Origin of the sequence: Methylomicrobium lacus, assembly GCF_041897535.1 — a bacterium.
GTDB lineage: Bacteria > Pseudomonadota > Gammaproteobacteria > Methylococcales > Methylomonadaceae > Methylomicrobium > Methylomicrobium lacus_A.
In genome coordinates this window covers 1736959-1852301 of sequence record NZ_CP169217.1, presented here as the reverse complement: position 1 = coordinate 1852301, position 115343 = coordinate 1736959, and the positions used below count along the sequence as shown (strand labels likewise).

The following is a 115343-nucleotide window of genomic DNA, read 5'->3' as shown; positions in this document are numbered from 1 at the left end:
GCGTCTGCTTCAGGCCGATCTGGCAAAACCGGGCGCCGATGAAGTGGCGGTCGCCGTGCAGGGGTGTGCATTGAACTATGCCGAAGCACGGCGCTTTACGCAAGCCGGCGAGGCCGAATTGTTCGCCACCGGGGTCATCACGGCGGCGGGAAGCCGCGTGAAAGAATTGTCTGCGGGCGACAGCGTACTGATCAGCTACCGTGGAGAACCGGCGCAAACAGTGATTCTGCCGGCGTCAGCGGCGATTCTTCTGCCGTCGATCGCGAAAGACGAGCTGGATGGTTTCGCAAGCCAGGTCGTTCCGTATGTAACGGCGCATTACGCCCTGCATTATTTGGCGCGGGTCGATGTCGGCGAACGGGTGTTGATCCATGAAGCCGGCACCACGTTAGGATTGGCCGCCATTCAAGTGGCGTTGAGCCTCGGTGCCGAAGTGTTCGTCACGTTGGGTGAACATGGTCGCGTCGGACTGGTGCGGCGGCAGGGGGCGAAGTTCGTAATCGACGGCCGCTCCGCGGATTTCGCGGAACAAGTGATGGACTTGGCCGACGGCAATGGCATTGATGTCGCCTTCGGGATATTCGAAGGCGAGTATGCCGGCAAGGCCGCGTCCGTGTTGGCCCCGCTCGGCCGTATGGTCATGGTGTCCAGCACAGACAACCAGCCGAGCCTGTCCACGTTGGCGAACGGATCGCTGTTCCGGCTTTGCCCTGAAAGCCTGCGGGTGGAGCGTCCGGAGCTGTTCCTGAGTCTGGTGCGCGAAGTCAAGGCTTTGCTGAAACGGCGTACCTATGAACCGGTCGTGATTCATCACCGAGACCTGACGGCTGTCGAAAAAAACGATGGCCTTCTGGGGGCGTCAGCCGCCGGCGAGCAAGTGATGATCCCGGTTGACGGCCATTTGCCGTCCGAAGTGAGGGTCGGAAGAGCCAGAGCTTCCAGGCTCCCGCTGCGCGCCGACGGCACCTATATGATTACCGGCGGCTTCGGCGGCTTCGGTATGGCGATGGCACGTTGGCTGGCAAAACAGGGCGTTCGCCATCTGGTGCTGGTGGGCCGGCGCGGCGCGGCGAGTGACGAAGCCAAGGCTTTGGTGAAAAAACTGGAGCGGGTCGGTGTCAGCGTCTGCGCGGCGGCGGCGGATATGTCCCAGGAAGCGGAAGTGACCGCATTGCTGACGCAGATAGCGGCCTCCATGCCGCCGCTGCGCGGCGTATTTCACGCGGCCGCGGTGCTGGACGATAGTCCGATCGATGCCGGCGACGCTGCACGCTTCGCTGCTGTGATGCGGCCTAAAGCGCTCGGGGCGTGGCATCTGCATCGGCAAACCCGGCATCTGCCTTTGGAGGTGTTCGTCCTGTTTTCTTCGGTCAGCGCGCTAATCGGCAATCCGGGGCAGGGCGCTTACGTCGCCGCGAACGTGGTGCTGGATACCCTGGCTCACCTGCGCCGGGCGCAAGGGCTGCCGGCTGTCAGCATTAACTGGGGCGCGCTCAGCGAGGTCGGCATGGTGGCTCAGGATAGTAGCGTCGAAGACTATTTCAAACGGGTCGGCATCGGCTTTTTCAATCCTTCCCAAGCGTTAGAAGTCCTCGAAAAAAGCTTGATATGGAACCCGGTTCAACTGGGCGCGGCAGTGATCGATTGCCACCAGTGGGCCAAGTTCAATCCGGCCTGGGCCGCATCGCCCCGCTATCATCACCTGATCGCAGATGCCAACCGGCGCCCTGACGGCGCAGCGACCAACGAATTCCATGCCGAATTGCAGGCATTGCCAGAGGCGGAACGCCAGGCGCACGGGGTCAACGCCCTGATAGCGCTTGTTTCCGAAATCATGCGCATTCCGGCCGACAAGATTGACCGTAGGCAATCCCTGGTGAATCTGGGCGTCGATTCGTTGATGGCGATGGAATTGCAGGCCGCCATAAACCGCAAGACGGGGGTCAAGTTATCGACGCTCGAATTGATGAAAGGCAACGCCATCGAGAAACTGGGTGCTCAGGTGCTGGCTTCGATCGCATCCGCCGCACAAGATGTCTCCTCCGTAGCGCCGTCTCCTGCCAACTTCGGCAAGGACAAGACGGGGAGTGATTCGGCAATGTCCGAGCCCCCCGAATCCATTCTCTCTCGACTGGAAGACCTTTCGGAAGAAGAGATCGATGAAATGCTCGCCACCTTGATGAAAGCTTAACGGAGAAAACCGCATGACAACGCATTCAGAACATGTCTCGGCGCCATCGCTGCAAAAGAAGCGCGCCCTGCTGGAACAATTGCTGAGCCAATCGGCCAAAGCCAAGCCGACGGCCTTATCCTACGGACAGAAGGCGCTGTACTTCCTGCATCGTTCGGACCCGGACAGCGCCGCTTACCATGTCGCCTTCACGGCCCGTTTCCGCTCGGAGGTCAATGTCGCCGCCTTGCGCCGGGCCTTGCAAGGCCTCGTGGACCGGCATGAACAATTGCGCGCCCGCTTCCTGCTGAAGGACGGCGAACCGGTGCAGGAAATCGCCGCTCCCGGGCCGGTAACGCTGGTTCATGTCGACGCTTCGGGCTGGTCCGATGAGCAACTGGATACGTCGGTACAGGAGGCTTATCGGCAACCCTTCGATCTGGAACACGGCCCGGTGTTCCGCGGCCATTTGTTTTCCTTGGCCGGGGACCACCATGTGCTCCTGATTACCGTCCACCATATCGTCTATGATGCCTGGTCGCTGTGGTTGAATCAGGATGAATTGGCGGCCCTTTATGCCGCCGAGACCGGCGGGGCGACAGCGCTGCTGCCGCGATCAGAGAAGTCTTATCAGGACTTCATCAAGTGGCAGAGTGAATTTCTGTCCAGCGCTGAAGGTGAAAGGTTGTGGAAATATTGGGAGGACCAATTGCGGGGCGAGGTGCCGACGCTGAATTTGCCGACCGATCATCCGCGCCCGCCGGTACGCTCGACGCATGGGGCGTCGAGGAAATTTTCGTTGCGGCCGGAACGGGTAGAGCAACTCAGAAGCCTGGCGCAAGCCAGGGGGGTGACCCCGTTCATGCTTTATCTGGCGGTATTTCAGGTCCTGCTGCATCGTTATACGGGGCAGGAAGACATCCTGGTCGGGTCGCCCTCGGCCGGGCGCAATACGGGCGATTACTCCAATGTCGTCGGCTATTTTGTCAACCCGTTGGTGTTTCGTGCCGCCTTATCAGGAAACCCTCGTTTTACGGCGTTTCTGGAGCAGGTCAGGGATACGGTGCTCGGCGCTTTGGAGCATCAGGACTTTCCTTTTCCGCTGCTGGTCGAGCGGCTCCAGCCGAAACGTGATCCCAGCTATTCGCCGCTGTTCCAGGTATCGTTTGTGCATCAGAAATCGCAACGGGCGGAAGGTATTCTGAATTTGGTCACCGATGCCGTGCAAGCCGCACGCACGACCTTTGGTGGACTGGAAGTGGAGCATTACGACATGCCGCAACAGGAAGGCCAGTTCGATCTAGAATTGGAGATGATCGAATCAGGCATCGGGGTGACCGGGATCTTCAAATACAATACCGATCTGTTCGATCATTCGACCATCGAGCGCGCGGTTGGTCATTTCGAAACCCTGCTTGACGGTATCCTTGAAAATCCGTCCTTGCCGGTCGGACAGTTGCCGCTGTTGCCGAATACGGAACGCGATCGGATGCTTGTGGCCTTCAATGATACGGCCGAGGCCTATGATCTCGACCGTCCGATGTATCAATTCATTGAGGAACAGGTAGAACGGACCCCGGATGCTATCGCACTGACCTTCGGCGAGTATCACCTGAGTTACCGCGAACTCAATAAGCAAAGCAACCGCTTGGCTAACTATCTGCGCGGACGCGGCATCGGCCGAGACGCTTTGGTGGCGGTCTGCATGGATCGCTCGCCGGACATGCTGGTTGCCCTGTTGGGCATCCTGAAGGCAGGCGGTGCTTACTTGCCGCTGGACCCGGCGCTGCCGGCCGAGCGTTTGTCATTCATGCTGGAGGACGCAACCCCAACACTCATTTTGGTGCGCACAGGATGTATCGAGGCATTGCCGCAAACGTCCATTCCGGTGTTGCCTCTGGATGCGAGCCGAGACATGCTGGCCGGATTCTGTCCAGATAATCCGAAGCACCAGGCGCGCGCCGGTCATTTGGCCTATGTCATTTATACTTCGGGGTCCACGGGTAAGCCCAAAGGGGTGCAGATCGAACATGGCGCGCTGACCAGCTTTTTATATGCCATGCGCAAGGCCTTGCCGATAGGCCGGGATGATTCGCTGTTGGCGGTTACCACCTTGTCCTTCGATATCGCCGTTCTGGAGCTTTACTTACCTTTGACGGTAGGGGCGCGCGTTCTTTTGGCCGGACGCGACGATACCACGAATGGGGAGCGGTTGCTCAAGTTGTTGGAGCATGCGACTTTCCTGCAGGCCACGCCGTCGACCTGGCAGATGCTGTTGCGCGCCGGCTGGGAGTCGAGTCCCGGCTTGCATATGCTTTGTGGTGGCGAAGCCTTGCCGCCGGATTTGGCGGCGCAAATGCTGAGCCGAGGGAAGACTTTATGGAATATGTACGGGCCGACCGAAACCACCGTTTGGTCTACTATGGCAAGGGTTGCCGATGCCGGCGATATCAACATCGGCCAGCCGATCCTGAACACGCAAATTTACATTCTGGACAAGTCGGGCCAGCCTACCGCGATCGGGGTGCCAGGAGAACTCCATATCGGCGGCTGGAACGTAGCCCGCGGCTATCTCAACCGTGCCGAACTGACCGCTGAACGCTTCATCGCCGATCCTTTTTCCAAGGAGCCCAACGCCCGGATATACAAAACCGGCGATTTAGCCCGTTGGCGGGAAGACGGCGTGCTTGAGCATTTGGGGCGGCTGGACTTTCAGGTCAAGATTCGCGGTTTCCGTATCGAGCTCGGTGAGATCGAACAAAACCTTTGCGAATATCCTGATGTCACACAAGCCGTCGTGGTGACTCGTAACGCACCCTCCGGCGACCTCTGTTTGGTCGGTTATGTCACGGGGCCTGTCGTCACATCGGAGATTTCCGAACAACTCCGCGGCTTTCTGAAGGAACGGCTGCCGGATTATTTCGTACCCACCGCGCTGGTGGTATTGGATCGTCTGCCGCTGAACCACAACGGCAAGGTCGATCGGAGCGCACTGCCGATGCCGGAGCTTTGGAGCACTGGCGGCGAAAGAACTATCGTGGAGCCCAGGGATGCTTTGGAAAAAACGCTGACAAGCATTTGGGAAGAGGTGTTGGGCATGCATCCGGTCGGAATACTCGACAATTTTTTTGATCTTGGCGGGCATTCGCTGCGCGCCATCCGGTTGATGGCCGACATTCAGAAAGTCCTCGATGTGTCTCTGCCGTTGTCCACGCTGTTCAAGGCTCCGACCGTCGAGCAGTTGGCCAACATAATCCGCCAGGAGCGTCCGGCCGATAGCGCCTGGTCTCCACTGGTGCCTATTCAGACCGGGGGTGACAAGCCGCCTGTGTTTTTTGTCGCCGGAGGCGGTGGCAGCGTTCTGTATTTTCAGCCGCTGTCTCGCTACTTGGGGGCTGACCAGCCCTTCTATGGCTTGCAGTCCAAGGGGTTGGACGGCGAGTCGGTGCCGTTCGATCGCGTCGAAGACATGGCCGCTTGCTATGTGGATGCCATCCGCAGCGTGCGTCCGAAAGGTCCGTACCGTTTGGGCGGACATTGTTTCGGCGCGGTGGTGGCATTTGAAATTGCTCAGCAACTGATTCGCGACGGAGATGAAGTGGATCTGCTGACGGTATTGAATGTACCCGCCCCGCGCGCGCAGCGGCCCGATGCGGGACACGGTCTTGATTATGCGGCTTGGGTGGTCAAGCTTGGCAGACTTCTGGAGCAATCATCCGGGCAGAGCCTCGATCTCGATTACGAAGAAATCAAGCTGCTGGATAAGGAGGCTCAGCTGGAGCATCTGAAAAACCGGATGAACAAGGCCGGGTTCCTGCCGCCTGAAGCGGGCGTAGGGCCGGTACGCGGACTGGTTGAGGTGCTGAAAACCAATGGCAGTATCGAATATTTTCCGGAGGCTCCGGTGCCGGTGCCGATTGCCTTGTTGAGGGCTGGAAAATACCACCCAGAATACGACTTCAGCGGCGCCGAATACCCGACGCCCGGAGAGCATGACGAGACCTTGGGCTGGCAAGCCTACGCTTCGGGGCCGGTGATCATGCGCACGGTACCCGGCGATCACATCACCATGCTGTCGGAACCGAATGTGACGGAGCTTGCAGCCAGTGTCGATGCATTGCTCTCGGGCCACCGCGAGGCGGCGGTCAAGGCCGATGCCTCGCACCTGGAATGGGCAGGACAGGCCGCGGTCAAGGAGATCGAATTGCGGGCTGCCGAAGAGGCTGACGCGGAAAGCCCGTGGCAGAAAAACTCGGCTGCCAATGATCTGCCTGCGCCGGGGAAATCATACAGGGGTAAGCAAGGCGCAGTTGGTGCCTATGCCGACTGGCTTCTGCGCCGGCGTTACCTGGTTATCGTGATGGTCTTGTTATTGGTGAGTTTGGCCGCGGCAGGCATTAGTCGTCTGCATTTCGAAAACGACTACCGGATGTTCTTCAGTAAGGACAATCCTGAGCTGATAGCCTTCGACGACCTCCAGAACACCTATACCCAAAACGACAATATTCTGATCGTACTCGCTCCCAAGGATGGGGCCGTTTTTACCGGCGATAACCTGTCCCTGGTCGAGAATGTCACGGCCAAGGCATGGAAAATTCCTTATTCCACCCGTGTCGATTCGTTGACCAATTTTCAATACAGCCGGGGCGATGGCGATGTATTGGCGGTGGAAGACTTGGTGAAGAATGCCACCGGTTTGAAAGCCTCTGAAATCGATAACATCAAGAAAATCGCCTTGGCCGATCCATTACTGGTCAGGCGGTTGATTTCCCCTTCGGGCCGGGTCACAGCGATCAACGTGATTGTACAGCGCCCAGGCAAGAACCAAATGAATGAGACCAAGGAAGTGACCGATTTCGTCCGCCATGCCATCAAGGAACGGATTGAGGCGGAACGCCCCGACGTCAACGTCTACTTGACCGGCAACGTGATGATGGACGCCGCGTTTGCCGATGCGTCCGAACACGACGGACAGATTTTGACGCCGCTGATGTCGGGGATCATTGTCGTGGCGCTGCTATGGTTCCTGCGCTCGTTCGTCGGCACTCTGGTCACGGTGACGGTCATTGCCTTATCCATTCTAACCGCCCTCGGGTTGGCGGGCTGGCTGGGCATCGCGCTGTCCCCTTCGAGCGTGCCAGCGCCGACCATCTTGCTAACGCTGGCCGTGGCGGATTCGGTGCATATGCTGATGAGCTACTATGACGGCGCGCGTAAGGGCCTCGACAAGCACTGCGCCATGAAAGCCAGTCTGAGGCTCAATCTCGCCGCCGTCTTCTTCACGAGCCTGACCACGGCGATCAGCTTTCTGTCGATGAACTTCAGCGATGCGCCGCCGTTCCGTGACCTAGGCAACATTACCGCCATGGGGGTGATCGCCGCTTTCGTTCTGTCGATGACGCTGCTGCCGGTATTGACCGTGCTGTTTCCTGCTCCGAAGCTGCGCAAGGTGTCCGAGCAGCCGGCCGGGCTCATGTGGTTGGCCGAGTTGGTCATCCGTCGGCGCAAGGCTTGGTATCTTGCGGTACTGGTGTTGACCGGGGTTTCCATCAGCTTCGTTACGCGGAACGAGCTGAACGATGAGTTCGTGAAATATTTCGCAACCGGCACCGATTTTCGGGATGCCACCGATTTTACCACGGACAATTTGACCGGCATCTACTCCATCGATTATTCGTTGGGGGCTTCCGTCTCGGGCGGCGCCACCGATCCGGCCTTTTTAAACAAGGTGGAAGATTTCGCCAACTGGTTGAGACAGCAGCCGGAAACACTGCACGTTTTTTCAATCACCGATGTCATCAAACGCCTGAACAAAAACCTGCACGGCGAGGATCCGGCCTGGTATGGACTGCCGGAAGCGCGCGACATGACCGCCCAATACCTGCTGCTGTACGAGATGTCATTGCCTTTCGGTCTCGACTTGAACGATCGTCTGAACGTGGACAAGTCCGCCACGCGGCTCACCGCGACGCTGAAAAGCCTGTCCACCAACGAGATTCTGGCGTTTGAACAACGGGCGCGCGAATGGCTCGCAACGAACGCCCCGGAGCTTCGTCATGCCGGCGGCACCGGAATCACGATGATGTTCGCGCATATCGGTGCCCGTAACATCGTCAGCATGATCAGCGGCGAATTACTGTCCACCTTCCTGATCTCATTCATTTTGATGATCGTACTGCGTTCGGCGGCGATGGGCTTGCTCAGTATGATACCCAACCTGGTTCCGGCCGCGATGGCTTTCGGTATCTGGGGGCTTTGGGTCGGCCGCGTGGGTCTTGCCTCTTCGGTGGTCGCGGCGATGACACTGGGTATCCTGGTCGACGACACTGTGCATTTCCTCGGCAAATACCTGCACGCCCGGCGCCATGAGGGACTTTCGCCGGAAGATGCCCTGCGCTATGCCTTCGCGTCGGTCGGCAAGGCCATTTGGGTTACCTCGGCGGTCCTGATGTCCGGGTTTGCGCTGTTGGCGCTCTCCGATTTCAAGATCAACGCCGAAATGGGGTTGCTCACCGCGATTATTTTCGGTCTAGGCCTGTTCGCGGAGTTCTTGCTGCTGCCGCCTTTGCTATTGGCGGTCGAAGGATGGCGTCTGCGTGTACGCCCGTCCAAGTCCGCCGCAACTCGCAGAGCTACCGCGCCAGCCTATATAAAAAACGAGGCAGAGCCCGTCGGCGCCAGATCCTATCAGGCTAAGACTCTGGCCGAAGCCACCGAAAAATGAAAACTTTCGATAACCCAACAAATAACGTCACTTTTAAGTATCTAGAGGAGTAACCCGTATGACTACCCGCCATGTTTTTGCAATACTCTTGTGCGTCCTTTCATTCAATGCGTTGGCTCAGACTGCAGAGGAGCGCGGCCTGGAGATAGCGCGTGAGATAGATCGCCGCAACGAAGGTTTCGTGAACAGTCTGCACGAGGCCGACATGACCCTGAAGAACCGCCAGGGCGAGGAGAGTAAGCGCCACTTCATCCTGAAAACCCTGGAGGTCAGCAACGATGGCGACAAGGACGTCGGCTTGTTCGACAATCCGCCCGATGTCCGCGGCACCGCCGTGCTGACCTATTCCCATGGTGTGCAGCCGGATGACCAATGGATTTTTCTGCCTTCGCTGAAGCGTGTCAAGCGTATCTCTTCCGTAAACAAGACTGGTCCTTTCGTCGGCAGCGAGTTTGCTTTCGAAGACATCGCTTCCTGGGAACTGAGCAAATACACCTACAAATATCTGCGCGACGAAGCGGTGGATGGCCATGACTGTGCTGTCCTCGAGTTACATCCGGCGTATGAATATTCAGGCTATACCCGCCAGGTTTGGTGGGTCGACAAGGCGATTTACCAGGCGCGCAAGATTGAGTTTTACGACCGCAAGGATGCGCTGCTGAAAACCCTGGCGCTGAATGATTACCGGCAATACCAGGATAAATTCTGGCGCTCACATGACTTGCTGATGGAAAACCTCCAAACCGGCAAGACCACGCGCTTGGTCCGGAGTGCCTACCAGTTCGGGGCCGCTCTGAGCGCGCAAGATTTCACCGAAGGCGCCTTGAAAAACATCCGTTGAGTCTTGGCATCAGGAACACGACATTACCACCTAGAAGATTATTTTCCAAAACATCGGGAGAACCCACATGACTAAAAACAAAACCTGCAAACTTTTGCTGATGCTATTCACCTTGGCGCCTTTGGGGGTTGAGGCGCAAGGCAATGCCAAAAAGGAGCCTTCTGCGGAGGCCCGTTCCGAGGCGGCGCTTCAGGTAGACGGCTTTTTTTGGGATGTTTTTCATAACGGTAAGTATGAGCTAATCCCTGACGTGATCAATGCGCTGACCGGCATTCATTTGCAGTATCCGAACGATTCGGTCACCACGGCCCATGTCGGCTTCATGAAGGTCTGGCATTTGACCGAAAGATGGCGGCAGGAGCAATTCCCGCCCACGATCATCGAAGATGCGGTCGTCGCGCAAAGCTATTTCCAGCAAGCCGTGCGTTTGAATCCGGATGACAAGCGCTACCTGGGCTTTCTGGGCGGCATGACCCTGGCGGAAGGCGACATCCATCGCGATGAAAAACTGGTGCACAAGGGTTATGTCACCTTGCGCAAGTCTATCGCGGCTTTCCCTGAGTTCAACTTGGTTACGGCGGGGCTAGTGGAAAGTGTCCTGCCGGCGAACTCCGATCGTTTCAAGAGGGCACTCGAATGGCAGTGGAAAACCCTCGACGTATGCGTGGGGGAGAAGTTCGACCGGAAAAATCCCGACATGACGCCCTACATGAATTTAGAGACGACGGTCGGCGATAAGCGCGTCTGCTGGAACGGTGATATCGCTCCTCATAACTTCGAAGGCTTCTTCTTCAACATGGGCGATATGCTGGCCAAAGCAGGCGATTGGCATACGGCTCAGAAGATTTACGCCAATGCCAGACTTTCCAAGACCTACGATAGTTGGTTGTACAAGGATGAGCTGGAGCAGCGGATTGTAGACGCCGAGGCTAACGTCGCCTTGTTCAACGAGGCGCCGGGTCCCAGCGGTCGTCCTAGCCATCCGGTCATGTTCCAAACCGAATACGCCTGTATGTCATGCCATCACAACTGATGTCCGGGATGGACGTTTACTCCCATTGTTACGCAATTTTAACCAACCTCACGAGGAAAAAAATGAACAGAATCTTCACTAAACAACTGGGCCGTATGCAACAAGGAACGCGGCACCTGATGCTTTCAACAGTTTTGTCAGGATTGTTTCTGGCGGCTGCCCCTCAGGCCTATGGAGAGGACAGTTACGGCGACATTGAACCATCCAAAGCCGGGTTGCCGTTCAAGGCTGTTTTTACCACGGCCTTATCCGTCAAAGTGGATCCCAAGCGGTGCCCTGATATCGTTCAGGTCAATGAGGGGGATGGTCTGGGAACCCAGATCGGCAAGTTTAAAGTCTACCAAACCTCTTGCCTTACCCCTTCGACGGACCCGTTGACTTTTCGCGACGGGCGTTTCGTGTTCACTGCGGCGGACGGGTCAACGCTCCGAGGGTACTATGGCGGCCGGGTCGTGCCAACGCCGACCACGCTTCAGGATGATCAGTTGCTGCTCGATGCAGCATGGAGCATCAGCGGCGGAACCGGGCGCTTCATCGGGGCGAAGGGCGGCGGATCAGGCAGCGGCCTTTTGAGCCCCGGCGCCGGCGATGCGCGCATCGTGCTCGATGGTCGTATCAGCCTTCCAGAAAAGCATTAATGGGCACGATTTTTACATTTAATCACAGAGAATTGAACAATGAATATCAAATCAGTAAGAACGAAGATAGTCTTGGGGATCATGATGGTCGGAATGGTGATAAACGCGGATGCCGGTGAAAACCGTCCGGGTCATTTTGAAACGCCCTATAACGGAATTATTTCCGGCACGGCCACTAGCGCACCGATCGACGCGGTGAATTCGGGAGACGGAGTGGATGGTGTTCTGGGAACATTTGCCATTACGACCCAAAAGTTCGGCCAGGTGACCGGGCAGGCTCTGGTCGAGGATGTCCCGGCGGCGATTCCATCCGGCACTTGTCCTCCCGAGACGGATTTTGAGTTAGCCTTGGGAGCTATTGATGCCGCCCACCGCTTTTCGAATGGAGACCAATTGTTTCTCAAAGGGCATACTCGGACAGCCTGTGTGGATTTAGACACAGGTACTGCGGTTGCTCATGAATCTGGTGAATTTACCGGTGGCACCGGACAATTTAGTGAGGCAAGCGGTATCTGGGATATCACCGACAAAATCAATCTTTGGACGACCGATCCATCCGGACATTTTTTTGCCTCCTATACGGGTCAACTCAAGGGGACGATTATTACGTCCAATCCTCTCCACATAAAGAAATGACAAAGTCAGCTGAGCGAAGCATTCATTCCCTCGCTCAGCAATCTTACATTATCGAGCTTTTTGTCGAAAAGGAAAAAATCAATATGACCATCAAAAATATCATGCCATTCGTAATCTTGGCGCTGGTAATGTCGGTCGGGGAAGCGGCTTTTGCTGAAACCGAGCATGAGATTTATACAACACCCTATAACGGTACTATTTCCGGAACCGTTATCAGCAGCGAAATCAATGCGGTAAATCCGGAGGACGGTGCAAATGGGATTTTGGGGAACTTCGCGGTCGCCAGTCGTAAGTTTGGGCATGTTACCGCGCAAGCCTTTGTCGAGGATATTCCGGTTTCAACGCCGACCGGGAATTGCAAAGAAGGCACCGATGCCGAATTTACGTTGGGAACAGTGCGTTCTATCCATCGTTTCCCTAATGGGGATCTTTTATACCTCAATGCGCTGACACGTTCGGCTTGCCTTGATTTCGAGACATTGACCGTTCATACCGATGAAGAAGGCGAATTTACCGGGGGTACCGGCAGATTTGCTAAAGCAACGGGTACATGGAGGATTACGGGGGCCGCCAATCTCTGGGTCATTGATCCTTCCGTGCAATTTTTCGGTCCCTTCAGCGGCGAACTCAGCGGAACGATCATTACTCCTACGCCCATCCTAAAAGGCAAATAACAATGAGAGCAGTTAGAGAAAGGCGGTACTGCATAGTAATCTTTTTGTTGGGACAATCGCCCGTTCAAAATGATTTTGAGCAGGTGTGAACTCACTAAGGACTAGGTTTACCCATGTTTGCTAACGGTGCTGTAGTGTGCATTCTCTGGCCGCTCGCGGCCTTGCTGGTGGTTTCCAACGCTTCGGCGGGGGAGTTTTCCGGCTTCATTGCCGCGGAGACGCGATTCTTCACCGAAAGCTCCGGTTTTCCCGAACAACGCGGCAGTGTCTGGTCGCCCTCAGGCGTAGCTCAGCCGGAGTTTCGCCAGGAGTTCAACGAGGGGCGGGATCGTTTTACCGCGATTCCGTTTCTTCGCCTCGATGCGAATCAATCCAGCCGCAGCCATTTTGACGTGCGCGAGTTCAACATTTTTCACCAGGGCTCCAACTGGGATTTTCGCTTCGGCTTGGGCAAGGTATTCTGGGGCGTCGCGGAATCGAGGCATCTGATCGACATCGTCAATCAGACCGATTTGGTGGAGAACATCGACGAAGAGGACAAACTTGGTCAGCCGATGGCCAATTTGAATTTTTCCGGCGATTTCGGCAATCTGAGCCTGTTCATGTTGCCGGGCTTTCGCGAGCGGACCTTCATCGGCGACCGCGACCGGCTGCGCTTTCAACTGCCGGTAGACGATAAGCATTCGGTATACGAGTCGTCGCTGGAACAATGGCATGTGGACTTCGCCGGGCGTTGGAACCGCACGTTCGGCGACTGGGACGTGGGCGTTGCGCATTTCTGGGGAACCGGCCGGGAACCCCGGCTAGTACCCCAGTTTCCTAGGGGGCAGGGGTTCCCGCCCGATCGGGTCGTTCCATACTATGACATCATCAATCAGACCAGCTTGGATGTGCAGGGCGCCGTCGGTAACTGGTTGTTCAAGCTGGAAGCGATGACCCGCGGCGGGCAAGGCCAACGGTTCGCGGCGGCGGTTGCCGGCCTCGAATACACCTTTTACGGCGTGCTGGAAAGCAGCGTGGATGTGGGCGTCCTCGCGGAATATCTGTATGACGGACGCGATCGGTCCGCTCCGCCGACGCCTTTCGACCATGATGTTTTCGTCGGCACACGGCTTAATTTCAATGACGAGCAGAGCACCGAGTTGCTGATCGGCGGGGTGATCGACCAGAAAACCCAGGCGACGCTGCTCAATGTGGAAGCGAGCCGGCGTTTGGGCGATAACTGGAAAATCGAGGTGGAAGGGCGCTTCTTCGAGAACGTACCGTCTTCCCGTTTTACCGATGTCGCATTATACGGGTTGCGCCAGGACGATTATGTGCAAGTCAGCGTGGCGTGGTTCTTTTGAATGCGGCCCGATAGGGACGGCATCGGCTGTACGGTATGACAAAGACTTTCACGGCACACAGCGCCGACGGCGTTTCCGGGTCCAGATTCGGTTTTGCCAGTCATTCAGTTGAAGCGCAGGAATCCACATTGTTCCCCGAGGAACTCCGGCTCATTCAGGGAGCAAGCGAGAAGCGGCGGCAAGAATTTGCAACGGGGCGTTATTGCGCACGCTTGGCTCTGGCGAATCTTGGCGTTGCGCCTGCCGCGATTCTTAGTGATCAAAACGGCGCTCCGGTCTGGCCCGGCGACGTCGTTGGCAGCATCAGCCACACCCGAGGATTGACGGCGGCCTGGGTCGCTCATGCTGATGTAACCAAGGGCATCGGCGTGGATGCGGAATATCGGCGAGGGCCGTTTTCGTCCGAGGTTTTTGACGCGATAACGACGGCGGCGGAAAAACGGAAGTTCCGCAATTACCCGCAAGCGGTCGCAGACACCTTGTGTTATGCGTTATTTTCGGCAAAGGAAAGCGTTTTCAAATGTTTTTATAGCGCCTGTCATGAAAGCCTGACGCTGGAAACCATCGACATCTGTATCGATGCCCGCTTGAGTTCATTCAGCACGGCGCGGCTTGGCGACGGAACAGGCCTTCCGATCCAGGGGCGAATCGGCTTTTGTTCCGATTATGTGATCACCGTGGCATGGTGGCCGAATTGGGTTTAGCCAATTTTGCGGATTGCCGGCATTGTTGATGGCAGGTCCTCCGAACGGCGGCCGATAAAACAAAATGCGGTAAAGTTTGTCTCTATGATTTTCGACGGTATGAGCTTCATATCACACCCTTTATTGATGAGGAGGAAATGATGATGAACGAAGATTTCATTATGAGTGCCCGCGCGGTCAGAAACGGCAGTTTCAACTCGGAGCCGGGCAAGAGCCATTATCTCTTGGTGCCGCAGGATTCGGCCGTGCCCTTGCCGGAACATAAGAGAGGCGTGGCGGAATGGGTCAAGGCGCTACGCCAGGCCGCCGTTTGGGGCGATGACTCGCGCGATCCCGGAAAGGAACGCGGCGACATCCTGGTTTTTATCCACGGCTACAACAACGATCAGGCCGTGGTGATGAAAAGACATCGGCAATTAAAGGCGGATCTGCATGCGGCGGGTTACAAGGGGGCGGTGATGTCTTTCGACTGGCCGAGCGCAGCCAGTGCCTTAAACTACTTGGAAGACCGCCATGATGCGAAAAGGACCGCCATGCAACTGGTCACGGATGGGATTCGGCTGCTGGCCAAGGAGCAAGGGCCGGGTTGCGCGATCAATATCCATTTACTGGGGCATTCCACCGGCGCCTACGTGATACGCGAAGCGTTCGACGATGCGGATGACGTGCATATGACGCAGGCGAGTTGGATGGTCAGCCAGATCGCCTTCATCGCCGGGGATATTTCGTCTGCCTCGCTCGCGGAAGGCAATGCTTCGACCGAGGCGATCTATCGCCATTGTACCCGCTTTACCAATTACTCGAATGGCGCCGACTCGGTCCTAAAGTTATCCAATGCGAAAAGGGTGGGCATATCGCCACGGGTAGGCCGCGTCGGACTGCCCGAAAACATTCCGGGCAAAGCAGTCAACGTCGACTGCACCGATTATTTTACGGTGCTGAATGCGGATGCGGCGTTGCAGGCCTTCGACCAACAAGCGCGAATCGGCAGTTTCGATCACTCCTGGCATATCGGAAACCGGGTGTTTACCCGCGATCTGTTCGAGTTGCTGAAAGGGGACCTGGATCGGCACCTGTTTCCGACCCGCGAGGTGGTAGCGGGTTCGATCCGCTTGAAACGTCCGGCTTAACGGACGCGGCGGAGGGACATTTGCCTCATGCCCGCGCCGCGGCGTGGGAATGAGGCAACAGGGGATTATTTTTCAGTTTGCGGAAAATTATAATCGCCTGTCGGACGGGTAAAGGTGAATTTGTAAGGATTCACAATGATGAAGTCGGCAAACGTCTTGAAGGTGTCGTGAGGCGGCTGGAGTGAGGTGATCGCGGTGGCGGGGCTCAATGCGACATAAAGGGCGCTGCCCAGGATAGTCGCCACGAAACCGGCCGGGCGCAAGGCGACATCGTACAAAATATCCACGCCGTCGGCTTTGTGGACGGTGGGCGGGTTGTCGGCAAAAACGGGCGCCGACACAGTCAATGTCAATGCTATGATGGCGGTTTTAATCAGTTTCATATCATATCTCCCAAGATTAGAATTAACGTTCGACCAAATGAGTTTCCGCCGGACCAACAAGAAATGCCGTGGAAAAATCCTAAAACTACGCTGCCTTACGGCAAATGCCAAATATATCACAATTGGCGGAAAGAGTTGCCTGTTAGAGGATGATTTTCATGTAGATGGCAAGCTTTCTTATTTTTTTCTTAATAATATTGATCTAAGTTGTTGATAATTCTTGTGGCGCGCCGTGATCCTGTCAAACAGCCGGACCCTGTGCGGAATTAAGTCATTCAGCGTTTCCCTCGCATTTTCTGCATTTTGATAGTTTTGCATTGTTCCTTCACGGCTTGGTCACCGAGTTCAAGCATCAGGGTAGCGCGGAAGACGGCCTGTTGTGCTACCGTGCCGTGCTGCGCCCCGGGCTGTGGTTTTTGACCCGCACCAGCAACTGCCGGATTTTCCAGGACATGAACGTCCCGGACATCATCAAACAAGTCTTCGAGTTGAACGGTTTTCATGACTTTATCATAAGAACCTCGCGAGTTTACACCCCCCGCAGCTAAGTAGGCATGCATAAAAAGCCAGGTAAAATGAGCCTGTATGATAGCTGGTTTTCGAGGGGCAAATGAAGTTTGTGAAGGGATTGAGCGAAGCGGAAAGGCGCACGCCGCTGGATGCTTCCCGCTACGCACCGTGGCCGCGTTTCCGGCAGCGGGCGCATGCGGTTCTATTGAGTGGTAAGCACTACAGTTTAGCCCAGTTGTCGGACATATTCGCTGTAGATCGGGATACGGTGCCGGGATGGTTGAGGGGATGGGAGTCGCAGGGTTTGCTAGGTCATCGTGACCAAGACCACCCAGGGCGACCCGCAAGGGGACGGCGTGTACCCTCTCAAAGGACACGGTTCGACGCTGGTTGAAAGAAAAAGGCTGGAGGTGGAAGCGCTGCCGCCGCAGCCTAAAGGAAAAGCGCGACGAAACGGAGTTTTTGGAAGGAAAGCGGATATTGACTGCCTTCCATGAGTACGAAGCGGCGGGTGATCTTGATGTGTTCTACCTTGATGAAAGCGGTTTTAGCTCCCGTTCCTGCGTGCCTTACGCCTGGCAACCCAAGGGCGAAACCTTGCACCTACCCGCCAATGTGTCGGGCGGCACAAATGTCACCGGTTTCCTGAACCGGAACAATGAAGCCTATTTCCACACGGTGGACGGCTCGGTCACACACAAGGAGATCATGGAGGCGATGAACGTTTTCGTTCGCTTGCGCAGCCCTGAAAAGTTGACCATCGTCGTCATGGACAACGCTTCGGTGCATCGCAAAGCTGTGGAGGAGGCCAGCTGGGGGTGGTTGGGGTTTCGTGTTTGGACCTGGTTCCTCACGACTTATTCGCCTGAACTGAATCCAATCGAGATACTATGGAAGAAAATCAAATACGAGTGGTTGCCCTGGGCCGCCTACCATTGTTTTGAAACGATGCGCTCTGCGTTAGGCGAAATTTTCGAAAATTTGGGCGGCAAATACCGGATTAATTTTGCATAGGTACTTATTGCGCGAGGTAACACAGCATGCAGGTGGCGCTTCTGCTGCCATAGGGTGGGGTAAGATGACCGAAATAATTAAGTCAGCAAAAAAATCCGATGTTTTAGTTATCAAAAGATTAGAAAACCGTTTTGGTTTTCATCTGCCCGAAGTTTATAAATACTTTTTGTTGATGTTTGACGGTGGTGAACCTATACTAAAGTTATCACAGTTTCATGCAGACACCAGGTGAACATATTGTGCTCTGCTACTGAACGCCATAACGATTATGGACATAATCATCTAACTGCGAGATTGTATTACTGTCCTCCGACACAACCTGTTTTATGACATCGCCGATACTGATCATGCCAATCAATTTGCCATGGTCCATGACAGGTAAGTGGCGCGTATGCGTGGAAGTCATCAATATCATGCACTGCTCCACAGAATCATCCGGATCGACACATAGGGTATTGATATCAAGCATCTCGGAAACAGGGGCTTCCAGGCTGGGCGCGCCTCTATACATGAGATGCTGCAAATAACCCCGCTCGGTAAAAATACCGAGAAAAAAGCCCTTGTTGGTGACGGCTACCGCTCCGATATGATGATCAGCCATGATCTTTATGGCATTTAAAACAGGTGAGCGATCTTCAATTGAGAATACCTGGTTGTTTTCCTTGGCTTGTAATATGTCCTTGACTTTACGCCTGTTTCTTATTCCATCGACTACGGAATCGGAAAGATCTTTGCTGCAGTTCATCAGCGCCTTAATCAGTTTGGAAGAGCTCTGAGAAAAAGCCCCATCGGCCGCCAGTAATGATCTGGCTTTCTCTTTGTTATTTGCGTTGCTGTGATAAACCACTTCCGCCGCAATGCGGTGGAAGTGTTCATGTGCGGTACACATCGATTCAAAGGAAGGCAAATAGTTATATTGAACGCCATCGCCATAAATCCAGTGCCCGAGTTCGCAAACATGGCAATCCGCCACCTTTTTAAGGTCCTGGATAATCCCTTCTTCTATGTGGCGTTTTAGCCGCATGTTCCATTGAATATGCGTTTCGATAGCATCATTGAAAATGTTCATGGCTGTCTCCCAACGGTTTGAGATAACGGATGACCATTGGAAAGCGCATTGCCAGAAAAGATCCAGAAATGAGTAATAAATAATCTCAATATTCAACAAATCCGGGGCAGTTGCTCGCCGCTGAATAAATCCAGAACCCGGCTGACGCCCATGACGTTTTCGAGCGTGACCGTGCCGCGGGGATGCGGCCCGGTAACTTGGCCTATCCGGCTAGCCTGCCGGCCGAGCGGATGCCCTCGCAAAACCGACAAGGCCTGTTCGGTCTGTTCTTCGGGAACGAATAAAATAAACGCGCCTTCGTTGGCGATATAGACCGGATCGAAACCCAGTATCTCGCAGGCGCTTTTGACGTTACTGTCAACCGGCAGCGAGGCTTCCCTAATTTCGATGTGCTGCCGCGCCGTCGCGGCCAGCTCGATCAACGCGGCCGCCAGGCCGCCGCGGGTCAGGTCGCGCATGCAATGGATTTCGATCCCGGCCGCGAGCAATTCTCCGACCAGCCCTGAAAGGTCGGCGCAATCGCTTTCGATCTCGTGCGCGAAGTTCAAGCCTTCGCGTTCCAGCATCACCGCGATGCCGTGCCGGCCGAGGTCGCCGTTCAGGAGGATGCTGTCGCCCCCTTTAATTCGGCCGGGATTGCTCTCGATGCCGGCGTCGATCAGGCCGATGCCTGCGGTATTGATGAAGACCCCGTCGCCCTTGCCCTTGTCGACGACCTTGGTGTCGCCGGTCACGATCAACACACCCGCGGCTTCGGCCGTGTGCTGCATCGATTGCACGATACGCTCGAGGTCTGCGATCGGGAAGCCTTCTTCGATGATCAGCGCGCAGGTCAAATACAAAGGCTTCGCGCCGCTCATCGCCAGGTCGTTCAAGGTGCCGCAGACGGCCAGCTTGCCGATGTCGCCGCCAGGGAAAAACAAAGGCTTCACGACATAGGAATCGGTCGTGAAGGCGAGCCGCGAGCCGTTGACTTCGAATACCGCGCTGTCGTGTTTCTGGTTCAGCAGCGGATTGCCGAACGCCGGCTGGATCAGGTTGTCCAGCAGTTGCTGCATCAGGCGGCCGCCTCCGCCGTGCGCCATCACGATCCGGTCGTATTGCAGCGGCAAGGGGCAGTTGAGTTCCAGGTCAGACATGGGGATGGATGCGGTAATGGAAATAGGCGGCGCAGGCGCCTTCGGACGAAACCATGGTCGCCCCCAGAGGCTTTTCGGGTGTGCAGCGGACGCCGAACTCGGGGCATTCGGTTGGCTTGATCAGGCCTTGCAACACGTCTCCGCTGCGGCAGCGTGGCGATTCCTGGGGGGGTATATTCGTCACCGGAAAGCGCCGTTCGGCGTTCCAGTCGTCGTAGTCGGCATTCAGCGCCAGGCCGCTGCCGGCAATCGGGCCCAGTCCGCGCCAGCTTCGGTCGACCGTATCGAATACCTTCAATAGCAAGGCTTGAGCAGACAGGTTACCTTGTGCTTTCACGACCCGGCTGTATTCGTTTTCGACTTCAAAGCGGCCTTCTTCGAGTTGTTTGACGGTCATATGCAGCCCTTGCAGCAGATCGACCGGCTCGAAACCGGTGATCACGATAGGAATCCGGTAGCGCGCGGCAATCGGCAGATATTCGTGGTAGCCCATGATCGAGCACACATGCCCGGCGCCGAGAAAGCCCTGTACCTTGTTGCTGGGCGAGTTCAGCAGCGCTTCGATCACCGGCGGCACGCGCACATGACAGATCAGCAGCGTGAAGTTTTCGAGGGCTAATTGTCTGGCCTGATAGGCCGCCAACGCGGTAACCGGGGCGGTGGTTTCAAAACCCACGCCGAAAAATACCACCTGCCTGTTCGGGTTTTGTTGCGCCAGGGTCAGCGCATCCAGCGGCGAGTAGACGATCCGTATATCGGCCCCTTGCGCCTTCAGCCCCAGCAGATCTCTTTTTGAACCGGGCACGCGCAGCATGTCGCCGAACGAGCAGAATATCACCCCCGGCATTTCGGCAACCACCAGCGCCTTGTCGATGTATTCGATAGGGGTCACGCAGACCGGGCAGCCGGGGCCGTGGATCAATTCGATCGCGCCGTCCAGCAACTGGTCGATGCCGTACTTCAGCGCGCTATGGGTCTGGCCGCCGCAGACCTCCATGATCTTCCAGGGCCGAGTCGCGGCCGTCTTGATCGCCGCGACCAGTTTTTTGGCGGTTACGGGGTCGCGGTATTCTTGCAGATATTTCATCGGTCTTCACCCGCCGCGTCCAGCTCCCTGAAGGCCTGTAGACTGGCCAGGGCGTCCTCTTCATCCAGCACCGAGAGCGCGAAGCCCGCATGCACGATTACGTAGTCGTCGACCTTCGCTTCCGGCACATAGGCCAGGCTGATCTCCCGGCTAACGCCGGCAAAATCGATCCGGCCGGTACGCGCCAAGGGATCGCTTGCGTTTGAAACACTGATGATGCGTCCGGGAACGGCTAGGCACATAGATTTATCCGATGTATTTTGTCGCATACAGCTGCCCGAGCGCCAGGCCGCCGTCGTTTGGGGGGATGTTTTGATGCCGGAACACCTTGAAGCCGGCGGTTTCTAATCTCTCGACAGTGGCTTCCACCAGGCAGGCATTCTGGAAACAGCCGCCGCTGAGGACGATGGTTGGTTCGCCGGCGCGTTTCGCGATAGCCAATATCATCTCCGCCAGCGTATTATGGAATTTTTTGGCGATCAATTCAGCATCACGGTTCGGTATGTCGGCTAAAAGTGCTTCGATCGCGTCTTGCCAGTCGATGATCATTGGTTTGCTGTCGATGATTCGGAAGGGATAAGCGGCCTCGCAGTCATTTCTTGACGCGCAATTTTCCAGTGCCATTGCCGCCTGACCCTCGTATTGATTGATCTGGCAAAGCCCCAAGAGACTCGCGACCGCATCGAACAGGCGGCCCGCGCTGGTGGTGCGCGGACAGTTGATTTGTTTCGCCAGCACGGGGCGCAGAAGCTGTAATTCCGATTCGGAAAAAGGCAGGAAGTTCAGATCGAACACGGGCTCCTTATACATCTCGTGCAGCAGGCCCAGCGCAGCGCGCCTCGGCTCCTCGATCGCCTTGCCGCCGCCGGGCAGCGAAAACGGCCGAAGATGCACATAACGCTCGAAACCGTGGCCGTGAATCTTGAGGAACTCGCCGCCCCACAAGGCGCCGTCGTCGCCGAGGCCGTTGCCGTCCCAGGCTACGCCGAGCAAGGGCGGCTCCAGGCCGTGTTCGGCCATGCAGGCCAGGATGTGCGCGTAGTGATGCTGCACTTTTCCGCTTGCCGTCTGCCATTCCCGCATCGCAAACTGGCTGCTGCCGTAGCCGTCGTGCAGATCGCGCATCCATCTTTCCGGCTTGATCCGGTAAAACTGCCGAAGATCGGTCAAGGCGGCCTCGAATTGCTGCCGCGAAGCCGCGCAATCGAGATCGCCGATATGCGGGCTCAGAATCATTTGCCGGTCATGGCAGACGGCGACCGTATTTTTTAGATGGCCGCCGACCGCCAGCGCATCGGGCAGCGCCGTTTTCAGCAGTACGGGCAGGGGAGCGTAACCTCGGGCGCGGCGCAACAGGGTCATCTTGCCGCCGATCAGCCGGACGATAGAATCGTCCAGGGGGCGCTGGATAGGCCTATTATGGGTCAGAAAAACATCGGCAATGTCCGCAAGCCGGTCCAGGGCCTGGTCGTTGTCGATGCAGATCGGTTCGTTCTGGCGGTTGCCGCTGGTCGCGACGACCGCCGCGCCGAATTCGCGCAGCAGCAAATGATGCAGAGGCGCATAGGCCAGCATCACCCCGAGCAGGTCGGTGTCGGGAGCGACCGCATCGGCAACCTTAGCGCTTTCCCGTCTTCTCAATAGCACGATCGGCGCGGCGGGCGAGGTCAACGTTTGTCGTTCGAGATCGTTGACTGAACACAGTTCCTGGGCGGCCGCCAAATCGGCCGCCATCAGCGCAAACGGTTTTTGCGGGCGGTGTTTTCTAAAGCGCAGGCGCTCGATCGCCGCCTGGTTGGCCGCACCGACCCAGAGCTGAAAGCCGCCGATGCCCTTGACTGCGATGATCTTTCCCTCCCGTAAGTAATCGCTTGCGGCGAGCAAGGCGCCATCTCGTTCGGCCAAGCGCTTGCCGGCCGCATCGAGCAAGCTCAAGACAGGCCCGCAGTTTGGGCAGGCGAGCGTTTGCGCGTGGAAGCGCCGGTTGTCGGCAGAGCGATAATCCCGTTCGCAGTCCGCGCATAGGGCGAAGCCGGTCATCGTAGTGCGCTCCCGGTCGTAAGGCAGGCTCTGCATGATGCTGTAACGCGGGCCGCAGTTCGTGCAGCTGGTGAAGGGATAGCGGTAAAAGCGGCTGTCGGGATTGAATATATCGTTGATGCAATCCGCGCAGACCGCGATGTCGGGCAATACGTAGGCCGATGTGCTGCCTTTGTCGCGGCTCGCTTTGATCTGAAAATCGCGGTAATTCGCCGGCGGCTGCTTTTCGACTGTCAGTGACACGATGCCGGCCAGCGGCGGCAACTGGCTTTGCAGGCGGTCAAGAAACTGTTGCTGCAAGCCGGGCTCGCCTTCAAGCGCAATCGTCAGACCCTCGGCGGTATTGGCGACCCAGCCGTTTTGCCTGCACAGCCCCGCAAGGCGGGCGATAAACGGCCGCATGCCCACGCCCTGGACATAGCCTGTAATCGTAATGACGAGATGCTCGGTAATAATTTTGAAACCTGTTGAACTAATAACCGGATATTAATACTATTTAACCGCGATCATGGATAAAAAATAAATAACCGTTTTAAAATCAGACCAAGCCAGGCGGTTCCAATGCGACAGTTCATTCAGAGTCTTGCGGCAAAACACGATTTTCGGCCGACGCACCTGCTGGAAATTTTAAGAGCGGTTCAGGCTCGTTACCATCATATTCCGGCCGATGCGGTCGAGCTGCTGGCCGAAGCCTTGCGCATCCCGCGGACCCGGATCATCGACGCCATCGAATTCTACAGTTTTTTTTCGCTCACCCCCAAGGGCCGCTATGAACTGCTGATCAGCGACTCGATCACCGACCATATGCTGGGTAAGCAGGAACTGATGGCTTATCTGGCGGATAAATTGAATGTCGCGGTCGGCGAAGTCCGCAGCGACGGCGTGGTGAGTCTGGACAACACCTCCTGCACCGGCATGTGCGACCAGGGACCGGCAGGGCTCGTCAACGGCTACGCCTTGACCCGTCTCGACCGGAGCCGGATCGACCAAATCGCCGAACTGATCAACGGGGAAATACCGCTGGAGGAGTGGCCGGCCGAATTTTTCGAGGTGGACGATAACATCCGTAAACCGGGCTTATTGTTGAACAGCCAGACTGCGCAGGGCGAAGCGCTGAAGGCGGCTTTGGCGAGAGGCTTCAAGGAAACCCTGGCGGAAATCGACAAGTCGGGTTTGCGGGGGAGGGGCGGCGCCGGCTTCAAGACCGCAATGAAATGGCGCTTCTGCGCCGAAGAACAGCAAGTCGAACGCTATGTGGTGTGTAATGCGGACGAGGGCGAGCCCGGCACCTTCAAGGACCGGGTGCTGCTGAATTCGTTCGCGCATCAGGTGTTCGAAGGCATGACCCTGTGCGCTGCGATCATCGGCGCGAAGCAGGGTTTTCTGTATTTGCGCGGCGAATATCTGCACCTTCATGGCAAACTGCAAGCCACTCTGGCAGAGCGCCGCGCGTCCGGACTGCTCGGAACCGGAATTTTGGGCGGGGCAGTCGATTTCGATATCGAAATCCGCCTTGGCGCCGGCGCCTATATTTGCGGCGAGGAATCCGCCCTGATCGAATCGCTGGAAGGCAAAAGCGGCATCCCGCGCAACCGCCCGCCGTATCCGGTGACCAGCGGCTATCTCGGAAGGCCCACGGTCGTGAATAACGTCGAGACCTTCTATGCGGCGTCTGCGATCGCAGTCCATGGCGGCGACTGGTTTGCAGCAAGCGGCACCGAAAAATCGCAAGGCAGCAAGATCCTGAGCATCAGCGGTGATTGTGCCAAACCCGGCATTTACGAATACCCGTTCGGCACGACGATCCGAGCCATTCTGGAAGACTGCGGCGCGAGCGACGTGCTCGGCGTGCAGGTCGGCGGACCTTCCGGAACCTTCATTTCCGACCAGGAATTCGACCGTAAGCTGGCGTTCGAGGATCTGGCTACCGGCGGCTCGTTCATCGTCTTTAACGGCAACCGCGACATTCTGGCCATCGCACATAATTTCACCCATTTCTTCGCGCATGAAAGCTGCGGTTTCTGTACGCCGTGTAGGGTCGGCACGTCGCTGCTGCGGAATCAGCTCGACAAGATCACAGGCGGCCACGGCTCGGCCGGCGACGTGGTCGCTCTGGAAGAAATTTGCCGCCTGATCAAGACGAACAGCCATTGCGGCCTCGGGCAAACGGCCGCGAACCCGGTGTTGACGACATTGGAACGTTATCCCGAGCGCTATCAAAGCCGCTTGAAGAAAATCAGTTTCGAACCGGGCTTCGATCTCGATGGCGCGCTCGAAACCGCGCGGCGCATGGCCAACCGGAACGATGCGGCGGCGCATTTGCAACAAACGGCGGCAGAACATGAGTAAAACGATCACGATCGACGGCAAGGCCATTCCTTTCATCGATGGGCAAACCATCATGGAGGCCGCGACCGCGGCGGGCGTCTACATTCCGCATCTCTGCCATCATCCGGGCTATACGCCGCACGGCAGTTGCAAGCTGTGCAATGTCAGGGTCAACGGCCGGATCTGCTCGGCCTGCACCTTCCCGGCGGCCGAAGGCCAGGATATTTTGAATGACAGCCAGGAGCTGAACGCCGACCGGCGGCGGATCACCCAGATGCTGTTCGTCGAAGGCAATCATCTGTGCCCCGGCTGCGAAAAAACCGGCAACTGCCAGTTGCAGGCGGTCGCCTATCATCTGAACATGCTCGACAATCATTTTCCGCATTTTTACGCGAAGCGGAACATGGACGCCTCGCACCCGGACGTATTGATCGATCACAACCGCTGCATCTTCTGCACGCTGTGCGTGCGCGCCAGCCGGGAAAAGGACGGCAAGGACGTGTTCGCGATCAGCGGCCGTGGCATCAACAAGCATCTGATCGTGAATGCCGAAAGCGGGCTGTTGAAAGACACCGATCTCGAAGCGACCGACCAGGCCGCCAATATCTGCCCGACCGGCGCGATCCTGATCAAACGCACCGGCTACACGGTACCGATCGGCGAGCGGGTGTACGACCATAGAGAGATCGACGAAGTCAGTCTGGAACAGGAGAGAAGCGAACATGGCTAATAGAAAAATCCGCGTCGCCACCACCTCGCTGGCAGGCTGCTTCGGCTGCCACATGTCCTTACTCGATATCGACGAACGGATGTTGCAATTGGCCGAAGTGGTCGAATTCGACCGCTCGCCGATCACCGACATCGAACACTGCACTAACTGCGACATCGGCCTGATCGAAGGCGGCGTCTGCAACTCCGAAAACGTGCATGTGCTGCGCGAGTTCCGCAAGAACTGCAAGATCCTGGTCGCGGTCGGCGCCTGCGCGATCAACGGCGGCCTGCCGGCCTTGCGCAACTTCATCCCGCTGGAAGAATGCCTGCAGGAAGCCTATCTGGACGGCATCGGCGTCGAGAATCCGCAGATTCCGAGCGATCCCGAGCTGCCGCTACTGCTGGACAAGGTGCGGCCGGTGCATGAAGTGGTCAAGATCGATTATTTCCTGCCCGGCTGCCCGCCGTCGGCGGATGTGTTCTGGAAATTCCTGACCGATTTGCTGGAAGGGAGGGAGCCGTCGCTGCCTTATGAACTGGTGCATTATGATTAAGCGATCAGCGACGAAACCTGTTTTGACATCGGTGCTGACGTGTCCCGAGTGCGGATTTGAAAAACAGGAAATCATGCCGACCGATTCCTGTATTTATTTTTACCAATGTACGAATTGCCAGGCTTTATTAAAACCTAAGCAGGGCGATTGCTGCGTCTTTTGTTCATATGGAACGGTTGCCTGCCCGCCGAATCAAATGGGCCATGCCTGTGGTTCTGGTTAAATTTTAGAGAAGTCTATGTACGAACATTTGGAAACCGCCGAGAACAGCGAAAATCTGAAACGCGTGGTCGTCGATCCGGTCTCGCGGGTCGAAGGCCACGGCAAGGTCACGTTGTTGCTCGACGAAAACAACAAGGTCAAGCAGGCGAGGCTGCATATCGTCGAATTCCGCGGTTTCGAGCGCTTCATCCAGGGGCGTCCTTACTGGGAGTTGCCGGTGCTGGTGCAGCGTTTGTGCGGCATCTGCCCGGTCAGCCATCATCTGGCCGCCGCCAAGGCGATCGATCAACTGGTCGGCGTCGCTCCCGAAAATCTGACGCCGAGCGCGACCAAATTAAGACGCCTGCTGCATTTTGGCCAGGTCCTGCAGTCGCATGCGCTGCATTTCTTTCATTTATCCAGCCCTGATCTATTGTTCGGCTTCGAAAGCGACATCGGCAAGCGCAACATCATCGCGGTATTGAACGCCTATCCCGACATCGGCCTGCAAGGCGTCAAGCTGCGCAAATACGGCCAGGAAGTGATCCGGATGGTAGCGGGCAAGCGCATTCACGGCACTGGCGCGATCGCCGGCGGCATGAACAAGTCGCTGACCCAGGCCGAGCGCGATTACCTGCTCGAAGATGTCGATCAGATGATTCGATGGGCGGCGGATTCGGTCGCGCTGATCAAAAAGGTGCATTGCTCCAGCCTGCCTTTTTACGACGAGTTCGCGACGATACGCAGCAATTACCTGGGCCTGATCCAGCCCAGCGGCGCGTTGGAGCTTTATCACGGCGGCATTCGCGCGAAAAACGACCAAGGCGAAACGCTTCTGGACCATTTCGATTACTGTCGGTACAACGAGGCGATTCACGAGGAAGTCCGCTCCTGGTCGTACATGAAGTTTCCCTATCTGTTGTCCCTCGGCAAGGAAAACGGCTGGTACCGCGTCGGCCCCCTGGCGCGGGTCAACAACTGCGACTTCATCGACACGCCGCTGGCCGAAACGGCGCGCCTGGAGTTCAAGGCGCACGGCAATGAAGCGATGGTGCACAGTACACTGGCGTTTCACTGGGCGCGCCTGATCGAACTTTTGCATTGCGCCGAAAGCATCAAGACATTGCTGCACGATCCCGACGTGATGGGTCACGATTTGGTGACCCGGGGCGAAAAACGCTTCGAAGGCATCGGCGTGATCGAGGCGCCGCGCGGCACGCTGTTCCACCATTACCAGGTCGATGAAAACGACATCGTGACCAAGGCCAATCTGATCGTCTCGACCACCAGCAACAACATGGCGATGAACGAATCGGTGCGGCAGGTGGCGGCGACGTATCTGTCCGGCCGCGAACTGAGCGAGCCGCTGCTGAACAACCTGGAAGTCGCGATCCGTGCCTACGACCCTTGTCTGTCCTGTGCGACCCATGCGGTCGGCAAGATGCCGTTGCAGCTTGAGTTGATCGATGCCGAGGGCCGGTTGGTCGACAAGCTGGTCAAGCACAACGACGGCATGATCGACCGGCATGCCTAAGTCCGTTTTGCTGCTGGCCTGCGGCAATTTGAGCCGGGGCGACGACGCACTGGGGCCGTTGTTGCTGGAATTCGTCGAGGCGCATTGCGATTCGAGCGAAATCGAGCTGCTGACCGATTTTCAATTGCAGATCGAACACGCGCTGGATCTGGAAAATCGAAAGCTTGTTCTGTTTGTCGACGCTTCGGCCGGCTGTGACGGGTCTTTCGAATTGACCGAGCTTGAACCGGTGCAGGACAGCAGTTACACGACCCATGCGATGAGCCCCGCGGCGGTGATGGCGGTTTACCGGTCGATCAAAAAACAGCCGCCGCCACCATGTTTTCTGCTCGGAATCAAAGGCGAGTCGTTCGAACTCGGCGAGGGATTGAGCGAAAATGCCGGGGAAAATCTGCAACAGGCTTGCCGGTTTGTCGCAAGCTTGCTGGACAATCCCGATATTGCGGTTTGGCGGGATCGGACGGGAACTGTTGCAAGGTTTCATGGCTGCATGGGAATGTCGGTATCGTAAAATCGATGCGGTGGGAGCGACGCCTACATCGCGACTGAAGCCTTTAATCGCGACGTGGGCGTCGCTCCCACTGATGATTTTTATTTTGGAAAGTCGTCATGCATGAACTTTCATTGCTCGAAAACGTGCGCGAAATTCTCGAAAGCCACGCGCAGAGCCAGAACTTTGTCAAAGTCACGCGGGTGACTCTGGAAATCGGCAAACTGTCCTGCGTCGAGCCGGAGGCGTTGCGCTTCGGCTTCGATGTAGTGATGAACGGTTCGTTGGCCGAAGGCGCAGAGCTGGTGATCACCGAGGCGAGCGGGATCGGGCGGTGCCGGCAATGCGGGTGCCAGTCGGTCATCGAAACGTTATACGATCCCTGCGCCGAGTGCGGCTGTCCTTATATGGACGTCGTTCAGGGCGCGGAGATGAAAATTAAAGATTTGATAGTCATTTAGTTGCGGAATCATTATGTGCGGAATATGCGGTTGCGGCTCCACTGAGCCCAAACAGGCTCATCGATTCGTGTTGAGCCAGGGTCACCACCATCAACATGACCATGGCCATGACGAGTCCGATACGGGGCGCCTGGTCAGCATCGAGCAGGAATTGCTCGGCAAGAACAATGCGTACGCGATGCAAAACCGGGCGTACTTCAAGAAACACAATATTTTCGTGTTGAACCTGGTTTCCAGCCCCGGCGCCGGCAAAACGACCCTGCTGGTCGAAACGATCAAGGCCTTGCAGGAGCGAATTCCGATTGCGGTGATCGAAGGCGACCAGCAGACCGAACACGACGCCGACCGCATCCGTGCCACCGGCACGCCGGCGGTGCAGATCAATACCGGCCGCGCCTGCCATCTCGATGCGCACGGCATCGGCCATGCGGTGATGGATCTGGGCATGCATGACAACAGCCTGCTTGCGATCGAAAACGTCGGCAATCTGGTTTGTCCGTCCTCGTTCGATCTGGGCGAGGCGCACAAGGTCGTGGTGCTGTCTGTGACCGAAGGCGACGACAAGCCGCTCAAATACCCGGACATGTTCCATGCGGCCGATCTGATGCTGATCAACAAGACCGATTTATTGCCGTATGTCGATTTCGACATCGAGCGTTGCTGCGATTACGCGCGGCGGGTCAATCCGGATATCCAGATCATCCGTCTGTCATCGACCCAGGGCGAAAACTTTTCGGCCTGGACGGATTGGCTGTTGGCCCAGATGCAGGCGCTTGCCTAAAATGCCGATGCACACGATCAATTCAGATCATCCAGATAGAAAAAACGACGTGATTTGTCACTGCAGCGGAACCACGCATCAGCAAATCATCAAGCTTATCGATAGTGGAGTCGACAATCTGGAAAGAATATCGAGAATTACCGGGGCCAGTGCAGGTTGCGGGGCTTGCGAAACGGAAATACAGGAATTGTTGGAAAAATGCCTTTGATTTAAGACAGAATCGGATGAGATTGCTTTGTGCAGCATGCCATTGAATGGCCGAGTTCGACCCAAAAGCGACGTTCAGTGGAAATCTTTCAACGTCAGTTGAACAACCAGAAGCTGTCAGTGTTAAGATAAAAAGAAATTGTATCTCTTCCAGGGCGGGGAGATTGCAGAAACTATCTAATAGCTTGTTGGACGAAGCCGCTAACGAGGAGAAGGGGCGTGGCTTCATCCAAACGGACCGCCCAAAGCGAGGCCATTAATTCAGTGTGAGCTATAGCATGCATCGCCTTTTACGACTCCTGTGCCTGATGCTGCTCTTCTCGGCAGCGACTTCGCTCGCCGACAGCCTCATTGCCGAAGGCGTTATCTCGACGCCACTCATTCGCCTCTTGGCGCACCCCGAGGAATATGAGGGTAAACATGTGGAAGTGATCGGCTATTACCATTCGGAGTTTGAGGAAAGGTCGCTCTATCTCACAAAGGATGACGCTACGAATCTGAATACCCAGAATGGACTATGGATTGGAAGCATTGCCAAAGAGGCTGACAAAAACAAAGTCCACTTCATCAAGAAAGGATTTGTCCGCGTTGCCGGCACATTCAGCTACCGTCCCACGAGGGGTGCAGGGCACATGGGATTGTGGCCAGCCGAGTTGAAAGATATCACCTTTTTTGCCACCACAAGGTGATATGTCTAATAAATCGCTGCAGGGACACAGGCGCTATGCCTTCAGTTTTGTATGGCGTAGGAATTGGTCTGCTCTGGCTTCGATATGCCCCTGCTTCCCGTTCCTGCGCCTAATCTTGAACGTTGGGCGGCAATAGCCGACACGAGAGGAGGAGAATTGAGATATTACCTGACAGCCAGTGCGTTGCTCATCGGTATATGGGGATCTTCTCCGCTCAGGGCACGGGGACTTGACTGTCCCCATGGGAGTGCCCCTTGGTTTAACTTTACCGTTGAAATAGACTCCGCAACACTCCCGGCAGGCGTGGTCGCCGAAAGCGTGGTTGACTACAGCGGGAATACCGTCGTCCAACTTAGTAACTCCACCCCTATCCCGCTGGTGATCAATCCGCCCGATCCTCATAAAAAATATTTAGAACCTTATCCGCGACCATTGACGATGAAGTTCCTCTCCGGTGAAGCCTATTACTGCGATGTGATGGCAAAACCCATGAAATGCGAGATGAACGCCAACGTCAACAAGGAGACCGAGCATTTTTACACGCCTGAGATCGATAAAGCCGTGGGTGAAGGCCAGGTCATGGAAGACGATCGGCCGGCGGCAGACGTAAAAATCCCCAAGCCCAAACCTTTTCATTCCATCGCTATGTACGGGGATAAACCAATCATCATTTCCGGGACGGTGTTCTTTTTCTTAAACCTTCAATACGATCCCAAGTCTGGAGTAAAAACCCAAAAGTCATGCGATGACTTAGACTCTCAAAGAGCAGGCCCAACAGGGTACTGATACCGAAACCAAAGAGCGGTGCGGCTTATGAGCGAGCCCTCTGCGCCCCATAGCAGCCGCTCAAAAATAGACAGCGAGCGGCAGATACTGGCCGGTTGCGGACTACTGCCAGTTTGAGCGTTCGGCCGTCCATTTCAGATCAGGAATCGCAAAACGCTAAATTGGCAAGCCGATGGCCAGCCAGCAATCGATGGTCGACAAATCGAACGCGTCATCCGGTGGAATGCCGGGCAGTAGGAGGTTTAACCCATGAAAAACCGCTTCAATACCCGTATCATATATTCGTGATCCAACACGCCGGCGCTTTCGCGGAGGCTGTGCATCGCCCACATCGGGCAGCCGATGTCGACGCTGCGGATGCCGAGCTTCGCCGAGGCGATCGGTCCGATCGTGCTGCCGCAGGGCAGGTCGCAGCGGTGCGAGTAGCGTTGATAGGGGACGCCGGCTTCCTCGCACCAATGGATGAAGCGCGCGGTCGAGACGCTTTCGGAGCTGTAGCGGCGGTTCGCGTTGGCCTTGATCACCGGGCCTTTGTTCACGAAGACTTTATGATCCGCGTCGTAGGCCGAAGGGAAGTTGGGTTGATAAGCATGCGCCATGTCGGCGCTGATCAAAAAGCTTTGCGACAGCGCGCGGGCATGGTCTTCGCGGTTCGGAGACGTCGCGATGCTGATCCGTTCCAGCACGTCGGTCAAGAAGCTGCCGGCGGCGCCGATGTGGCTTTCGCTGCCGATTTCTTCGTGGTCGAAGAACGCGCAGACCAGCGTGCTTTCGGCATGGTTCAGGATGTTTTCATCCAGCAGGGCTTGCAGTCCTGCATGGCAGGAAGCCAGGTTGTCGAGCTGGCTGTCGGCGATGAATTCCTGGTTCGCGCCCCAGAGCGCGCCTTTCTGGGTGTCGTAGACGGCCAGGTCCCAGGACAGCACTTGCGCGGCGCCGATGCCGACGGCCTGTTCCAGCAAGGATAAAAAATAAGGCTGCGGCAGTTGTTCGCCGGTCAATTGCGCGAGCAGCAGCGGCAATTCGTTCTGTTTGTGCAGCTTCAGGCCGTCTTCGTTGACGCCGCGGTTCATGTGGATCGCGAGATTCGGCAGGCGCAACAGCGGACGTTCGAAGCGCACCAGCTTGTGCGCGAGGCGTTCGTGGTCATCGACATAGCTGATCCGTCCAGCCAGGCTCAGGTCGCGGTCGGTAAACGTCGCGAGAATCGGGCCGCCGTAAATCTCGACGCCGAGCCGGGCCAGCCCGTCGCTCGCCGTCGCGGGATTCGGCTTCACGCGCAGGCCCGGCGAATCGGTATGCGCGCCGACGATGCTGAAGCCGGACTCGGCGGTCGCTTTGTGTCCCACCACGAACAGCACGATCGAGGAATCGTCGCGCACGACGTAATAGCGCCCGCCCGCATGCAAATCCCATTTGGCGCCTTCGTCGAGCCGGTTAAACAGAAAGGCCTTGGCTGCGGTTTCGATCGAGGCGACCGCATGCCAGGGGCTCGGGCTTTTGTCGATGAAGTCCAGCAAATGCTGTGCGTGTTGTTTGGCGGTCATGATCTTTCCTGCAAATCCAGCGCGGCGGAATTGATGCAGTAACGCAGGCCGGTCGGCCGCGGGCCATCCGTGAACACGTGGCCGAGATGCGCGCCGCAGGCCTTGCAGGTCACTTCGACCCGGCGCATGCCGTGGCTGTTGTCGGCATGTTCGGCGACGCTGTCTGCGGTCAATACATCCCAGAAACTCGGCCAGCCGGAGCCCGAGTCATATTTGGTATCGGAATCGAAAAGCGCATTGCCGCAACAGGCGCAGCGATAGATGCCCGGCGTCTTGCAGTCGTAGTATTTGCCGGTAAACGGCGGCTCGGTGGCTTTCAGGCGGCAAATCGCGAATTGATCGGGCGTCAATTTGTCGCGCCATTGTTCGTCGTTATTTTTGTTGTCGCTCATGGTGGATCTCCAATGCCTCGGTTCAGTTCATTGTACCCGCCTCGGGCCGCATCGCAAAACCCGCAGGCGCGGTCGGGAAAATATCACTTTTTGACAGTAAAGCAGACCTTTATAATTGCGCGCATGATGATGTCATTGGGATGAGGTTTATGAGTCAAAAAAAATTATCGCTGCAGGAACAATTGTTGAAGTCCGGCCTTGTGACGACCGCGCAGGCCAGGACCGCAAAATCCGAAAAACATAAACAGGTTCAGCAGCAGCGCCATAACAATGTGCAGGTCGCGGATGAGGCCAAGCGTATGGTACAGCAGGCGCTGGCCGAAAAAGCCGAGCGCGACAAGGAACTGAATCGGCTTAAACTAGAGCAGGAAGAGCGTAAACAAATCGCCGCGCAGGTCCGGCAACTGATCGAAAGCCACCGTATCGCGATCGACGAGGGCGCGATCGAGGAGTTTGACGACAGCCACGCCTACCATTTTACCGATCAGAACAAGGTCAAAAAGCTGTTCGTGCCGAAAGCGATGCGAGATCAGATCAGCAGCGGCAAACTGGCGATCGTCAGACTGCGCAGGCGTTACGAAGTGGTGCCGGTCGACATTGCCGGCAAAATCCGCGAGCGCGATCCGGCCAGTGTGATCGTATGGAACGATGCTTCCGCTCAAGCGGTCCAACCGAGCGACGATCCGTATGCGCAATACCAGATTCCTGATGATTTGATGTGGTAAGTCGTCGGCGGGCATAGTGCAAGGAGTTCGGTTTTAGCATCGGAACTGTCGATATTCATATTCAATAAATATCGATTGCCCGATCTAAAGCGGAGGCCCTATACTGGCAGGCAGGGGCTAATCCTGTAATACAGGAAGGAGGGGCCATGATAATATTTCTTAGAAATATACCAGTCAACACCAAGAAATATGAGATAGCGGCTTTTATTGAGCCGGTTTTTAACGATTGCTTCTTGGTCGGGGCGAGAGCCAAAATATCTGTTCAAGACATTGAAATCCTGTCGATTAAGGATATGGATTCAAACGAACTGGAAAGGCATGCATTGGTCAGGGTATATCCTGATGAAGTGGCAAGGCGGCTGATCAAGCACATCGACGGCGCGGTTTTCAAAAATACGCTCATTTCGGCGCGCGAATATGTCAGCCGTTCGTACTTGAATGACGCTAGAAATTCAGTCCCGATTACAGCGGCTGAAATTCGCGACCGCCGCGTTGTGGATCGAAGAAGAAAACCATTGATGAACTCCTGGCAAAAAGATCCGATTCTAGTCCAGAGGGTAAGCGCCTAACCGCCAGTTCGCCGCAGGAACTTCTAAAGCCCATGCAAACATAAAATCAGTTTTTGCGGTGGGCTCAATGCAGGGCGAAAGGGCACAGCGATTAATTTGCAGCGAATTCGCCTGAACGATTAAGATAACCCGATTTTTGACTTTGGAATCCGCTGCCATGCGCCGATTTTTATTCTTATTGTGTCTTGCACTGCCGGCCTATGCGGTGGACGAAAAGCCACCTCGGTTGGAAGAAGCGCCTCCGCAATTGGAAGACGCGCCAGAGGAGGTGCCCGAACCGCCGCTGCCGGTGCAGAGCGGAGAAACGCTGGAGCCGGACATTACGATTATCCGCAAGGGCAAGAATACGATCCAGGAATATCGGCAAAGCGGCCGGCTTTATATGATCAAGGTGATCCCGGACGTCGGCCCGCCATACTACTTCATCGACTCGGACGGCGACGGCCGAATGGATGTGCAGGGCAATGACGGCGATCGGGGCAGCCAGATCAACATGTGGAAGATTCTGGAGTGGGATTAGTCTTGCCAACTGCCGTGTCGGGCGTTAAGCGATGAGCCTTAGAATCAAGCTGCTGGTCGTGTTGGTTCTATTGACCGTGCTCGGCATCGGCCCGATGCCGGTGACCAGCGTGGTCGGCATCTATATCGTGCTGTTCCGTCCGGCCTGGTTTAAACGCATGGTGTTGAAGCTGTACGACGAGCCGGATGCCTGAGATGAAACGCCTGATCCGCCTGTGTGCAGCGCTGTTGTTCGCGCCGGCGGCGCTGCAGGCGAATGTTCCTGCCGAATCCTCACGCCAGGCCGCCATCGCGAGTGCGCATCCTTTGGCGACGCGCGCGGGTTTTGAAATCCTGAGCAAAGGCGGCAATGTGTTCGATGCGGCCGTCGCGGTCAGCGCGGCTTTAGCCGTGGTCGAGCCGTCCGGCTCGGGCTTGGGCGGCGGCGGCTATTGGTTGCTGCACCGGGCCTCCGACGGCTTCGAGACGATGATCGACGGGCGCGAGAGAGCACCTTTCGCCGCGCGTAAGAATATGTTCCTCGACAGCCGCGGCAAGGCCGATCCGACGTTATCGGTCGACGGCGCGCTGGCGGCCGCGATACCCGGCATGCCGGCCGCGCTGGTGCATTTGTCCGAACGCTACGGACGCCTGCCGCTCGCCGAAAGCCTCGCGCCGGCGATTCGGATTGCCGAAAACGGCTTTGCGGTCGGTCACAAATTCCTGAAGTTGCTCGGGACCAGGCAACAGGTCGTCGGCCGCTTTCGCTCCTCTGCGCGCATCTTTTTGCCGCAGGGCAAATTGCCGGCGCCTTTTTCGATTTTGCGCCAGCCGGATTTGGCCGCGACGCTCAAACAGCTCGCCAAGTCGGGGCGGGACGGCTTTTACCGGGGCCGCGTGGCGGCAAGGCTCGTCGACAGCGTCAGATCCGCCGGCGGCATCTGGACCGAAGCGGATCTCGCCTCCTACCGTGTCGTCGAGCGGAGGCCGCTCAAAGGCGACTACCGCGGCATCAAGATCACCAGTTCCGCGCCGCCTTCGTCCGGAGGCATCGTGCTGATCGAGGCGTTGAATATCCTGTCGGCCTATGATTTGAAGCAGGCGGACGCGGCGACGCGCAAGCATCTGATCGTTGAGGCGATGCGCCGCGCCTACCACGATCGCGCCTTGTACCTTGGCGACCCCGATTATGTGTCCATTCCGGTCGAGCGCTTGTTGAACGCCGATTATGCGGCGGGCCTGCGCAGCACGCTCCGCTTCGACAAGGCCTTGCCGAGCGCGATGCTGTCCGGGGAGGACGAACAGGAAGCGGAAGCGGCGAACACGACGCATTTTTCGATCATCGATCAGGACGGCAATCGCGTCGCGGCGACGCTGAGCATCAATTTCCCTTTCGGTTCTGGTTTCGTCGCGGAGGGCACCGGCGTGTTGTTGAATGACGAGATGGACGATTTCGCAAGCAGCGCGGGCGTCGGCAACGTCTATGGTTTGGTCGGCGGCGCGGCGAACGCGATCCAGCCGGGCAAGCGGATGCTGTCGAGTATGACGCCGACCTTCCTCGAAAACGAGCGCGGCGTCGCGGTGCTCGGCACGCCGGGCGGCAGCCGGATCATCTCGATGGTGCTGCTGGCGGCGCTCGACTACGCGGAGGGACATGATCCGGCCTCCTGGGTCGGCCAGCCGCGCTTTCATCATCAATACCTGCCGGATGCGATTCAATACGAGCCGGGCGCGCTGAGCGCATCCGAAGCCAGAGACCTTGCCGCGAAAGGCCATCAATTGCAAGCGATGCCCGAACCTTACGGTGACATGCAGGCGGCGCTCTGGAACAAAAACACCCGCGCGTTGAGCGCCGGCAGCGATCCGCGCGGCGAGGGCTTTGCGCTCGTGGCGCCGTATCGGCAATGATCGCGCACACGCTGGATATTAGGCTCGGCAGCCTCGCAGCGCTTTCGTCCGAATTGCCGTATTACTGGAGCCTGCTCGATAACGACGAACGCAGCCGCGCGCACGGCATCAAAAATCCGCAAAGGCAAGCGCGTCAGGTCGAGGCACAGGGACGCCTCCGAATCATGCTGGGCAAAGCGATCGATACCCCGCCGGAACGCTTGCGGTTTGCTCGCCATGCCCACGGCAAACCTTATCTGCCCGATTTTCCGGATTTCGCTTTCAACCTCTCGCATACGGCCGACCGGATGGCGGTCGTCATGAGCCGCGGCTGCCGGGTCGGCATCGATATCGAATCCTGCAAACCGAGAGCCAATCTGGCCGCACTGGCCGACAAATGCTTTGGTGCTGAGGAAAAGGCGTATTGGCTGGCTTTGCCCGAAGCGGAGCGCTTGCACTCGTTTTACCGCTTCTGGACGCGCAAGGAAGCCTTCGTGAAGGCGGTCGGTCAAGGCCTCAGTCTGGGATTGCAGCATTGCGTGGTAGACCCTGGCAACCCCGAAAGGATGCTCGACGTACCCACTTCCTGCGGCCATGCCGGAAACTGGTCCCTTTCAGAATTTGCTGTGAGCGACGACATTTGCGGAGCGGTTGCGGTCGATGGGCCGATCGATCGGATTCTGATCAGGGCGCTTTGAATTCGGCGGACCGGATGGCCGGCTTTGAAGAATCGTCCATTGAATGAGTTGACATTTTTGGCCCGGTCAGTATGCTTCCATTTCTTGCGGGAGAGCTCTGATGAATACGGTGCCTTAAATTTTGGACAATATTTGGACGGGAATTTGATCATAATAGAAGTGCCGCCCTGAACTGACATTGATGCCGACGCTGTTAACTCTCAACGGATTCAAATTTTTCTTTTATGCGAACGAGCATGAACCGAAGCATATTCATGTCATGAAAGGCGGTGATTTTGCTAAAATCGAGCTGGCCTCGTTGCGGGTTACGCAATGTGAGATGAAACCTAAAGAATTAAAGCAAGCATTGGCGATCGTGACAGAGCATAAAGATGAATTCGAGAGGAAATGGGATGACTATTTTAGCCAAAGGTAAATCCGTTCATTTTGACGACCGCTATTTGCAGGTTGAGCTTGAGGATGGCCGCATCATTTTTACGCCGATGTCATGGTACAAGGAGTTGCAGCAAGCCACGTTGAACCAGCTATCCAATTATCAGTTCATTTGCCAGGCCAGCGGCATCGAATGGCCCGAACTGGATTACCATCTCAGTATCGAAAGCATGCTGGCGGCGGATCAAAAAAAGACCGCCGCCTAATTTCCACATTGACAGGCGCACACATTGCCAATGAGTATCAACCCCGAACAACCGATCAAATTTTCCCCGATGCACCGCCTGCAATGGGAAGAAGCCCAGCAAAAATTCGTGATCCTGTATCCCGAAGGCATGGTCGAACTGAATCAAAGTTCGGCCGAGATTCTGCGGCTGTGCGACGGCGCGCATAACCTCCCTCAGATCGTCAGCGAACTGGAACAGAAGTTCGAGGCCTCGGGTCTGACCCACGACATCACCGCTTTTCTCGAAATCGCTTTAAAAAATGGCTGGATTCAACAACATTAAGATTACCCCGCCGCGCTGGCTGCTGGCCGAACTGACCTACGCCTGCCCGCTGCAATGCCCGTATTGCTCGAATCCCATCGATTACAGCCAATACCCGTCCGAATTGACGACCGAGGACTGGAAGCGCGTGCTCTCCGAGGCGCGCAAGATGGGCGCGGTGCAGCTCGGCTTTTCCGGCGGCGAGCCGTTGACCCGTAAGGATCTGGTCGAGCTGGTCAAACATGCGCGGGAGCTGGGTTATTATTCGAACCTGATAACCTCCGGCTACGGCATGACCGAGGAAAAGATCGTGCAGCTGAAGGAAGCCGGCCTCGACCATATCCAGGTCAGCATCCAGGCCAGCACGCAGGAGTTGAACGATCATATCTCCGGCACCGCATCGTTCGAGCATAAGAAGGAAGTCGCGCATCTGGTCAAGAAACACGGCTATCCGATGGTGCTCTGCGTGGTGATCCACCGCGAGAACATTCACCAGATGCCGGAAATCCTGGCGATGGCCGAGGAACTCGGCGCGGACTACCTGGAACTCGCGAACACGCAGTATTACGGCTGGGCGCATGTGAACCGCGATTTGCTGATGCCGACGAAGGAACAGTTCGAACAGGCCGAGGCGATCGCGCAGGCGTTCAAGGAAAAGGTCGCGGGCAGGATGAAAATCTATTACGTGGTGCCCGATTATTACGAAGACCGCCCGAAAGCCTGCATGAACGGCTGGGGCACGACCTTCCTGACGATCGCGCCGGACGGCATGGCCTTGCCTTGTCACGAGGCACGCGTGCTGCCGGGCCTCGACTGTCCGAACGTGAAGGACTACAGCATCGAGCAAATCTGGAACGAGTCGAAAGCGTTCAATTTCTTCCGCGGAGATAGCTGGATGAAGGAGCCCTGTCGCAGCTGCGACGAAAAGGAAAAGGATCACGGCGGCTGCCGCTGCCAGGCCTATCTCTTGGCCGGCGACATGTACGCGGCGGACCCTGTGTGCAGCAAGTCGCCGGAGCATCATTTGATCGAGGAGGCGATCGCTTCGGCGAGAGACAGCGCTTTAGCGGTCAATGAAAAACCGCTGATCTTCCGCAACAGCAAAAACTCGCGGCAGCTGTCCTGACTGTCGGCTCCACTTAGAGCGGAACATTGTGAAACCCCAACTGAAAACTCCGAAACAGCCGCAACCTTCCGAATTACAGGCGCTGCATCAGCTTTATCAGAGCGGCCGTTTGCAGCAGGCCGAAGCCCAGGCGCAGTTGTTGCTCGGCTCTTATCCGAAAGCGCCGGTGCTCTACAACATCATCGGACTTTGCCAGCAAGGGCAGGGGAGGCTGCGCGAAGCGGCGGCCAGTTTCCGGAAGCTCCTGGCGATCGATCCGAACATCGCCGAGATTCATTTCAACCTCGGCGTGCTGCAGACGCAGCTGAACGATCAGAAGGCGGCGGTCGCCTGTTACCGGAAGGCCTTGCAACTGAAGCCGTCGTTGCCCTCCGCGCATTTCAATCTGGGCGCGCTGTTGCAGGGACAGGGATTTTTGAAGGAGGCGGCGCAGCACTACCAGAAGGCGGTCGATCTGGAGCCGCGTTTTTTCGAGGCGCTCGGCAATCTCGGCGCGGTGCTGCAATTGCAAGGGCGGCTCGAAGAAGCCGTGCAATGCTACCGCAAGGCGCTGGCGATCCATGCCGATGCGCGCGGCCACTTCAATCTCGGGACCGTCTTGTACGGGCTAGGGCGGCATCAGGATGCGGTCCTGGAGTTTCGGGAAGCGGTCAAGCTCGATCCCGATTTTGCCGACGCCTGGAACTCGCTCGGCGAAACCTTGCGCGACCGCGGCGAGATGGAAGAGGCGGTGCGCTGCTATGAACGGGCGCTGGCGGCAGAGCCTCAGCATGGCCGCGCGCAATACAACCTCGGCGAGACGCTCTGCCTCGCCGGCCGTCTACATGACGCGATTCCCTATTTCGAAGCCTCCGACTTTGCCGACAGCAAGGAGCGGGCACTGCAATGTCTGTACAAAACCGGGCAATTCGAGCCGTTCAAACAGCGTTTCGATCAACTCACGGCCCAGTCCAAGCATCATTCGGTGCTGCTCGGCGCGTTGGCGGCCCACTATGCGACCAACTTCGGCCAGCAAAATGCCTATCAATTCTGCAAAGAACCGATGGACTATGTACTGCATACGCGCATCGATGAACTGGCCGCACCCGATAGTCCGCTGTTGCATGAACTCTTGCAGGACATTCAGCATCTTGCGATCGCCGAAAGAAAGCAGGGAAGGCTGTATTACGGCATGCAGTCCGCCGGCAATTTATTGCTGAGATCGGAACCGTCTTTCCAGAAGCTGGCGGCGCTGATTCGCCAAAAGGTTGAGGAATACCGGCAACATTTTGCCGGCAGCCGCGAGGAAATCATCAAGGCCTTCCCGCGCAAGATCGAGTTTACCAGTTCCTGGTATTTAAGGATGAAGCAGGGCGGCTATCTGACCTCGCATATCCACGAGGAAGGCTGGATCAGCGGCTGCGTCTATCTGAAGCTGCCCGAAAAGAGCAACGGGCACGAAGGCAGTTTTGCCTACAGCACCGACGGCGACGATTATCCACGGCGGCATGAGGATTTCCCGAGCCGAATCGTCGATCAACAGGTCGGCGATCTGGTGCTGTTTCCTTCCTCGTTGTTTCACCGCACGATTCCGTTCCATTCGGACCAGGAGCGGGTCTGCGTGGCGTTCGACGTGAAGCCCGCTGCGATGTAGGGTACGCTGCGCGTACCTTGACAAAGCTTCAATCAGTCGAGGAGCCCTGAAAATGGTACGCGATGCGTACCTACAATCCTTCCCAGGGCGTGTAGAGTCCTTCGACATTCGCGCCGAATAGGTCGAGCACCCGCCCGACCGTTTCATCGACCATCGCGGACAAAGAGTCCGACTTGCTGTAAAAAGCCGGCATCGGCGGAAACATGATGCCGCCCATTTCGGTGACGGTCGCCATATTCCGGATATGCATCAGGTTCAGCGGCGTTTCGCGCGGCATGATCACCAGGCGGCGCCGTTCTTTCAACACCACGTCGGCAGAACGCGAGATCAGGTTGTCGCCGAAGCCGTGCGCGACCGCCGCGAGCGTCTTCATCGAGCAGGGCGCGATGATCATGCCTTCGGTCTTAAAGCCGCCGCTCGCGATGCTGGCGGCGATATCGCCGATGCCGTGGGTCACGTCGGCCAGGCGATACAGATCGGCGCGCTTCATGTCCAACTCGTGCTTCAGATTGACGATGCCGGCATCCGAGATGACCAGATGGGTTTCCCATTCCGGCTGCGGCTGCAAGTGCTGCAGCATCCTGACGCCATAGACCGCGCCGGTCGCGCCGGTCATTGCAATGATCAAACGTTTTTTCTGCATGGGGATGCCTTCCTCACGCACCGGCATTATGGGGCGCCAATTGCCGGGCAAACCGGTCGGCCGCGCTCACCAGGGCGTCGATCATATCGTCGCTCTGGGCGATGTGGGCGGCATTCGGCAGCACGATCATGTCAGCCTCGGGCAGCGCATGTTGCAGGCTGAACGCGGCTTCGATCGGGCAGACCAGGTCGCTGCGGCCGTGGATGATCGCGGTCGGAATACCGTGCAGTTTGTTGCAGTTGTCCAGGATCTGGTTTTCCTCGATGAAATAGCTATGTTCGGCATAATGCAGTTCCATCGCGGCCTGCTGGACCATTTGTTCGGTTACATGGCTGTTTTCGTCGGCCTCAAAAGCGTTGCCGAGCGCGACTTGCCCGCCCCAGGCCGACCATGCGCGGGCGACCCGGCGCTGGGCGATCTCGTCGTCGCCGGCAATCGCTTTGCAAAGCCCTTGCAGCAGATTGACCCGGTCGCGCGAGGGAATGCTCTCGTAGAGGCGTTGCCATTGTTCGGGATAGATGCGCGCCGCGCCGTTTTTCAGAAACCAGTCCATATCCATCTGCCGCGCCAGGAATACGCCGCGCAGGATCATGCCGAGCACCCGGCCCGGATGCTGCTGGGCATATAACAGCGCCAGCGCGGCGCCCCAGGAGCCGCCGAACAACAGCCATTGCTTGATGTCCAGATGGCTGCGGATGCGCTCCATGTCGTCGATCAGATCCTGCGTCGTGTTGTTCGTGGTCTCGCCGAACGGCTTCGACTGGCCGCAGCCGCGTTGGTCGAACAGAATGATGCGGTAGCTTTCCGGATCGAAAAAACGCCGATGATCGGGTTTGGTGCCCGAGCACGGGCCGCCATGCAGGAAAATGACCGGAATGCCTTCGGGATTGCCGCTTTCCTCGACATAAACCGAATGCTGGCTGCCGGTCTCAAGATAAAAAATATGGTTGGGGTCGATCTCTGGGTATAACGTTTTCATGCGGTAAGTGGGTTAAATTCCCTTTGCGTAAGGTACGCTGCGCGTACCGATTTGATAACCATAGCGGGTTTTTTCCGGAATATGAATCCGGTGTGTGGATGGGTTAATTAGACGTGTCCGGGTCAACGTTTTCCGCCTAGCAATGAACCCAACACCCCGCGGATGATCTGTCTCCCGACCTGACTGCCGATGCTGCGCGCGGCGCTTTTGAGCAGCGCTTCGGTCGCGGTTTCGCGGTTTCGCGGCTGCCGTGGAGAGCTTGCCTCTTTCCGGGTAACCTTGGACTGAATGTCTTCGAGGTCCGCCGCGCTGGCCAGCTGCGCTTTTTGCTTGAGCAATTCATAGGCCGATTCGCGGTCGACCGCCTGGTCGTAGCGGCCTTTGAACGGCGAGCGGGCCAGCAAGTCCTGGCGCTGTGCGTCTGTCAACGGCCCGATTTGCGATTCGGGCGGACGAATCAGGATGCGTTCGACCGGCGTCGGGCTGCCGTCATGATCGAGCACCGAAACCAGCGCCTCGCCTTTCTTCAGCTCCAGGATCACGGCCTCGGTATCGATGGCCGGGTTGGCGCGGAAAGTGCCGGCGACGCTCTTGACGACCGCCTGGTCCTTCGGCGTGAATGCCCTCAGCGCATGCTGGATCTTGAGGCCGAGCTGGCCGAGAATGTCTTCCGGCACGTCGAGCGGGCTCTGGCTGATGAAATACACGCCGACGCCTTTCGAGCGGATCAGCCGGACGATCTGCTCGATCTTGTCGGTCAAGGCTTTCGGCGCCTGCTCGAACATCAGATGCGCCTCGTCGAAAAATAGCACCAGCTTCGGCCGGTCGGCGTCGCCGGCCTCGGGCAGGTTTTCGTACAGCTCGGCGAGCAGCCAGAGCAAGAAGGTCGCATACAGGCGCGGCGACTTCGTCGTCAACTCGGTCGCGTCCAGGATGCTGATCACGCCGTTGCCGGAGAAGTCGGTCTTGCAGATATCCTCAAGACTCAGCGCCGGTTCGCCGAAGAAGCTTTCGGCGCCCTGCTGTTCGAGCACCAGCAGTTGCCGCTGTATCGCGCCGAGGCTGGCGGAGGCGATCGTGCCGTATTCGGCCTGGAGTTCTTTCGCATGCTCGCCCATCCAGGTCAACAGCGCGCGCAGGTCTTTCAGATCGAGCAGCAGCATGCCGTTATCGTCGGCGATTTTAAAGCCACTGTAGAGCACTCCGCTTTGGGTGTCGTTCAGTTCCAGCAAATTACTCAGCAACAATGGTCCCATATCGGCGATCGTGGCGCGCACCGGGTGGCCGCTTTTGCCGAACACGTCCCAAAATACGGCCGGGTTGCCGTGCGGCTGGAAGCCGTTCAGGCCCGTCTGTTGTATGCGTTCGCTGATTTTGTCGTTGATTTGGCCGGGCTGTGCGATGCCAGACAAATCGCCCTTGATGTCGGCCAGAAACACCGGTACGCCGATCTTCGAGAAACCTTCGGCCAGGACTTGCAGGGTCACGGTCTTGCCGGTACCGGTCGCGCCGGAAATCATGCCGTGCCGGTTGGCCGTCGCGGCATTCAATAAGACCTTGACGCCGTTCTGTCCTCCGATAAATAATTCCTGCATGGTGAGGCCCGCTACGAGTCATGTGATGAACCATCGTAGCACAGCCCCATCTTGCAAGAAAGCGGCGCTTCCTCTATAACTATTACCTGACTATTAACGCCGGCCGGGAAAAGTTTGCTCCCGAGCCAGGTAGGACACATCCAACACCGTCATCATGGAAACGATGATTCCGCGCTATCGGTCGGGGCGCGAATGAAAACCTGCCGTTTTATCATCCCATTCAGCATATCTAAATTTTTGAGGTAACCCTTATGTCAACCGTGGCAGATCCCATCGTAGGAAACTGGTACAAGGATTTGGAAAACAATATGACTTTCAAAGTGATCAACATCGAGGAAGGCGAGGATTCGATCGAGGTGCAGTATCTCGACGGCGACATCGGCGAATACGATCACGAGAGCTGGTATAATTCGACCTTCGATTTTATCGAGGAACCGGAAGACTGGAGCGCGCCTTTCGACGATCTCGAAGACGACGATCTGGGCTATACCGACCTGGACGAGCATCGGCGCAACCCCGAGGACATCGATTTCGAGGATTATTTGGATTAAACAGGAAACAACATTATGAGAATGGACCCCCAGGAATTCCTGGATTGGGAGACGAAGCGGATCACTTTGCTGGCGATGTCCGGCGCCGGCAAGACCACGCTCGCGAACAAATTGCCCAAGGCCAAGTGGTTTCACTATTCGGGCGACTACCGGATCGGCACCCGCTATCTGGAAGAGCCGATCATGGACAATATCAAGCGTCAGGCGATGCATGTGCCGTTCCTGCGCGACCTGTTGCTGTCCGACTCGATAAGGATCAGCAACAACATCACGGTCGAAAATCTGGCGCCGGTGTCGAGTTTTCTCGGCAAATTGGGTAATCCGAACTTGCACGGGCTGTCGCTCGCAGAATTCAAGCGTCGGCAAAAACTGCATCATCAGGCCGAAGTGTGCGCGATGAACGACGTGCCGGATTTCATCGCCAAGGCACAGGACATCTACGGCTACAAGCATTTCATCAACGACGCCGGCGGCAGCGTTTCCGAGCTCGATTGTCCCGAGGTGATCGAAAACCTCGCCCAGCACACGCTGATCGTCTATATCAAAATCCCGAACGATTTGGAGCAAACGATCATTGCGCGCGCCAAGGCCGAGCCGAAACCGCTGTATTACCGGGAAGAGTTTCTCGACGAAAAGCTCCCCGAATTCATGGCGCTGAAAAACTATGCAACGACCGACGAGATACCCCCTAATGAATTCGTGACCTGGGTGTTTCCGGAACTGTACCGGTCCAGACTGCCCCATTACGAGGCGATCGCCGAACAGTACGGCTATACGATCGATGCGCACGACGCGGCGAAGGTTGAGACCGAAGACGATTTTATTCGCCTGGTCGCCGCGGCGATCGCGGCCCGGCAATGACGGATTGATACGATGCCATTAGTCGCTCATACCGATTTACCGACCTTCGCCCGGCTGAAAGAGGAAGGCGAGGTGATCCTGGAGGTCGACCGCGCCAGTCATCAGGACATCCGCGAGATGCACATCGGCCTGTTGAACATCATGCCCGATGCGGCGCTGGAAGCGACCGAAAGGCAGTTTTTCCGGCTGGTCGGCGCCTGCAACCAGATCGCGCAGTTCCACGTGCATCCTTTCACGATCGACGGCCTGCCGCGAGGCGAGGCGGCGAAGGCGCATATCGCGAAGTATTACGAGTCGTTCGAAAAGATCAAGCAGGACGGCCTGGACGCCCTGATCATCAGCGGCGCGAACGTGACCCATCCGCACCTGCCCGAGGAAGACTTCTGGCAGCCGTTGACCGAGGTATTTGCCTGGGCCAAGGAAAACGTGACGTCGGTCTTATGTTCGTGCCTTGCGACGCATGCGCTGATCGAGTATTGCTACGGCATCGAGCGCACCCGGTTGCCGGCCAAGCGCTGGGGTGTATTCGCGCACCGCCTGGTCAACCGCACGCATCCTCTGGTCGCCGAAATCAACACCCGCTTCGATGTGCCGCATTCTCGTTTCAACGAAATTTTTCAGAAGGACATGGAAGCGAAGGGGCTGAAGGTGCTGGCCGTCAGCCCGGATGCGGGCGTGCATCTGGCGGTCAGCCCGGACGGTTTCCGTATCGTGTTCTTTCAGGGCCATCCCGAATACGACGACATCAGCCTGTTGAAGGAATACAAGCGCGAGGTGTTGCGCTACTATCGCGCCGAGATCGACGAGTATCCGCCGTTCCCGGTCAATTATTTCACCCCGGAGGCGCAGCGCATCTTCGGCGACTATCGCCAGCATGTGATCGAGGCGCGGCAGAAAGGAGGAACTCTCGACGAGTTTCCGGAAAATCAGGTGCTCGATACGATCGACAATACCTGGCGCGATACCGCGAGAGCCCTGTTCGACAACTGGCTCGGCAAGGTTTATCAGCTGACCAACCAGGATCGCCGCCTGCCGTTCATGGACGGCATCGATCCGGAGAATCCTTTGGGATTATGACCGTGCATCAGCAATTTTTGCAGCAGGCGGTCGAGCTGGCCGTGCAGAATGTCGAATCGGGGCAGGGAGGGCCTTACGGCGCGTTGATCGTCAGACACGGCGAGATCATCGCCGGCAGCGGCAACCGGGTGACCACTAATCTGGACCCGACCGCGCACGCCGAAATCATGGCGATTCGGCTCGCCTGCCAGAAATTGCAGGATTTTCAGCTGACCGACTGCATCCTTTATACCAGTTGCGAGCCATGCCCGATGTGCCTCGGCGCGATCTACTGGGCACGGCTGCAAAAGGTCTATTTCGCCTGCGACAGGCACGATGCGGCCAGGGCGGAATTTGACGACAGCTTCATCTATGACGAGCTGGCGATTCAGCCGGCCGAGCGCCGCATCGCGATGCTGCATCTCGAACTGCCGGACGCCAGCCGCCCTTTTGCCGCCTGGGCGGAAAAGGGCGATAAGGTGCGTTATTGATTCGGCTTTACGCCGGACTTGGAAGGCGAGGGGGCCTCAGGAGGCCGCCAATCCCGCAATGTTGTAGCCGCAGTCGACATAAGTCACTTCGCCGGTGACGCCGGAGGCGAGGTCCGAGCTCAGGAAGGCCGCGACATTGCCGACTTCCTCGATGGTGACGTTGCGTTTCAACGGTGCGGTATCGGCCGCCTTGCTCAGCATCGCCTTGAAGTTGTTGATGCCGGAAGCGGCCAGGGTCCGGATCGGGCCCGCCGAGATCGCGTTCACGCGCGTGCCTTCGGCACCCAGCGCGACCGCCATGTAGCGCACATTCGCTTCCAGGCTTGCTTTGGCGACGCCCATCACGTTGTAGTTCGGAATCGCGCGTTCGGCGCCAAGATAGGTCAGGGTCAACAGCGAGCCGTTGCGGCCTGCCATCAGGCTCCGGCCGGCCTTGGCCAGCGCGGTGAAGCTGTACGAGCTGATGTCGTGCGCGATGCGGAAATTGTCGCGGGTGGTCGCGTTCACATAATCGCCTTCCAGGGCGTCGCGCGGCGCGAAAGCGACCGAATGCACGATCACATCGAGCCCGTCCCAATGCTGGCCCAGGACCTTGAAGACATTGTCGATATGTTCGTCGTTGCTGACATCGCATTCGACCGTGATGTTGGAGCCGCATTCGGCGGCCATTTCCTCGACCCGGCTTTGCAGCTTGTCGTTCTGGAAGGTGAACGCCAGCTCGGCGCCTTCCCGGTGCATCGCCTTGGCGATACCCCAGGCAATCGAACGATTGCTCGCCAGACCGACAATCAAGACCCGCTTGCCTTGCATGAAACCCATTCTGATCTCCCGTTGTTTTTATTGATATACTCTGTGCACGCCAGCCGCCTTGACGATCGAAGTTCAGGTGTTGCTGTACAAACACGATAAAATAAGCCGCAAAGTATCTACGACCACTCCTGCGATGTCCAGTCTTTTGTCAATCAAATTTCGCCGCGCCGGCATTTTGCCTTGCGTCCTGTTTTTTGTTGCGGTTCTGCTGGTTGCGTGCACCGGCTCGCCCTGGAACGATCCCTATCCGGAAGAGGACGACAAGCAGGCGGCGTTGTATATGTCGTTCGCGGAACGGCCGAAGCACCTGGACCCGGCGGTTGCCTACAGCGAGAACGAATATGCGTTCATCGCGCAGATTTACGAGCCGCCGCTGCAATACCATTATCTGAAACGGCCCTATGAATTGACGCCGCTGACCGCCGCGCGCCTGCCCGAAATCGTCTATTACGATCAGCAGGGTCAAAAGCTAGGGCCTGATGCCGAAGCGAAGGACATCGCCTACAGCGATTATCTGCTCGAAATCAAGCCGGGCATCCGTTTTCAGCCGCATCCGGCCTTCGCGCAGGATAAGTCAGGGAACTACCGCTATCACCATCTCGAAAAAGCCGAAGTGGATGCACTGGCGACGGTCGGCGATTTTGCCGAGACCGCCACGCGCGAGCTGACCGCCGAAGATTATGTCTATCAAATCAAGCGTCTGGCCTATCCGAAAACACAGTCGCCGATCGCGGAAATCATGAAGGGCTATATCGTCGGCTTCGACGACTTCGCCAAGCAAAGCGCGGACAAGCCCAGGGACGCGCTTAGAACGCTGCCGATGGCCGGCGTCGAAGCGCTGGATCGTTATCATTACCGGATTCGGATCAAGGGCAAGTATCCGCAGTTCAGCTACTGGCTGGCGATGCCGTTTTTTGCGCCGATGCCCTGGGAGGCCGATGCGTTATACGATCAGCCGGGCTTTGGCGACAAAAACATCACCTTGGACTGGTATCCGGTCGGCACCGGGCCTTTTTATCTGGCTGAGAATAATCCGAACCGGCGTATGCTGATGTTCAAGAATCCGAATTTTCATCCCGAAACCTATCCGGCCGAAGGTGAGGCGGGGGACGCCGAAAAGGGCTTGTTGAAGGATGCCGGCAAGGCCTTGCCGTTCATCGACAAGGTCGTCGTGACGCTCGAAAAGGAAACGATTCCGAACTGGAGCAAATTTTTGCAGGGCTATTACGATTCTTCTGGCATCGCCTCCGACAGTTTCGATCAGGCGGTGCAGTTTACCGGCGGCGGCGTGACCCTGACCGACAGCCTGAAAGAGAAGGACATCCGCCTGCATACCTCGGTCGAAACCTCGATCTTCTACATGGGCTTCAACATGCTCGATGCGACGGTCGGCGGCGACAGCGACAAAGCCCGGAAACTGCGCCAGGCGATCGCGATCGCGGTCGACTACGAGGAGTTCATCGCGATCTTCCGGAACGAGCGCGGTGTGCCTGCGCAGGGGGCAATACCACCCGGCATTTTCGGCAACGAGGAGGGCGAAGGCGGCATCAATCCCTATGTCTATGACTGGGTGAACGGCAAACCGCAGCGGAAGCCAATCGAGGCGGCGAAGAAACTGATCGCCGAGGCCGGCTATCCGAACGGCGTCGATCCGAAGACCGGGGAGCCTCTGATCCTGTATTTCGATACCACCGCGACCAGCGTCGATGACAAGCCGCTGATGAACTGGTACCGCAAGCAGTTCCAGAAACTCGGCCTGCAACTGGTGATCCGCGCGACCGATTACAACCGTTTCCAGCAAAAGATGAGCGCGGGCAACGCGCAGATTTTTGTCTGGGGCTGGAACGCCGATTATCCGGATCCGGAAAACTTTTTCTCGTTATTGTACGGTTTCAACGGCAAGGTCAAACACAGCGGCGAGAACGCGGGCAATTACCAGAATGCCGAGTTCGACCGCCTGTTCGAGCAGATGCGCAACATGGAGAACGGCGAGCCGCGTCTTCAAATTATCCGGCAGATGCAGGATATCGTGCGCCGCGACGTGCCCTGGGTGTTCGGTTTTCATCCGAAGACCTTTTCGCTCTATCACGGCTGGGCGAGCAACTTGAAACCGAACCTGATGGCGAACAACCGCCTGAAATACATCCGGATCGATCCTGTCAAGCGCGCCGAACTGCGGAGGCAATGGAACCGGCCGGTGCTGTGGCCGTTGGCTGCCGCCGGCGCGCTGGTCGTGCTGCTGTTCGCGCCCGCCGTCAGCGCCTATCGCCGCCGCACCCATCGCCCCCTGCCGGAAGCCTTGGCCATTCAAACGGAAGCCTCACGATGATCTACTACATAATCCGCCGCCTGCTCTATGCGTTTCCGATCCTGCTCGGGATCAACATCCTGACCTTCGTGCTGTTTTTTGTCGTGAACAGTCCCGACGACATGGCGAGGATGCAGCTCGGCCAAAAGCATGTGACGCCGCAGGCGATCGCGAACTGGAAGCATCAGCACGGCTATGACCTGCCGATGCTCTGGAACGAAGAGGCGCAGGGCGGCGATAAAGTCACCGAGACGATTTTTTATCAAAAATCGGTCGGCCTGTTCCTGTTCCGCTTCGGCGTGTCCGACAGCGGCCGCAACATCGGCGCGGACATCCAGCAGCGCATGTGGCCGAGCCTGGCGCTGGCGCTGCCGAGCCTGGTCGTCGGCCTGTTGACCAATATCGGCTTCGCGTTGCTGATGGTGCTGTTTCGCGGCAGCTATCTGGAGTTCGGCGGCCTGGTGCTGTGCGTGGTCCTGATGTCGATTTCGTCGCTGTTCTACATCATCGGCGGCCAGTTCATGATCGGAAAATTGCTCAGGCTGGTGCCGATTTCCGGTTACGACGAAGGCTTCGGCGCCTTCAAGTTTCTGATCCTGCCGGTTGTGATCGGCGTGTTTTCGGGCATCGGCTCCGGCGTGCGCTGGTATCGAACCCTGTTTCTGGAAGAAGTCGGCAAGGATTATGTGCGCACCGCGCGCGCGAAAGGGCTGACCGAGACCCGGACCCTGTTCAAGCATGTATTGCCGAATGCGATGATTCCGATTCTGACCGGCGTGGTGGTCGTGCTGCCCTTGTTGTTCATGGGCAGCCTGATCATGGAGTCTTTTTTCAGCATTCCTGGCCTCGGCAGCTACACGATCGATGCGATCAACAGCCAGGATTTCGCGATGGTGCGGGCGATGGTGTTTCTCGGCTCGATCCTGTATGTGCTTGGGTTGTTGCTGACCGATATTTCTTATACGTTGGTTGATCCACGGGTTAGGTTGTCATAAACGGCGTAAGTGGGACAGCTTATTGGATAGATTTTGTGATGCAGTTTTTTTGCGTCATTTTGGATGGCTAATTAGAGTTAGGGTGACAGATGAAAGACGCTTTTTACATTATTGGGACTTCGCACCCGATACAATGCGGAAAGTCAGAACACTCTCATGCGTTTGAAGCGGAAGTCGAAATAGTATGTAAGAAACTCAAGATTCGCCGCATTGCAGAAGAAATGAGCCCAGAAGGACTTAAAAGATACGGAGTCACTGAGACTGTTGCTCAAAGAGTGGCAAAAAAATTGTACATCCCATGTCATCATGTAGACTTGAGCCTATGCGAAAGGGAAATAGTTTCACTCGGCGACTCTGTTGTTCTTAATGCGGTGATGAATTTTCCGTTTGCTGATGGTGGAGGCTCGTTTAGAAAAGCATTTAATGAACTTGCGGATGAAGTGCGGGAACGTTGCTGGTCTGCACGAGTTATTGCGGAAAAAGAGTGGCCGGTGCTATTCATATGTGGCGCGAACCATACCGCGAGCGTTTGGGCGCTTTGGCAGCGATTGGGTATAGATGCAGTTGTGGTCCATGCTGACTATCATCTATAACCGGTCAATGAAACTAACCCCGAAAAGCAGAAAAAATCATTGGGTCATGTCTTGTTTCGTGCATAATCATGGCATGAAACAAATTTCAAGACCCCAGTCATTCCACATTCTGTGCAGTCTAATGTTAGCTGGTTTAGTGTAAGTTATTTCTTGAGCTTGCTTTCTAGCCATTCTTTTTGACTGTCTTTTTCTTGTTGTCGACGTTTTCTATAAAACTTCATTTGGGAGTTGACATGCTCTGTTTGTGTATAATGCATTAAAATGATATATATAGGCCATAAAGAAACAATAAGCCACCCAAATAACGCTAGGATGCCGGCATCAGAGGTGTTATTGCATTTGAATAATTGGCGTATCAAAATAAAAACTCCAATCATTGTATAAATGCCCATCATAGTATTTTCCTGTTTTTTTAGGTGAAAAAACTTTCATGACCGTAGGGCGGATTACGACGCGTGGAAAACCCTTCTTGAGTTTAAAACTCAGACAAATTGAGCGCAAAAGCGAGAAAGTAGCCTTGATGAAGTGCAACGGAATCGAGGATTGATAGCCTTCGATTATCCTCGATTTCACTTCGTTACCTCGAGGCTACTGGCTTCGGTCCAATGACGTGGGGTTAGTTTATACAGTTTCGATTGCAGGTCGTAATAAGCAGTTGCATATCCCGTTTAATACGATCCTCGATCTGGATCAAATGTAAAGGTAAAGCTTCTAAAGGATTTAGCAAACAACTCTTCATTATCTGGCACAGGCAATGGCGATGCCGTTCTGATAGCATCTATTGCTGAATGATCAAATACAGAATCACCACTGCTCGCCATCATATAAGCTTCCACGACTTCGCCACTAGCTAATAGCTTTACGTGCACTTTGCATGTGAGTCCCGAGGGCGCATTAAGTGGTTGAGTCCATGACTTATTAACCTTCGTGCGTATCGCTTTGATAGCCTTGATTGCATCGGCCTGTTCATTAGACAAAAACCGAATATGATCGTTATTTTGTTTGGGGGTTCCAAAAGTACACCCTATTATCGCTAATACGCTAGCGCCACATAAAACTGTTCTAGCCGCATTGAAAATAGCACTCATGATAATACGCCTTGATGGCTCAGTTTGGTTTTTTAGTGTTGCAATACGAACAATAAGTAGCCCCGATGAAGCAATGTGAGCGTGAAAATATCATACCCCAAATAAGTCGCGATGCTCCCTCAAAAAATTTTTGACGATTTCCTTAGGGTGTAATGGCTTGCATTTGAAAACGGTCGGGCTCGCATTTAACGCCGTTTCGAGCTCAAAATAAATGCAAATGAAACAACGCCTTGAGGGGCAACGCCCAGGGGCTTGTTTCTTGCATAGGCTACCTTGTCGTCTACCATTGTAATGGTAGACCCCATCTATACATCTGCTAAAAGTCCGGCAGTCCCTTAGCACCTAGCTCATTCCCGAAGATCGTTGCTGCAGCATCGGGGAGTAGAATAGACAAAGCATTGTGACAGGGAGTCATGTCATAATGGACTGAGGTCTCGATCCCTTGTTGGATCGGGCCGTATGACGCGGGCCGGCTGGGTAAACAAGGGTGTTCGCGCCGGCGAGTCGATTTTGATGATTCATATCTCCCAAAATCTATCACGAGATAGCGACACACCGGTTACACATTTAGGGTCTGCTAAGGCATGCCGTTATACATAAATGCCGTCATACCCGCCGGGAAGCGGGTATCCAGTGCCAAGGATGGCAAGCCTTAAACGTCCCTGTAGCCTGGATTCCGGCAATCCCTGCCGGAATGACGAACTTGTGTATAAGGGCATGCTGCTAAGGGAGACAATTTGCCTGGGCTTCGCGGCCTAGAAATTCAAAAATAAACTCGAGGACAACATATGCGATTCGAAATCAACACTGCTGTTTTGGTTACCGTTTTACAATTCCTCACTCCAGCGCCATCCCTGGCCGATGCTGACGCTGCGGGTTACACCCCGCAAATCGTGGCCTCCTTCGACGCTAGCCAGTTTCAATTACCGGAATCGGTTACCATGGACTGGGCCGGAAATTTCTATTTCTCAATGGCTAATACCATCCAGAAACTCACCCCTGATGGACAACTTTCCCAGTTCGTAGCATTGCCTATACCTCAGAGTAGCTTTGCACTGGGGGTTAAATTCGGGCCGGATGGGTATCTCTACGCCGGGAGCGGCAGTTTTAACCCTGCGGACAATGCTTCTTATGTCTTCCGCATCGACGGCACTGGCGAAGCTACGCCATTAGCTCATCTCGACCCTAATGGATTCCCCAACGATTTGGCATTCGACGGAGAAGGCAATACTTACGTAACCGACCCCTTCAATGGTCAGATTTGGAAGATCGACTCGAACGGCCAATATGTCGTTTGGCTACAACACCCGTTACTTGAAGGCGACCCCGATAACCCTGTTTTGGTGGGGCATTGGTTCGGCGCAGACGGCATTGCCTTCGATAATAACAAATCCAATCTCTACATCGGCAACATTGATAGTGGCGCCATCATTCGTATCCCTGTACTACCCAACGGCGAGGCAGGCACGCCCAACGTGTGGGCGCAGGATGACCGTTTGAAAGGCAATGACGGGCTGGCCTTCGACAAGTCGGGCAATCTATACGTGGCGGTAAATGGGCAGGATGCTTTGGCGGTCATCGACAAAGATGGGCATCTATCCGTACTGGCGCAAGGAACACCGCTGGATGGGCCATCGTCGCTGGTATTCGGAAAGAAGAGCGATGACAAGAAGACGTTGTATATTGCCAGCTTCGCTATCAGCCGAGCCTTGGGAGCACAGCAGGGTACCCCGCAACCGAATCTTTCCAAGATCGAAGTAAATATTGGCGGGTTGCCGATTCCGTAGCACGGCGTAGTCAACTTTAGGTTCTGTTGACAAGAGAATCATGGGAGCAGGTCTTGTTTCTTGCATAGGCAAGCCTTGATGCGAATTAAAAGGCCTGACTCCCATCTATCTCGGTCGTCCATAACGAAGCCGAGGCGCTCCAATACGTGCAAAAAGCGCTTAAACGCCGACAATCCGCGCCGAAGCGCATCGGCGTCGGCTACGAAGGTCGGACCGCATCGGGGCTTGATTGATCAAAATAGATACATAGCGTGTATCTACTGTGCTAGGATTCATCCTTAAGATGATGAAAGAGGTTGCCATGCCGACTCACAATTCCAAAAACGATACCCAAACTCATGCAGTCAATTTACGGGTGCGCAGTGACATTCGTTCATTGATTGACAGAGCCGCCAAGGCCCAGGGTAAGACGCGCTCTGATTTTATGATTGATGCGGCGCGGCGCGCCGCCGAAGAATCCTTGCTCGATCAAACCCTCGTGCGCGTCGACCAAAAAACGTATGAACATTTTCTTGAGGTGCTGGATCAGCCGCCGGGCGGAGAAGGGTTTGAACGCCTGATGGCAGCGGCCAAACCTTGGCAGGATTAATGCTGTCCTCGCCGGTTCCGCTCTCGGCGGAACATCGGCTGGATGACTTTGCCTGCGGAGTCGGTAGCCTGGACGATTGGCTGAAGCGGCGCGCTCGCTCTAATCAGCTCAGCGGCGCCTCACGCACTTATGTGGTGGCGGAAGGCGGCCAGGTGGTCGGCTATTACTGTCTGGCCTCAGGGGCGTTGGCCTTGAGCGATGCACCGGCCTTAGTACGTCGCAACATGCCCGATCCCGTGCCGGTGGCCATACTTGGCCGGCTGGCCATCCATCAAGCCTGGCAAGGCCGAGGCATGGGGGGCGCGCTGTTGCAAGACGCGGTGTTGCGTACGCTGCACGTGAGTGACATTCTCGGCATTCGGGGTTTTTTGGTGCACGCCCTCTCCGGGGAAGCCAAAGCTTTTTATGAACATCATGGCTTTGTGGCTTCGCCGACCCAACCGATGACGTTGATCTTGTCATTGAAGCGAAGTGGGAGCGGTTTTCAACCGCGACTCGAAGGCCTTGCTCCCTGCCCCGGTCGCGCTTGAAAAGCGCTCCCACATGGGATGCATAAAGTATCAAATCAGGGAAATTATTTGGTCCAGATCCTAATGACGCTCTGCGTCCCGAACCGCAGGAGCGGTTCAGGCGGCATTCCCATTTATGCCCTTGGGGTACGCAGAGTGTGGGAACGATGAGGACGAATTTCGGGAGGTTATTTTTGAGCAAATCCTTACTTTTGTTCCAGCGTAAGGATGCCGTCCCAATCCGCTGGCGGCTGTTGCCGGTAAGCCTGCGCCAGTTCCAGATAATAACGGCTGGGATTGTCGTTGCCGTGTTCGTTCAGGATGTTTTGAAAAACCAGCTCGGCTTGCTCCCAATTTCCTTGTTGAAACAGTTGCAGGCCGTGCGCGAATTTTCTGTACAGCAAGTCATTCGGATCGTTGCCGCCTGATGCCTTGTCGATGATTTCAACCAGTTCCAGCGCTTCGTTTTTGCCTTCCACGCGAAACTTGCCGACCGGGCGGCACACCACCTGGGTTAAACTGTCGGCGACGGCTTTGGATGCCAATATCTTGGTGCCCAAAAATTTATTGACGCCCTGAATGCGGGATGCTGTGTTGACGGTATCGCCGAACGGGTTATAAAACCTGAATCCGCCCGACTCGCCGCTGCCCAGCACGATTTCGCCTTCGTGCAGGCCGATTCGGGTGGGTAGACGGCCGGCGGTGGAGGTTTGATTGAAGCGCTCGACCGCCTGGTCTATTTCGATCGCCGCCAGGCAAGCCGAATGGCGTTGACTGTCCGAGCACAAATCGATCCATAACGCCATCATCTCATCGCCTTGAATGTTCGCGATGACGCCGTCGTGCGAGGTGACCGGTAAACCCAGCACCTGGTAATAGGACTTCAATAACTCCCACATTTCGCGCGGCGAATGCTGCGCGGCGACCGACGTATAGCCCTCGATATCCGTGGCCAGACAGAGCGCCCGGACATAGCGCTCGGAGCTCATTTGCGCCGCGCTTTTTTCCGGATACCATTGCCCCGGCGACGCCGGCAAGAAATGCATCCACTGCGGAAACACCTGGCGCACGAAATCGAGAATCCGTTTGCGCTCGTTCAGCAAATCGCGCCGCGACCATGACAATGCGATCAGCCAGGACAGCGGTAATTGAAGCAATATCGGCACTGCCACCGGCAACCATAGGCCGTAACGGCTAAAGCACCCAAACGCCAGGCCGGCGTAAGCGCCGCCGGCCAGCAAACTGGCCAATAGCCCGTAAAAACCGGTCAGCCGCGTCAAAATCAAGCCGATGAAGAAGCCGAATGCGACCTGCGGCAACCACGGCGGCAGCGGCGATTGGACAAAACGGCCTTCCGCTAAATTGGCGAATTGCGTCGCCATGATTTCGACGCCCGCCATTCTGCCGCTGCGCGAATCGGTGAAAGGGGTTTGAAAATAGTCCGATTTGCCGGAGGCGAACAGGCGGTTGGCCTTGCCGATAAAGACGACCTTGTTTTGTAAATCGGCGGCCTTGCCTTCATAGACGTCGCTGTACGACTCCATTCTGAACGTGTGCGGAGGGCCGTAATAGTCGAGATAACGGCTGTCTTCCCCGCAAATGACGTCGTCGATGCGTTTTTCCAGCATGGATTTTTCCGTTGAGTTTTCTGCACGATGATCCTTTGCGGACAGGCAGCGTCGGCGCTGTTCGGTCAACCCATGCGATAGCGGTGCGTCAAGCCCATTATTCAAGCCGCCGCCGCGCCGCAGAAAGTTCAACCACACGACAACCGGCAGGCTGGGCGTTTCCGCGAGGGCATCGTAGTAAGTCCAAACCTCGCGCACCGTCGCGTCCTGGGCGTCATTCACCAAAACAAACGGCGCGTGATCCAGAACGGACTGGATCAGCGCCGGTGCGGCGGAAATTTTGCGCATCGCGACCAGTTGCTCGGAGAGCGGCTGGCCCACGTTGCCTTCCTTGCGGACGGCCGGTTCCTTATGGTTTTCCGAGCACTCCTCCCGGCCATAATAATCCTCGGTGCCATGTCTGAATTTCTGCACGCAATCGGTCAGCAGCACATTTCCGGCACCTTTGATGGTCTTGGCAAGAGCGGCATCAACGTCCGGATGCGGCACGATAAACTGAAGATCGAAAACGATCAGCGCCGCCCCCTGGCGCTGCAATTGCCGGATCAAGCCGGCATGAAGCCCGCGCCAACGGGTCAAGTCCTGGCCCACGCCTAAACGGGTTTCTGACGCTTCATCCATCGCCGCGATCACCGCGTCCGCCGGCGGCGTGCGAGCGCCGCGCAAGCGGAACAGCGTATCCAGGCCTACTGTCGATTCCAGGTTTGCGAGGTAATCGATGCCGCTGCCCAACAGGAAGGTGATCAAGGCAATTGCCATTGCCCGCAGGAGGCGGTACTGCATCGGAGGCGTAGATTAAACTCTGAACGAGTATGTTTTCCGATTTGTCGGGGTAGGGGTTGGTAAATGTGGATTTTCTTGCTTCATTTATTCCTCTGAAACCGACGCTAAATCCTTGGGTTGTATTGCGTAACTTGTTTATTATTAAATGCTTAGCACGGGTAGCCGTCAATTGTCGTGCATTTGGTTCTCGGATCCGGGTTGCTATAAAATAAAACTGACCTTTCTCCTTGTTCCGTCTTTTGGATTCCAGGCGTCAGGATAATGGTTTTTTGTTTTGCGTATTCCGGTGTAATCATGCCTTTTTCACCTTTTAAGCATTCGGGGGGGATTATGGCGTGGTTTTGTTCGTCGTATTTTAAGCTTTTTTCTTCCTTGCAGTCGGCAACTTTAGAAAGACTTTTACTGTACATTTCTAAATTATCCAGATGGTCTGGCGCAAGCAATAAAACCCCATGAACGTTTTCGAGGGGATTAGCGAGTGCGCTGTTGAAACCCTCTGTATTAGTGTTTTGGCTGTTCCTGAATAACAGTGCCAACAAGACGAGAATGAATAGGAACATGCTGATTATGATCTCTTTGCCGCGTTTTTCGATAAGGCTGTTCATGGTCGTTGTCTCCAAGGTGTTGTGAAATTATTGTTATCAGTCGATAGACTCATTATTACTGTTTTTTTTTAAGCAGGCTCATTATGCAAGCTATATGTTACCCATCGCTTAAAAGGCCAATGTCAGCCTTGCAAATACAGTCCTTCCTGGTATGAACGGCGGGGGTTGTCCGCCATCCTGTGCGCTCGTTTGGGGTGATCGTCCGGCGAGGCTCTGAAATTCAAATTGCCGGTCAAAGATATTTTTTATATCCAAATTAATAATGCCTAGGCGTTTGGGTAACCGCATTCCAATTCCTGCGTTAAAAAGCACAAATTCATTGTGCTTTATATCGTAAACCCCGGGCCAGTCTGCCCGCTGATTCACGTATTCGGCCTCCGTATTGCAAAAGAAGCCGGATGGATCAAAATAACGCAGCCCAGCTTTACTGTCGTAAGTTGTGGATTCCAGTTGAGCAAAGCCGGTGGTTAACTCGTCGCCATGGAACCGCTCTAAATTAAAAGATATATTGGCTGCCAATCTCTCCGTTAAATTCCAGTTCATATAGGCGAGATAATTATGCTCATTCCATTTGGCCTTGCCATTGCTGGCTGGCAGGGCGAGGTCGCGCGACCTGAATTCCAAGCCGCCGTACAAATTCGCATTGAACTTGTGATCTATGGCCGCTCCGTAAAGCCAGGTGTCCGTGCCGGTATAATCGTCAAATAATTGGTTAAAGCCGGCAACCTGTGTAGGCTCGATGGTTTGATCTGTAATTAATGAGCGTTTCAATGTTCTGGCGACGGCCCAGCGAAAGATTGTCCCGGGCGAAGCACGCCAAAGCATGCCGATTTTGGGATTGACTTGGTTTTTCGTTGCCGGCGGCTGACTTGAGTCATTACTGTTGCGCTCAAAAGAATCCACGCTCATGCCCAAAGTCCAATCAACATCGTGAGGATAATGGGTGTATGTGTAAATATACCCGGTGGCATGAGATGTCGAATTTCCGATTATGGGGTTATCAATGCGTGAAAAACCCGATTGAGCAAAGCCAAACCCTGAGATGGCGCTCAAATACTTTGACTTGAATAAATGTTGTATTTCACCTTGATCGCCATCGATAGTGAAATCCTGTCTGACAGGGTTGTTGCCGGCAACAACCGTAAAGCTTTGGCCGTCCAAATGCAAATAGGAGGAAATTAATTCGGAATGTTCATTGAAGGAATAATGCATTCCTGCTCTATAAGTGTCTTTATCGCTACCTAACCGAAAAAACGGATCAAAATAGCCATCGGCATACATGTCTATATCTCCTCGCTCTGTGGTTTTATGACGGATTTCGGCTTGGAGGTTCAGGTTTGGCGTAATATTGGCTTGAATAAAACCCGTAAACAAATCGACCTGTACATCATTATTTTGGCGGAATCCATCCGTGTCATAATGAAACTGGCCGACGCTATAAGATAAATTTTTCCAGAGACCTGAGTGAACGATCTCATCTGCTAACGTGTTATTGCTGCCGGCAAATCCTGAAGCCTGCAAAGCAAAGTTGTTACGGGTAAATAAAGGATTGAACTCGTAAAACGAAGAGGAGCTTGGTCCCAAAGATTGCAGGGTAAGAAAATTTTTTTCGCCCAATTGTGGTTGAATAGGCGTTATGTTTAAAGGCTGCAGTAATTGCGATTGTAAAAGCTCACTCACTCTAGCAATTTCAGAACGCGGTTGAGAAGCATAGTTGTCGGCTAAAAGCCGATGGGCAGAATAATTTGCAGGATCGTTACTGACAGATTTCCAGCCCTCTACGACGCCTAAGCGTTGAAAGCCCAAATCATTATAAATCCGCCCTTGAGCCGCGCTTCGAGCGGCCAAATCTTTATCTAACGATAAATTGGACCGATAAACCCCTCTATTGCCATTCAAGTCAATGGCTTTTTGAATGTCCTGTAAGGCTTCGACCGGGCGATTGGCCGTTTGCTTATTCAGCGCATCATAAAAATACGGCGTCGGGTCCTTGGGGTCGCGCACTTTCGCCAGAGCGAACTGAACCTCCGCGAGTGGGATGCGCTTTTCTTCATAGTAAGCTTTTCCCAGATAACTGCGGATAAGCGAATTGTTCGGATCGAGGACTGCCGCAATTTCAAGGTCATGACGGCCTTCTGGGAGATTTCCGTCGTGGATTTTTGCTAGCCCGAGGCCTAGCCGTGCCAAAGGCGAGGTGGAGTCTAATTCTAACGCTTGTTGAAATGCCTTTCGGGCATCCGCTGTCTTCGAGCGCAGTAGAAAGGAAAAACCCGTCACTGTTTGCGTCCGTTCAAGCCCTGCGTCCAGTGCCAGCGCGCGCTGCGCGGTTTGTTGGCTTTCGGCTGTCGCCCCTTGGGCGAGCTCGATCTCGGCTTTGCGCGCCCAGACCATCGCATCGTGCGGCGCGTAGCGAGTGGCTTGCTCGGCGGCGGCCAGTGCCTTGTCCAAATCGAAACGGCCCTGCTCGGCGTAAGAGAGGGCGGAATAGGCCGCCGGCGAAGCGGGATCGGAGGCGACGGCCTTGTTGGCGAGTTGCAGCGCTTCCTCTTTACGGTTTTGCGTGAGTGCCAGGACCGATTGCAAAGCCAAAGCTTCGGCATCGTTCGGTTTGCCGCTGAAAATATTCCGGATGTCCTCCTGAGCCAGCGCGACCCTCCCCGCCATCAGGCGAACGGCGCCGCGAACCTTGAAAAAATAAGGCGTTTGTTGCTCGGGGGCTACCCTGTCCAGCCGTAATAACGCCTGATCGCCCCGTCCCCGGCGGAAATCCTCTATCGCGGTCCGAACCGCGTTATCGATATTTGCCGATGGCTTGGGGTAGGGCAGTATCGGCGGATAATAGAGCGCCCAATTGACCGCATCCTGGGGCTTGACCTCGATTTGCGATCGCGGCGCCTGCCCGCCGACAGCCTCGGCGCCTTGTCCAGGGGTCAGGCGAATACTGCCTCGGGGATTGAAAAACCGGACGGCGCCCTCGTAAACCCAGAGCGAGGCCTTGGCATCGTCAACCTTCATCGCAAACTCGGTGCCTTCGGGGCCGGCATTCGCGATCGGGCTGGTAATTTCCAGATGTTTGGGGGTTCGGCTGATGAAGTGGACGAAGCCCTTGAGCAAATCCAGTGCCGTCGGTTCGTCGCGGGTGATGTCGTGCAGCGACAGGATGGTGCCTTCGTCCAGACGCAAAACGACACCGTTCGGCAATGATAATGAGGCCCGGCTGTAAGGCTCCACCCTGACGCGGCCGTTTTGGCATATCGCATCATCGAGTCGCGCCTGCCGCCATTGGCCTTTGCCGTCGGCATCGAACAACACGGTGCCTTGCAGCGAAACCAGCGTTGCGCGTTGATCAGGTTTGCTGTTGGGGTCGGCGGCGCCTGCTTTAGCCCACCCCAGAGAGGCGCATAAAACCAGTAATGGAACAACCGTAGAGCGCATTATATTTGTAAGCCGCCGGGATTTCAGTCATACGTTAGAGTCGCTCTATTTGCGGGTCAAGTCAAGGTAATAATTCACTCGGTCGGCGGAGAAAAAAAGTTAATTCTGGCGGCGTGATTTTTTATAAAACGGGCAGTTACAAAGAGGCGTCAGGAAAGATAAAGCCAATAGCAATCTAACTTTATTCTTAATTCTTAATTCTTTCTGAAGCCGCCGACTTCGAAGCCGAAGTATCCCGTCCGTTCAGGCTTGTGAGCGATAACGCGGTATAATATGCGTTTTTTACTATCCGAAGCGTCTCATGAATCCGCAATGGAAAAACTTCCTGCTTTCCAGGCAGGCCGTGATCGAAAACGATAGCGCTATCGTTTTTGCCGAATCCCGATCCGATCATCCCCATCTCTACCCGATTGATGATCTAGGGGTATTAGCCGTCTCCGGCAAGGATGCGGCGAAACTGCTGCAAGGCCAGTCCACCTGCAATGTTTTCGAAGTGACTGAAACCCAGGCGCGGATCGGCGCATTCTGCAATCCGAAAGGCCGCGCGATAGCGACGTTTCTGCTCGCGAAAAAAGCGGACGCCTATCTGCTCGTGCTGCCTCTGGAGTTGCTGGAGCCGGTCAAAACCCGTCTGCAAAAATATGTGCTGCGTTCGGATGTGAAGTTTACCGACCGCTCGGACGATTTATGCCTGCTGGGCGTCAGCTCGAACGAAGCCCCGGTCGAGCCGCGCTTCGCGGCCCGCTGCGATCAGGGGGCGGTATCGATTGCGCTGGGCTCGGAAGCCAAGCGCACGCTGGTGATCGCGGAGACGGAGAAGGCGATCGCGCTGTGGACCGATCGCTTGGGTCAAGGCTATGCGCCCGGCAATTCGGAGGACTGGCGCTTGCTCGATTTACTCGCCGGCATTCCCTGGCTGAGCCTGGCCACCTCGGAAGAGCACGTGCCGCAGATGTTGAACCTGGACAAGCTGGACGGCATCAGCTTCACCAAGGGCTGCTACACCGGCCAGGAAATCGTCGCGCGAACCCACTACCTGGGCAAGGCCAAGCGCGCGCTGTTTCTGGCCGAATGCGCGCTCGACACCGCGCCCGCCGCCAATACGGCCATCCTGGACCGCAGCGGCGGCGAGCAAAGCCGCGGTCAGGTATTGACCGCGATCAGCCGTGACGGCATTTGTCATTTGCTGGCGGTGCTGCTGGTCTCCGAAAGCGGCGAATATGACCTGGTGCTGAAGGATCATCCCGAAGTTTCCCTCCGATTGTTACCTTTACCTATCGCATGAACGACCAAGCCATTCTGAACTTCCGCCGCCTGGGTCTGTTGACCATTTTCGCGGTTTATCTGGTGATCCTGGCCGGCGGCATCGTCCGTGCTTCCGGCGCGGGCATGGGCTGCCCGGACTGGCCGACCTGCTTCGGCCGCTGGATTCCGCCGACCGACGAGGCGCAATTGCCTGCCAACTACCACGAGATTTACGCGCAGCGCGGCTACGAGAATACCGAATTCAACCCGGTCAAGACCTGGACCGAATACTCGAACCGGCTGGTCGGCGTGACCACCGGCCTGTTGGTATTGCTGACCGCCTGGGCTTCGCGCATCTTCCTGAAACGCGACAAGACCATCTTCTATTTGTCGCTGACCAACCTGTTCCTGATCGGCTTTCAGGGCTGGCTCGGTTCCTCGGTCGTCGCGAGCAATCTGAAGCCGTACATGATCACGCTGCACATGCTGATGGCCCTGTTGATCGTGGCGCTGGTGATCTACACGATCACCCGCTCGCAGCGCGAGACTTTCGCCTGCATCGACAGCAGCCTGCTGGCGCCGCGCGCCAAAACCGTGCTGCTGGTCGCGATCGGCATGACCCTGCTGCAGGTCGCGATGGGCACGCAGGTGAGGGAGGCGGTCGATTTCATCTCGCACGAACACAGCTATATCGACCGGCAATTCTGGCGCGACGATTTTCCGATCATTTTCTATGTGCACCGGTCGTTCTCGTCGATCATCCTGCTCACGAACTTCTGGGTGTTCTGGAAGCTGCGGCAGTCCTGCGACCGGCAAAGCCTGTTCCTGCGTACCGGCTATGTGCTGATCGGCCTGATCGTGACCGCGATTCTCGCCGGAGTGACGCTGGACCGCCTCGGCATGCCGCCGGTCGCGCAGCCGGTTCACCTGTTGATGGCGAATCTGATCTTTGGGGTGCAGTTTTTTCTGTATATGGGCCTGCGTTATTCGGCTGCGCCGATCAAACAATAAAATCGTTCCCACGCTCCGGCGCTCATCGTTATACACAAGTGTCGTCATACCCGCCGAGAAGCGGGTATCCAGAGCCAAGGATGGCAAGCCCGACACGTCCATGAAGCCTGGATTCCGGCAATCCCTTATATCTGCCGGCATGACGGGTTGGGCAAGCAGTTGTGTATAACGACGAGCGCCCCGGCGTGGAAATGCCGTTTGCATCGCTCCCGCGGTGCGTGACGCGGATCTCTTCCTGCGGCTTTCAAGACAAGAGATTTACCGGATTTGTCAGGCAAATACAGGAGGCGGCAATGGCGAAAACTTTTCGATTCCGGTTCAGCCGGCATACGGCATTCCTGGTGCTGCTGGCTTTGCTGGCGCAAGGCTGCACAAGCAGCCCGCTGCGCATCGAAGAGCTCGCGCCGGACGAGGCCGCCTGTCTGCTGTGGTACCAAAACTTCGACGCTCTGCTGGACGAGCACGAACGGTTTGACCCGTCCGCGGCGAAAATCACCGGCTTTCCGTACCTGCGCGCCGACCGCTTTCTCGCTTCCTTTCGCGCGCAAAACCTGACCGATGGCGCTTATGCGGAATGGCTGGAGCGCATGCGGCAGCTTGACGCCTCGCTGCGTCTCCGCGAAGCCGCGAATCTGCCGCCGGCCGCCGCAAAAGCCGTGCTGGCCGAAGCGCCCTTGCCGGGCTCTCTGGATCAGGTGCTGCGGCAATGCGGCAACCGCCTCCTCCAGGCAGCCTTGCATCACCCCGAGTACAAGCCGTTTCTGCGCCAGCAAATCCATGTCCCGGATGCCTATCGAAGCTGGCAGCGCGTCGCCGGCGCGTATTGGCTCATGCAGTATCCGGGCAAACTCGCGCTGAAAAATCTGCATAGAAAACTTGCCGCAAGTTTCATGCGGCCTCTTGATGCGTTGCCGGTGCAAGGCCGCCTGGCCCGCTATGTGCCGGCATCAAACGGATTTTTGGCTGCCTCTGAAATTGCCGCGACGCTGCGTGCGGCATATCAAAATCCCTTGGGCATTCCGGCGCTTTCCGATGAACGGCTAGGACGCCTGTTCGCCCATTTCGCGCCGATCTGGGAAATCGACACCCGCAACGATACCGACAAGATCGGCGCGGCGACGCTGAACGACCAGGGCGAGCCGCGCATCGATACTCGCTATCCTATCGTCTATCAAAAACACGCCTACACCCGCCGGCAGGGCCGCAATCTGTTGCAACTGATCTATCAAATCTGGCTGCCCGCGCGCGAAAAAACCGGCCTGACCGATTGGTACGGCGGCGAACTGGACAGCGTGATCTGGCGGATTACTTTGAGTCCGGAGGGCGTCCCGATTGCCTATGACAGCATCCATGCCTGCGGCTGTTATTACCTGCTGTTTCCGGGGCAAGGTTATCGGAGCATTTCGCCAAAGGACGGGGCGGAAGCGGTGCTGAGTCCGAAATCTATCGCCCCCATTCCGCCCGGACAACGCCTTTTGCTGCGGCTCGAAAGCCGCACGCATTACCTCCAGCAAACGGCAGCGATCGCGGCAGGCGACAAGACGCCGGCAACGCCTTATCGGGTTCAGGTATACGACGACCTGTTGTCGCTGCCCTTGCCGGACGGATCGCGGCGCAGCCTTTTCGGCCCGGACGGCATCATCGCCGCCAGCGTCCGCCCCGAACGCTTCCTGCTCTGGTCGTTCGGCGTGCCGAGTCCCGGCGCGATGCGGCAATGGGGCGTGCATGCGATCGCCTTCACCGGCAGGCGTTATTTCGACGATCCGTTTCTATTCGAACGTCTGATCGCCAGACAGTAGGGCAGCGTCGGCAATCCGCTTTGCACAGGGGATTGCGATTGAAATCCTCGCCGTTTCGGTTTACATTGGCCGCAAGCGGTCGATGCGGCCGGCTAGAAACTTTACTTAATTCAGGAGTCATCCATGTTTCCGATTCGCGATGAAAATCCCACCCTCCGCACGCCGGTCGCGACGATCGGGCTGATCGTGGTGAATCTTTTCGTCTGGATGTTCGTGCAGGGTGCCGGCAGCGACGTGCCGCTGGCCAGGTCGCTGTGCCTGTACAGCCTGATTCCTGGCGAACTGCTGAATAGCGTGCCGGTCGGCACGCGGATCGACCTGGCGGAGAACATGGCCTGCGTGCTCGACGGCAAGGACGGTCTCTCCACCCTGATCACGCATGCGTTCCTGCACGGCAGTTGGTTTCACATCATCACCAACCTCTGGTTCTTATGGATTTTCGGCGACAACGTCGAAGATGCGATGGGGCCCTTCCGCTTTCTCGTCTTTTACGCTTTATGCATCCTGGCGGCCGCGGGGGCGCAAATCATGGCCGACACGGCCGCGATCACGCCGATGGTCGGCGCCTCCGGCGCGATCGGCGGCGTGATGGGCGCCTATGCGAGACTTTATCCGAGAGCCTATGTGCATACGCTGATTCCGTTGGGATTCTTCATCACGACCGCCGCGATTCCGGCCGTTTACATGCTCGGCTACTGGTTTTTCATCCAGCTGATCAGCGCGGTGCCCGCCGTCGGCGGCCCCGCGCAAATCGCCTTCTGGGCGCATGCCGGAGGCTTCGTCGCCGGACTGCTGCTGATCAAGCCGATCAGCCGGCAGGACTATATCGACGAGCACAACCGGCTGACGCCGAATCAGAGCGCGAAATATCGGCTTTGAGGGTCGGTCCTCGTTCCCACACAGTGCATCACTGCCATTGAGTTAAATCAGCGATAAGCTTTGCGAGGAAACGATGTAAGGTTTTCGTGCTCCCACGGGCTGTCAACGCCTTCCGGTTCATCATCTCATTCTCTTGGCAACTTTCTAACAAGGCGCCCGAATAGTTCGACTTCGGGTTGACTATTTGGCTTCGTCAACTACATTAAGTAGACTTTCTTTGTACGTTAAGGCTTACGGGAAATGTCGGCGCTGTCGTCTGAACAGATTAGCAAAGGCGTTATCAGCAAAATCCGCAAGCTTGATCGCGCAGGGCAATAATGAACCGCAAGAACAGAACCGTGCATAGGACCGGACACTGCTGCGAGGAAATTTGATTGAAGGGATTGACGTGCAGGGTTGTAAGGCTCAGCCCGTCCATGTTTCCACGGTATCAGGTCTGCATTCAATTTCTGCGGAAGAAAAAGAAATTCATGCGCCTCAGTGTGATTCGCTTGTGTTCGAGTCACGATTTGACAGGGCGGCATGAATCGTAAATTGGGCCGCGCATTATTGTCGATGCCGGCTTGGAATCTAACAAGGATTTAACATGGAAATGCGGCCGTTTACTTCTCCCTGCCCGACATTACGGCAAACCTCAACAAGCACCCCTCGGAAACAGTCCGGTTTTACGTTCATTGAAGCGCTGGTCGTCATCGCGATTATTGCGATTTTGGCCGCATTAGCTGCCCCGTCCTTTAAAGCCTCGATAGACAAACAACGCATCATGGGCGCCACGGAAGCGGTACTGGCGGATTTGCGCTGGGCGCGGAGTGAAGCGATCGCACGTAACAAGCCGGTACGCGTGACGTTTACGACGGGCAGTGCCTGGGCTTACACCATCACGCTGGGAGACGGTACCGTGCTAAAAACCGTCAATGGCAACGGTTTTCCGTCGATTATCCTGTCGTCGGCGACTTTCAGTGATGGCGCTGACGGCAGTGTCGCCTATACCACCTTTAGTCCTGCACGGGTCAAAAACGCCAATGACGGCGAAGTCACACTGACATCGACTCTCAATACGGCCCAGATCAGCGTCAGCAAGCTGGGCAGAACGAAGATTTGCGGCAGCATGCTGGTAGGTCATCCATGTTCATGATTCGAAAGCGGCAAGCCGGCATCACCCTGATCGAGTTGCTGATCGGCATGTTGGTCGGGCTCATCGTTGTCGCCGGCGGCATCAGCATCTACATCGCCTCGGTCCGGGGACAAGCCGAAAACATTAAACTCGCCCGTTTAAATCAGGATATGCGGGCGATGATGGATATGATGGAGCGCGATATTCGCCGCGCCGGTTTCGTGACGGCAGATCCTGCAACGAATTTTGCCTTGCTGCAAAACAATCCTTTTTTTGACGGCGCCACATCCGGCGCCACTACCGATGTGGCGATTTATAACACGGGCAGTTGCATCGTCTATGCCTATAATCGCGATGAGGACCCCAATAACGACGGTGTCCTGGACGAAGCGCCGCCCGCCGTCGACGCCAATGAAAGGCTGGGTTTTCGTCTGAACGGCAATACGGGCGAACTGGAAATCCGCAACAGCGGCGACAGCAACGATGACTGCGCCGATGGCGAATGGGAGTCGGTTACCGAACCGGAGGTGGAAATCACCGGGGTGACCTTCACGCTGACCGCAAAAGCCCTCAATGTCACCAGCATGACCGACGATGATCATGACGGAATAGACGAGCCCAGTGATCACGATGGCATTTTGACTGGGGATGATAATCATAATTTCACCTGCGATGCCGGCGAAGCCTGCAACACCTGTACGCGAGATGGTAGCCCAGATCCCGCCTGCCTGTATGTGCGCTATGTCACGATTAAGCTGGATGGTCAATTGCGCGACGACAATACCGTCAAGCAAACCATTACCGAACAAGTCCGGATTCGAAACGACAAATTTCTGGACGCCATTCCTTAACCCCCCTCTGCTGTATTGAGTCGATGAAAATTTCAAGCTGCAAGTTCAAACCGTCCCAGAAAGGCGCCGCCACTTTGATTGTGGTGCTGGTGTTGGCGATGGTCATGGGCATTATCGCGCTGACCACGGCGCGCACAGGGCTGATGGAGCAAAAAATTACCGGCAACGATCTGCGCGCCCGCGAGGCGCTGGAGGCGGCCGAAGCTGGGCTGGAATATGGGACGGCTTGGGCGGGCAAACATAATGTGCCTTGGCCGAGCGGCGCCAACACATTGGCTTGTCCTGCAACCGGATGCCCGACATTGCCGCAGGTGACGGGCACCAGCACGGGCGAAGCCTACAACGTCAGTGCGTTGGTCTACTCCAGGCCCGGCGCCGATTCCGAATTTATCCATGTCAGATCAACCGCTACGGGCGCTTCCGATGCCTCTATTTCCGGCGCCACCGACACCTATATCAAACCCGGCAGCCTGCTGACCAAGGAAGGCAAACTTCCCCCTCCCTTGGTCATGGATGGCTGCATGACTTCAACGACAGGCACGCCGGATATCTATCCCAATTGGCATGACCTGGACGGCGACGGCAGCAAGGATGCCAACGAGTGGGTCGACGCGAACGGTAATGGCGTCGTGGATAGCGGCGAATGGACGGATGCCAATGGTAACGGAAAAGTCGATAACGAGCTGGAACGTTCCATCATGACATCGAAACCTGAAAATGTCGGCGGAAACTTCTGCCTGAATTATTGCGGTCCCGGGGGCGGTTGCGATCCTACGTCTGCCGGAACGGGGCGCTCCCACCTCGATCTGCATAATGGCTTACTGCAAAACAACACGGCCTATCCGCACAATTCTCTCTGGGATTATTACTTCCAGGTCAGTCAGGCGCAATTCAAGGCGGCGGCTTCCGCGACGCTGAGCACCGACCCCGGGCTTTACTGGGTGAGCAGCACCGGCAATTGGGCCGGCGGCACTTACGGCTCGGCGGCCGACCCCGTGATGATTGTGTTCGAGCATGGCTGCCCCAAACCGAACGGCAATACAACGATTTACGGAATTTTGTTCTTTCTGGAGGTTGATGGTTGCGTCACGGACCCCATGAACGGCTGGGGCAATGTGACCGTATATGGTTCGCTTGGAGTTAACGGAGGCGTCAAAAAAATGAATGCCAACCTTGAGATTCATGGCGTCGGCGACGGCGTGGGCATGCAGACCATCAATTCGCGCCCGATTAATGCTTCCCGCTTGCCGGGGACCTGGAAAGACTTTTAGAGAGAAACGGTCATGAAGAAAGTGTTCTATGTCTTGCAGCGCGGCTTTTCCCTGTTGGAAGCCTTGGTCGCCGCGCTTGTCGTAGCGGTGGTGATGTTGGGGCTGGCCAGATTGCAGGGTATTACCCTGATCAACAGCGGCGATAGCCGCATGAAAACCCGCGCCTTGAATCTGGCGCAAGATAAAATCGAAGAACTGCGCAGCTTCGCCAATAAAGATACTTACACCGGCATGGCTTCGGGTAACGATAGCCCCGCGTCTTACGCCGGTGATAACAGTAGTTTTGCCCGCACCTGGTCGATTACAAGCTGCCCTAATTCGGTCGATTGCAAACAAGTCGGTGTCAACGTTAGCTGGACAGATCCGAAAGGCGAAACCCAGGCCGTGGCGCTGACCTCCTACATCGCCAGCGGCGATACGGTGAATTCCGGTGTGGTGCTGCTGGCGGGGACGCCTACGCCTCCGTTGCCGCCCTCTCCGCCTCCAGTGATACCGCCAGTGACACCGCCTCCGGTGCTGCCCCCGGTGACACCTCCGCCAGTAACGCCCCCTCCGGTGACACCACCGCCTCCGGTGACACCGCCTCCGGTAACACCGCCGCCACCGACAGGAAAAAATGCGTGTGAAGGCCTTGTGACAGCCGCTATTACTGCTGGTGATATTGTAACCGACACGCTGCTTCCGCTGACACTGGGGGCCCGGTTGACGATTAGTCTTAACCCACTGGCGGTTTGCACAGTCGTGTCGGTTAATTTGCTCAAACCGAAAACAGGCACATATATTTGCAGTATAGAGGATTTAAATCCGGCTATTGTCGCGCTGGGTATAGACAAGAACGCCGTCGACTTAAGTGTTAATTTGGCGCTCAATGATTTGCCCCTGCAAGGCGTGGTAGGGCCAGTAGAAGCGCTGCTCAGGAGCCTTCTGCCTTTGCCGAAAGATCTGGTGTGTGTAAAAGCCAACCTGGCGCTTCCTATCCACTTGGATGTGAATGGAAAAGTCAACATTCAGGAGCTATGCTTGGTTCCTAACATTGTTGGAAAGACTAAGGTTGAAGCGACAAAGCTTTTAAATGATGCGGGTTTCAAGGACGTTAAAATAACAGGAAGTGCAAACTTTAATGTCAAAACTCAAGGCTTGCTTGCAGGTTCTAAATCCAATTGCGATGCCGAGGTATCCGTTATGTTAGGGAAGTAACAAGAAGTCTTCATGAGGGACGAGATTAGCAATCCCGACTCCTTCGTTTTGGGTTTGCCGATGACTTAAAACTTGAGGAGATCCCGAGGGCGGGGCAGCATGCCCCGCCCGGCGAAAAAGTCTGTTCTGAGCGGTTTTTTCAACCCGTCCCCATGGTTCGAAGGTTTTTTCTCGTTCCCATACTGGAGTTTTTTTGGATCGGCGCCGGCGCCATATACGCCGACAGGCCGGCCCCGATCGGCTCGAAAAGCTTTTCTCTGGATTAAGGCATTTGCCCTGTTCGCTGTTGGGCGACTGTGTCAAATCACACAGTGGCATTATCATCAGGTCAGGGTTTGTCTCAATATGGCCCGGTTTTATTGGTGCTTGGTAATGTGGCCCGGTTATTGCTGGAAGAATTCGGAGGCATTGTTTTGGGTCAAAAAGCGCCGGCGTTCAGTGCTTTTCTCCGGAATTAAAACAGTGCCATTGCCGTTTAACCTTTGCAAGGCGAACCGAACATGAACGAATTAAATCCTTACCGTGTCAGCGGCGACACTTACTTTTTCACGCTGGCGTTGCCGGAATCGATCGCGGGCGAGACGATGCACCCGATTCGGGCGTTATGCCTCGAATTGGTCAAGATCAAGCAGAAGCATCCGTTCAATCTCGATGCGCTGGTGATATTGCCCAAATATATCCAAGGCATTCTGACGCTGCCGGATCAGGGCGACGATCTCGCGACGCTTTGGCGGCAGATCAAGGCGGAATTCGTCAAATTGGCCGGCGGCTACGATGATCTGCTGAGCGATGATGAGGACGACCTTGATCGCAAACGTTTCTTCGGCTATCCCTTGCGCGGCGATCGGGACTTTGCGCTGCATATGAATTTTCTGCATTACAATCCGGTCAATCAGGGTCTGGTCAAAGGCGTTGCAGACTGGCCTTATTCGACTTTTTTCCAATACGTGCAGCAAGGTGTCTATCCCTTGTCCTGGCGCATGGAAAGCGCGTAGCGCCACTGTGTCTTTATTATGCGTTGTCCACGAAAAACACGAAAGGCACGAAAAATTTCATGGAGTAACCTGTTCAGCTGTTGCTTTCGGATAGCGCTAAGGATTTGGTCAAAATTAACTTTCTGAACTCGTCTTCACCGTTCCCACGCTCTGCGCTCGTCGTTATACACAAGTGCCGTCATACCCGCCGGGAGCGGGTATCCAGGGCCAGGGAGGGTAACCCTAAAACGTCCATGCGGCCTGGATTCCGGCAATCCATGCCAGAATGACGGAGGATATGTATAACGACGAGCGCTCTGCGTGGGAATGCATACTTTCCATATTTTTGTCATCCTCACCCCAACCCTCTCCAGCAGGAGAGGGAGCTTCCTTCTTAACTTAACGGCATTGTGCCGTAGGGTATCGCCTTTGTAACAAATTTCCCCTTCTATTTTTTCGTGCCTTTCGTGTTTTTCGTGGATATTAATCATGCGTAACAGCAGTGATTAATTAGCGGCAACCCGCGCGTCAAGGTTACGGATCGTGACCACATCGGCTAAAATACGCCGATGAACATGAGCCAGCCAGCCACACCGCCGCCCACTCCGATGATGCAGCAGTATCTGCGCATCAAGTCCGAGCATCCCGATACCCTTCTGTTTTACCGAATGGGGGATTTTTACGAGCTGTTCTACGATGATGCGAAAAAGGCCGCCCGCCTGCTCGACATCACGCTGACCAGTCGCGGCCAGTCGCAGGGGCAGCCGATACCGATGGCGGGCATCCCCTATCATGCGGCGGAAGGCTATATCGCCCGTTTGATACGGATCGGCGAATCGGTCGCGATTTGCGAACAGATCGGCGATCCGGCCACCTCGAAGGGGCCGGTGGAGCGCAAGGTCGCGCGGATTATTACTCCCGGCACGGTCACCGACGAGGCATTGCTCGAAGACCGCAAGGACAATCTCCTGGTCGCGCTCTGCCCGTTGCAGCAGCGTTACGGCATCGCGAGCCTCGATTTGACCAGCGGCCGTTTCGTGCTGCAGGAAGTCGAATCCGAAGACCAACTGCTCAGCGAAGTCGGCCGCCTGAATCCCGCCGAGCTGTTGTATAGTGAAAGCTGGCCATTGCCGGATAATCTGAAACAGCGCAGCGGCCTGTGCCGGCGTCCGCCCTGGCATTTCGAAGCCGAGAGCGCGCGCCTGTTGGTGTTGAAGCAGTTCAAGGCGCACGACTTGAAAGGCTTCGGCTGCGAGGAGCTGACCGCGGCGGTCGCGGCGGCCGGCGGCCTCTTGCAATATGTGCGCGACACCCAGCAAAACGTGCTGCCGCACATCCAGGGCATCCGCACCGAGACGAGCGACGACTGCATCCAGCTCGACGCCTCCAGCCGTCGCAATCTCGAAATCGATGCGCATCCGACCGGGCAACTGCAATATACCCTGCTCGGCGTCTTGGACAAGACCCTGACCGCGATGGGCGGCCGCTGCCTCAGGCGCTGGCTGAACCGGCCGCTTCGGGATCATGATCTGTTGAACCGGCGCTACGCCTGCATCGAAAACCTGCAGCAGGACGAGTTGTACCGCAAGTTGCAGGACGCGCTGCGCCAGGTCGGCGACATCGAGCGGATCAGCACCCGCATCGCCTTGAAATCGGCGCGGCCCCGCGATTTGCTGGTGCTGCGCTCGACGCTGGCGGCCTTGCCGGTCATTCAGGAGCAGTTATCCGCGAGCGATGATCCGCATCTGACCGAGCTGCGCGCCGGTATCGGCGAGCATCCGGCGATGCTGGAATTGTTGACGCGTGCGATCATCGACAATCCGCCGATGTTGATCCGCGACGGCGGGGTCATCGCGGCGGGCTATGACGAGGAACTCGACGAGCTGCGCAATCTGAGCCAGAACGCGGACCAGTTTCTGATCGACATGGAGCAGCGCGAGCGGCAGGCGACCGGGATCAACAATCTGAAGGTCAACTACAACCGGGTGCACGGTTTTTACATCGAAATTTCGAATACAAACGCGGACAAGGTGCCGGTGCACTACACCCGCAAACAGACCTTGAAAGGCGCCGAGCGCTACATCACCGAGGAACTGAAGGCATTCGAGGACAAGGTGTTGAGCGCGCGCGAAAAATCGCTGGCTTTCGAAAAGGCCTTGTATGACGAGTTGCTCGACGTGATCGCAAGTTCCCTGGCCGAATTGCAGCAGTGCGCGGCGGCCCTGGCCGAGCTCGACGTGCTGGCCAATTTCGCCGAGCGTGCCGAAGCGCTGAATCTTTCGCGGCCGGTGTTGCAGGCCGAGCCCGGCATCCTGATCGAAGGCGGCCGGCATCCGGTGGTCGAAGCGGTCTCCGATGTGCCTTTCGTGCCGAACGATTTGAACCTGACCGGCGAGCGGCGGATGTTGGTGATTACCGGACCGAACATGGGCGGTAAATCGACCTACATGCGCCAGGCCGCGCTGATCGTGTTGATCGCGCATGTCGGCTGCTTCGTGCCGGCGAAGTCGGCGACACTTGGCCCTGTCGACAAGATCTTCACCCGGATCGGTGCCTCGGACGACCTCGCCTCGGGGCGATCGACGTTCATGGTCGAGATGTCCGAGACCGCGAACATCCTGCACAATGCGACCGCGCAAAGCCTGATACTGATGGACGAAATCGGCCGCGGCACCAGCACTTTCGACGGCCTGTCGCTGGCCTGGGCCTGCGCCGATCATCTGGCGAAGGTGACCCGCGCCTTCACGCTGTTCGCGACGCATTATTTCGAATTGACGACATTGGCCGAGGAGCGGAAATCGATCCGCAACGTGCATCTCGATGCGATGGAGCATGGCGACCGGATCGTGTTCCTGCATGCGGTGAAGGAGGGGCCTGCCAATCAGAGCTACGGCTTGCAGGTCGCAGCGCTTGCCGGCGTGCCGCGCGCGGTGATCGAGAGGGCCAAGCTGAAACTGGAGCACCTCGAAAACACCGCCTATATCGAGCAGCAGGCCGAATCGGGCGTCAATCAACTGGACCTGTTTTCCGCGCCGGAATGCCATCCTGTGGTCGGCGCGCTCGAAGATATCCATCCGGACGAGATGAGTCCGAAGCAGGCCCTGGAGGTGCTATACCGGCTCAAGGCGTTGTTGTAAATGGCTGATGTTACGCATTGTTCGCGAAAAACACGAAAGACACGAAAAATTGCATAGCACGATCCGTTCAGCCATTGCTTTCGGATAGCGGCCAACGTTGATTTTCTGGGTCAAATTTCACTAAGCGAAAAGGGCTTAACCGTGCAATTCGTATGAATACTTAGGCGATAGTACCAATGGCAATGCGCTGAAAAATCCGCTAGATTGAGCCTTCCTAGAATCTTCGGAGAACTCGTATGGAACTGCATGAAGAGCTTGCTAAGTTATCTGAAACGCTCAAACAGCAACGTGATGAAATCAGGCTTCAGCTCCATCTGGCTGGCGCAGATTTGAAAGACGAATGGGAAGAGAGTGAGAGGGAGTGGGGGCATTTTAAAGACAAGTTTGCCGAAATCGTTGATGAAAGCAAAGAGACATCGACCGAATTACTTGAAAAGACTCGGATCGTTGGCGAAGAGTTGAAGATTGCCTATAAGAACATTCAGCGGCGCCTGTCTTCCTGAGAGCTCAGTCTGCGAGGCATTGTCTTTATTGGGGCAGGTCGATTTCATGTTCATCGTATTCGCCAAATCTGCGGGGGGTGTTGATGGCTATTCAGCGCATCGCATGGGGGAATCATGCAAACGATGAAAGGGCAGAGGCGGTCATGTCCGAGAAATTGACCGGGTTCCAGATTGAGCAGTTCAAAAATCTGCTGCAAGACCGTTTCTACAGGGTGCGCTCCGATCTGCACAATGAGCTTCTGGATATTGACAAGGAGGGCGGTGCGAAGATCGCCGGGGTGGTTTATCAGGCCGCGGCCGGTGCATTGGCGCATCTGCTGACCGGGCTGAGGGCGATCGACCTGAATCACTACCTGAACGAAATCAAGGATATTGAAGCGGCGCTGAAGCGGATTGCCGAAGACGAATACGGCATCTGTCTCGACTGCAGTAGCCCTATCTATTTTAAGCGCCTGCTTTCCTATCCGACCGCCAAGCGTTGTGTGGCTTGCCAGCGGCTATACGAAAAGGCGAAGAATGAATGAATTAACGGCAGGTTGACTTGCAGGGGGCGGGAGTGATGTGGCCGCCCCGAATTTTAATCTGCCAACAATACGGCGTTGACGGACATTGTTGATACGATTTTTCGATTATTTTGAAATTTATGATTTACATGCCGTCAATCCGCCGCTATAATGGCCAAATGAAGTAACGATACTTCAGGCGCGTAGCTCAGTTGGTTAGAGCACCACCTTGACATGGTGGGGGTCGTTGGTTCGAGTCCAATCGCGCCTACCAGATACCCAAAAAAGCACTGCTCGCAGTGCTTTTTTTATTTTTGGAACCCGAATTATTTTGAGATAACATGCCAGTAATCACTCTTCCCGACGGCTCCAAGCGCGAGTTCGACCGCGCGATCACGGTGCTGGAAGTCGCGCAGTCCATCGGTTCCGGGCTGGCCAAGGCGACTTTGGCGGGCAAGGTGAACGATAAGCTGGTCGATGCGAGCGCGCTGATCGATCAGGACGCCTCGCTGCAAATCATCACCGCGAAGGACGCCGACGGCGTCGATGTGATTCGCCATTCCACCGCCCACCTGTTGGCTCAGGCCGTCAAGCAGTTATTCCCCGAAGCGCAAGTTACGATTGGCCCTGTCATCGAAAACGGCTTCTATTACGACTTTGCCTATCATCGTCCGTTTACGCCGGAAGATCTCGAAGCGATCGAGGCGCGGATGCAAAAGCTCGCCGCCGACGATTATAAGGTGACCCGCTCGCTCATGTCACGCGACGAGGCAGTGCAATATTTCCGCGGGCTCGGCGAAAATTACAAGGCCGAGATCATCGAGTCGATTCCTGCCGATCAGGCGCTGTCCTTATACAATCAGGGCGATTTTACCGATTTGTGCCGCGGCCCGCATGTGCCGAGCACCGGCAAGCTGACCGCGTTCAAGCTGATGAAGATCGCCGGCGCTTACTGGCGCGGCAATTCCGACAACGAAATGCTGCAACGCATTTACGGCACCGCCTGGGGCGACAAGAAGGACTTGCAGGCCTATCTGACGCGTCTCGAAGAAGCCGAAAAGCGCGATCATCGGAAGCTCGGACGCGCCCTGGACTTGTTCCATACCCAGGAAGAAGCGCCCGGCATGGTGTTCTGGCATGAAAAAGGCTGGACGATCTATCAGCAGATCGAGCAATACATCCGCGAGAAGTTGCGCGTGAACGGCTATGGCGAGGTCAAGACGCCGCAAATCGTCGATCGATCCCTTTGGGAGAAGTCAGGGCACTGGGACAAGTTCAGCGCCGGCATGTTCACGACCCATTCGGAAAATCGCGATTATGCGATCAAGCCGATGAACTGCCCGTGCCATATCCAGGTTTACAACCAGGGGCTGAAAAGCTACCGGGATCTGCCGATTCGCATCGCCGAGTTCGGTTCCTGTCACCGGAACGAGCCCTCCGGCACCCTGCACGGCCTGATGCGGGTCAGAAATTTCGTGCAGGACGACGCGCACATTTTCTGTACCGAGGCGCAGATTCAGGACGAAGTGTCGACTTTTATCGACATGCTGTTCGAGGTATACAAAGACTTTGGCTTCGATGAAGTGATCATCAAGCTATCGACCCGCCCCGAGAACCGGGTCGGCGACGACGCGGTCTGGGACAAGGCCGAAAGCGCGCTCGAACTGGCTTTGAACAACAAGGGCCTGAAATGGGACTTGCAGCCGGGTGAGGGCGCTTTCTACGGTCCAAAGATCGAATTCTCCCTGAAAGACTGCATCGGCCGGGTCTGGCAATGCGGCACGATCCAGGTCGATTTCTCGATGCCTGGGCGGTTGGGCGCGACCTATATCGCCGAAGACAGCTCGCGGCAGACGCCGGTGATGCTGCATCGGGCTATCCTCGGTTCGCTGGAGCGTTTTACCGGCATTCTGATCGAACAATACGCCGGCACCTTCCCGGTCTGGCTGGCGCCGGTGCAGGCGGTCGTGCTGACGATCGCCGATCGTCACGATGGTTATGCGATCGAGACGATGAAAACCCTTGAAAAACAGGGTTACCGGGTCAAAATTGACTTGAGAAATGAGAAGATCGGGTTTAAAATCCGCGAGCACTCGATGCAGCGCGTGCCTTACTTGGTGATCATCGGCGATAAAGAGCTCGAAGATCGGACGATGACGGTGCGTACGCAAAAGGGTGACAACTTGGGCAGTCTGACGATACAGGAATTTGGCGAAAGGCTAAATCGAGAGATTGCGGACAGAAAATGATTGTAGCTGGAGGATTTGAAGATCGCTGCTAAAAAAGATGAAACCCGCCTGAACGATGCGATTACCGCCAAACGGGTGCGGGTCACGGGCGCTGATGGTGAGTCATTAGGCATTATTTCGCTGGACGAAGCCAAGCAGATGGCCTATGCGGCCGATCTGGATTTGGTCGAAATATCGCCGAATGCGGATCCTCCGGTCTGCAAGATCATGAATTATGGCAAGTACCAGTTTGAGCAAAACAAAAAACTGGCGATTGCGAGGAAAAAGCAAAAACAGATTCAGGTCAAGGAAATCAAATTCAGGCCGGGAACCGACGAGGGTGACTATCAGGTCAAGCTCAAGAGTCTGCTCAAGTTTCTGAACGACGGGGACAAGACCAAAATCACCGTGCGCTACCGCGGGCGCGAATTGGCGCACCGTGAAATCGGCATGGACCAGTTGAAGCGCCTCGAAAAGGATCTGGAGGACGTCGCGGTCGTCGAACAGTTTCCGAAGATGGAAGGCCGCCAAATGGTCATGGTGATGGCCCCGAAAAAGAAAAAATAATTCGCGTTTTTAACGCAAGTCGTAGGGTGCGCATCGCGCACCTTTTAGGCTGCAAATTTATATTAAGGTGCGCAATGCGCACCCTACGGGTCTAAACCCTATTCCGCAGTTTCAGGACGAAACTGCCTGCATCTAAAATCAACACGATGCGACTAATTCTTCAGGGCCATGCATTTTGCCTTGCTGGGTTATTTTTCTCAGGGATTTTTATTTTTAATGTTGGAGCAAACAAATGCCAAAAATTAAAACCAACCGGGGTGCCGCCAAGCGTTTGAGACGCACCGGCAACGGCGGTTTCAAATGCGGGCAATCGCATAAGCGTCATATTCTGACCAAGAAGAGCACCAAGCGGAAACGCCAACTGCGTAGTCCTGCCTCGGTTCATCCATCCGATGTGCGTAGCGCGGCTCGCATGCTGCCTTACACCTGATAGGAGAACAGCATGGCTAGAGTTAAACGCGGCGTTACCGCCAGAGCAAGACACAAGAAAATTTTAAAGCAGGCGAAAGGCTACTACGGTGCCAGAAGCCGCGTCTACCGCGTTGCGAAGCAGGCGGTGATCAAGGCCGGTCAGTATGCCTACCGCGACCGCAGACAGAAAAAACGCCAATTCCGCGCGTTGTGGATCGTGCGTATCAACGCAGCCGCCAGACAGTGCGGTATGTCCTACAGCCGTCTGATCAACGGCCTGTCGAACGCGAATGTCGCGATCGACCGTAAGGTGTTGGCCGACATCGCCGTGCGCGACATGGAAGCTTTCGCCGAAATCGCAAAAATTGCGAAAGCCAACGTCAGCCCGCTGTAAGCCGGTCTGAATCTCCCGGACAATCGGGGGAGACTCTGTTTCCGCCCGCCTTTCCAAAAGCGCGGGCGGGACACAAAACCCAAGAACAGAATTCAAACAAAGCGGCAGGATCGCGAGTCGGTCCCTTTGCCGCTTTGTCGTGTTAGCGTAACGCCATTTTCCTCCATTCCAACAGCGAGCCAAGCAGTGTCTTTCACTCCTGAAGAAATTCTCGCGCAGGCCTCTACAGCGCTTGCGGATGCCCAAGACCTCACGCAACTCGATCAGGTCCGCGTTCATTATCTCGGCAAGAAGGGGCTATTGACCCAGCTGATGAAGGAACTCGGCAGCCTCGATCCCGAACAACGCCGTGAAGCCGGCCAAAAAATCAATCAGGCGAAAGACCGCTTTCAGGAACAGCTGGACGGCCGCAAGCAGTTGCTCGAAGCGAACGAACTGGCCGCAAGGCTGGCGAGCGAGCGCGTCGATGTGACCCTGCCCGGACGCGGCCAGGCGGTCGCGGGCCTGCATCCGGTCACGACCACCTTGCGCCGCATCTCGAAGATTTTCACCAGCGCCGGCTTCAAAACCGTCGAAGGCCCGGAAATCGAGGACGATTATCACAATTTCGAGGCGCTGAACATTCCTGCCCACCACCCGGCGCGGGCGATGCACGACACCTTCTATTTCGATGCGCATACCGTGCTTCGGACGCACACCTCGCCGGTGCAGATTCGGGTGATGGAATCGGAAGAACCGCCGTTGAAGGTGATCGCGCCGGGCCGCGTCTACCGCTGCGATTCCGATCTGACCCATTCGCCGATGTTCCATCAGGTCGAAGGCTTCCTGGTCGACCGGGATGTCAGCTTCGCCGATCTGAAGGGCGTCGTGTATGACTTTTTACAGGCCTTCTTCGAAAAAGACAGCCAGGTCCGTTTCCGTCCGTCCTATTTCCCGTTCACCGAACCGTCCGCCGAAGTCGATATCGAATGCGTGATCTGCAACGGTGCCGGCTGCCGGGTATGCGGACATACCGGCTGGCTCGAAGTGATGGGCTGCGGGATGATCCATCCCGAGGTGTTCAAGGCGGTCAACATCGACAGCGAAAAATATACCGGCTTTGCGTTCGGCATGGGCGTCGAACGGCTCGCGATGCTGCGTTACGGCATCAACGATCTACGGTTGTTCTTCGAAAACGATCTGAAATTCCTGCAACAATTCAAGTAAGCCGTCGATAAGTCATGCAAATTAGTGAAGCCTGGTTAAGAACCTACGTCAATCCGGCCATCAGCACCGAAGAACTGGTCGCGCAATTGACCATGGCCGGTCTCGAAGTCGACTCGGTCACCCCGGCCGCCGCGGTATTCAGCGGCGTGGTGATCGGCGAAGTGCTCGCGACGGAGCAGCATCCCGATGCGGACCGCCTGCGCGTCTGCAAGGTCGAAGTCGGGCAGGGCGAGCCGCTGCAGATCGTCTGCGGCGCGAGCAACGTGCGCCCCGGCCTGAAGATTCCTGCCGCCCTGATCGGCGCGGTGCTGCCGGGCGATTTCAAGATCAAAAAATCCAAGCTGCGCGGCGTCGAATCCTACGGCATGCTGTGCTCGGAAAAGGAACTCGGCCTGGCCGAAGAGTCGAACGGCCTGATGGAACTGGCTGAGGATGCCCCGGTCGGCGCTGATATTCGCGACTATCTGTCGCTGAACGACAACCTGATCGAGGTCGACCTGACCCCGAACCGGGCTGATTGCCTGAGCGTCGAAGGTCTGGCAAGAGAAGTCGCGGTATTGAATCAACTTGACTGCCAAGCCACGCCGCTGACGAAGGCGGCTGTCGCGCACCGCGACACGCTGGACATTCGCGTCGACGTGGTGGAAGCCTGCCCGCGCTATCTCGGCCGTCTGATCAAGGGCGTCAATCCGCAGGCCGAAACGCCGCTGTGGATGCAGGAACGGCTCCGGCGTTCGGGCCTTCGAAGCCTCGGCGCTGTCGTCGATGTGACCAACTATGTTTTGCTCGAACTCGGCCAGCCGCTGCACGCATTCGATGCGGACAAGCTGAACGGCGGCATCCGGGTGCGCTGGGCAGAGGACGGCGAAGAACTGGCCCTGTTGAACGGCCAGACGATCAAGCTCGATGCCGAAGCGCTGGTGATCGCCGATGACGCGCGCGCGCTGGCCCTGGCCGGCGTGATGGGCGGCAGCGAATCGGCGGTCGGCGAGGGCACGCAGAACATTTTCCTCGAATGCGCGTTTTTCGCGCCGCAAAGCATTGCCGGCAAGGCGCGCCGTTTCGGCCTGCATACCGATTCCTCGCACCGCTTCGAGCGCGGCGTCGACCCTTTCCTGCAGGAACGTGCGATCGAACGCGCGACGCAATTGATCATTGAAATCGCTGGCGGCAGCGTCGGTCTGCTCGGCGCAGCGGTCGCCGAAGCGCATTTGCCGAAACGCGCGCCGATAGAACTCCGCCGGCAACGGATCGAACGGCTGCTCGGCCTGCTGCCGAGCGACGAACAGATCGCCGGCATCTTCCGCCGTTTGGGCATGGGTTTTGATACGATCGCGGACGGCTGGCGGGTAACCCCGCCCGGTTTCCGTTTCGATGTCGCGATCGAAGCCGACCTTATCGAGGAAATCGCGCGCATCTACGGTTACAACAACCTGCCGAGCAACCGCCTCCTGGTGCGCACCGAACTGCACAAGGCGACCGAGTCGGTGCTGGAACTGGACCGCGCCCGCGACCTGTTGGTCGACCGCGGCTATCAGGAAGCGATCACCTTCAGCTTTGTCGATGCGGAAACGCAACAGGCCTTCACGCCGGGCGCCGAGATGATCAGCCTGCAAAATCCGATCTCTTCCGAGTTGTCGGTGATGCGCGGCACGCTCTGGTGCGGCCTGGTCAGGGCGGCCGAGCACAATGTGAACCGCCAGCAAAACCGGGTGCGCCTGTTCGAAACCGGCCTGCGTTTCGTCCAGTCCGAAGGCAAGGTGCTGCAGGAAAAAATGCTGGCCGGTATCGCGCTTGGCAGCGCGCATCCCGAACAATGGGGCGAGGCCGCGCGCGCGGTCGATTTCTTCGACATCAAGGCCGACCTCGAGGCGCTGTTTGCCTTGACCGGCTCGGCGGCGCGCTTCGTGCCGGGCGAGCATCCGGCCCTGCATCCCGGCCAGACCGCCGAAATCCTGGCGCCGAACGGTCAACGCATCGGCCTGCTCGGCATGCTGCATCCGAACCTCGAAAAACAATTCGGCTTCGAATGCCGGGTCTTCCTGTTCGAACTGGATCAGGATGCGCTGTTGGCCAAACAGAAGGCGCAGTTCAAGCCGCTGTCGAAATTCCCGTCGGTGCGTCGCGATCTGGCCCTGATCGTGAAGGAAGAGGTGACTGCCGAGCAGATTACAGCATGCGTCAGCGAGCTGCAGATTCCTGCGCTGCAAACCGTCGTACCGTTCGACGTGTACCGCGGCAAGGGCGTCGAGGAAGGGCACAAGAGCATTGCCCTGAGCCTGACCTTGCAGGATTATGCGCAGACGCTGACAGATTCCGAAATCGATGCTATAGTATCTAAGCTTTTGGAAAACTTGAAAAATAAAATTGGTGCGAAGTTGAGGGATTGATTAAATGGCATTAACCAAAGCTGATTTTGCTGAAAAACTTTTCGAAGAGCTCGGCCTTAACAAACGCGAAGCCAAAGACATCGTGGAGCTGTTTTTTGAAGAAATCAAAACCGCTCTGGAGCGCGGCGAACAGGTCAAACTGTCCGGTTTCGGCAAGTTTGAGCTGCGCGACAAGAACAGCCGTCCGGGGAGAAATCCAAAAACCGGAGAAGAAATACCCATTACCGCCCGGCGTGTGGTAACATTCAGGTCTGGTCAAAAACTCAAAGCGCGGGTAGAAGCTTATGCTGGAACCGAGTCATAATAACGAATTGCCGCCCATACCGGCCAAACGCTATTTCACGATCGGTGAAGTCAGCGAACTATGCGCAGTCAAACCCCATGTACTGCGCTACTGGGAGCAGGAGTTCACCGAACTGAGCCCGGTCAAGCGCCGCGGCAACCGCCGCTATTACCAGCGGCACGATGTGCTGATGATCCGCCAGATCCGTTCGCTGTTGTACGAGCAAGGCTATACGATCGGCGGCGCCAGGGCGCATCTGACCAGCGACGAGCACAAGGAAGACGCGACGCGCACCAAGCAATTGATCCAACAAATGGTCGTCGAGCTCGAAGACATTCTGGAATTGCTTAAATAAAGCGCTTTGTAATATAATTCTCCCTCTTCGGCTTTTCTGAAAAGCCACATTAGATCTTCCTTTCTGAATTGCCATGGCGTTCAGCCATGGGCAATTTTCAAATCATCGGGGCGTAGCGCAGTTTGGTAGCGCACTTGCATGGGGTGCAAGGGGTCGGAGGTTCAAATCCTCTCGTCCCGACCAATGAAATCAAGGGCTTGCGAAAAACGTAAAACTCTCAAAAGTCAAAAAATCAATTTCGGGATAACATCCGGGATAACAAAATTTCCGGCTTGCGGTCTACCGCAATGATTGCGGATTCGTTGCCGCTCCCAATCCGCCAGCACGTAACCCTTGCCAAAACCTTGTTAACGGCGTTGTTCTCTCGTCTACATTTGTCAACACAAGCCACGCCAGAGCCACGCCAGAGCCACGCCACGGGCAGCACATCATTGCGCACTCGATGCGCACTTCCTCTTTGCGTACCAGTTCCCGCCAGCCTCGCGGCGTACCAGTTCCCGCCAGCCTCGCGCGCACGGGCAGGCAGCACGTCCGCTTAGGTGTAACCTTGCCTGTAACCATCCCGCCAGCCTCGCGAGCACGGAACCCTTGCCATTCTCTGCCATCCCTTCGCTTTGCCCGCGTCGGTGGCTCGGTCTTTTGTTTCCAATTAAGCACATAATAAAATCCCTAGCATGATTTCGTGCCAACTCTCTGAAAGTCGCGCCATACGTGCGTTACAGGCAGGCATGATGTTTGCTATGTGTGTTGTTTCCTGAAAGTAGCACATGACGGTTTGCCCCGATCCGGTCAAACGCCGGTGCTGGCGCTGTGTCCAGCCATTGCAAAGCCTCCAGGCGAAAAAAGCCGGGTTGCCCCGGCTCTCTGGTGTCGTCGATGTTACATTATCACATTGGCTTGAATGTCAGGTTTTGTCAGGTTTTCATTTAAAGTAAACTCAAGTCAATGGCGTGTGCGACTTGCTGACCATCTCACTTTGTCGCACTCTGCCATCTACTTCTGCCTATTTTATTCCGGTTCCCATGGTTCCAGCTCTCTATTGAGCCATTCCACCAAGGCATAACCGGGGTGCGTATCGCCGCCATATGGCCGCAAATATGGCCTTAAACGCTCGAATAACTTTGGGTCGATATAAACGTCTAGGCGTCGATAGCCTGCCGCTCTGAGCTTTTCACGGCGTGTTCTTTGTCGCTCTGTCTGCGTGGGTAACGTCATGATTTTGTTACTTGATAGTAAGCATACTCGTTGAGTCACTTAGTAAAAAGTTAGCATTTGTTAATATTTCTCTTGTGTCATTGCTCATCGCCGCCTTCCAGCTGCTGCCCTGATCGCTGTCTATTTCGCATGAATAAACGATAGGGGTATGGTAAATAATAGGTACATCCCGCATAGTGAACACTGGAGGCTAAATACATCTGCTATAAGTCATTGATTCGTATAGAAAGGCGTTCATATAATGAACACCTGTTCACTATACGGCATGACTCGTTCACTATACGGCATGAAGCGTTCATATAATGAATAAGCAATTTAATTTTCCGGCGACCAATTCCGCCATTCATCCGTGGGTTTGTGGTCGTTGAACTCCCGGAAAGTCAGCCGCCATTTCCTTGCTAATTGCTTGCTAAAATGGCCCTCAAGCATCAGCTTGATGAAGCCGTGAGACTCCAGTTCCTTGAAGGCTTCATGAGCCTTGCCCCTACAACAACCTATGCGTTTCTGTGCCTCTGAAACGCTATAGGCGATGGGTTCATACATCCTCCAATGGGTTTGCATCAGGATCAGCAATTTAACCGCGTTACCGCTTAGATCCTCATAAGCGGCGGAGCGGATCATGTCCACATTCTGTGCGATATACTGTTGCTTCTTGCGTACCGGCCTAGCCATAACCTAACCTCCCAGTATCGGTTTTCTGACGCCGGTAAAACTTAGGAGAGCTGCTTTGACGCCTTGGTAAATGTCTTTGTATGGCTGCTGCTTGTCCATGCCTTCGGTTAGTACCTGAGCCGCCGTAAGCTCTGCCAGCTCCAAGGTTTTCAACTGAATCGCCGTCATCAGCTCGCGGACCTGTGTCGCGTTTGGCTCGATGCTGACGACGGCTTTGTGGGCAGCATTGGTGATGATCGCGAAGTATTTGTCGGCGCTTTGACTGCCTTGTGAGCGGGCATAATCGACGAACCGCTTAACGGCATCAGTCAGAATCCCCCTGCTATCCTTGCCGGATATACGTGCCACCTGATACGCCTGTGTTTCGCGTTCCTTCGCATGGCGCTCTAGCAGTTTGCGTATCCGTAAGAACTCATCAACGAACCGCTTTTGCCCCTCTCGTGACCGGCGACCGCCAATAAACGGCATCGCTTTTAAGAAACCGGCTTCGTTCAGTTCAATGCAACGGTATTCCTTGCCCCGCTTCTTGTAATTTCGCGGCACAAATTCGTGCCGTGAAAGGGTGCCATCGGCAATCAAATCATCTAGGGTTCTCAGAACGCTTTTATGTTCCCGATCAAACTCTAGGGCAATTTTTCGACTATCGACAAAAATTTGATTTTCGCCGCCGTGAATAATCAAAATCAATGAGGTTTGGGCGGCATCAACTTTATTATGTAATTTTTTTATCATGGCAAATCCAATTTTGCCGGGTGCGCCATCGCCGCCAATCGCGTTATGCGTTAAAATAACAGTGTTTAATTAATTGACGGAATGGATGCGCGGCCCCGGACTTGTGGTTAAGGTCGGAGCTTTTTATTGCGCGGTGGTTTGGCGCGCCGATAAGTACGCCTCGATCTCGGAAGATCGGACGCCGGTAGCGCGCTGACTAATCTTGATGGTTTGCAGTTCGCCACGCGCAACGATACGCCAGAATGTAGCGATTGAAACGCCTAGGGTTTGTGCGGCCATATTTGGCCTCAAGATCATTGGGGAGGTGTTGGTGGTAGTCTTGGTGATGTGAGCGCCCATCTTTTTACTCCTTCGACTTTCGCCGAATTAGGACGCAAAGCATGATGCGCTTTTGTAAGCATTACTTGCGGGGTTCAGGCGCGACAATTCGCCGCACATTCAAAAGCGATAGCTCCCAAAAATCACGCGTGACATGGGGTTGCGCTAAACGCTTGGTTCCGAATACGATTGAACGCGATTAAAAGGGTGTCAAATCGTTTCAATCTGTATCATAATGAATATGCCCAAGTTAGCGCTTGGGTGTCAAAATCCGCAAAAATACTACAAAAGCGGTAATCACGCATTGCGTGGTTTAAGGTAAATGTAAATGTAAATGTAATAACTGCTCTCGTAGGCGCGGCAAACGCCTGCGGGAGTTTTTACGCTCCCGCTCGATATGCAGTGATATTCTATCAACCTAACGCTGTCTTATGTGTATTTCTTAAAAACAATTTCGATCCGGCCAAAGTAAAAAGAGAAGGCTTTCTCTAACTGATTGATTCTACAGCCCACTCTCTTAATCAAAAATCACTAAATATAGTGTGCAGTCGGCTATATATTGCAGTTGCCGAGGATGATTATTAGGCTTTCGCGGCTGTTGGGAATGTGACCACGTTGCCGCCATCCGCCCGAGTCAAAAGCTCCAGCCGCTCCCCGAGCTTCCGCCACGCTTCCGCCTGTTCTGCTTTCAATTCCTGCCGTTGATAGACGCGCTTCATCTTGTTTTGCTCGGTATGGTTCAGACATTTTTCGATCACATCCGGCAGGATGCCAAGGTTCCCCATGATCGTAGCGCCGGTGCGCCGTAAATCGTGCGGCGTCCATTTGCCGCCAGTCAGTCGCAAGGCGTCCTTATGTGCGCTGCGATTGCTTAGGTCGCGGTCGGTCTGGCGGTCGTTAATCTGCTTGGAAATGGACTTATCACAGACGTGGGTCGTCTTGGTTCGATCCATGAATAGCCAGGTGTCAGACTCTCGAAATTCCGCCAGCCGCTTGAATTGAGCCAGGGCAAAGTCTGATAGATAGACAGTGTGCGGCTTGCCGTTCTTGCTGTGCTCATCGGGAATCAGCCACGTCTTGGCGTTGAAGTCGATATATTCCCATTTCGCCTTAGACAGCTCCCCGACTCGGCAACAGGTCGAAAGCATGATCCATATGGCGCACTCGGTCGAAGGCATCATGTTGGCGTTAGGTAATTGCCGGTAAAGCGCCCGGATTTCATCCTCCGATAACACGCGGTCGCGCTCAACGGATTTGCCGCCTATCTTGGCCTTGCGGATGCTGGCGGTTGGGTCGAACTCGATAATGTCCCGATCCACGGCAAAGCGGAACATCTGCCGCACCAGCGCCAGGATCAGTTTCGCCATACGATTGACGCCACGCAACAGCAAAGCGTCTGTTATCTCGGTGATATGGCCCTTGCGTACATCGGCCACGGCAAGACCGCCGATAATCGGCAACACGTCCTTTTCAAACATGCGCCTAATTTCTTTGCCGCCGTCCTTGCGGTTTTGCAGGTCGGTTGCGGCCCAACGCTCGAACAGGTCGCGGACGGAGATAAGCGCCTGCTGCTTGGCAAGCTCGGCTTGTTCGGTCAACTGCGCTTGCCGCTGACGTTCTTTTTCGAGCCGCTTTTCGGTACTCGGGTCGATCCCGCGCTTTACTTGCGCCTTGAATGTGTCGCGCTCCTTGCGGGCCTCGGCTAAGGTTGTAGCGGTCAAGGTGGCCCAACGCTGCTTGCCCTCGATCCGGTACGCCAGTCTGAACGAAATTGCGCCGCCGTCGGTGACTGGTCGGATGCGGACAAACAGCCCGCCGCCGTCTTTGACAAGCTGTTCTTTATCGGTCGGTTTAAGGTTTCGGAATGCTCTATCGGTCAATAAATTCTCTGCCATGACTCCACCTGTACGTTGTACAATGGGTAGAAACGCGGTTTTTGCTTATTTTTCCGGGATAACATCCGGGATAACATTTTCACGCGCTTCAATGAGCTTTTATGATACGGCTTGAGAACGGAATGTACAATAAGATGCTGTAAAACAAAGGTATTTTTTGAAGGCGTGAAACCGTCTGAGGCGGCATGAAATAGGGTTTTACCCTTATGGGGTGCAAGGGGTAGGAGGTTCAAATCCTCTCGTCCCGACCAATGAAATCTAGACGTTAACAGTAATTGAAAACTGTAATGCTTCAATCTTCAAAAAATTAGGTTTTTGATTTGCTAGGAACCGGCAATTCATTACTTTGTCAGAGAACTATTCCAATTGCAAATTCGCTTTTATCTGATCCGCAGCAATAGCAGTGAAAATAGCAAAGTTTTATCGTTATTTCTGAAAGAAGGCCGTGTTGGGAGGAAATAGACAATGAAAAAAGATGAAGCATTGATTGTACGCGTATCGAATGGAGTCGCTTACGCGGATGATAAAAGTAGGGATAGCCTGGCGGCTTTTTCTTTTGGGAAAATCGAAGGCTATCGAGGGCAAACGGCTGAAGAGCTGGGCCTTCGTCCCGGCATTCAAGTGACGCTTGAATACGATGATCAAGATAGGGTCAATTCTGTTTTGATTTCGTAATACCTATTGAGTTGGGGTGCCGTTTTGTCACAGCTCTTCCTAAATCCGGATACGGCAGAGAATAGCCCTGATTTGAAAGCCTGGAAGCCGGATTATCCGATTCCAAAACACCTTCGCGACTGGGGATTTTGTCCGGACTTCAATGCCTGGCTTCCTGGCGACCTTGTTCTTGTCAGCGCATTAAAGCCGGGCATCATCGGCAAAGCCATTCGGAGTGTTCAAGAGCAGGGAGGTTATGCCCAGGATGATGCGCGTTGGGAGCATGCCGCCGTTCATATTGGCTCTGGAACGCTGTGCGAAGCTACGCGAAAAGGCGTTTGCGTAGCTTCGGTTTTCGATTATGCCCCTAATCATCTCATTCGGATACGCAGGAATCATGCGCTGACACAGGATCAGCGCTGGGAACTTGCCGTAAATGCTTTAAAACAGCAAAACTATTCTTACGGTTTTTTTTCGATTGGCAGTATTTTATGGAAATCCCGCAAGGGATTCTGGAATACGCAGGGAAAACCGATTAGCTTTCCCAAACGTGCAGTTATTTGCTCCGAATTGTATGCCGATGCCCACGTCAAGGTCTGTGGGCAAGCGCTTGGAAACCTTCGTTCGGGAGAAGTGACGCCGGCTAGTTTGAGCATGGATCAGTCCTTAGCGGATGTCCAAACTCAATGGGTAAGAATAGCTTAGCGTTCGGGATACCTTTCCTACTTGTGTTTCTGGTGAACGAAAAACGCCAAACACAAAAATACCGGCAACCTTTCGAAAAGCCGGCTTTATCTGTCGAATCTGGTTAAATACACGGTAAACATCTTTTCTCTTTAGTCCGGCTCCGGACAATCAACCGCGAGCTTGTAAATCTTGTCGGTTTCTCCCTTTACTCATTGTTCGTGTGATTTGCTTTTTTGAGGCAGGGCAACAAAACCCAAGTAGACAGTAATCGTCAGCAATAGATCTCAGAGATTTTCGGGTGTCATTTGACCAATTCCATCAACTTCCCATAACTATCAACCACATCATACTTAACCTGATCAGAAGTAATCTTTGAGAAAAACTTCCGGGCGCACTCGATTTTCGATTTTTCAATCGCCCTTAATTCCATCGAAGACATAGAGCCTTTGGTTTCAGCGATGAAGTAGATGTGCTTGACGGAGCCTTCCTTAAATGAAATCGCCCAATCCGGATTGTATTCTCCTACCGGGGTAGGAATAAAAAAGCCTCTTGGCAGCTTGGCGTAGACGACCACTTCTTCACTGGTATCAAGCGCTTTAACGAATTCTCTTTCGATTTTTGAATCCGTAAACACATAGTCGTAGATGTGCCGGTTCAGTTTTCCCCCGGCCCGATTTAAATCAATTTTCTGCTTGTCCTGAGTAAAAATATCCAGACTATGCGAGTCGGCAATTTCGTCGTAAGTCAGATGCTCGATAATCACCGTCGCTTTCTGTTCATTGATCAAGCGAGCTGTTTTAGCGATAAAGTCTTCCGGGTTTAATGTGAATTGGGAAAATTTGTCAAAACGCATGCCCTGAAGAATGCTTCCGATGGTTTTCCGGGTTAGCTGGGTCGTTTCAGTCAATTTACCGATCAGATCGTACTTCACGGAGGAATGGACTGAATTGTTCAGTCTGGCCGTTTCGGTTTTGGTTGTATAAAAACCGTTCCCTTCTTTTATCGCATCGTAGGATATTTCTTCTAATTGAGCGCCTGTTTGCACGGTATAAAGCAATGGGTTGACTTTCAGCTCGTTATCCAGTGCCGCTATGCATTTGTTAATCAGCTCGGCGCTATCAAAATCCACGGCATACGCAGCTTTGCGGTTGATTTTTTCCCAAAGCGCCTTGAATTCCTTCTTATCGAAATTTTCGTTGAGCGGGTTTACTTTTGCCTTGCGGTCATCCTCGATAGTCGGCATTTGAGCGTCGGTGAAGACGCTGTCGATCAACTCAAACACTTGTGCGGCATAAGGCGCTAACTCAGCGGGTAACTCCGCTAAGCTACCATTCTGCTTGGCATCATGATAGGTATTGGCAATTTTATCGTCCGCATCGGTGTAATCGTTCTTCAACAGATACTTGTATATCTGCTTCGCCAGTTGCGGCGTCACTTCAACATCCCCATCTGCTGTTCGCAGCACCTTACCCGTAAAATATTTTTCATCCGCAATGCGCGGACGCGCCAAAAGAGCGCTGCTGATTTCGCTTTGCAGACCAGCGACGAAATCGGTATAGCTATCGCTTGTCACCACGCTAAGGACATTGATCTGATGTACCGTTGCCGGGTGATCCATCCGTTCGCCAATTTGATTCACCGATAAACGCATGCCGCGTCCGACTTCCTGGCGACGGGTTGTAGTATTGTCGCTGTGTTTTAATGCACAGATGACAAAGACATTGGGATTGTCCCAGCCTTCACGCAGAGCAGAATGCGAGAAAATGAAGCGCACGGGCTCCGACAAGGAAAGCAAGCGCTCCTTGTCTTTCAAAATCAGATCGTACGCATCGACGTCATCCGCTTCAGTCGATTTTTTAGCCGTTTCCGGATCGACCAGGCGTTTGCTTTTCTTATCGACGGAAAAATACCCTTGATGAGTTTTTGATGCCGCTATACCGCGCAGATAATCGTTGTAAGGATTGTCTTCGAGAGTCAGAATTTCGTTGAGTTGGCTGTTGTACTCTTCTTCAAAGATTTGCGCGTATTCGCCCGACGATTCTCCGCTTTCGTCGTAGCGGCGGTATCTCGCCACCGTATCGATAAAGAACAGAGAAAGGGTTTTGATACCCTGATGAAACAACACTTGTTCCTTCTCAAAATGGGCTTTGATGGCTTCCCGAATTTGAATTCGCCGCAAAGCCATTTCATCGACATCCCCCGTCGCTTCGCCCACCGATAGTTCAACACCGTTGGTAAAACTCAAGGTGCCGGTGTAGGCGTTAATATCGGAAACGACAAAGCCCTTGTATTGATCCAGCCCGCCAGACAGTTCGAGCAAGTTGTCGCCTTTATTCAATTTGCGCAACACCCGCTTGATACCGCTGTTTTGTTTGATTTCCAATTCCACTCGCACAACCGGCGGTTTGCTGCTGGAAATATCAATGTCCCCCAAATAAAGATAAGCATTGGTGCCTGCCAGATTTTTCAGCGATATGCCACGCACCTGGATTTTCTTAACCAGTTTCTGGTTGTAGGCATCTAAGGCATCCAGACGGTAGATTTTGTTGTTTTCGGTCTTGTGGGTGGCCGAGTAGCGCAAAATCATCAATGGATTAAATCCCTTGAACGATTCCAGCGTTTTAGCGCCTTCCATTTTTTGCGGCTCGTCCAGAATCAAAATCGGGTGATTGCTTTTGATCACATCGATGGGTCGGCGGGATTGAAAATCATCCAGCTCTTCGTTGATGCGCCGCGCGTCCTTACCCGTGGCGTTGAAAGCCTGGACGTTGATGACCATCACATTGATCCCCGCATCGGAGGAAAAGCTTTCAAGATTATGCAGTTGTTTGGAGTTATAGATAAAAAATCGTGCTTTTTTGCCATAAGTCTCCAAAAAGTGCTCGGCGGTAATTTGCAAGGACTTATACACGCCCTCCCGTATCGCGATGCTTGGCACTACGATAATAAATTTGCTCCAACCGAATTGCTTGTTCAGTTCAAATAAGGTCTTGATGTAACAATAGGTTTTACCGGTTCCGGTCTCCATCTCAATATCAAGATTAATCGGAGAAATCTTGTTGCTGACAAGTGCAGATGAAATGGGTAAATTTTGATGACGTTGCACTGCCTGGATGTTTGCCAGCAATTGCGATGGCGTCAACACAACTTCGGCATTTTTGAAACCGGGGTCTTCCTGTAATTGATGCTGCATCCCACCCGTCTTACTGTGACCTGGATCAATTCGATATTGAACGCCAGAACGCTTAGGTTGGCCTGCAAAACACTTCACCACGGCTTCCACGGCATGCGTCTGATAGGCTTGCGATTTAAATTTTAATTTCATGGGCGTAGAAAGTGGTGTCCAGCAGTGTTAATCATTGAATTTTGAAAAGGCCCAACAGAGCATCTATCGTGGGCTCTAAATGCCGCCTTTCTTCCAACTTTTGCGGATCGAAATGAGCGGCATAGTTTTCACTTCGGGTTGCATCGTCATTGACATAAGGCGAGAACTGAGCTTTCAGATTTTTCGAATTGGCATCGGGAGTCACGCCAAGCAAGCGCAACATCATTGCCTCGAAGCAAGTCTCGGATTTCAACAACACAATCCCTTTTTTCTTGGCCAGCTTTTTGACTGCCGGCGTCCAATCCTGATCGGTATCAAATAACGCCGCAACCTTGTCATATTCGGCTACAGCGGACTGTCTGACTGTCCACTCGATGACATGTTTAGCCCCTTTTCCTTTGGCATTTTTGATCTTAATGCTGAGTCCGGCGCCACGATCCAATAACTGCCCTTTTAAATAATTCAGGAACGCTTCTTCATCCGCGCCTTCGCCAACGATGAGCACGGTCTTTTTCTGCACCCTGGATTTCGTCGGCTTACTCATAGGCTGGGCACCGCTCCGTAAGCGCCCGCCATGTATTTAGCGTAGAAATTATCGTCATTACGAATACCTTCTACCGTATCCATTCGGTAAGCCGTACTGATGCAATCGGCGCTTTTCTCCACCAGCATCACTTGCGACTTTTCGACCAGGTTTAATACCTCGATAGCATGGGTCGAGAATATCAATTGCGCATCGCGTGGATTGGTCGCCGGGTTGGCAAACAAATCCAGAATGGGTTCCAGCATATGCGGGTGAAGGTCGTTTTCAAACTCATCAATCACAGCCAATCCACCCTGTGCGAGCACTGGCAACAACCGCGATAACAGCACGAAAGCTCCTTGGGTGCCGCTCGATTCCATATGAAACGGTAATCTAAAGGCTGTATCGCCGCTAACATGTTGACCTAAAGCCATCCAGGCTTTTTGTTCAGGCGCGTCGATTGGATTAGGGTGTATTTCTTGAAGGTAGACGCCCGATAAACCGAGATCCCATGCGGATAACAGCCGGTTCATTTGGGCGTATTGCTCCGGTTTGGCTGAAAAGTATTCGGCGGCAAACATAATGGCTTGCTCACTAATGGGAAGACGGCCAACCACATTAATGTTCGTGATGACCTGGCTAGTGATGAATTGTTTTGCCAGTAACACATCATGTTGAGCCGCCCATGCGATCAATGAAACATTCTGACGGACCTTCTTAGCCGTTTTAGGGGGCAAACCAAAATCTTGCTGTTTTACCGTATAACTGTTCGTTTCCGGTTCCCACTCACGCACAAAGACATAATTAAAGCGTTCTTTTTTTTGATAAAGCGCTTCTCTCAAGACTCTATTCTGTGTGACCAACAACACGTAGCGCCATAAATTGCCTTCAAAGTCGAACACGCATTCGAACTCCGTGGGTTCAGTGACGCGCGCCAAATGCGGCGTGAAGGGGAGCCATGTATCAGGTTGGCTAGCGAATGAATGACAAATAAACCAATGCAAAAATGCCACCGGTTTAAGCAATGCCGTCTTACCGCTGGCATTGTGGCCGACCACCGCCATCAGTTTGGAGACTCGATTGCGGCAAACGTCATCAACCATCCAGTCGGTGAGCGTCGAATTGTGTTTGACAGTTAAATCGACCTCGACGCGCTCGGCAAATGACTGGAAATTGGCAAACGCGTAGCTATGAAGCATACAAATTACCTATAAATACAAAAAACACACAAAATTTTGTTCATTATAGGAATTATATTGAGTTTTTGCCATCTTCACCATGCTTATCCTGCCTATCACAGTGTTTTTATTTCCGTGCTTGGCGACAGCAGTTTGAAGATTTGCTCGATGTTTATTTTGACGCTGTCACTGGCGAAACCGGCGTCACGGAAGACAACACGCAGCGGGGAGCGGGTGGCAAGTTGTTTAACGAAGTCTTCGGTGATGCCGGCTTCTTTGTCGAAACAGGCGGCCAGAGCGTTGTCATCGACAAACAACACGGACTTGCCGGCAATGGTTTCGCGGGTGATCGGTAGGCTTAAATCCACTCCCCAATCGAGAAGGACCTGGAACAGCAAATCTTCTTCTGTGCGATCGTCGCGCACATTGTCGACAAAATTGAACAAGTCACCCTGTTTGAGCACATCAGGTGTGTAATAAATTTCGTTCATGTTGGAGGTATCGACTTTCAAGACGCGAAAGCCTACATCCAATTGATCGATACCGGGTTTATCTGCGTTTTCCTGTTTGATTTTTTGTCCTGCACGACGAATGCGTTCTCTACCGATTTCGGCAATGGTTTTGTATCCTGCTTTAGAAGCCCCAGACTTCTCATTACAAGTTTCGGGCATTTGTGCCATGATGAATTTACGCTTACGACTATCTTCTGCATTTAGTGCCATAACAGCATGGGCGGTGGTGGCTGAACCAGAAAAAAAATCTAATACCAATTCATCATGGTTTGTAGCTTGTTCTATTAAGAATTTAATTAAACTTGACGGCTTTGGGAAATCAAAAATTCCTTCACCGATAATTTGATTTATTTCCTTAGTTCCAATAGATGTTGAAACTGTCTGAATAACGGAAGAAACATTTTTAAACATGCTATCCATTTCTTCTAGAAATAATTTTTGCCTTGGCCTGCCTTCAGTAGATGCCGGCCAAATAATTCTTTTTTCGCTGACTTTTTTTGTCATTGTATTTTGATCAAACCGCCAGCCTTTAGGAGGACAACCGTAATTGATCATAGTAGTTGGGTCAATTAAGTCATAATGAAGATTTGGACGCTTATCCTTTGTTGCAAGTCCAGTCATGTCAGCGCTCCGCCAAGGTCCACGTGGATCGTTATCTGGATTACTGAATTTTTCTAAATCCTTGTCAGCTCCTCTCAAAGCAGTGTTTATACCTTTTCTATAACACAAAATATATTCATGATCAGTAGAAAGGCCAGTTTTTGCTCTAGTATCTTCACTAACACGTGATTTCCAAATTAACTGTCCAATAAAACCTTCTTCCCCAAAAACCTCATCGCAAAGTCTTCTTAAGTTGGCAACTTCGTTATCATCAATTGAAATAAAAATAATTCCATCATCTTGTAAAAGATTGCGTGCTAATTTTAAGCGGGGATAAATCATGCTTAGCCAGTCTGAATGAAATCGCCCATTCGAAGCTTGATTTTTCATGTATGACTGCTCATCAATGAGGCGATTGCCATCTTCATCCAACTGACCGCTCAACAAATCGTACTTACTTTTTTCGGATATGAACTTGTCGTAATAAATAAAATCGTTACCAGTGTTGTAAGGCGGGTCAATATAGATCATCTTGACCTTACTCAAATAGGTCTCTTGCAGCAATTTCAGCGCATCCAGATTGTCGCCCTCAATATACAGATTTTGCGTGGTATCGAGTAACCGTTCACGCCCTTGCCAAAGCCCGGCCGCTTGTTAGAAAATTGCGATATGTCAAAACTCGTTATCGATCTCAGTCAACCGGCGCCAGTCCCGCAGAGCCTCGAAGAAGCGCAGCAGCTCATTGCCGCGCTGTGGCAGCTTTTGGGTAACCGTTCACGCCCTTGCCAAAGCCCGGCCGCTTGTTAGAAAATTGCGATATGTCAAAACTCGTTATCGATCTCAGTCAACCGGCGCCAGTCCCGCAGAGCCTCGAAGAAGCGCAGCAGCTCATTGCCGCGCTGTGGCAGCTTTTGGTCGAACTGCAAAAACGGCAAGCGGAGCTGGAAGAGCAGCTCAATACGCATTCGGAGAACTCCTCAAAGCCGCCGTCGCAAGACAGCCCCAAGCAACGCGCAGAGCGGCCGTCGAAAAAACCGACCGGGCGTGCGAAAGGCGCGCAGCCGGGGCATGGCAAGCACGAACGCGCTTTGGGATGCCTCAGCGGTGGATCGGATCGAACATTATTATCCGCAGAGCCAGTGTGCTTGCGGCGGCGAGGTCGTCATGGACGGCTATCGCCGACATCAAGTTTTCGACTTGCCGGAAGTGCGTTACCAAGTGGTCGAGCACCGTTGTTATAGCGGGTGTTGCAGACAGTGCAAGGCGCGTCATCGCGCGGCCTTGCCGGACGACGTGCCGAGCGGGCAAATGGGCCCCGGCTTGATCGCCTGGATCAGTCTGCTGAACAGCCAATACCACTTGAGTCTGCGTCAAATCGAGAGCCTGTTGGCGGAGCAGTGGCAGCTGGATTTCAGCTTGGGCGCGATCAGCGAAGCCCAAGCGCCGGTGATCGACTGGCTGTTGCCCGTCTACCAACAGATTGGCGACCAGGTGCGTGACGCGGGCTTGGCTCACGCCGATGAAACCAGCCATTTTCGCGGGAAGAGCCGCTACTGGCTGTGGTCCTTGAGCACGCCGCAGGCGGCTTATTTTATGACCCATTATTCGCGCGGCAAACAGGCGGCCCGGGAACTGTTGGGCGATTTCGACGGCATTCTGGTCACCGACCGGCACGGCGCTTACAACGATTATGACGCCGACCGGCATCAGTACTGCTGGGCACACATCATCCGCAACCTGGAGAAAATCTCCGGACGTTCGGGACAAGCCGGGGAAGACGGCACTTACCTGTTGCGCCTGGCCCGCCTGGTGGTGCACTGCGGCAAGCGCTGGCAGCACAGCGGTTGCCAATCCTTGCTGTACCGAAGGCGTTTGCAGCGCTTACGCCAACATTTTCAAGCCACCCTGGAACGCACCGCAACGACCCATGGCGATACGCGCACCGGCCACGCCTGTCGCAAGCTTTTGCGCGACAGCCCACGGCTGTGGACGTTTTTGAAATATCAAGGCGTGCCGATGACGAACAACGCTGCGGAGCAAAGTCTGCGACCGTATGTCATTTGGCGGAAAATCAGCTTCTTCACGCAATCACATCGGGGCAATCAGTTTCGGCCGATGATGTTGTCCCTGATTGAGACGTGCAAGCGGCTCAAGGTCAATGTCTATCAGACCCTGCGGACGGTTTGCTGGCAAGGGGTGATGGAGGGGCATGTCTCCTTCCGGTTGCCATTCCCAGCTTTAGCTTGCTTGCCTTCGGCTTCGGGGGCGTGAACGGTTACGGTATCGAAATCGACGCTTTCCTCGCGGCAGGGGCGCAAGGTCTTGGCAATCGGCGCGTTCGCGGTTAACAGAGCTTCACGTTTACCAGGCCAATTAAGTTGATAGCGCTCCTGCGGGCCTTCCACAATTGAGTTGGAAAGCTCTTGTTTGAGCTGATCGAAATCAATCGCCCGTTTGACTTGGCCTTGCGCATCACGATTTTCGGTGACGCAGTTGGGAAACAATTCGGCAAGTTTGGTAATGTTGGCTTCGGTAAAGTCAGGGGTGTGCAGTTTCAGTTTGTCCATGTGAGGGATATTTCGTTTTTAGCTGAGCTGTTCTAATTCGGTTTTCAGGCGGCGAAGCTGGGCGTTGATTTCAACCTTGCGATTGAATTGCTTTTCTTTATTCAGCTTTGCTTGCAGTTTTTGATATTCGTTGTGTTTGCCATGCCATTGCGCTAGACGTTCGACATGATTTTTCAATGCTTCCTGCTCGCGGGGTGGCAAAGGTAAAAGCCGGCGGAGCAGTTGCTCGTACAAGCCTTGCAAATCCAGGGCTACCGGCAAGGGTTGCCTTGGCGTTTCTATCGGTTGCCAATCATCGGCAAAATAGCCGTCTATCACCCATTTGTTGTTATCGGCTTCGCTCGGGCGTTTATAGGTAGCGATAGTTTGAATACGGTTGTCATGAGAAAGCTGAAAAATAATCGGAAACGGAATGGCTTTATCGATGCAGCGTAACACATCGTGGTCCAGTTCCGCTGTTTTCAGAGTGATGTCGAATATCTGAATTTCCGGGACCGCCGGTTTGGCGGGCAGGTTGATCGTTTCCGGAGCCAGCTTGTATTGCCAGACGATTTGATCGATCTGCTGAACAAACAGCGCTTTCAATGCCGGGCTGGGCGATGTGTGTTCGTAGATTTTGTTTTTCGGCAGTACACGGCCAAACTGAGCTTGTTTGGGATAAGCAAACAAAGCTCGGCTCATGCTTGTTCCTGAATGACTAGAAATGTGATCAGCTCAAAGTCGTCCAAGCCGGCGATGGTGTTAATCAAGGCGGTGGTTTTGCCGCCGCTGAACAGGCTATCGAGGTCTTTCTCTTCTTTGACATCGACCATCGAGCGGATGGCTTGATCGAGCAAGTTGGAGTAAGCCTGCATGTTGCGGCCGTCATCAGTCGCTTGATTGAAAAGCTGACAAACCGAACTAATCGGTTGATGCTGGCCTTTGCAGGCGGTGCGGACTAAATCCAGCAAGCGTTTGACTTCGGTATGATCGGTAATGATCTTGCCGTCTTGTCCAATATACACCAGGTAATAGGGATGCAGGCGGTTTTGCTGGTTGATGTTGACGCTGTGGTTACGGTTACGCAGGGTGAAGATCACGCCCGGCAATAAGCCAATTGCGCGATTTGCAGGCGCCACGGCGTGCATGCCACTGGGGATATTGGCAAGGTCGCCGTTGGATTTAACGTAGTTGAGCAAATCCATCCTGAAATCGTTCAAGCCTAAATCGGTGATCGATACGCCGGTTTTCAGGTCTTCCATTTCAATGACTTCTTCCTGCAAGCGGCGAAGTTGCTCTTTGCGATAGGCGACATCGTGGGATTGGGTGCTGAGCACGTTATCATCGCCAGTGGCGGTGACGTCGGCAATGATCATGCGGTTTTCAACCCGCTCCTTGAGGTTGATGTATTCGTCCAGGCTGATGTCCGGCCAATAGTTGACCAATTGGATGCAGTTGTTTTGCGAGCCGATCCGATCCACCCGGCCGAATCGCTGAATGATGCGAACCGGGTTCCAGTGTATGTCGTAATTGATCAAGTAATCGCAGTCTTGCAGGTTTTGGCCTTCGGAAATACAGTCGGTGCCGATCAGGATGTCTATTTCAGCGGATTCCGTGGGCAAGATGGCGGCTTTGTCCTTGGAGCGCGGAGAAAACAGGGTCAATAGCGACTGAAAGTCGTAGGATTTTTTTAACGTGGACTTGGGGCTGTCGCTTCCGGTGACTTTGCCGGTGTGTAGATGATGACTGGCATGCAGGCTATCGGCCAGATGCTCGTAGAGGTAATTGGCGGTATCCGCGAAGGCGGTAAATATCAGCACCTTTTTGTTGCCGGCATTAATCGGGTTTGCCAGTTTGCCATGAATATGGCTTTTCAGGTGCTGAAGTTTGGCGTCGTCTTCGGGGCCGACTTTGCTCATTTCTTGCAATAAACCTTCGATGACGAATAAATCGGCATTCAAGTCATGCTGCCAGGAAGGCAAGTCCATGTCCGCCAGATTGATTTGGACTTTGTTGCCGATGCTGGCATCGTCTGGCATCGGGAAACTTTCATCGTCTTCGTCGACATTTTCAAACGCGGCGCTGGTATCGGCAAAATTGGCGGCTTGACCGGTTTTAATGAAGTCGTCAATTTTTGCCAGCGTTTTCTGATGATTGTCTTTTAAGCTTTGCAGAGTTAGTCGGAATGCTTCCACCGAACTTTCCAAGCGCTTTAACAGATTGGTGGTCATTAACGCTTGCAAACTTCTTTCCCTGTCTGCTTGCCGTAGTGTGCCTTTACCACTGACCTGGGTATCGTACAGGTCTTCGTACTTGGAAAGACGGCTGGGCAAAATGTAACTGATCGGGGCATACACGGCCAGTCTCGGTAACGAAAGTTGATTGAATATATCATTAAAGCCAATGACATCGTCGCGATGTGTCAGCGGACAATGAAACGACAACGGCTTGAGACGCTGAGGGAATTTGCCTATATCGGCGGTATCATAGAAAGTCTCGATATGTTTGCGCGAGCGGGCAATGGTAACGCTGTCGAGCAGTTCAAAAAAGTCAAAATCCAAGGCGCTGAGAATCGCTGAAGCGGTGCGTTCTTCCGGCGGCAAGATGGACCAGGCGTTGAAGGCCGCTTGGGCGCGGTTGAAAATGGTCTCGATGTCTTTTTCGGTCCGTAACTTTTGACTGAGGTTGTCGGAATCGCCCTCGTAAGCCAGGGCCAGCTGATTACGTAAATCCGCAAAGCGATTGTTGACCGGTGTGGCGGATAGCATCAACACTTTGGTTTTTACCCCTTGTTTGATCACCGCATTCATCAGCTTTTGATAGCGGGTTTCCCGGTCTTTAAAGGCATCGTTGTTGCGGAAATTATGCGATTCGTCGATAACGACTAAATCGTAGTTACTCCAGTTGATACGATTCAATGGAATGCCATAGGATTCACCGCTGGTGCGCAACAAATCGGTATGACACAGCACGTCGTAGTTGAAGCGGTCTTTCACAAAAATGTTGGTGGTGAGATTGCGGTTGTAAGTCAGCCAGTTATCGGCCAATTTTTTTGGGCACAGCACCAATACCGAACGGTTGCGGAGTTCGTAATATTTAATCACCGCCAAGGCGGTAAAAGTTTTTCCCAGGCCCACGCTGTCTGCCAGGATGCAGCCGTTATAAGTTTCCAGTTTGTTGATGATGCCGGTGGCGGCGTCTTTCTGAAAGTTAAACAGCTTTTTCCAGATCAGGCTGTCCTGATAGCCGGTACGGTCATTCGGTAAAACGTCTTCATTCAAATCTTCCAGAAATTCGTTGAAGATGTTGTAAAGCATCAGGAAATAAATGCGCTCCGGGGAATTTTCCTGATAAACCGAGGCGATGTGTTCGCAGAGCCTGGCGGTGACATCTTCCAGTTTTTCCGGGTCGTTCCAGATTTGATCAAACAGGCTTAAAAAAAACTGGGTATTGGACGGTTCATCCATTTTACTGACGATATTCGAAACCGCATCGCCTTTTTGATAGCCCAGATCGACCGCCGTAAAGCCATGCAACGGCATATAAATAGCCGCATTGGCGTTGTTGTCGACACAGGCGAATTGCTGCATCGGAGCTTTGCTGCGATTGGAGCGGAAGGTGGCCTTACGGCGCATCCAATCGGCACATTCCTTGGCTATCGCCCGTTGCGTCAGTTTGTTCTTGAGTTGTATCTCGAACTCACTGCCATAGAAATTGCGCTCCCGGCCGGCTTTCGGGATATGGAATTCGCGTTGCTCTTTCTTGATTTTATCGGAAACTTCGTGGGGGACAAAGGTCGGCGCGGTAAAGATAAATTCAAGCGAGTCAATGCGTTCGAGTTCTCGCTTCAAAGCGGCAAAGGCATAGATCGAAAAACAGGATGCGGCAATTTTGAGCTTGGCATTGGTTTTGAGCGTCCGTTTGAGGTTTTCACCCAACAAGTGGTTGATGTTGTCGATTATTTCCATTCGGTTATCAATACGCCAATGTTAGCAAGCAATCTGAGTTTAGTCCGTAATCTCATAGCATACCTAGAAAAATTCGCTGACACAATCTAGGCTTTAGAATGAGCAACGTCAATGGCCAGCTTGAGGGCGACGGTTCTTTTGGGGCTATACGTTATAACGTTTACACAATATGACACCGAGCATTAGGGTGGCAGAATACATTAAAACCCAAGAGAGAACGGAATGGATTTAACCAAAATTTTCATACAAGCATTTGCTCCACTGTTAGCTAACTACTGGTGGTTGTTTCTTTTGTTGATGATTGTTAGTTTGTTGAAAACGCCCTTCATGAAGGGCGTTGTAGGTGAATTTCAAGTCAACGTCCTCGCCAAGTTGTTTCTTGATAAGAAGATCTACACACTGTTCAAAAATGTCACCTTGCCAACGGAGGACGGAACCACACAAATCGACCATGTCATTGTGTCGCGCTACGGCGTGTTTGTGATCGAAACCAAAAACATGAAAGGCTGGATCTTTGGCGGCCCACGGCAAGAATTCTGGACGCAGAAGATTTATCGCTACACCGGCAAATTTCAAAATCCACTGCGCCAGAATTTCAAGCATACGAAAACCCTGGAATCCGCTTTAGGAATTGGCGCGGATAAGCTGTTTTCCTTAGTCGTATTTATCGGAGACAGCGAGTTCAAAACGCCGATGCCCGAGCATGTCGTTTATGCTGGCGGCTATATCCGGTTTATCAAAAGCAAACAACAGCCGATCCTGAGCGATAGCGAGGTTCGGGAGATTTGCCATAAAATTCAAACGGGGCGTCTTAAACCCTCGATCAAAACCCATCTCGACCATGTTAACCATGTGAAGATGATTGTCGAGCAAAAACCGCAGCAAGGGCAAAACTCATGCCCAAGATGCGGTAAACCGATGCTGTTAAGAACGGCTCGAAGCGGTGATGATCAAGGCCGCCAATTTTGGGGTTGTAGTGGTTATCCTAAATGTCGAACTGTTCGTCCGGTCTGAGGGGCGGGGGGCCATAACAATAAACAATGCAAAGGAATAAAGGGGCAGACACCAAAAACACGTTACCCGCCATCTCCCGTGCGGCGCTCGTAAGACGTTTGTGTTGATCTGCCCAAAACAGCAGAATGTGGGTGTCACAGATTGTTAGCATCGCTCGACCATTCTTCGTCCAACGGCGCGAGAATATCTCCGGCATTGACATGTTTATAACAGGGTGGGCAAACAGCTTTATCGTTTGCCCACCGTTTGAATCAAATTCGGTAGGCAGAAAAGCGCCGTCCACCCTGCAAGGCTCATCCGGCTTTCGAATTATGCAGCAAAGCCATCCACAGCGGTTGTTTTTTTGTGAGAAATATATCGCTAATATTTGATATTACTTCTCGCATTGGTTACCATCTCGATCAATCGCCGGAAAACCCTGTAACCCACGATGAAATACCGTGAAATAAGCAATATAGATAAACTTGATCGGTTGCAGACGCATTTTGCTTATTCGACAAAGCTTGCGGAAGCAATTGGCGTTTCTCGCAGGTCACTTCTCAACTGGCGCGACAGGCCGGAATCCATCAAGCCTGAGCATCGCCTGGATATCGATGTGCTGTATTGCAGGCATATCCTTATTCCAGAATGGGATAATCCCAGGCAGACTTTGGCTCCGGTGTTGTTGCCGGATGACATGCCGAAAAACGAAGCGCTTTTTATGCCGTTCTTGCGCCGCATCAGTTATGGCACCATTGAAATTGAAACCGATATGACCAGAGCGGATTTCGATAAGGTGATCGATGAAGAAAAACTGCCCAAAAATATGGACAGGCAGACATTTCATGAAGCGATTAATACGTTTTTTACCCATCGATGGCTATGGAGGAAAATAGTTGAGCATGGAGAATCGATGACGATTACGGAAGAGAGCATCAAATCCTTGCATGTGGCTTTGATGCGCGGCGTGCATGAGAACGCAGGTTTCTATTCCGACAAGATACGTGTGATGGGCAAGCTTGCCGATATGCATACCACATTGCCGGAGGATATTCCCGAAGAGGTCAATCGATGGGTATATAAAATGAGCGGCGCATCAAACCTGGAGGAAATTGCCAGGGCGCATGCCTGGTTTATTGCGATTCACCCGTTCGGTGACGGCAATGGGCGTGTAGGCAGAGCGTTGGTGATGGCGCAGTGCTTGAATGCCCGGCTGATGCCGCCGGTATTCGATGGCGAAAACAGGGCGATGTATTACGCTGCAATGGAACATGCCATGGTGCATGGCCGCTATGCACCGCTAGTGCGTTTATTTCATGAGGCAGCTTTGCGCGGCAAGCCATAGCCATTATCGATACGGCTTTCCTGGGGCGGGCAACAATATCCCGTTTGGATGAGCTAACCCGCTGTTAGCCGATTTCACTCCAGGCGTTAAGGCTTTAATTTCCCGGGACTTGACACGTACTTCATTGGCTTTGGTTTTGGCAAACATAAACGCCTATTCGGGGACGCCAAAGCCCTTGGCGAGTTCCTGATAAGTGCATGTGCAAAATAAACCTGGTATTTTTAGGCTGCTTACGAAAAGCGGTCAATAAAAACAGTGACATAGTTGATGATGTCGTCTGAATAATTAGGCACAGGTACTTAATAACGACGACTTCGAGCGATCATTGCTATTAGTCCGGCAACGGCGGATAATTTGTTGAAAATTTCAACAATTAAGGAGGCCATTATGGCTACCGTGAATTTCAGTGTGCCGGATGACGTTAAAGATGCGTTTAATGAAGCTTACAAAGGCCAGAACAAGAGCGCCGTTATCGCCGATTTGATGCGTGAAGCCGTCGAACGCGCACAGCGTAAACAGCGCAGTCATGAGGCAATTGCAAGAATTTTGGAACGGCGTAAACATGCGCCTGCCATGACCGATGAAGAGCTGCGGGCGGCGCGGGAAGACGGTCGGCCATGATTATCGTGGTCGATAGCCGTTTTTCCGTGGAGCCGGATATTTACGCCACGGCCATGGATCTTGCGATCCGTTGCCGGCATCACTTGTTCGATACCCTATACACGCGGTGGCTCTTAACACCGCCGGAGCCACACTGGTGACCGCCGACCGCCGTTATTACGAGAAAGCTTCGGGTTTCGGCCGGATGACCCTGCTGGCCGATTTCAAACTCGCCAGCTAAGGAACACCTCAAGTTGCGGTGGGCAAGCGGCTTTATCGTTTGTCCACCAGTTGCAGCGGAGTTGTGGTGAGCAATAGTTTACCGCAAGCTTCGGTCGCCCAACGTATGCCTTGACCGATCTAAAAAGGGGAGGGACAGCATAAACCGCTCAGGAAATATCGTGTCTGCCTCTTTATTCCTTTATCAGGTTCTGGAGGCTTTTGATGGGGGGTAGGGATCAATCCGTCCATCGCTCTGGAAAAACGGGAGCGATGGACGAAAATTACCCCGAAGTGGGCGTCAGATTGTGGAGCTCGGCTATTTTCGTCAAGTAGACCTGCCTAAAACCTATTTATTCAGAGTTGCCTTAAGGCGCTACGCCTACGCACGATGCGTTTACATTTAAGGTGAGTGCCGCGCCGGTTGTGTTGGCGGCGTCAACGGAATAGCCATTATTGGCGATGCCTGATGAAGTGAGTGTTAGACCGGGAGCCGCCTCATATGAACCGCCGCTCGGAACGCTGCCGGTTGGGCATTCTGCCGCTACAACAGCGCTGCTGGTGGCTGCAATCTCTTGAGTGGTTTGCACAGTGAAGGCAGTCAAGCCATTGGTGCCTAAATCGGCGCGGCATATCAAAGTTGATGGCGACTGGGATATCTCGTAAACGTACTGGCCATCCGGGCATGTGCCGGTAATAATGTCTTGTTTCGTATCGAGAATACTCTTGATGTTATCAAGCTCGCTCGTCAACAGGGCGATCGCGGCGGCGTTGTCGGCCGTGTTTTTTTCCAACGTGATGAGGGCCGCTTCCGCTTTTGCTTGCCAAGCCTCTAAACTCGACACCTGGCCGATCAGTTTGTTGATTTGCGCCTGAAGCGAATCGATGCGGGCATTAAGATATTGAAAGGGTTTGCCTTTTGGCAGGGAGCCTTTGAGTGTGGTGTTGGATTTGGGCGCGGCGATAACCGACGAAGTGTGTGCAGCCCCTAAAAAGCCGGATGCGAGGAGGCCGATAACAGCGATTTTAGAAAATTTTTTCATAATGAGACCGTTCTTGAGAGTTATAAATCACAGCCGATGAACTCGATCTGTAAGAACACCAATCCCTGTCGGCGGGTCAGATTATGTGTCATTTCCTGGCGGGTTGATTTTAACGGGCTCACACTTTTGGAAAGTTTGCAGAAGCCTGGTTTCAACGGGAGGGTTATATGAAAAATGGGTTATTTTTATGGTTTTTTCTCCTATTGCCGTTCCTTGGCAATGCCGAAGAGGAACCGCTTGATCTGGAATTGGATTCTTCGACGATTTACCGGGGCGACTCCAAGGGGTTTTCCTGGATGTACAATAAATATTATCAGTACCCTGGACAGTGGTACGAGAACGAGTGTCAGCGGCTGGCGGAGGAGTTACTGGACCTGCATTATGAACCTAACGCGCGCCGCAAATATGCCTTGCAGAAGCATTACGAAGCCGAGTGCTTAGGCAATCCTTCCGAAGAATAACGGTTTCCCATAGCGGAATTTTCTCGTGTAAGATTAAAGCCGTGATTGTTCTTGGCACCGGGGTGTGGGCATGGGCGATTTGATTCGTGTAGTGGTTCTGGGAACCGGCCAAATGGGCTCCGGCATCGCCCGCTTGATTCTGCGGAAACCCGCGTTGCAACTGGTTGGCGCCTGTGCCAGAAGAAGGGAGCGGGACGGCATCGATCTGGGCTTGGCGATAGGGCTGGATCGGGCGCTCGGCATTCCGGTCAAAACCGATCTCGTCGCGCTGATCGACCAAACGCAACCGCATGTCGCGATCCAGGCGACCTGTTCGACGCTGGACGATGCCTGGCAAGAGCTGAGCCTTTTGATCGAGCGCGGCATCAACGTGATTTCTATCGCCGAGGAGATGGCCTATCCGGCGGCGAAGTCGCCGAGCAGGGCCGCAGCGCTGCATCAACTTGCGGTCAACCATGGCGCGTCGGTGCTCGGCACCGGTATCAATCCGGGCTTCGTTCTCGACTTGCTGATCATCCTGCTGACCGGAGTCTGCGCCGAGGTCGAAGCGATCACGGCCAGGCGCATTAACGACCTTTCCCCCTATGGCCCGACCGTGCTGGCCAGCCAGGGCGTCGGCCTGACGCCGGAGGCTTTCGCGCGGGGGCTCCAGAACGGCAGCGTGGTCGGGCATATCGGATTCGAACAGTCGCTGCGGATGATCGCCGCCGCATTGGGCTGGGACCTTGACCGTATCGAGCAGACCCGCGAACCGATCGTCTCGAAAGTCAGGCGCGAAACCCCATTCGTCACGGTCGAGCCGGGGCAGATCGCCGGCTGCCTGCACGCCGCGACCGCCTACCGGCAGGGACGCACGGTGATCCGCCTGATCCATCCGCAACAGATCCATCCCCACCTCGAAGGCGTCGAAACCGGCGACAGCATCGACATCAAAGGTTCTCCCTACCTGCATATTCAAGGCCGTCCCGAGATACCGGGAGGCCAGGCCACCGAGGCCCTGGCGGTCAACATGATCCCGCGAGTCGTCGGGGCCGTTCCGGGCCTCTATTGCATGGCGGATTTGCCGGTGCCGGCGGCGATGCCGGGGAATGCAAACTTTTCCCGCTTCGCGCGGCAAGCCAAAGGAGGGTGGAGATGACCGAGAAGATCGGAAAAGGCGTCTGGGTCGAAATTCACAACATCGTGCTGCAACCCGGCGAACGGGCGCCCCAGGTGCCGGACGACACCGCCAGGGTCCCCCTGGAGATGTGCGTGAAGGGTTTTCTTGCAGAACCCGCCGGCCTCGGCGAAGAGGCCGAGATCGTCACCGCGGCCGGGCGCCGTTTGCGCGGCAGGCTCAGCGCGGTCAATCCGCCCTATCGGCACGGCTTCGGCCCGCCGGTTCCCGAGCTTTCTTCGATAGGACAGGAACTCAGGCATTTGCTTGCAGAACGGAAGCCGAGCGATGAATGCTGACGGTTACCAGGCCATCATGGCCCAGCGCAACGAGATCATGCGCCGGTCGGTCGGCATCGATTATCAAAAATATGCGACCGGCGTCCTGGCGTTCGATTACGAGGGCCTGATGGCCGAGACCGGTTACGATATCGACCGTATCGTCGAGGTGCAGCGCCGGACTGCGGTCGGCGCGACGCCGCTGGTCGAGCTCGAGAACCTGACGCGTCTGGCGCGCCTCCTGGCGCCACCGGGCAACGGCGCGCGCATCTTCGTCAAGGACGAGGCGGCCAATCCTTCCGGCTCGTTCAAGGACCGGCGGGCCTCGCTGTCCGTCCATGAAGGCAGGCGGCGCGGCTATCCCGGCGTGATTGCGGCGACCAGCGGCAACTATGGCGCGGCGATCGCCTCGCAGGCCGCCAAGGCCGGTTTGCGCTGCATCATCGTGCAGGAAGCCTTCGACAGCCAGGGCGTCGCGCAACCGGAAATCGCCGAGAAGACGAGGGCCTGCGAAGCCTACGGCGCCGAGGTGATCCGGCTGTCGGTCGGGCCTGAACTGTTTTATGTGTTTCTGAAACTGCTGAAGGAAACCGGTTATTTCAACGCCTCGCTTTACACGCCCTACGCGGTTCAGGGCATCGAGACCCTCGGCTATGAACTGGCGCAGCAGCTGTTCGAACGGGAGCGGATCTTTCCCGATGCGGTCGTCGTGACGCATGCCGGCGGCGGCAACGTGACCGGCACCGCGCGCGGCCTGATCAAGGCCGGAGCGAGTGAGAGCCGGATCATCGCCGCCAGCGTCGACCTGTCCGGGCTGCACATGGCGTCCGACCGCGACTTCAACCGCAAATCGTTCACGACCGGCCACACCGGGTTTTCGCTGCCGTTCACGACCTGGCCGGACCGGGCCGACGTGCCGCGCAACGCGGCCCGGGCGCTGCGCTATATCGACCGCTTCGTGACCGTGACCCAGGGCGAGGTGTTCTATATCACCCAGGCCCTGGCCGAACTGGAGGGGCTGGAGCGTGGGCCGGCCGGCAACACCTCGCTGGCCGCAGCTTTCGTGATCGCCCAGGCGCTGCGCGAAGAGCAGGTCGTGGTCGTGCAGGAGACCGAATACACGGGCGCAGGCAAGCATCCCATAGCGCAGCTGAATCTGGCCAGGCGCATGGGCATCGAGATCAGACGCGGCGACCCGAAGACCAGCAAGCCAGGGCAGAGCATCGTGATTCCGGAATGCCCCGAGCAATTGGCGGTCGCCGAAGTCGACCTGGAACGGGTGCGGCGCTCCTATCTGCATAACGCCCTACAATCGCTGCAAAAACACGATACACTGACCGCGGCCGACTTCGCTTTTCTCGCCGCCGAGACCCGGCTCGACCTAACTACCGTAGAGGAGATGATCGATGAGCTCATTGGACAGACCGGATGATTTCGAGACCCGCCGCAAGCACCTGAGGGAGCTGTCGGACGCCGAATTGCACAGCCGCTTCTGGAGCCTGGTCGAGCGCATCACCGAGCCCCTGGTCGAGGAAGCGCGCACCCACACCAGTCCCGGCATCGAGCGTTCGGTGCTGCTGCGCATGGGTTTCTCCAGCGCCGAAGCCAAAGCGCTGGTCGACCGCATGCACAGGCAGGGCATGCTCGGTCACGGCGCCGGCCATCTGGTCCTGCAGTTGGCCCTCGGCAAGGGCATCTCGGTGCGGGCGGCCGGCGAGGCCTTGCTGAACGGCCAATACTGGCAGGAGCTGAAGCCATGAAACTCGATCCCAACGAGAAACTGGACATCCTGGAAGTGCTCAGGGATCTCGACCAGTACCGGCCCCGGCGCAAGGGCTGGGTCTGGCGCCAACGCCTTCCCGAGCAGACGATCGGTCCTTTTATTTACAAGGACACTTCGCCAGGATTGAAGCGGTCGGTGCCGCTGCCGGCCGCGGAATATTTTTCCCATATCGACCCCCAGTGCGACCTCGTGATCACGACCGAGATCGCCTCCGGCCGTTTCGAGGACGATCTGCGGCGCATGCGCATGGCGGCATGGCACGGCGCCGACCACATCATGGTGATCCGCACGACCGGCCAGTCGCACATCGACGGACTGATCGAGGGCACGCCGGAAGGCGTCGGCGGCATTCCGATTTCGAGGAAGCAGATCCGGGCGACGCGCAAGGCGCTGGATGCGATCGAGGACGAGGTCGGCAGGCCGATCAATTTTCATTCCTATGTCAGCGGCGTCGCCGGACCCGAGATCGCGGTGCTGTTCGTCGAGGAAGGCGTCAACGGCGCCCACCAGGACCCGCAATACAATGTGCTGTACCGGGACATCAACATGCACCGCTCCTTCGTCGATGCGGCCGAGTCGAAAAAGATCATGGCCGATGCCGGCATCCTGCAGCTCGACGGCGCGCACAACGCCAACGCGACCGCCAAGGAGGCCTGGAAGGTGACGCCGGAGCTTTTCGTGCAGCATGCGGTCAATACCGCCTATTCGCGGGCGGCCGGCATGGCCCCGGTGCAGATCGCGCTGTCGACCGTGCCGCCGACCGCGCCGCCGGCGCCGAAGCTGCGGCTGGATCTGCCTTATGCGGTCGCGCTGAGGGAATTGTTCAAGGGTTACAAGTTCCGCGCCCAGCAGAACACTCGCTACATGGAGGCGGACATGGTTGAAACGACGGTGTCGCATGTGCTCGACACGCTGATATCGCGGCTGACCGAGACCGACATCCAGAGCACGATCACCCCGGATGAAGGGCGCAACATTCCCTGGCACTATAACAACATCGCCGGCGTCAACACGGCCCGGCAGACGCTGATGGGGCTGGACGGCCTGGATGAACTGCTGGACATCAGGCAGGACGGCGCCTTCAGGGAACAGGTGCGCGAATTGAAGGAGAGGGCGGTGCTTTTTCTGGAGGAAATTCTGGCCCAAGGCGGCTATTACCAGGCGGTGGAGGCCGGCCATTTCGTCGATTCCGGCTACTACCCGGAACGCCGCGGCGACGGCATCGTGCGCGATCCCGAAGGCGGCGACTGCGCCGCCACGGTGATTCGGCGCGCCGCCGATTACGGCGCGCCGGTCTGCAGCCACTTCGGCGCCAACCGTTATGCCGGGAAGGCAGGCAAGCCGTGCGGTGACTACGGCGGCTGCACCCTCTGCGACCCGGCCAAAATCCGCTATATCGACGAGGCCGATGACGAGGACAACGTGATGCGGCGCCTCGAGATTCCGCTGGCCGAACGCGCGCAGGGCTTGCTCAGGCCCGAGGTCGAAAAACACGGCGACGGCGTCGTCTGTCTTACCCTGTTCATTCCGGACGAACCGCATACCGCGATGCAGGCGGCGCTGGAGATCGCCCGCCACATGGGACTCAACAACCCGGAAGTGATCAACCAGAGGGTCATGCATCCGGCCGAAGGCAGCCTGTTCGAGATCAAGGGCACGGTCGATCTGGTCATCGACAAAAACGCGCTGCCGGCATTCAGCCAGATACAGCCATTGGCCGATGACGAGATCGAGGCCTGGGTGCGGCCGCGCGCTATTCATGTCGTCGCCGCCACGGTCGGCGAGGACGAGCACACGGTCGGCCTGCACGAGATCCTCGACATCAAACATGGCGGCATCGAAAAATACGGTTTTCTTTGCCATAACCTCGGTTCTTCGGTGTCGATCGAGGCGGTGCTGGACAAGGTCGAACAAACCGGCGCCCTGGCGGTGTTGATCTCGACCGTCGTGACCCATGCCGACATCCATAAACAGCATATGCAGCGACTCGCGCGCCTGGCGGCCGAGCGCGGCCTGCGCCCGAAGGTGCTGTTGATCGCCGGCGGCCCCCGCATCGACGAGCGTCTGGCGCGCGAATGCGGCATGGACACCGGCTTCGGCCATGGCACGACCGGGCGCGATGTCGCCAGTTTTCTGGTGCGCAGGTGGCAAGGGCAAGATCGATAAACGATGGCTTACCCGGTTCTGAACATCGACCTGGACAGGATCGAGCATAACGCCCGGATCATCGTCGATTTGTGCGCCAGCCACGGCGTCGGTGTCAGCGGCGTGACCAAGGCCGTCTGCGGCCATCCGCAGGTGGCGGCGGCGATGCTGCGCGGCGGCGTCACCGGCATCGCCGACTCCCGGCTGGAGAATATTCAAAGGATGCGCGGCGCCGGTCTGGACGCGCCTTATATGCTGCTGCGCCTGCCGTCGTTGTCCCGGGTCGATGAAGTGACGGCTTGGGCCGGCGTCAGCCTGAATTCCGAGGCGGAGACGCTGGAAGCGCTGTCGGCCGCGGCGTTGCGCCAGGGCAGGGTGCACGAGGTGGTCCTGATGGTCGATCTGGGCGACTTGCGCGAGGGAATCTGGCCCGATCGGGTCGTCGACCTCGCCAAGTCCCTGATGCCGCTGGCAGGCATCCGGCTGAAAGGAATCGGCACCAACCTGGCCTGTTTCAGCGGCACCGTGCCGACCCGAAGCAACATGCGCTATCTTGCCGAGCTGGCCGCCGAAATCGAACGAACCTGCGCGATCTCACTGGACTGGGTCTCGGGCCTGAATTCCAGCGGCCTGATTCTTATGGCCGGGGGCGGGCTGCCTGGCCGCATCAATCATGCCCGGATCGGCGAGGCGATCCTGCTCGGGCGCGAAACCACCCACAGAAAGCCCCGGCCCGGCACCTACCAGGATGCCTTCGTACTGCAGGCCGAAGTCGTCGAACTGCAAAGGAAGCCTTCGGCATTCAAGGGTGAGCATGGCGAGGACGCCTTCGGCGGCCATCCCCATTTCGAGAATCACGGCGACATATTGCATGCGCTGGTCAATATCGGGCGGCAGGATGTCGCCGTCGAAGGCATCACGCCGCTTGCGCCGGCCACCGTAGTCGGCGCATCCAGCGACTATGTGGGGCTCGATGTCTCCGCGCTGGCCGGGACC

110 protein-coding genes, 2 tRNA genes and 1 pseudogene (2 of these 113 only partly in view) are annotated in these 115343 nt (G+C 55.2%); 83 read left to right on the top strand and 30 right to left on the bottom strand.

The window, feature by feature from the left end; all coding sequences use genetic code 11:
* The 10 genes from ACEPPP_RS08180 to ACEPPP_RS08135 all read left to right on the top strand — a co-directional run.
* On the top strand, positions 1-2191 hold the 3' end of the coding sequence (locus tag ACEPPP_RS08180; RefSeq protein ID WP_374090561.1) for an SDR family NAD(P)-dependent oxidoreductase. 4244 nt of this gene lie to the left of the window's left edge; only the last 2191 of its 6435 coding nucleotides appear in the window; the start codon falls outside the window, past its left edge; its stop codon occupies positions 2189-2191.
* 13 nt (positions 2192-2204) lie between these two features.
* Positions 2205-8894 (top strand): amino acid adenylation domain-containing protein, encoded by a 6690-nt coding sequence (locus ACEPPP_RS08175; RefSeq protein WP_374090560.1) that lies wholly within the window; start codon positions 2205-2207, stop codon positions 8892-8894.
* Positions 8895-8952: 58 nt separating this feature from the next.
* Positions 8953-9735: an outer membrane lipoprotein-sorting protein gene (locus ACEPPP_RS08170; RefSeq protein ID WP_374090559.1), complete on the top strand. Its 783-nt coding sequence runs from the start codon at positions 8953-8955 to the stop codon at positions 9733-9735.
* 67 nt (positions 9736-9802) lie between these two features.
* On the top strand, positions 9803-10768 hold the full coding sequence (locus ACEPPP_RS08165; protein ID WP_374090558.1) for a hypothetical protein: 966 nt from the start codon (positions 9803-9805) through the stop codon (positions 10766-10768).
* Positions 10769-10830: 62 nt separating this feature from the next.
* Positions 10831-11406 carry a hypothetical protein gene (locus ACEPPP_RS08160; protein WP_374090556.1) on the top strand — a complete coding sequence of 192 codons (576 nt, stop codon included), beginning with the start codon at positions 10831-10833 and terminating at the stop codon, positions 11404-11406.
* Positions 11407-11445: 39 nt separating this feature from the next.
* Positions 11446-12042: a hypothetical protein gene (locus tag ACEPPP_RS08155; RefSeq protein ID WP_374090555.1), complete on the top strand. Its 597-nt coding sequence runs from the start codon at positions 11446-11448 to the stop codon at positions 12040-12042.
* On the top strand, positions 12039-12716 hold the full coding sequence (locus ACEPPP_RS08150; protein WP_374090554.1) for a hypothetical protein: 678 nt from the start codon (positions 12039-12041) through the stop codon (positions 12714-12716). The genes ACEPPP_RS08155 and ACEPPP_RS08150 overlap by 4 nt, the downstream gene beginning before the upstream one ends.
* Positions 12717-12829: 113 nt before the next feature.
* Positions 12830-14062: a hypothetical protein gene (locus ACEPPP_RS08145; RefSeq protein ID WP_374090553.1), complete on the top strand. Its 1233-nt coding sequence runs from the start codon at positions 12830-12832 to the stop codon at positions 14060-14062.
* Between the two features lie 35 nt (positions 14063-14097).
* Positions 14098-14766: a 4'-phosphopantetheinyl transferase gene (locus ACEPPP_RS08140; protein WP_374090552.1), complete on the top strand. Its 669-nt coding sequence runs from the start codon at positions 14098-14100 to the stop codon at positions 14764-14766.
* Positions 14767-14903: 137 nt separating this feature from the next.
* Positions 14904-15896, top strand: a complete 993-nt coding sequence (locus ACEPPP_RS08135; RefSeq protein WP_374090551.1) for an alpha/beta hydrolase — start codon at positions 14904-14906, stop codon at positions 15894-15896.
* Between the two features lie 65 nt (positions 15897-15961).
* Here the strand turns inward: ACEPPP_RS08135 and ACEPPP_RS08130 are convergent, their stop codons facing one another.
* A complete protein-coding gene (locus ACEPPP_RS08130; protein WP_374090550.1) occupies positions 15962-16279 on the bottom strand; it encodes a hypothetical protein in 318 nt (105 codons plus the stop codon).
* A 317-nt stretch (positions 16280-16596) separates the two neighbouring features.
* Here ACEPPP_RS08130 and ACEPPP_RS08125 point away from each other — a divergent pair, with 317 nt between their 5' ends.
* The 4 genes from ACEPPP_RS08125 to ACEPPP_RS08110 all read left to right on the top strand — a co-directional run bounded on the left by ACEPPP_RS08125 (position 16597) and on the right by ACEPPP_RS08110 (position 18035).
* Entirely contained in the window at positions 16597-16827 is a 231-nt protein-coding gene (locus tag ACEPPP_RS08125; RefSeq protein ID WP_374090549.1) for a contractile injection system protein, VgrG/Pvc8 family, read from the top strand.
* A 62-nt stretch (positions 16828-16889) separates the two neighbouring features.
* Positions 16890-17183: a helix-turn-helix domain-containing protein gene (locus tag ACEPPP_RS08120; protein ID WP_374090548.1), complete on the top strand. Its 294-nt coding sequence runs from the start codon at positions 16890-16892 to the stop codon at positions 17181-17183.
* Positions 17180-17803: an IS630 family transposase gene (locus ACEPPP_RS08115; RefSeq protein WP_374090547.1), complete on the top strand. Its 624-nt coding sequence runs from the start codon at positions 17180-17182 to the stop codon at positions 17801-17803. The genes ACEPPP_RS08120 and ACEPPP_RS08115 overlap by 4 nt, the downstream gene beginning before the upstream one ends.
* Positions 17804-17867: 64 nt before the next feature.
* Entirely contained in the window at positions 17868-18035 is a 168-nt protein-coding gene (locus ACEPPP_RS08110; RefSeq protein WP_374090546.1) for an SMI1/KNR4 family protein, read from the top strand.
* Positions 18036-18050: 15 nt separating this feature from the next.
* On the opposite strand, the gene ACEPPP_RS08105 is transcribed toward ACEPPP_RS08110, so the two are convergent.
* From ACEPPP_RS08105 to hypF, 5 genes are all read right to left on the bottom strand, one after another.
* Positions 18051-18872, bottom strand: a complete 822-nt coding sequence (locus ACEPPP_RS08105) for a CBS domain-containing protein (protein WP_374090545.1) — start codon at positions 18870-18872, stop codon at positions 18051-18053.
* Between the two features lie 92 nt (positions 18873-18964).
* Entirely contained in the window at positions 18965-20011 is a 1047-nt protein-coding gene (gene hypE / locus ACEPPP_RS08100) for a hydrogenase expression/formation protein HypE (protein ID WP_374090544.1), read from the bottom strand.
* The gene (gene hypD / locus ACEPPP_RS08095; RefSeq protein ID WP_374090543.1) at positions 20004-21098 is read right to left on the bottom strand and encodes a hydrogenase formation protein HypD; all 1095 of its coding nucleotides are present in this window, start codon (positions 21096-21098) and stop codon (positions 20004-20006) included. The genes hypE and hypD overlap by 8 nt, the downstream gene beginning before the upstream one ends.
* Complete coding sequence (locus ACEPPP_RS08090) at positions 21095-21340, bottom strand: HypC/HybG/HupF family hydrogenase formation chaperone (RefSeq protein WP_374090542.1); 246 nt, start codon at positions 21338-21340, stop codon at positions 21095-21097. Before ACEPPP_RS08090 ends, hypD begins: the two co-directional genes overlap by 4 nt.
* Before the next feature lie 4 nt (positions 21341-21344).
* Positions 21345-23540 (bottom strand): carbamoyltransferase HypF, encoded by a 2196-nt coding sequence (gene hypF, locus ACEPPP_RS08085; RefSeq protein WP_374090541.1) that lies wholly within the window; start codon positions 23538-23540, stop codon positions 21345-21347.
* A gap of 159 nt (positions 23541-23699) precedes the next feature.
* Here hypF and ACEPPP_RS08080 point away from each other — a divergent pair, with 159 nt between their 5' ends.
* The 11 genes from ACEPPP_RS08080 to ACEPPP_RS08030 all read left to right on the top strand — a co-directional run bounded on the left by ACEPPP_RS08080 (position 23700) and on the right by ACEPPP_RS08030 (position 31880).
* Complete coding sequence (locus ACEPPP_RS08080) at positions 23700-25487, top strand: NAD(P)H-dependent oxidoreductase subunit E (protein WP_374090540.1); 1788 nt, start codon at positions 23700-23702, stop codon at positions 25485-25487.
* Entirely contained in the window at positions 25480-26196 is a 717-nt protein-coding gene (locus tag ACEPPP_RS08075; protein WP_374090539.1) for a 2Fe-2S iron-sulfur cluster-binding protein, read from the top strand. The genes ACEPPP_RS08080 and ACEPPP_RS08075 overlap by 8 nt, the downstream gene beginning before the upstream one ends.
* Positions 26189-26731 (top strand): NADP oxidoreductase, encoded by a 543-nt coding sequence (locus tag ACEPPP_RS08070; RefSeq protein WP_374090538.1) that lies wholly within the window; start codon positions 26189-26191, stop codon positions 26729-26731. The genes ACEPPP_RS08075 and ACEPPP_RS08070 overlap by 8 nt, the downstream gene beginning before the upstream one ends.
* Complete coding sequence (locus ACEPPP_RS08065; protein WP_374090537.1) at positions 26724-26954, top strand: GDCCVxC domain-containing (seleno)protein; 231 nt, start codon at positions 26724-26726, stop codon at positions 26952-26954. The genes ACEPPP_RS08070 and ACEPPP_RS08065 overlap by 8 nt, the downstream gene beginning before the upstream one ends.
* Before the next feature lie 15 nt (positions 26955-26969).
* The gene (locus ACEPPP_RS08060; RefSeq protein ID WP_374090536.1) at positions 26970-28466 is read left to right on the top strand and encodes a Ni/Fe hydrogenase subunit alpha; all 1497 of its coding nucleotides are present in this window, start codon (positions 26970-26972) and stop codon (positions 28464-28466) included.
* Positions 28459-28977 (top strand): hydrogenase maturation protease, encoded by a 519-nt coding sequence (locus ACEPPP_RS08055; protein ID WP_374090534.1) that lies wholly within the window; start codon positions 28459-28461, stop codon positions 28975-28977. Before ACEPPP_RS08060 ends, ACEPPP_RS08055 begins: the two co-directional genes overlap by 8 nt.
* A gap of 98 nt (positions 28978-29075) precedes the next feature.
* Complete coding sequence (gene hypA / locus ACEPPP_RS08050) at positions 29076-29417, top strand: hydrogenase maturation nickel metallochaperone HypA (protein ID WP_374090533.1); 342 nt, start codon at positions 29076-29078, stop codon at positions 29415-29417.
* A gap of 13 nt (positions 29418-29430) precedes the next feature.
* On the top strand, positions 29431-30198 hold the full coding sequence (gene hypB / locus ACEPPP_RS08045) for a hydrogenase nickel incorporation protein HypB (protein WP_374090532.1): 768 nt from the start codon (positions 29431-29433) through the stop codon (positions 30196-30198).
* A gap of 1 nt (position 30199) precedes the next feature.
* Positions 30200-30406, top strand: coding sequence for a (2Fe-2S)-binding protein (locus tag ACEPPP_RS08040; RefSeq protein ID WP_374090530.1), 207 nt, complete (start codon positions 30200-30202; stop codon positions 30404-30406).
* 277 nt (positions 30407-30683) lie between these two features.
* Positions 30684-31094 (top strand): hypothetical protein, encoded by a 411-nt coding sequence (locus tag ACEPPP_RS08035; RefSeq protein WP_374090529.1) that lies wholly within the window; start codon positions 30684-30686, stop codon positions 31092-31094.
* Positions 31095-31178: 84 nt separating this feature from the next.
* Positions 31179-31880 carry a hypothetical protein gene (locus ACEPPP_RS08030; RefSeq protein WP_374090528.1) on the top strand — a complete coding sequence of 234 codons (702 nt, stop codon included), beginning with the start codon at positions 31179-31181 and terminating at the stop codon, positions 31878-31880.
* A 242-nt stretch (positions 31881-32122) separates the two neighbouring features.
* On the opposite strand, the gene ACEPPP_RS08025 is transcribed toward ACEPPP_RS08030, so the two are convergent.
* A complete protein-coding gene (locus tag ACEPPP_RS08025; RefSeq protein WP_374090527.1) occupies positions 32123-33427 on the bottom strand; it encodes a M18 family aminopeptidase in 1305 nt (434 codons plus the stop codon).
* Entirely contained in the window at positions 33424-33819 is a 396-nt protein-coding gene (gene msrB / locus ACEPPP_RS08020) for a peptide-methionine (R)-S-oxide reductase MsrB (protein WP_374090526.1), read from the bottom strand. Before msrB ends, ACEPPP_RS08025 begins: the two co-directional genes overlap by 4 nt.
* 149 nt (positions 33820-33968) lie before the next feature.
* Between msrB and ACEPPP_RS08015 the strand changes: the two genes are divergently transcribed.
* From ACEPPP_RS08015 to ACEPPP_RS07965, 11 genes are all read left to right on the top strand, one after another.
* On the top strand, positions 33969-34544 hold the full coding sequence (locus tag ACEPPP_RS08015; RefSeq protein WP_374090525.1) for a DUF2058 domain-containing protein: 576 nt from the start codon (positions 33969-33971) through the stop codon (positions 34542-34544).
* Between the two features lie 146 nt (positions 34545-34690).
* The gene (locus ACEPPP_RS08010; protein ID WP_374090524.1) at positions 34691-35113 is read left to right on the top strand and encodes a hypothetical protein; all 423 of its coding nucleotides are present in this window, start codon (positions 34691-34693) and stop codon (positions 35111-35113) included.
* Positions 35114-35270: 157 nt separating this feature from the next.
* Positions 35271-35633, top strand: coding sequence for a DUF2782 domain-containing protein (locus ACEPPP_RS08005; RefSeq protein WP_374090522.1), 363 nt, complete (start codon positions 35271-35273; stop codon positions 35631-35633).
* A 31-nt stretch (positions 35634-35664) separates the two neighbouring features.
* The gene (locus ACEPPP_RS08000; RefSeq protein ID WP_374090521.1) at positions 35665-35826 is read left to right on the top strand and encodes a hypothetical protein; all 162 of its coding nucleotides are present in this window, start codon (positions 35665-35667) and stop codon (positions 35824-35826) included.
* A gap of 1 nt (position 35827) precedes the next feature.
* Positions 35828-37519 carry a gamma-glutamyltransferase gene (ggt, locus tag ACEPPP_RS07995; protein WP_374090520.1) on the top strand — a complete coding sequence of 564 codons (1692 nt, stop codon included), beginning with the start codon at positions 35828-35830 and terminating at the stop codon, positions 37517-37519.
* Positions 37516-38196, top strand: coding sequence for a 4'-phosphopantetheinyl transferase superfamily protein (locus ACEPPP_RS07990; protein WP_374090519.1), 681 nt, complete (start codon positions 37516-37518; stop codon positions 38194-38196). Before ggt ends, ACEPPP_RS07990 begins: the two co-directional genes overlap by 4 nt.
* A 181-nt stretch (positions 38197-38377) precedes the next feature.
* The gene (locus ACEPPP_RS07985) at positions 38378-38611 is read left to right on the top strand and encodes a DUF4160 domain-containing protein (RefSeq protein ID WP_374090518.1); all 234 of its coding nucleotides are present in this window, start codon (positions 38378-38380) and stop codon (positions 38609-38611) included.
* Positions 38589-38834 carry a DUF2442 domain-containing protein gene (locus ACEPPP_RS07980; protein ID WP_374090517.1) on the top strand — a complete coding sequence of 82 codons (246 nt, stop codon included), beginning with the start codon at positions 38589-38591 and terminating at the stop codon, positions 38832-38834. The genes ACEPPP_RS07985 and ACEPPP_RS07980 overlap by 23 nt, the downstream gene beginning before the upstream one ends.
* A 30-nt stretch (positions 38835-38864) precedes the next feature.
* Positions 38865-39137: a pyrroloquinoline quinone biosynthesis peptide chaperone PqqD gene (pqqD, locus tag ACEPPP_RS07975; protein WP_374090516.1), complete on the top strand. Its 273-nt coding sequence runs from the start codon at positions 38865-38867 to the stop codon at positions 39135-39137.
* Complete coding sequence (pqqE, locus tag ACEPPP_RS07970) at positions 39115-40242, top strand: pyrroloquinoline quinone biosynthesis protein PqqE (RefSeq protein WP_374090515.1); 1128 nt, start codon at positions 39115-39117, stop codon at positions 40240-40242. The genes pqqD and pqqE overlap by 23 nt, the downstream gene beginning before the upstream one ends.
* A gap of 28 nt (positions 40243-40270) precedes the next feature.
* Entirely contained in the window at positions 40271-41875 is a 1605-nt protein-coding gene (locus tag ACEPPP_RS07965) for a tetratricopeptide repeat protein (protein ID WP_374090514.1), read from the top strand.
* Positions 41876-41945: 70 nt separating this feature from the next.
* Here the strand turns inward: ACEPPP_RS07965 and ACEPPP_RS07960 are convergent, their stop codons facing one another.
* The 3 genes from ACEPPP_RS07960 to ACEPPP_RS07950 all read right to left on the bottom strand — a co-directional run bounded on the left by ACEPPP_RS07960 (position 41946) and on the right by ACEPPP_RS07950 (position 45092).
* Positions 41946-42518 (bottom strand): UbiX family flavin prenyltransferase, encoded by a 573-nt coding sequence (locus ACEPPP_RS07960; RefSeq protein WP_374090513.1) that lies wholly within the window; start codon positions 42516-42518, stop codon positions 41946-41948.
* 13 nt (positions 42519-42531) lie between these two features.
* Positions 42532-43497, bottom strand: a complete 966-nt coding sequence (gene pip / locus ACEPPP_RS07955; protein WP_374090512.1) for a prolyl aminopeptidase — start codon at positions 43495-43497, stop codon at positions 42532-42534.
* Positions 43498-43619: 122 nt separating this feature from the next.
* Positions 43620-45092 (bottom strand): helicase HerA-like domain-containing protein, encoded by a 1473-nt coding sequence (locus ACEPPP_RS07950; RefSeq protein ID WP_374090511.1) that lies wholly within the window; start codon positions 45090-45092, stop codon positions 43620-43622.
* A 251-nt stretch (positions 45093-45343) separates the two neighbouring features.
* Here ACEPPP_RS07950 and ACEPPP_RS07945 point away from each other — a divergent pair, with 251 nt between their 5' ends.
* From ACEPPP_RS07945 to ACEPPP_RS07930, 4 genes are read left to right on the top strand one after another with little or no spacing between them, the layout of a single operon-like run.
* Complete coding sequence (locus ACEPPP_RS07945) at positions 45344-45643, top strand: DUF6763 family protein (protein ID WP_374090510.1); 300 nt, start codon at positions 45344-45346, stop codon at positions 45641-45643.
* Between the two features lie 15 nt (positions 45644-45658).
* Positions 45659-46504, top strand: a complete 846-nt coding sequence (locus ACEPPP_RS07940) for an ATPase (protein ID WP_374090509.1) — start codon at positions 45659-45661, stop codon at positions 46502-46504.
* 12 nt (positions 46505-46516) lie between these two features.
* The gene (locus tag ACEPPP_RS07935; RefSeq protein WP_374090508.1) at positions 46517-47581 is read left to right on the top strand and encodes a homoserine O-succinyltransferase; all 1065 of its coding nucleotides are present in this window, start codon (positions 46517-46519) and stop codon (positions 47579-47581) included.
* A 2-nt stretch (positions 47582-47583) separates the two neighbouring features.
* A complete protein-coding gene (locus tag ACEPPP_RS07930) occupies positions 47584-48051 on the top strand; it encodes a nucleoside deaminase (protein ID WP_374090507.1) in 468 nt (155 codons plus the stop codon).
* A gap of 36 nt (positions 48052-48087) precedes the next feature.
* On the opposite strand, the gene ACEPPP_RS07925 is transcribed toward ACEPPP_RS07930, so the two are convergent.
* Positions 48088-48870: an enoyl-ACP reductase gene (locus ACEPPP_RS07925; RefSeq protein WP_374090506.1), complete on the bottom strand. Its 783-nt coding sequence runs from the start codon at positions 48868-48870 to the stop codon at positions 48088-48090.
* Between the two features lie 124 nt (positions 48871-48994).
* Between ACEPPP_RS07925 and ACEPPP_RS07920 the strand changes: the two genes are divergently transcribed.
* From ACEPPP_RS07920 to ACEPPP_RS07910, 3 genes are all read left to right on the top strand, one after another.
* Positions 48995-51190, top strand: a complete 2196-nt coding sequence (locus ACEPPP_RS07920; protein ID WP_374090909.1) for an ABC transporter substrate-binding protein — start codon at positions 48995-48997, stop codon at positions 51188-51190.
* A complete protein-coding gene (locus ACEPPP_RS07915) occupies positions 51187-52164 on the top strand; it encodes an ABC transporter permease (RefSeq protein ID WP_374090505.1) in 978 nt (325 codons plus the stop codon). Before ACEPPP_RS07920 ends, ACEPPP_RS07915 begins: the two co-directional genes overlap by 4 nt.
* Positions 52165-52253: 89 nt before the next feature.
* Positions 52254-52757: a hypothetical protein gene (locus ACEPPP_RS07910; RefSeq protein ID WP_374090504.1), complete on the top strand. Its 504-nt coding sequence runs from the start codon at positions 52254-52256 to the stop codon at positions 52755-52757.
* Positions 52758-52900: 143 nt separating this feature from the next.
* Here the strand turns inward: ACEPPP_RS07910 and ACEPPP_RS07905 are convergent, their stop codons facing one another.
* Positions 52901-53152, bottom strand: a complete 252-nt coding sequence (locus ACEPPP_RS07905; protein ID WP_374090503.1) for a hypothetical protein — start codon at positions 53150-53152, stop codon at positions 52901-52903.
* A 273-nt stretch (positions 53153-53425) separates the two neighbouring features.
* Positions 53426-53845 (bottom strand): cell envelope integrity protein TolA, encoded by a 420-nt coding sequence (tolA, locus tag ACEPPP_RS07900; RefSeq protein ID WP_374090502.1) that lies wholly within the window; start codon positions 53843-53845, stop codon positions 53426-53428.
* Between the two features lie 788 nt (positions 53846-54633).
* On the opposite strand from tolA, the gene ACEPPP_RS07895 reads away from it, so the two are divergent.
* The 3 genes from ACEPPP_RS07895 to ACEPPP_RS07885 all read left to right on the top strand — a co-directional run bounded on the left by ACEPPP_RS07895 (position 54634) and on the right by ACEPPP_RS07885 (position 56751).
* Entirely contained in the window at positions 54634-55632 is a 999-nt protein-coding gene (locus ACEPPP_RS07895) for an SMP-30/gluconolactonase/LRE family protein (RefSeq protein WP_374090501.1), read from the top strand.
* A 283-nt stretch (positions 55633-55915) separates the two neighbouring features.
* Positions 55916-56221 carry a DUF1778 domain-containing protein gene (locus tag ACEPPP_RS07890; RefSeq protein WP_374090500.1) on the top strand — a complete coding sequence of 102 codons (306 nt, stop codon included), beginning with the start codon at positions 55916-55918 and terminating at the stop codon, positions 56219-56221.
* Positions 56221-56751 carry a GNAT family N-acetyltransferase gene (locus tag ACEPPP_RS07885; protein ID WP_374090498.1) on the top strand — a complete coding sequence of 177 codons (531 nt, stop codon included), beginning with the start codon at positions 56221-56223 and terminating at the stop codon, positions 56749-56751. Before ACEPPP_RS07890 ends, ACEPPP_RS07885 begins: the two co-directional genes overlap by 1 nt.
* A 185-nt stretch (positions 56752-56936) precedes the next feature.
* On the opposite strand, the gene ACEPPP_RS07880 is transcribed toward ACEPPP_RS07885, so the two are convergent.
* The 3 genes from ACEPPP_RS07880 to ACEPPP_RS07870 form a co-directional block, all read right to left on the bottom strand.
* Positions 56937-59117, bottom strand: coding sequence for a CHASE2 domain-containing protein (locus tag ACEPPP_RS07880; RefSeq protein ID WP_374090497.1), 2181 nt, complete (start codon positions 59115-59117; stop codon positions 56937-56939).
* Between the two features lie 173 nt (positions 59118-59290).
* Positions 59291-59746, bottom strand: a complete 456-nt coding sequence (locus ACEPPP_RS07875; RefSeq protein ID WP_374090496.1) for a hypothetical protein — start codon at positions 59744-59746, stop codon at positions 59291-59293.
* 108 nt (positions 59747-59854) lie between these two features.
* A complete protein-coding gene (locus ACEPPP_RS07870) occupies positions 59855-63181 on the bottom strand; it encodes a tetratricopeptide repeat protein (RefSeq protein WP_374090495.1) in 3327 nt (1108 codons plus the stop codon).
* Between the two features lie 301 nt (positions 63182-63482).
* Between ACEPPP_RS07870 and ACEPPP_RS07865 the strand changes: the two genes are divergently transcribed.
* The 22 genes from ACEPPP_RS07865 (at position 63483) to ACEPPP_RS07760 (ending at position 85682) form a co-directional block, all read left to right on the top strand.
* On the top strand, positions 63483-64466 hold the full coding sequence (locus tag ACEPPP_RS07865) for a folate-binding protein YgfZ (protein ID WP_374090494.1): 984 nt from the start codon (positions 63483-63485) through the stop codon (positions 64464-64466).
* On the top strand, positions 64463-65437 hold the full coding sequence (locus ACEPPP_RS07860) for a heme A synthase (RefSeq protein WP_374090493.1): 975 nt from the start codon (positions 64463-64465) through the stop codon (positions 65435-65437). The genes ACEPPP_RS07865 and ACEPPP_RS07860 overlap by 4 nt, the downstream gene beginning before the upstream one ends.
* Positions 65438-65730: 293 nt before the next feature.
* The gene (locus ACEPPP_RS07855; RefSeq protein WP_374090491.1) at positions 65731-67236 is read left to right on the top strand and encodes a hypothetical protein; all 1506 of its coding nucleotides are present in this window, start codon (positions 65731-65733) and stop codon (positions 67234-67236) included.
* Between the two features lie 123 nt (positions 67237-67359).
* Positions 67360-68115 carry a rhomboid family intramembrane serine protease gene (locus ACEPPP_RS07850; protein WP_374090489.1) on the top strand — a complete coding sequence of 252 codons (756 nt, stop codon included), beginning with the start codon at positions 67360-67362 and terminating at the stop codon, positions 68113-68115.
* A gap of 586 nt (positions 68116-68701) precedes the next feature.
* Positions 68702-69250, top strand: a complete 549-nt coding sequence (locus ACEPPP_RS07845; protein WP_374090488.1) for a GspH/FimT family pseudopilin — start codon at positions 68702-68704, stop codon at positions 69248-69250.
* Positions 69241-70080, top strand: coding sequence for a PilW family protein (locus ACEPPP_RS07840; protein ID WP_374090486.1), 840 nt, complete (start codon positions 69241-69243; stop codon positions 70078-70080). Before ACEPPP_RS07845 ends, ACEPPP_RS07840 begins: the two co-directional genes overlap by 10 nt.
* 23 nt (positions 70081-70103) lie before the next feature.
* Positions 70104-71351 (top strand): PilX N-terminal domain-containing pilus assembly protein, encoded by a 1248-nt coding sequence (locus ACEPPP_RS07835; RefSeq protein WP_374090485.1) that lies wholly within the window; start codon positions 70104-70106, stop codon positions 71349-71351.
* Between the two features lie 12 nt (positions 71352-71363).
* Positions 71364-72548, top strand: coding sequence for a hypothetical protein (locus ACEPPP_RS07830; RefSeq protein WP_374090483.1), 1185 nt, complete (start codon positions 71364-71366; stop codon positions 72546-72548).
* A gap of 500 nt (positions 72549-73048) precedes the next feature.
* Complete coding sequence (locus ACEPPP_RS07825; protein WP_374090481.1) at positions 73049-73543, top strand: transposase; 495 nt, start codon at positions 73049-73051, stop codon at positions 73541-73543.
* Between the two features lie 554 nt (positions 73544-74097).
* Positions 74098-76659, top strand: coding sequence for a DNA mismatch repair protein MutS (mutS, locus tag ACEPPP_RS07820; protein ID WP_374090480.1), 2562 nt, complete (start codon positions 74098-74100; stop codon positions 76657-76659).
* A gap of 236 nt (positions 76660-76895) precedes the next feature.
* Positions 76896-77162 carry a hypothetical protein gene (locus tag ACEPPP_RS07815; protein WP_374090479.1) on the top strand — a complete coding sequence of 89 codons (267 nt, stop codon included), beginning with the start codon at positions 76896-76898 and terminating at the stop codon, positions 77160-77162.
* Positions 77163-77305: 143 nt separating this feature from the next.
* Complete coding sequence (locus ACEPPP_RS07810; RefSeq protein WP_374090478.1) at positions 77306-77686, top strand: TraR/DksA family transcriptional regulator; 381 nt, start codon at positions 77306-77308, stop codon at positions 77684-77686.
* 176 nt (positions 77687-77862) lie between these two features.
* A tRNA-Val gene (locus tag ACEPPP_RS07805) sits at positions 77863-77939 on the top strand.
* Positions 77940-78006: 67 nt separating this feature from the next.
* Positions 78007-79914 (top strand): threonine--tRNA ligase, encoded by a 1908-nt coding sequence (thrS, locus tag ACEPPP_RS07800; RefSeq protein WP_374090477.1) that lies wholly within the window; start codon positions 78007-78009, stop codon positions 79912-79914.
* A 15-nt stretch (positions 79915-79929) separates the two neighbouring features.
* Positions 79930-80460 carry a translation initiation factor IF-3 gene (infC, locus tag ACEPPP_RS07795; protein ID WP_374090475.1) on the top strand — a complete coding sequence of 177 codons (531 nt, stop codon included), beginning with the start codon at positions 79930-79932 and terminating at the stop codon, positions 80458-80460.
* A gap of 232 nt (positions 80461-80692) precedes the next feature.
* On the top strand, positions 80693-80890 hold the full coding sequence (rpmI, locus tag ACEPPP_RS07790; protein ID WP_024299686.1) for a 50S ribosomal protein L35: 198 nt from the start codon (positions 80693-80695) through the stop codon (positions 80888-80890).
* 12 nt (positions 80891-80902) lie between these two features.
* The gene (rplT, locus tag ACEPPP_RS07785) at positions 80903-81265 is read left to right on the top strand and encodes a 50S ribosomal protein L20 (RefSeq protein ID WP_374090473.1); all 363 of its coding nucleotides are present in this window, start codon (positions 80903-80905) and stop codon (positions 81263-81265) included.
* 186 nt (positions 81266-81451) lie between these two features.
* Positions 81452-82471 (top strand): phenylalanine--tRNA ligase subunit alpha, encoded by a 1020-nt coding sequence (pheS, locus tag ACEPPP_RS07780; protein ID WP_374090471.1) that lies wholly within the window; start codon positions 81452-81454, stop codon positions 82469-82471.
* 14 nt (positions 82472-82485) lie between these two features.
* Positions 82486-84861: a phenylalanine--tRNA ligase subunit beta gene (pheT, locus tag ACEPPP_RS07775; protein ID WP_374090469.1), complete on the top strand. Its 2376-nt coding sequence runs from the start codon at positions 82486-82488 to the stop codon at positions 84859-84861.
* Between the two features lie 4 nt (positions 84862-84865).
* A complete protein-coding gene (ihfA, locus tag ACEPPP_RS07770) occupies positions 84866-85165 on the top strand; it encodes an integration host factor subunit alpha (RefSeq protein WP_005369653.1) in 300 nt (99 codons plus the stop codon).
* On the top strand, positions 85146-85499 hold the full coding sequence (locus ACEPPP_RS07765; RefSeq protein ID WP_024299690.1) for a MerR family transcriptional regulator: 354 nt from the start codon (positions 85146-85148) through the stop codon (positions 85497-85499). The genes ihfA and ACEPPP_RS07765 overlap by 20 nt, the downstream gene beginning before the upstream one ends.
* Before the next feature lie 106 nt (positions 85500-85605).
* A tRNA-Pro gene (locus tag ACEPPP_RS07760) sits at positions 85606-85682 on the top strand.
* 1347 nt (positions 85683-87029) lie between these two features.
* Here ACEPPP_RS07760 and ACEPPP_RS07755 read toward each other — a convergent pair.
* From ACEPPP_RS07755 to ACEPPP_RS07740, 4 genes are all read right to left on the bottom strand, one after another.
* The gene (locus ACEPPP_RS07755; RefSeq protein ID WP_374090467.1) at positions 87030-87386 is read right to left on the bottom strand and encodes a hypothetical protein; all 357 of its coding nucleotides are present in this window, start codon (positions 87384-87386) and stop codon (positions 87030-87032) included.
* A 3-nt stretch (positions 87387-87389) separates the two neighbouring features.
* Positions 87390-88118, bottom strand: a complete 729-nt coding sequence (locus ACEPPP_RS07750) for a Rha family transcriptional regulator (protein WP_374090463.1) — start codon at positions 88116-88118, stop codon at positions 87390-87392.
* A 123-nt stretch (positions 88119-88241) separates the two neighbouring features.
* Entirely contained in the window at positions 88242-88457 is a 216-nt protein-coding gene (locus tag ACEPPP_RS07745; protein WP_374090461.1) for a helix-turn-helix transcriptional regulator, read from the bottom strand.
* Positions 88458-89017: 560 nt separating this feature from the next.
* Entirely contained in the window at positions 89018-90331 is a 1314-nt protein-coding gene (locus ACEPPP_RS07740) for a tyrosine-type recombinase/integrase (protein ID WP_374090460.1), read from the bottom strand.
* A 465-nt stretch (positions 90332-90796) separates the two neighbouring features.
* Between ACEPPP_RS07740 and ACEPPP_RS07735 the strand changes: the two genes are divergently transcribed.
* Together ACEPPP_RS07735 and ACEPPP_RS07730 are read left to right on the top strand one after the other, a co-directional pair.
* The gene (locus ACEPPP_RS07735; RefSeq protein WP_024299696.1) at positions 90797-91006 is read left to right on the top strand and encodes a hypothetical protein; all 210 of its coding nucleotides are present in this window, start codon (positions 90797-90799) and stop codon (positions 91004-91006) included.
* A 24-nt stretch (positions 91007-91030) separates the two neighbouring features.
* The gene (locus ACEPPP_RS07730) at positions 91031-91690 is read left to right on the top strand and encodes a hypothetical protein (RefSeq protein ID WP_374090458.1); all 660 of its coding nucleotides are present in this window, start codon (positions 91031-91033) and stop codon (positions 91688-91690) included.
* Positions 91691-91973: 283 nt separating this feature from the next.
* Here the strand turns inward: ACEPPP_RS07730 and ACEPPP_RS07725 are convergent, their stop codons facing one another.
* From ACEPPP_RS07725 to ACEPPP_RS07710, 4 genes are all read right to left on the bottom strand, one after another.
* Positions 91974-94997: a type III restriction-modification system endonuclease gene (locus ACEPPP_RS07725; RefSeq protein ID WP_374090456.1), complete on the bottom strand. Its 3024-nt coding sequence runs from the start codon at positions 94995-94997 to the stop codon at positions 91974-91976.
* A 31-nt stretch (positions 94998-95028) separates the two neighbouring features.
* Positions 95029-95541 (bottom strand): RloB domain-containing protein, encoded by a 513-nt coding sequence (locus tag ACEPPP_RS07720; RefSeq protein ID WP_374090455.1) that lies wholly within the window; start codon positions 95539-95541, stop codon positions 95029-95031.
* Positions 95538-96719 (bottom strand): ATP/GTP-binding protein, encoded by a 1182-nt coding sequence (locus ACEPPP_RS07715; protein ID WP_374090454.1) that lies wholly within the window; start codon positions 96717-96719, stop codon positions 95538-95540. Before ACEPPP_RS07715 ends, ACEPPP_RS07720 begins: the two co-directional genes overlap by 4 nt.
* A 95-nt stretch (positions 96720-96814) precedes the next feature.
* A complete protein-coding gene (locus tag ACEPPP_RS07710) occupies positions 96815-98356 on the bottom strand; it encodes a site-specific DNA-methyltransferase (RefSeq protein WP_374090453.1) in 1542 nt (513 codons plus the stop codon).
* A 123-nt stretch (positions 98357-98479) separates the two neighbouring features.
* Here ACEPPP_RS07710 and ACEPPP_RS07705 point away from each other — a divergent pair, with 123 nt between their 5' ends.
* Entirely contained in the window at positions 98480-98617 is a 138-nt protein-coding gene (locus tag ACEPPP_RS07705; RefSeq protein ID WP_374090452.1) for a hypothetical protein, read from the top strand.
* A 14-nt stretch (positions 98618-98631) separates the two neighbouring features.
* Here ACEPPP_RS07705 and ACEPPP_RS07700 read toward each other — a convergent pair whose 3' ends face one another.
* On the bottom strand, positions 98632-98775 hold the full coding sequence (locus tag ACEPPP_RS07700) for a hypothetical protein (RefSeq protein WP_374090960.1): 144 nt from the start codon (positions 98773-98775) through the stop codon (positions 98632-98634).
* Here ACEPPP_RS07700 and ACEPPP_RS07695 point away from each other — a divergent pair.
* Positions 98722-98835 (top strand): annotated as a pseudogene (locus ACEPPP_RS07695) (DUF6444 domain-containing protein); the annotation flags it as partial. The gene ACEPPP_RS07700 and the pseudogene ACEPPP_RS07695 sit on opposite strands and share 54 nt — an antisense overlap.
* Positions 98836-98878: 43 nt before the next feature.
* The gene (locus tag ACEPPP_RS07690; RefSeq protein WP_374086727.1) at positions 98879-100081 is read left to right on the top strand and encodes an IS66 family transposase; all 1203 of its coding nucleotides are present in this window, start codon (positions 98879-98881) and stop codon (positions 100079-100081) included.
* Here the strand turns inward: ACEPPP_RS07690 and ACEPPP_RS07685 are convergent.
* From ACEPPP_RS07685 to ACEPPP_RS07675, 3 genes are read right to left on the bottom strand one after another with little or no spacing between them, the layout of a single operon-like run.
* The gene (locus ACEPPP_RS07685) at positions 99976-100377 is read right to left on the bottom strand and encodes a hypothetical protein (protein WP_374090450.1); all 402 of its coding nucleotides are present in this window, start codon (positions 100375-100377) and stop codon (positions 99976-99978) included. The genes ACEPPP_RS07690 and ACEPPP_RS07685 overlap by 106 nt on opposite strands.
* Positions 100378-100395: 18 nt before the next feature.
* Positions 100396-101058 carry a DUF4391 domain-containing protein gene (locus ACEPPP_RS07680; protein WP_374090449.1) on the bottom strand — a complete coding sequence of 221 codons (663 nt, stop codon included), beginning with the start codon at positions 101056-101058 and terminating at the stop codon, positions 100396-100398.
* The gene (locus ACEPPP_RS07675; RefSeq protein ID WP_374090448.1) at positions 101055-104324 is read right to left on the bottom strand and encodes a helicase-related protein; all 3270 of its coding nucleotides are present in this window, start codon (positions 104322-104324) and stop codon (positions 101055-101057) included. Before ACEPPP_RS07675 ends, ACEPPP_RS07680 begins: the two co-directional genes overlap by 4 nt.
* A 222-nt stretch (positions 104325-104546) precedes the next feature.
* Between ACEPPP_RS07675 and ACEPPP_RS07670 the strand changes: the two genes are divergently transcribed.
* From ACEPPP_RS07670 to ACEPPP_RS07660, 3 genes are all read left to right on the top strand, one after another.
* A complete protein-coding gene (locus ACEPPP_RS07670; RefSeq protein ID WP_374090447.1) occupies positions 104547-105338 on the top strand; it encodes an NERD domain-containing protein in 792 nt (263 codons plus the stop codon).
* A gap of 430 nt (positions 105339-105768) precedes the next feature.
* Positions 105769-106662, top strand: coding sequence for a Fic family protein (locus tag ACEPPP_RS07665; RefSeq protein WP_374090446.1), 894 nt, complete (start codon positions 105769-105771; stop codon positions 106660-106662).
* Positions 106663-107049: 387 nt separating this feature from the next.
* Positions 107050-107283 (top strand): hypothetical protein, encoded by a 234-nt coding sequence (locus tag ACEPPP_RS07660; RefSeq protein WP_374090445.1) that lies wholly within the window; start codon positions 107050-107052, stop codon positions 107281-107283.
* A gap of 566 nt (positions 107284-107849) precedes the next feature.
* On the opposite strand, the gene ACEPPP_RS07655 is transcribed toward ACEPPP_RS07660, so the two are convergent.
* Positions 107850-108524, bottom strand: a complete 675-nt coding sequence (locus ACEPPP_RS07655) for a hypothetical protein (protein ID WP_374090444.1) — start codon at positions 108522-108524, stop codon at positions 107850-107852.
* A gap of 167 nt (positions 108525-108691) precedes the next feature.
* Here ACEPPP_RS07655 and ACEPPP_RS07650 point away from each other — a divergent pair, with 167 nt between their 5' ends.
* The 7 genes from ACEPPP_RS07650 to ACEPPP_RS07620 form a co-directional block, all read left to right on the top strand.
* Positions 108692-108985, top strand: coding sequence for a hypothetical protein (locus ACEPPP_RS07650; RefSeq protein WP_374090443.1), 294 nt, complete (start codon positions 108692-108694; stop codon positions 108983-108985).
* 70 nt (positions 108986-109055) lie between these two features.
* On the top strand, positions 109056-110123 hold the full coding sequence (gene ord / locus ACEPPP_RS07645) for a 2,4-diaminopentanoate dehydrogenase (protein WP_374090442.1): 1068 nt from the start codon (positions 109056-109058) through the stop codon (positions 110121-110123).
* Positions 110120-110440: a 2-amino-4-oxopentanoate thiolase subunit OrtA gene (gene ortA, locus ACEPPP_RS07640; protein WP_374090441.1), complete on the top strand. Its 321-nt coding sequence runs from the start codon at positions 110120-110122 to the stop codon at positions 110438-110440. The genes ord and ortA overlap by 4 nt, the downstream gene beginning before the upstream one ends.
* Positions 110430-111851 (top strand): 2-amino-4-oxopentanoate thiolase subunit OrtB, encoded by a 1422-nt coding sequence (ortB, locus tag ACEPPP_RS07635; RefSeq protein WP_374090440.1) that lies wholly within the window; start codon positions 110430-110432, stop codon positions 111849-111851. Before ortA ends, ortB begins: the two co-directional genes overlap by 11 nt.
* Positions 111826-112179 carry an ornithine aminomutase subunit alpha gene (locus ACEPPP_RS07630; protein WP_374090438.1) on the top strand — a complete coding sequence of 118 codons (354 nt, stop codon included), beginning with the start codon at positions 111826-111828 and terminating at the stop codon, positions 112177-112179. The genes ortB and ACEPPP_RS07630 overlap by 26 nt, the downstream gene beginning before the upstream one ends.
* A complete protein-coding gene (gene oraE / locus ACEPPP_RS07625) occupies positions 112176-114368 on the top strand; it encodes a D-ornithine 4,5-aminomutase subunit OraE (protein ID WP_374090437.1) in 2193 nt (730 codons plus the stop codon). Before ACEPPP_RS07630 ends, oraE begins: the two co-directional genes overlap by 4 nt.
* A gap of 3 nt (positions 114369-114371) precedes the next feature.
* Positions 114372-115343, top strand: the 5' portion of a protein-coding gene (locus tag ACEPPP_RS07620; RefSeq protein WP_374090436.1) for an alanine/ornithine racemase family PLP-dependent enzyme. The gene runs 129 nt beyond the window's last position; 972 of the gene's 1101 nt are visible here — the first part of the coding sequence; it begins with the start codon at positions 114372-114374; the stop codon falls past the right edge of the window.

Coding starts and splice junctions, on each gene's coding strand:
- ACEPPP_RS08165 (WP_374090558.1), top strand. CDS start 9,803: ATGACTAAAAACAAAACCTGCAAACTTTTGCTGATGCTATTCACCTTG.
- ACEPPP_RS07895 (WP_374090501.1), top strand. CDS start 54,634: ATGCGATTCGAAATCAACACTGCTGTTTTGGTTACCGTTTTACAATTC.
- msrB (WP_374090526.1), bottom strand. CDS start 33,819: ATGAGCGACAACAAAAATAACGACGAACAATGGCGCGACAAATTGACG.
- ACEPPP_RS07655 (WP_374090444.1), bottom strand. CDS start 108,524: ATGAAAAAATTTTCTAAAATCGCTGTTATCGGCCTCCTCGCATCCGGC.
- ACEPPP_RS07735 (WP_024299696.1), top strand. CDS start 90,797: ATGAAAAAAGATGAAGCATTGATTGTACGCGTATCGAATGGAGTCGCT.
- ACEPPP_RS08120 (WP_374090548.1), top strand. CDS start 16,890: ATGAAGTTTGTGAAGGGATTGAGCGAAGCGGAAAGGCGCACGCCGCTG.
- ACEPPP_RS07700 (WP_374090960.1), bottom strand. CDS start 98,775: ATGCGTATTGAGCTGCTCTTCCAGCTCCGCTTGCCGTTTTTGCAGTTC.
- ACEPPP_RS07665 (WP_374090446.1), top strand. CDS start 105,769: ATGAAATACCGTGAAATAAGCAATATAGATAAACTTGATCGGTTGCAG.
- ACEPPP_RS07915 (WP_374090505.1), top strand. CDS start 51,187: ATGATCTACTACATAATCCGCCGCCTGCTCTATGCGTTTCCGATCCTG.
- ACEPPP_RS08030 (WP_374090528.1), top strand. CDS start 31,179: ATGCCCCTGCTTCCCGTTCCTGCGCCTAATCTTGAACGTTGGGCGGCA.
- ACEPPP_RS08000 (WP_374090521.1), top strand. CDS start 35,665: ATGAGCCTTAGAATCAAGCTGCTGGTCGTGTTGGTTCTATTGACCGTG.
- ACEPPP_RS07845 (WP_374090488.1), top strand. CDS start 68,702: ATGGAAATGCGGCCGTTTACTTCTCCCTGCCCGACATTACGGCAAACC.
- ACEPPP_RS08015 (WP_374090525.1), top strand. CDS start 33,969: ATGAGTCAAAAAAAATTATCGCTGCAGGAACAATTGTTGAAGTCCGGC.
- ACEPPP_RS07750 (WP_374090463.1), bottom strand. CDS start 88,118: ATGATAAAAAAATTACATAATAAAGTTGATGCCGCCCAAACCTCATTG.
- ACEPPP_RS07940 (WP_374090509.1), top strand. CDS start 45,659: ATGAGAATGGACCCCCAGGAATTCCTGGATTGGGAGACGAAGCGGATC.
- ACEPPP_RS07720 (WP_374090455.1), bottom strand. CDS start 95,541: ATGAGTAAGCCGACGAAATCCAGGGTGCAGAAAAAGACCGTGCTCATC.
- pqqD (WP_374090516.1), top strand. CDS start 38,865: ATGAGTATCAACCCCGAACAACCGATCAAATTTTCCCCGATGCACCGC.
- ACEPPP_RS07990 (WP_374090519.1), top strand. CDS start 37,516: ATGATCGCGCACACGCTGGATATTAGGCTCGGCAGCCTCGCAGCGCTT.
- ACEPPP_RS07880 (WP_374090497.1), bottom strand. CDS start 59,117: ATGGCAATTGCCTTGATCACCTTCCTGTTGGGCAGCGGCATCGATTAC.
- ACEPPP_RS08170 (WP_374090559.1), top strand. CDS start 8,953: ATGACTACCCGCCATGTTTTTGCAATACTCTTGTGCGTCCTTTCATTC.
- ACEPPP_RS07630 (WP_374090438.1), top strand. CDS start 111,826: ATGAGCTCATTGGACAGACCGGATGATTTCGAGACCCGCCGCAAGCAC.
- ACEPPP_RS08070 (WP_374090538.1), top strand. CDS start 26,189: ATGGCTAATAGAAAAATCCGCGTCGCCACCACCTCGCTGGCAGGCTGC.
- ACEPPP_RS08060 (WP_374090536.1), top strand. CDS start 26,970: ATGTACGAACATTTGGAAACCGCCGAGAACAGCGAAAATCTGAAACGC.
- ACEPPP_RS07755 (WP_374090467.1), bottom strand. CDS start 87,386: ATGGCTAGGCCGGTACGCAAGAAGCAACAGTATATCGCACAGAATGTG.
- ACEPPP_RS08105 (WP_374090545.1), bottom strand. CDS start 18,872: ATGAACATTTTCAATGATGCTATCGAAACGCATATTCAATGGAACATG.
- ACEPPP_RS07675 (WP_374090448.1), bottom strand. CDS start 104,324: ATGGAAATAATCGACAACATCAACCACTTGTTGGGTGAAAACCTCAAA.
- ACEPPP_RS07860 (WP_374090493.1), top strand. CDS start 64,463: ATGAACGACCAAGCCATTCTGAACTTCCGCCGCCTGGGTCTGTTGACC.
- ACEPPP_RS07885 (WP_374090498.1), top strand. CDS start 56,221: ATGCTGTCCTCGCCGGTTCCGCTCTCGGCGGAACATCGGCTGGATGAC.
- ACEPPP_RS07925 (WP_374090506.1), bottom strand. CDS start 48,870: ATGGGTTTCATGCAAGGCAAGCGGGTCTTGATTGTCGGTCTGGCGAGC.
- ACEPPP_RS07765 (WP_024299690.1), top strand. CDS start 85,146: ATGCTGGAACCGAGTCATAATAACGAATTGCCGCCCATACCGGCCAAA.
- oraE (WP_374090437.1), top strand. CDS start 112,176: ATGAAACTCGATCCCAACGAGAAACTGGACATCCTGGAAGTGCTCAGG.
- ACEPPP_RS07905 (WP_374090503.1), bottom strand. CDS start 53,152: ATGATGGGCATTTATACAATGATTGGAGTTTTTATTTTGATACGCCAA.
- ACEPPP_RS07960 (WP_374090513.1), bottom strand. CDS start 42,518: ATGCAGAAAAAACGTTTGATCATTGCAATGACCGGCGCGACCGGCGCG.
- ACEPPP_RS07680 (WP_374090449.1), bottom strand. CDS start 101,058: ATGAGCCGAGCTTTGTTTGCTTATCCCAAACAAGCTCAGTTTGGCCGT.
- ACEPPP_RS08090 (WP_374090542.1), bottom strand. CDS start 21,340: ATGTGCCTAGCCGTTCCCGGACGCATCATCAGTGTTTCAAACGCAAGC.
- ACEPPP_RS08140 (WP_374090552.1), top strand. CDS start 14,098: ATGACAAAGACTTTCACGGCACACAGCGCCGACGGCGTTTCCGGGTCC.
- ACEPPP_RS07690 (WP_374086727.1), top strand. CDS start 98,879: ATGGCAAGCACGAACGCGCTTTGGGATGCCTCAGCGGTGGATCGGATC.
- ACEPPP_RS07835 (WP_374090485.1), top strand. CDS start 70,104: ATGAAAATTTCAAGCTGCAAGTTCAAACCGTCCCAGAAAGGCGCCGCC.
- ACEPPP_RS07745 (WP_374090461.1), bottom strand. CDS start 88,457: ATGGGCGCTCACATCACCAAGACTACCACCAACACCTCCCCAATGATC.
- ACEPPP_RS07935 (WP_374090508.1), top strand. CDS start 46,517: ATGCCATTAGTCGCTCATACCGATTTACCGACCTTCGCCCGGCTGAAA.
- ACEPPP_RS08110 (WP_374090546.1), top strand. CDS start 17,868: ATGACCGAAATAATTAAGTCAGCAAAAAAATCCGATGTTTTAGTTATC.
- ACEPPP_RS08155 (WP_374090555.1), top strand. CDS start 11,446: ATGAATATCAAATCAGTAAGAACGAAGATAGTCTTGGGGATCATGATG.
- ACEPPP_RS07855 (WP_374090491.1), top strand. CDS start 65,731: ATGGCGAAAACTTTTCGATTCCGGTTCAGCCGGCATACGGCATTCCTG.
- ACEPPP_RS07705 (WP_374090452.1), top strand. CDS start 98,480: ATGTCAAAACTCGTTATCGATCTCAGTCAACCGGCGCCAGTCCCGCAG.
- hypB (WP_374090532.1), top strand. CDS start 29,431: ATGTGCGGAATATGCGGTTGCGGCTCCACTGAGCCCAAACAGGCTCAT.
- ACEPPP_RS07825 (WP_374090481.1), top strand. CDS start 73,049: ATGAACGAATTAAATCCTTACCGTGTCAGCGGCGACACTTACTTTTTC.
- rplT (WP_374090473.1), top strand. CDS start 80,903: ATGGCTAGAGTTAAACGCGGCGTTACCGCCAGAGCAAGACACAAGAAA.
- ACEPPP_RS07980 (WP_374090517.1), top strand. CDS start 38,589: ATGACTATTTTAGCCAAAGGTAAATCCGTTCATTTTGACGACCGCTAT.
- ACEPPP_RS07650 (WP_374090443.1), top strand. CDS start 108,692: ATGAAAAATGGGTTATTTTTATGGTTTTTTCTCCTATTGCCGTTCCTT.
- ACEPPP_RS08135 (WP_374090551.1), top strand. CDS start 14,904: ATGATGATGAACGAAGATTTCATTATGAGTGCCCGCGCGGTCAGAAAC.
- ACEPPP_RS07945 (WP_374090510.1), top strand. CDS start 45,344: ATGTCAACCGTGGCAGATCCCATCGTAGGAAACTGGTACAAGGATTTG.
- ACEPPP_RS08025 (WP_374090527.1), bottom strand. CDS start 33,427: ATGACCGCCAAACAACACGCACAGCATTTGCTGGACTTCATCGACAAA.
- ACEPPP_RS08160 (WP_374090556.1), top strand. CDS start 10,831: ATGAACAGAATCTTCACTAAACAACTGGGCCGTATGCAACAAGGAACG.
- thrS (WP_374090477.1), top strand. CDS start 78,007: ATGCCAGTAATCACTCTTCCCGACGGCTCCAAGCGCGAGTTCGACCGC.
- ACEPPP_RS07715 (WP_374090454.1), bottom strand. CDS start 96,719: ATGCTTCATAGCTACGCGTTTGCCAATTTCCAGTCATTTGCCGAGCGC.
- ord (WP_374090442.1), top strand. CDS start 109,056: ATGGGCGATTTGATTCGTGTAGTGGTTCTGGGAACCGGCCAAATGGGC.
- ihfA (WP_005369653.1), top strand. CDS start 84,866: ATGGCATTAACCAAAGCTGATTTTGCTGAAAAACTTTTCGAAGAGCTC.
- ACEPPP_RS08065 (WP_374090537.1), top strand. CDS start 26,724: ATGATTAAGCGATCAGCGACGAAACCTGTTTTGACATCGGTGCTGACG.
- ACEPPP_RS08130 (WP_374090550.1), bottom strand. CDS start 16,279: ATGAAACTGATTAAAACCGCCATCATAGCATTGACATTGACTGTGTCG.
- ACEPPP_RS08075 (WP_374090539.1), top strand. CDS start 25,480: ATGAGTAAAACGATCACGATCGACGGCAAGGCCATTCCTTTCATCGAT.
- ACEPPP_RS07950 (WP_374090511.1), bottom strand. CDS start 45,092: ATGCAGGAATTATTTATCGGAGGACAGAACGGCGTCAAGGTCTTATTG.
- ACEPPP_RS07670 (WP_374090447.1), top strand. CDS start 104,547: ATGGATTTAACCAAAATTTTCATACAAGCATTTGCTCCACTGTTAGCT.
- hypA (WP_374090533.1), top strand. CDS start 29,076: ATGCATGAACTTTCATTGCTCGAAAACGTGCGCGAAATTCTCGAAAGC.
- tolA (WP_374090502.1), bottom strand. CDS start 53,845: ATGAGTGCTATTTTCAATGCGGCTAGAACAGTTTTATGTGGCGCTAGC.
- ortA (WP_374090441.1), top strand. CDS start 110,120: ATGACCGAGAAGATCGGAAAAGGCGTCTGGGTCGAAATTCACAACATC.
- ACEPPP_RS08035 (WP_374090529.1), top strand. CDS start 30,684: ATGCATCGCCTTTTACGACTCCTGTGCCTGATGCTGCTCTTCTCGGCA.
- ACEPPP_RS07830 (WP_374090483.1), top strand. CDS start 71,364: ATGAAGAAAGTGTTCTATGTCTTGCAGCGCGGCTTTTCCCTGTTGGAA.
- ACEPPP_RS07870 (WP_374090495.1), bottom strand. CDS start 63,181: ATGCGCTCTACGGTTGTTCCATTACTGGTTTTATGCGCCTCTCTGGGG.
- ACEPPP_RS08005 (WP_374090522.1), top strand. CDS start 35,271: ATGCGCCGATTTTTATTCTTATTGTGTCTTGCACTGCCGGCCTATGCG.
- hypF (WP_374090541.1), bottom strand. CDS start 23,540: ATGCGGCCGTTTATCGCCCGCCTTGCGGGGCTGTGCAGGCAAAACGGC.
- ACEPPP_RS07840 (WP_374090486.1), top strand. CDS start 69,241: ATGTTCATGATTCGAAAGCGGCAAGCCGGCATCACCCTGATCGAGTTG.
- ACEPPP_RS08040 (WP_374090530.1), top strand. CDS start 30,200: ATGCCGATGCACACGATCAATTCAGATCATCCAGATAGAAAAAACGAC.
- ACEPPP_RS07910 (WP_374090504.1), top strand. CDS start 52,254: ATGAAAGACGCTTTTTACATTATTGGGACTTCGCACCCGATACAATGC.
- ACEPPP_RS07850 (WP_374090489.1), top strand. CDS start 67,360: ATGTTTCCGATTCGCGATGAAAATCCCACCCTCCGCACGCCGGTCGCG.
- ACEPPP_RS07685 (WP_374090450.1), bottom strand. CDS start 100,377: ATGGACAAACTGAAACTGCACACCCCTGACTTTACCGAAGCCAACATT.
- ACEPPP_RS07865 (WP_374090494.1), top strand. CDS start 63,483: ATGAATCCGCAATGGAAAAACTTCCTGCTTTCCAGGCAGGCCGTGATC.
- mutS (WP_374090480.1), top strand. CDS start 74,098: ATGAGCCAGCCAGCCACACCGCCGCCCACTCCGATGATGCAGCAGTAT.
- ACEPPP_RS07890 (WP_374090500.1), top strand. CDS start 55,916: ATGATGAAAGAGGTTGCCATGCCGACTCACAATTCCAAAAACGATACC.
- ACEPPP_RS07740 (WP_374090460.1), bottom strand. CDS start 90,331: ATGGCAGAGAATTTATTGACCGATAGAGCATTCCGAAACCTTAAACCG.
- ACEPPP_RS07920 (WP_374090909.1), top strand. CDS start 48,995: ATGTCCAGTCTTTTGTCAATCAAATTTCGCCGCGCCGGCATTTTGCCT.
- ACEPPP_RS07875 (WP_374090496.1), bottom strand. CDS start 59,746: ATGAACAGCCTTATCGAAAAACGCGGCAAAGAGATCATAATCAGCATG.
- hypD (WP_374090543.1), bottom strand. CDS start 21,098: ATGAAATATCTGCAAGAATACCGCGACCCCGTAACCGCCAAAAAACTG.
- ACEPPP_RS08010 (WP_374090524.1), top strand. CDS start 34,691: ATGATAATATTTCTTAGAAATATACCAGTCAACACCAAGAAATATGAG.
- pqqE (WP_374090515.1), top strand. CDS start 39,115: ATGGCTGGATTCAACAACATTAAGATTACCCCGCCGCGCTGGCTGCTG.
- ACEPPP_RS07660 (WP_374090445.1), top strand. CDS start 107,050: ATGGCTACCGTGAATTTCAGTGTGCCGGATGACGTTAAAGATGCGTTT.
- ACEPPP_RS07810 (WP_374090478.1), top strand. CDS start 77,306: ATGTCCGAGAAATTGACCGGGTTCCAGATTGAGCAGTTCAAAAATCTG.
- ACEPPP_RS08145 (WP_374090553.1), top strand. CDS start 12,830: ATGTTTGCTAACGGTGCTGTAGTGTGCATTCTCTGGCCGCTCGCGGCC.
- ACEPPP_RS08175 (WP_374090560.1), top strand. CDS start 2,205: ATGACAACGCATTCAGAACATGTCTCGGCGCCATCGCTGCAAAAGAAG.
- ACEPPP_RS08150 (WP_374090554.1), top strand. CDS start 12,039: ATGACAAAGTCAGCTGAGCGAAGCATTCATTCCCTCGCTCAGCAATCT.
- ACEPPP_RS07815 (WP_374090479.1), top strand. CDS start 76,896: ATGGAACTGCATGAAGAGCTTGCTAAGTTATCTGAAACGCTCAAACAG.
- ACEPPP_RS08080 (WP_374090540.1), top strand. CDS start 23,700: ATGCGACAGTTCATTCAGAGTCTTGCGGCAAAACACGATTTTCGGCCG.
- pip (WP_374090512.1), bottom strand. CDS start 43,497: ATGAAAACGTTATACCCAGAGATCGACCCCAACCATATTTTTTATCTT.
- ACEPPP_RS07725 (WP_374090456.1), bottom strand. CDS start 94,997: ATGAAATTAAAATTTAAATCGCAAGCCTATCAGACGCATGCCGTGGAA.
- pheT (WP_374090469.1), top strand. CDS start 82,486: ATGCAAATTAGTGAAGCCTGGTTAAGAACCTACGTCAATCCGGCCATC.
- hypE (WP_374090544.1), bottom strand. CDS start 20,011: ATGTCTGACCTGGAACTCAACTGCCCCTTGCCGCTGCAATACGACCGG.
- ACEPPP_RS07985 (WP_374090518.1), top strand. CDS start 38,378: ATGCCGACGCTGTTAACTCTCAACGGATTCAAATTTTTCTTTTATGCG.
- ortB (WP_374090440.1), top strand. CDS start 110,430: ATGAATGCTGACGGTTACCAGGCCATCATGGCCCAGCGCAACGAGATC.
- rpmI (WP_024299686.1), top strand. CDS start 80,693: ATGCCAAAAATTAAAACCAACCGGGGTGCCGCCAAGCGTTTGAGACGC.
- ggt (WP_374090520.1), top strand. CDS start 35,828: ATGAAACGCCTGATCCGCCTGTGTGCAGCGCTGTTGTTCGCGCCGGCG.
- ACEPPP_RS08055 (WP_374090534.1), top strand. CDS start 28,459: ATGCCTAAGTCCGTTTTGCTGCTGGCCTGCGGCAATTTGAGCCGGGGC.